Origin of the sequence: Klebsiella sp. BIGb0132 (genome assembly GCF_024810075.1) — a bacterium.
Lineage (GTDB): Bacteria > Pseudomonadota > Gammaproteobacteria > Enterobacterales > Enterobacteriaceae > Klebsiella > Klebsiella terrigena.
The window spans coordinates 228,131-343,473 of sequence record NZ_JANUDW010000005.1 but is presented as its reverse complement, the minus strand read 5'-3'; the positions used below and the strand labels follow the sequence as shown (position 1 = coordinate 343,473).

The 115,343-nt window shown below is 59.8% G+C and carries 94 protein-coding genes, 1 tRNA gene, 2 other RNA genes, 1 pseudogene and 1 riboswitch (1 of these 99 cut by a window edge); of the genes and pseudogenes, 47 read left to right on the top strand and 51 right to left on the bottom strand.

Annotated elements, in window-relative coordinates; all coding sequences use genetic code 11:
• The 7 genes in view from M2416_RS16550 to acpT are tightly spaced (at most 1 nt apart) and all read left to right on the top strand, a layout consistent with a single transcriptional unit that may run on beyond the window.
• Positions 1-945, top strand: partial view of an MMPL family transporter gene (locus tag M2416_RS16550; RefSeq protein WP_259225767.1) — the 3' portion only. It extends 1,380 nt beyond the left edge of the window; the window shows 945 of its 2,325 coding nt (coding positions 1,381-2,325); the start codon falls outside the window, past its left edge; the stop codon is at positions 943-945.
• Entirely contained in the window at positions 942-1,526 is a 585-nt protein-coding gene (locus M2416_RS16545) for a DUF3261 domain-containing protein (protein WP_076946184.1), read from the top strand. The genes M2416_RS16550 and M2416_RS16545 overlap by 4 nt, the downstream gene beginning before the upstream one ends.
• Before the next feature lies 1 nt (position 1,527).
• Positions 1,528-2,697: a beta-ketoacyl-[acyl-carrier-protein] synthase family protein gene (locus tag M2416_RS16540; protein ID WP_259225766.1), complete on the top strand. Its 1,170-nt coding sequence runs from the start codon at positions 1,528-1,530 to the stop codon at positions 2,695-2,697.
• Positions 2,694-3,170: a hotdog family protein gene (locus tag M2416_RS16535; protein WP_076946186.1), complete on the top strand. Its 477-nt coding sequence runs from the start codon at positions 2,694-2,696 to the stop codon at positions 3,168-3,170. The genes M2416_RS16540 and M2416_RS16535 overlap by 4 nt, the downstream gene beginning before the upstream one ends.
• Entirely contained in the window at positions 3,167-3,898 is a 732-nt protein-coding gene (locus M2416_RS16530; RefSeq protein WP_259225765.1) for a 3-ketoacyl-ACP reductase FabG2, read from the top strand. Before M2416_RS16535 ends, M2416_RS16530 begins: the two co-directional genes overlap by 4 nt.
• A complete protein-coding gene (locus M2416_RS16525; protein WP_259225764.1) occupies positions 3,895-5,124 on the top strand; it encodes a beta-ketoacyl-ACP synthase in 1,230 nt (409 codons plus the stop codon). The genes M2416_RS16530 and M2416_RS16525 overlap by 4 nt, the downstream gene beginning before the upstream one ends.
• Before the next feature lies 1 nt (position 5,125).
• Entirely contained in the window at positions 5,126-5,695 is a 570-nt protein-coding gene (acpT, locus tag M2416_RS16520; protein WP_259225763.1) for a 4'-phosphopantetheinyl transferase AcpT, read from the top strand.
• Position 5,696: 1 nt separating this feature from the next.
• Here acpT and arnF read toward each other — a convergent pair whose 3' ends face one another.
• The 8 genes from arnF to M2416_RS16480 all read right to left on the bottom strand — a co-directional run bounded on the left by arnF (position 5,697) and on the right by M2416_RS16480 (position 13,971).
• Positions 5,697-6,080, bottom strand: a complete 384-nt coding sequence (gene arnF, locus M2416_RS16515) for a 4-amino-4-deoxy-L-arabinose-phosphoundecaprenol flippase subunit ArnF (protein WP_259225762.1) — start codon at positions 6,078-6,080, stop codon at positions 5,697-5,699.
• Entirely contained in the window at positions 6,080-6,418 is a 339-nt protein-coding gene (gene arnE / locus M2416_RS16510) for a 4-amino-4-deoxy-L-arabinose-phosphoundecaprenol flippase subunit ArnE (RefSeq protein ID WP_041143085.1), read from the bottom strand. Before arnE ends, arnF begins: the two co-directional genes overlap by 1 nt.
• Complete coding sequence (gene arnT / locus M2416_RS16505; RefSeq protein ID WP_259225760.1) at positions 6,415-8,070, bottom strand: lipid IV(A) 4-amino-4-deoxy-L-arabinosyltransferase; 1,656 nt, start codon at positions 8,068-8,070, stop codon at positions 6,415-6,417. Before arnT ends, arnE begins: the two co-directional genes overlap by 4 nt.
• A complete protein-coding gene (arnD, locus tag M2416_RS16500) occupies positions 8,067-8,969 on the bottom strand; it encodes a 4-deoxy-4-formamido-L-arabinose-phosphoundecaprenol deformylase (protein ID WP_259225759.1) in 903 nt (300 codons plus the stop codon). The genes arnT and arnD overlap by 4 nt, the downstream gene beginning before the upstream one ends.
• Complete coding sequence (gene arnA / locus M2416_RS16495; RefSeq protein ID WP_259225758.1) at positions 8,966-10,951, bottom strand: bifunctional UDP-4-amino-4-deoxy-L-arabinose formyltransferase/UDP-glucuronic acid oxidase ArnA; 1,986 nt, start codon at positions 10,949-10,951, stop codon at positions 8,966-8,968. The genes arnD and arnA overlap by 4 nt, the downstream gene beginning before the upstream one ends.
• Positions 10,948-11,931, bottom strand: coding sequence for an undecaprenyl-phosphate 4-deoxy-4-formamido-L-arabinose transferase (arnC, locus tag M2416_RS16490; protein ID WP_076946192.1), 984 nt, complete (start codon positions 11,929-11,931; stop codon positions 10,948-10,950). Before arnC ends, arnA begins: the two co-directional genes overlap by 4 nt.
• Before the next feature lies 1 nt (position 11,932).
• Positions 11,933-13,072 (bottom strand): UDP-4-amino-4-deoxy-L-arabinose aminotransferase, encoded by a 1,140-nt coding sequence (gene arnB, locus M2416_RS16485; RefSeq protein WP_076946193.1) that lies wholly within the window; start codon positions 13,070-13,072, stop codon positions 11,933-11,935.
• A 395-nt stretch (positions 13,073-13,467) separates the two neighbouring features.
• Positions 13,468-13,971 (bottom strand): phenolic acid decarboxylase, encoded by a 504-nt coding sequence (locus M2416_RS16480; protein ID WP_041143091.1) that lies wholly within the window; start codon positions 13,969-13,971, stop codon positions 13,468-13,470.
• Between the two features lie 99 nt (positions 13,972-14,070).
• Between M2416_RS16480 and M2416_RS16475 the strand changes: the two genes are divergently transcribed.
• From M2416_RS16475 to M2416_RS16440, 8 genes are all read left to right on the top strand, one after another.
• Positions 14,071-14,949 (top strand): LysR family transcriptional regulator, encoded by an 879-nt coding sequence (locus tag M2416_RS16475; RefSeq protein ID WP_041143092.1) that lies wholly within the window; start codon positions 14,071-14,073, stop codon positions 14,947-14,949.
• 105 nt (positions 14,950-15,054) lie between these two features.
• Positions 15,055-16,629 (top strand): nickel ABC transporter substrate-binding protein, encoded by a 1,575-nt coding sequence (nikA, locus tag M2416_RS16470; protein WP_139339418.1) that lies wholly within the window; start codon positions 15,055-15,057, stop codon positions 16,627-16,629.
• A complete protein-coding gene (gene nikB, locus M2416_RS16465) occupies positions 16,629-17,573 on the top strand; it encodes a nickel ABC transporter permease subunit NikB (RefSeq protein WP_076946196.1) in 945 nt (314 codons plus the stop codon). The genes nikA and nikB overlap by 1 nt, the downstream gene beginning before the upstream one ends.
• A complete protein-coding gene (nikC, locus tag M2416_RS16460; RefSeq protein ID WP_259225756.1) occupies positions 17,570-18,403 on the top strand; it encodes a nickel ABC transporter permease subunit NikC in 834 nt (277 codons plus the stop codon). The genes nikB and nikC overlap by 4 nt, the downstream gene beginning before the upstream one ends.
• Positions 18,403-19,167, top strand: a complete 765-nt coding sequence (gene nikD / locus M2416_RS16455; protein WP_259225753.1) for a nickel import ATP-binding protein NikD — start codon at positions 18,403-18,405, stop codon at positions 19,165-19,167. Before nikC ends, nikD begins: the two co-directional genes overlap by 1 nt.
• Entirely contained in the window at positions 19,164-19,955 is a 792-nt protein-coding gene (gene nikE / locus M2416_RS16450) for a nickel import ATP-binding protein NikE (protein ID WP_259225752.1), read from the top strand. The genes nikD and nikE overlap by 4 nt, the downstream gene beginning before the upstream one ends.
• Positions 19,943-20,359 carry a nickel-responsive transcriptional regulator NikR gene (gene nikR, locus M2416_RS16445; RefSeq protein WP_076946200.1) on the top strand — a complete coding sequence of 139 codons (417 nt, stop codon included), beginning with the start codon at positions 19,943-19,945 and terminating at the stop codon, positions 20,357-20,359. Before nikE ends, nikR begins: the two co-directional genes overlap by 13 nt.
• A 128-nt stretch (positions 20,360-20,487) precedes the next feature.
• Positions 20,488-20,671: riboswitch (M-box (ykoK) riboswitch) on the top strand.
• A gap of 56 nt (positions 20,672-20,727) precedes the next feature.
• The gene (locus tag M2416_RS16440; protein ID WP_076946201.1) at positions 20,728-21,741 is read left to right on the top strand and encodes a magnesium transporter; all 1,014 of its coding nucleotides are present in this window, start codon (positions 20,728-20,730) and stop codon (positions 21,739-21,741) included.
• A 48-nt stretch (positions 21,742-21,789) separates the two neighbouring features.
• Here M2416_RS16440 and M2416_RS16435 read toward each other — a convergent pair whose 3' ends face one another.
• Complete coding sequence (locus tag M2416_RS16435; protein WP_259225750.1) at positions 21,790-22,371, bottom strand: nuclear transport factor 2 family protein; 582 nt, start codon at positions 22,369-22,371, stop codon at positions 21,790-21,792.
• Between the two features lie 109 nt (positions 22,372-22,480).
• Between M2416_RS16435 and M2416_RS16430 the strand changes: the two genes are divergently transcribed.
• Positions 22,481-23,374, top strand: coding sequence for a LysR substrate-binding domain-containing protein (locus M2416_RS16430; RefSeq protein ID WP_259225749.1), 894 nt, complete (start codon positions 22,481-22,483; stop codon positions 23,372-23,374).
• 4 nt (positions 23,375-23,378) lie between these two features.
• Here the strand turns inward: M2416_RS16430 and M2416_RS16425 are convergent, their stop codons facing one another.
• A complete protein-coding gene (locus M2416_RS16425) occupies positions 23,379-24,572 on the bottom strand; it encodes a BaiN/RdsA family NAD(P)/FAD-dependent oxidoreductase (protein WP_259225747.1) in 1,194 nt (397 codons plus the stop codon).
• Positions 24,573-24,802: 230 nt separating this feature from the next.
• On the opposite strand from M2416_RS16425, the gene pitA reads away from it, so the two are divergent.
• From pitA to M2416_RS16410, 3 genes are all read left to right on the top strand, one after another.
• Positions 24,803-26,299, top strand: a complete 1,497-nt coding sequence (gene pitA, locus M2416_RS16420; RefSeq protein ID WP_076946205.1) for an inorganic phosphate transporter PitA — start codon at positions 24,803-24,805, stop codon at positions 26,297-26,299.
• Positions 26,300-26,473: 174 nt separating this feature from the next.
• Entirely contained in the window at positions 26,474-26,863 is a 390-nt protein-coding gene (locus M2416_RS16415) for a polymorphic toxin type 44 domain-containing protein (protein ID WP_076946330.1), read from the top strand.
• Entirely contained in the window at positions 26,841-27,248 is a 408-nt protein-coding gene (locus M2416_RS16410; protein WP_076946206.1) for a hypothetical protein, read from the top strand. Before M2416_RS16415 ends, M2416_RS16410 begins: the two co-directional genes overlap by 23 nt.
• A 43-nt stretch (positions 27,249-27,291) precedes the next feature.
• Here the strand turns inward: M2416_RS16410 and uspB are convergent, their stop codons facing one another.
• Positions 27,292-27,627 carry a universal stress protein UspB gene (gene uspB, locus M2416_RS16405; RefSeq protein WP_041143101.1) on the bottom strand — a complete coding sequence of 112 codons (336 nt, stop codon included), beginning with the start codon at positions 27,625-27,627 and terminating at the stop codon, positions 27,292-27,294.
• A gap of 377 nt (positions 27,628-28,004) precedes the next feature.
• On the opposite strand from uspB, the gene uspA reads away from it, so the two are divergent.
• On the top strand, positions 28,005-28,442 hold the full coding sequence (gene uspA, locus M2416_RS16400) for a universal stress protein UspA (protein WP_041143102.1): 438 nt from the start codon (positions 28,005-28,007) through the stop codon (positions 28,440-28,442).
• 321 nt (positions 28,443-28,763) lie between these two features.
• Positions 28,764-30,236, top strand: a complete 1,473-nt coding sequence (dtpB, locus tag M2416_RS16395) for a dipeptide/tripeptide permease DtpB (RefSeq protein WP_259225745.1) — start codon at positions 28,764-28,766, stop codon at positions 30,234-30,236.
• 38 nt (positions 30,237-30,274) lie between these two features.
• Here dtpB and M2416_RS16390 read toward each other — a convergent pair whose 3' ends face one another.
• Positions 30,275-30,778 carry an RrF2 family transcriptional regulator gene (locus tag M2416_RS16390; RefSeq protein WP_076946208.1) on the bottom strand — a complete coding sequence of 168 codons (504 nt, stop codon included), beginning with the start codon at positions 30,776-30,778 and terminating at the stop codon, positions 30,275-30,277.
• 232 nt (positions 30,779-31,010) lie between these two features.
• Between M2416_RS16390 and M2416_RS16385 the strand changes: the two genes are divergently transcribed.
• A complete protein-coding gene (locus M2416_RS16385; RefSeq protein ID WP_076946209.1) occupies positions 31,011-32,213 on the top strand; it encodes an NAD(P)/FAD-dependent oxidoreductase in 1,203 nt (400 codons plus the stop codon).
• Positions 32,214-32,302: 89 nt separating this feature from the next.
• Here the strand turns inward: M2416_RS16385 and rsmJ are convergent, their stop codons facing one another.
• The 3 genes from rsmJ to M2416_RS16370 all read right to left on the bottom strand — a co-directional run bounded on the left by rsmJ (position 32,303) and on the right by M2416_RS16370 (position 36,689).
• On the bottom strand, positions 32,303-33,055 hold the full coding sequence (gene rsmJ, locus M2416_RS16380; RefSeq protein WP_076946210.1) for a 16S rRNA (guanine(1516)-N(2))-methyltransferase RsmJ: 753 nt from the start codon (positions 33,053-33,055) through the stop codon (positions 32,303-32,305).
• Positions 33,056-33,189: 134 nt separating this feature from the next.
• Complete coding sequence (prlC, locus tag M2416_RS16375; RefSeq protein ID WP_241782721.1) at positions 33,190-35,232, bottom strand: oligopeptidase A; 2,043 nt, start codon at positions 35,230-35,232, stop codon at positions 33,190-33,192.
• 185 nt (positions 35,233-35,417) lie between these two features.
• Positions 35,418-36,689, bottom strand: coding sequence for an acid phosphatase (locus M2416_RS16370; RefSeq protein ID WP_076946212.1), 1,272 nt, complete (start codon positions 36,687-36,689; stop codon positions 35,418-35,420).
• A 193-nt stretch (positions 36,690-36,882) separates the two neighbouring features.
• On the opposite strand from M2416_RS16370, the gene M2416_RS16365 reads away from it, so the two are divergent.
• Positions 36,883-37,725, top strand: coding sequence for a 23S rRNA (adenine(2030)-N(6))-methyltransferase RlmJ (locus M2416_RS16365; protein ID WP_076946213.1), 843 nt, complete (start codon positions 36,883-36,885; stop codon positions 37,723-37,725).
• Between the two features lie 71 nt (positions 37,726-37,796).
• A complete protein-coding gene (gene gorA / locus M2416_RS16360) occupies positions 37,797-39,149 on the top strand; it encodes a glutathione-disulfide reductase (protein ID WP_259225741.1) in 1,353 nt (450 codons plus the stop codon).
• Between the two features lie 17 nt (positions 39,150-39,166).
• Here the strand turns inward: gorA and M2416_RS16355 are convergent, their stop codons facing one another.
• Together M2416_RS16355 and M2416_RS16350 are read right to left on the bottom strand one after the other, a co-directional pair.
• The gene (locus M2416_RS16355) at positions 39,167-40,300 is read right to left on the bottom strand and encodes a serine hydrolase domain-containing protein (RefSeq protein WP_076946214.1); all 1,134 of its coding nucleotides are present in this window, start codon (positions 40,298-40,300) and stop codon (positions 39,167-39,169) included.
• A 212-nt stretch (positions 40,301-40,512) separates the two neighbouring features.
• Positions 40,513-41,136, bottom strand: a complete 624-nt coding sequence (locus M2416_RS16350; RefSeq protein WP_259225740.1) for a glutathione S-transferase family protein — start codon at positions 41,134-41,136, stop codon at positions 40,513-40,515.
• A gap of 216 nt (positions 41,137-41,352) precedes the next feature.
• Between M2416_RS16350 and M2416_RS16345 the strand changes: the two genes are divergently transcribed.
• From M2416_RS16345 to M2416_RS16335, 3 genes are all read left to right on the top strand, one after another.
• Entirely contained in the window at positions 41,353-42,501 is a 1,149-nt protein-coding gene (locus M2416_RS16345; RefSeq protein ID WP_259225738.1) for an iron-containing alcohol dehydrogenase, read from the top strand.
• Positions 42,502-42,758: 257 nt separating this feature from the next.
• On the top strand, positions 42,759-44,411 hold the full coding sequence (locus M2416_RS16340) for an alpha,alpha-trehalase (protein WP_259225737.1): 1,653 nt from the start codon (positions 42,759-42,761) through the stop codon (positions 44,409-44,411).
• 69 nt (positions 44,412-44,480) lie between these two features.
• The gene (locus M2416_RS16335) at positions 44,481-45,029 is read left to right on the top strand and encodes a GNAT family N-acetyltransferase (RefSeq protein ID WP_045853941.1); all 549 of its coding nucleotides are present in this window, start codon (positions 44,481-44,483) and stop codon (positions 45,027-45,029) included.
• 66 nt (positions 45,030-45,095) lie between these two features.
• On the opposite strand, the gene M2416_RS16330 is transcribed toward M2416_RS16335, so the two are convergent.
• Positions 45,096-45,854: an SDR family NAD(P)-dependent oxidoreductase gene (locus tag M2416_RS16330; protein ID WP_076946217.1), complete on the bottom strand. Its 759-nt coding sequence runs from the start codon at positions 45,852-45,854 to the stop codon at positions 45,096-45,098.
• A 118-nt stretch (positions 45,855-45,972) separates the two neighbouring features.
• Between M2416_RS16330 and M2416_RS16325 the strand changes: the two genes are divergently transcribed.
• From M2416_RS16325 to M2416_RS16315, 3 genes are all read left to right on the top strand, one after another.
• Positions 45,973-46,872 (top strand): LysR family transcriptional regulator, encoded by a 900-nt coding sequence (locus tag M2416_RS16325; protein ID WP_076946218.1) that lies wholly within the window; start codon positions 45,973-45,975, stop codon positions 46,870-46,872.
• Positions 46,873-46,992: 120 nt separating this feature from the next.
• Complete coding sequence (gene yhjD / locus M2416_RS16320; RefSeq protein WP_123552498.1) at positions 46,993-48,024, top strand: inner membrane protein YhjD; 1,032 nt, start codon at positions 46,993-46,995, stop codon at positions 48,022-48,024.
• A 269-nt stretch (positions 48,025-48,293) separates the two neighbouring features.
• Entirely contained in the window at positions 48,294-49,616 is a 1,323-nt protein-coding gene (locus tag M2416_RS16315; RefSeq protein ID WP_041143117.1) for an MFS transporter, read from the top strand.
• A 45-nt stretch (positions 49,617-49,661) separates the two neighbouring features.
• Here M2416_RS16315 and M2416_RS16310 read toward each other — a convergent pair whose 3' ends face one another.
• Positions 49,662-51,713, bottom strand: a complete 2,052-nt coding sequence (locus M2416_RS16310) for an AsmA family protein (RefSeq protein WP_259225734.1) — start codon at positions 51,711-51,713, stop codon at positions 49,662-49,664.
• 194 nt (positions 51,714-51,907) lie between these two features.
• Between M2416_RS16310 and kdgK the strand changes: the two genes are divergently transcribed.
• Positions 51,908-52,837, top strand: coding sequence for a 2-dehydro-3-deoxygluconokinase (gene kdgK / locus M2416_RS16305; protein ID WP_076946220.1), 930 nt, complete (start codon positions 51,908-51,910; stop codon positions 52,835-52,837).
• A 58-nt stretch (positions 52,838-52,895) separates the two neighbouring features.
• Here kdgK and M2416_RS16300 read toward each other — a convergent pair whose 3' ends face one another.
• The 9 genes from M2416_RS16300 to bcsR form a co-directional block, all read right to left on the bottom strand.
• Positions 52,896-54,401 (bottom strand): M16 family metallopeptidase, encoded by a 1,506-nt coding sequence (locus tag M2416_RS16300; protein ID WP_259225733.1) that lies wholly within the window; start codon positions 54,399-54,401, stop codon positions 52,896-52,898.
• Positions 54,402-54,621: 220 nt separating this feature from the next.
• A complete protein-coding gene (locus tag M2416_RS16295) occupies positions 54,622-55,908 on the bottom strand; it encodes a dicarboxylate/amino acid:cation symporter (protein WP_076946222.1) in 1,287 nt (428 codons plus the stop codon).
• Between the two features lie 155 nt (positions 55,909-56,063).
• A complete protein-coding gene (hmsP, locus tag M2416_RS16290) occupies positions 56,064-58,070 on the bottom strand; it encodes a biofilm formation regulator HmsP (protein ID WP_259225732.1) in 2,007 nt (668 codons plus the stop codon).
• Between the two features lie 284 nt (positions 58,071-58,354).
• On the bottom strand, positions 58,355-61,834 hold the full coding sequence (bcsC, locus tag M2416_RS16285) for a cellulose synthase complex outer membrane protein BcsC (protein WP_259225728.1): 3,480 nt from the start codon (positions 61,832-61,834) through the stop codon (positions 58,355-58,357).
• Positions 61,816-62,925: a cellulose synthase complex periplasmic endoglucanase BcsZ gene (gene bcsZ / locus M2416_RS16280; protein WP_259225723.1), complete on the bottom strand. Its 1,110-nt coding sequence runs from the start codon at positions 62,923-62,925 to the stop codon at positions 61,816-61,818. The genes bcsC and bcsZ overlap by 19 nt, the downstream gene beginning before the upstream one ends.
• Positions 62,926-62,928: 3 nt before the next feature.
• Positions 62,929-65,274 (bottom strand): cellulose biosynthesis cyclic di-GMP-binding regulatory protein BcsB, encoded by a 2,346-nt coding sequence (gene bcsB, locus M2416_RS16275; protein WP_259225722.1) that lies wholly within the window; start codon positions 65,272-65,274, stop codon positions 62,929-62,931.
• Between the two features lie 10 nt (positions 65,275-65,284).
• Positions 65,285-67,903, bottom strand: coding sequence for a UDP-forming cellulose synthase catalytic subunit (gene bcsA, locus M2416_RS16270; RefSeq protein WP_076946227.1), 2,619 nt, complete (start codon positions 67,901-67,903; stop codon positions 65,285-65,287).
• Positions 67,900-68,640 carry a cellulose biosynthesis protein BcsQ gene (bcsQ, locus tag M2416_RS16265; RefSeq protein ID WP_259225719.1) on the bottom strand — a complete coding sequence of 247 codons (741 nt, stop codon included), beginning with the start codon at positions 68,638-68,640 and terminating at the stop codon, positions 67,900-67,902. Before bcsQ ends, bcsA (M2416_RS16270) begins: the two co-directional genes overlap by 4 nt.
• Before the next feature lie 18 nt (positions 68,641-68,658).
• Positions 68,659-68,847: a cellulose biosynthesis protein BcsR gene (gene bcsR, locus M2416_RS16260; RefSeq protein ID WP_071844861.1), complete on the bottom strand. Its 189-nt coding sequence runs from the start codon at positions 68,845-68,847 to the stop codon at positions 68,659-68,661.
• A gap of 168 nt (positions 68,848-69,015) precedes the next feature.
• Between bcsR and bcsE the strand changes: the two genes are divergently transcribed.
• Genes bcsE through bcsG form a run of 3 tightly spaced genes read left to right on the top strand, consistent with a single transcriptional unit; the run spans position 69,016 to position 72,442 of the window.
• On the top strand, positions 69,016-70,572 hold the full coding sequence (bcsE, locus tag M2416_RS16255; RefSeq protein ID WP_076946229.1) for a cellulose biosynthesis protein BcsE: 1,557 nt from the start codon (positions 69,016-69,018) through the stop codon (positions 70,570-70,572).
• The gene (gene bcsF, locus M2416_RS16250) at positions 70,569-70,766 is read left to right on the top strand and encodes a cellulose biosynthesis protein BcsF (RefSeq protein ID WP_041143129.1); all 198 of its coding nucleotides are present in this window, start codon (positions 70,569-70,571) and stop codon (positions 70,764-70,766) included. The genes bcsE and bcsF overlap by 4 nt, the downstream gene beginning before the upstream one ends.
• Positions 70,763-72,442: a cellulose biosynthesis protein BcsG gene (bcsG, locus tag M2416_RS16245; protein ID WP_076946230.1), complete on the top strand. Its 1,680-nt coding sequence runs from the start codon at positions 70,763-70,765 to the stop codon at positions 72,440-72,442. Before bcsF ends, bcsG begins: the two co-directional genes overlap by 4 nt.
• Before the next feature lie 36 nt (positions 72,443-72,478).
• Here the strand turns inward: bcsG and M2416_RS16240 are convergent, their stop codons facing one another.
• The 18 genes and pseudogenes from M2416_RS16240 to M2416_RS16155 form a co-directional block, all read right to left on the bottom strand.
• Complete coding sequence (locus tag M2416_RS16240; RefSeq protein ID WP_259225712.1) at positions 72,479-73,498, bottom strand: glycosyl hydrolase family 8; 1,020 nt, start codon at positions 73,496-73,498, stop codon at positions 72,479-72,481.
• 11 nt (positions 73,499-73,509) lie between these two features.
• Complete coding sequence (gene bcsD / locus M2416_RS16235) at positions 73,510-73,986, bottom strand: cellulose biosynthesis protein BcsD (RefSeq protein ID WP_161795662.1); 477 nt, start codon at positions 73,984-73,986, stop codon at positions 73,510-73,512.
• Complete coding sequence (locus M2416_RS16230) at positions 73,986-78,038, bottom strand: cellulose biosynthesis protein BcsC (protein WP_076946232.1); 4,053 nt, start codon at positions 78,036-78,038, stop codon at positions 73,986-73,988. Before M2416_RS16230 ends, bcsD begins: the two co-directional genes overlap by 1 nt.
• Positions 78,035-80,425: a cellulose biosynthesis cyclic di-GMP-binding regulatory protein BcsB gene (gene bcsB / locus M2416_RS16225; RefSeq protein WP_259225707.1), complete on the bottom strand. Its 2,391-nt coding sequence runs from the start codon at positions 80,423-80,425 to the stop codon at positions 78,035-78,037. The genes M2416_RS16230 and bcsB (M2416_RS16225) overlap by 4 nt, the downstream gene beginning before the upstream one ends.
• Complete coding sequence (gene bcsA, locus M2416_RS16220; RefSeq protein WP_076946234.1) at positions 80,422-82,533, bottom strand: UDP-forming cellulose synthase catalytic subunit; 2,112 nt, start codon at positions 82,531-82,533, stop codon at positions 80,422-80,424. Before bcsA (M2416_RS16220) ends, bcsB (M2416_RS16225) begins: the two co-directional genes overlap by 4 nt.
• A 19-nt stretch (positions 82,534-82,552) precedes the next feature.
• Positions 82,553-83,345: pseudogene (locus tag M2416_RS16215) on the bottom strand (cellulose synthase operon protein YhjQ/BcsQ).
• A 1-nt stretch (position 83,346) separates the two neighbouring features.
• Complete coding sequence (locus M2416_RS16210; RefSeq protein WP_259225705.1) at positions 83,347-83,931, bottom strand: cellulose biosynthesis protein BcsO; 585 nt, start codon at positions 83,929-83,931, stop codon at positions 83,347-83,349.
• A 485-nt stretch (positions 83,932-84,416) separates the two neighbouring features.
• Complete coding sequence (gene dppF, locus M2416_RS16205; RefSeq protein ID WP_259225704.1) at positions 84,417-85,430, bottom strand: dipeptide ABC transporter ATP-binding subunit DppF; 1,014 nt, start codon at positions 85,428-85,430, stop codon at positions 84,417-84,419.
• A complete protein-coding gene (gene dppD, locus M2416_RS16200) occupies positions 85,427-86,410 on the bottom strand; it encodes a dipeptide ABC transporter ATP-binding protein (RefSeq protein WP_076946238.1) in 984 nt (327 codons plus the stop codon). The genes dppF and dppD overlap by 4 nt, the downstream gene beginning before the upstream one ends.
• A 10-nt stretch (positions 86,411-86,420) precedes the next feature.
• Positions 86,421-87,323, bottom strand: a complete 903-nt coding sequence (gene dppC, locus M2416_RS16195; protein ID WP_259225703.1) for a dipeptide ABC transporter permease DppC — start codon at positions 87,321-87,323, stop codon at positions 86,421-86,423.
• Between the two features lie 9 nt (positions 87,324-87,332).
• A complete protein-coding gene (dppB, locus tag M2416_RS16190) occupies positions 87,333-88,352 on the bottom strand; it encodes a dipeptide ABC transporter permease DppB (RefSeq protein ID WP_041143140.1) in 1,020 nt (339 codons plus the stop codon).
• Between the two features lie 106 nt (positions 88,353-88,458).
• Positions 88,459-90,066: a dipeptide ABC transporter periplasmic-binding protein DppA gene (dppA, locus tag M2416_RS16185; protein ID WP_076946239.1), complete on the bottom strand. Its 1,608-nt coding sequence runs from the start codon at positions 90,064-90,066 to the stop codon at positions 88,459-88,461.
• Positions 90,067-91,735: 1,669 nt separating this feature from the next.
• A non-coding RNA gene (locus tag M2416_RS16180) (RtT sRNA) lies at positions 91,736-91,869 on the bottom strand.
• A 33-nt stretch (positions 91,870-91,902) separates the two neighbouring features.
• Positions 91,903-92,036, bottom strand: a non-coding RNA gene (locus tag M2416_RS16175) — RtT sRNA.
• 33 nt (positions 92,037-92,069) lie between these two features.
• Positions 92,070-92,146: transfer RNA gene (locus M2416_RS16170), tRNA-Pro, on the bottom strand.
• Positions 92,147-92,227: 81 nt separating this feature from the next.
• Complete coding sequence (eptB, locus tag M2416_RS16165) at positions 92,228-93,928, bottom strand: kdo(2)-lipid A phosphoethanolamine 7''-transferase (RefSeq protein ID WP_076946240.1); 1,701 nt, start codon at positions 93,926-93,928, stop codon at positions 92,228-92,230.
• Positions 93,929-94,169: 241 nt separating this feature from the next.
• Positions 94,170-95,372, bottom strand: a complete 1,203-nt coding sequence (locus M2416_RS16160; protein WP_041143143.1) for an L-lactate MFS transporter — start codon at positions 95,370-95,372, stop codon at positions 94,170-94,172.
• A 354-nt stretch (positions 95,373-95,726) separates the two neighbouring features.
• A complete protein-coding gene (locus M2416_RS16155; RefSeq protein WP_041143144.1) occupies positions 95,727-96,368 on the bottom strand; it encodes a hypothetical protein in 642 nt (213 codons plus the stop codon).
• Positions 96,369-96,526: 158 nt separating this feature from the next.
• Here M2416_RS16155 and tag point away from each other — a divergent pair, with 158 nt between their 5' ends.
• Both tag and M2416_RS16145 read left to right on the top strand, forming a co-directional pair.
• Positions 96,527-97,108, top strand: coding sequence for a DNA-3-methyladenine glycosylase I (tag, locus tag M2416_RS16150; RefSeq protein WP_076946242.1), 582 nt, complete (start codon positions 96,527-96,529; stop codon positions 97,106-97,108).
• Positions 97,086-97,532, top strand: coding sequence for an N-acetyltransferase (locus M2416_RS16145; protein ID WP_041143146.1), 447 nt, complete (start codon positions 97,086-97,088; stop codon positions 97,530-97,532). The genes tag and M2416_RS16145 overlap by 23 nt, the downstream gene beginning before the upstream one ends.
• On the opposite strand, the gene M2416_RS16140 is transcribed toward M2416_RS16145, so the two are convergent.
• On the bottom strand, positions 97,495-99,825 hold the full coding sequence (locus M2416_RS16140; protein WP_259225697.1) for a molybdopterin guanine dinucleotide-containing S/N-oxide reductase: 2,331 nt from the start codon (positions 99,823-99,825) through the stop codon (positions 97,495-97,497). The genes M2416_RS16145 and M2416_RS16140 overlap by 38 nt on opposite strands.
• A 167-nt stretch (positions 99,826-99,992) precedes the next feature.
• Here M2416_RS16140 and M2416_RS16135 point away from each other — a divergent pair, with 167 nt between their 5' ends.
• The 6 genes from M2416_RS16135 to ghrB all read left to right on the top strand — a co-directional run bounded on the left by M2416_RS16135 (position 99,993) and on the right by ghrB (position 105,964).
• A complete protein-coding gene (locus M2416_RS16135; protein ID WP_259225696.1) occupies positions 99,993-100,655 on the top strand; it encodes an OmpA family lipoprotein in 663 nt (220 codons plus the stop codon).
• A 114-nt stretch (positions 100,656-100,769) separates the two neighbouring features.
• On the top strand, positions 100,770-101,786 hold the full coding sequence (locus M2416_RS16130) for a LacI family DNA-binding transcriptional regulator (protein ID WP_076946246.1): 1,017 nt from the start codon (positions 100,770-100,772) through the stop codon (positions 101,784-101,786).
• A 110-nt stretch (positions 101,787-101,896) separates the two neighbouring features.
• Positions 101,897-102,646, top strand: a complete 750-nt coding sequence (locus M2416_RS16125; protein ID WP_076946247.1) for a sugar phosphate isomerase/epimerase family protein — start codon at positions 101,897-101,899, stop codon at positions 102,644-102,646.
• 3 nt (positions 102,647-102,649) lie between these two features.
• On the top strand, positions 102,650-103,588 hold the full coding sequence (locus tag M2416_RS16120) for a sugar kinase (RefSeq protein WP_076946248.1): 939 nt from the start codon (positions 102,650-102,652) through the stop codon (positions 103,586-103,588).
• A gap of 99 nt (positions 103,589-103,687) precedes the next feature.
• Positions 103,688-104,968: an MFS transporter gene (locus M2416_RS16115; RefSeq protein WP_041143152.1), complete on the top strand. Its 1,281-nt coding sequence runs from the start codon at positions 103,688-103,690 to the stop codon at positions 104,966-104,968.
• 24 nt (positions 104,969-104,992) lie between these two features.
• Positions 104,993-105,964: a glyoxylate/hydroxypyruvate reductase GhrB gene (gene ghrB, locus M2416_RS16110; RefSeq protein ID WP_076946249.1), complete on the top strand. Its 972-nt coding sequence runs from the start codon at positions 104,993-104,995 to the stop codon at positions 105,962-105,964.
• 98 nt (positions 105,965-106,062) lie between these two features.
• Here ghrB and M2416_RS16105 read toward each other — a convergent pair whose 3' ends face one another.
• Positions 106,063-106,773 carry a DUF3053 domain-containing protein gene (locus tag M2416_RS16105; protein WP_041143154.1) on the bottom strand — a complete coding sequence of 237 codons (711 nt, stop codon included), beginning with the start codon at positions 106,771-106,773 and terminating at the stop codon, positions 106,063-106,065.
• A gap of 438 nt (positions 106,774-107,211) precedes the next feature.
• Here M2416_RS16105 and M2416_RS16100 point away from each other — a divergent pair, with 438 nt between their 5' ends.
• The 3 genes from M2416_RS16100 to cspE all read left to right on the top strand — a co-directional run bounded on the left by M2416_RS16100 (position 107,212) and on the right by cspE (position 109,579).
• Positions 107,212-108,570: an MFS transporter gene (locus M2416_RS16100; protein WP_259225688.1), complete on the top strand. Its 1,359-nt coding sequence runs from the start codon at positions 107,212-107,214 to the stop codon at positions 108,568-108,570.
• Between the two features lie 244 nt (positions 108,571-108,814).
• Positions 108,815-109,105, top strand: coding sequence for an HTH-type transcriptional regulator (locus tag M2416_RS16095; RefSeq protein WP_259225687.1), 291 nt, complete (start codon positions 108,815-108,817; stop codon positions 109,103-109,105).
• Positions 109,106-109,366: 261 nt separating this feature from the next.
• On the top strand, positions 109,367-109,579 hold the full coding sequence (gene cspE, locus M2416_RS16090; protein ID WP_004868803.1) for a transcription antiterminator/RNA stability regulator CspE: 213 nt from the start codon (positions 109,367-109,369) through the stop codon (positions 109,577-109,579).
• A gap of 100 nt (positions 109,580-109,679) precedes the next feature.
• Here the strand turns inward: cspE and M2416_RS16085 are convergent, their stop codons facing one another.
• Positions 109,680-111,299 carry an ABC-F family ATP-binding cassette domain-containing protein gene (locus tag M2416_RS16085; RefSeq protein WP_259225686.1) on the bottom strand — a complete coding sequence of 540 codons (1,620 nt, stop codon included), beginning with the start codon at positions 111,297-111,299 and terminating at the stop codon, positions 109,680-109,682.
• A gap of 398 nt (positions 111,300-111,697) precedes the next feature.
• Between M2416_RS16085 and M2416_RS16080 the strand changes: the two genes are divergently transcribed.
• Together M2416_RS16080 and M2416_RS16075 are read left to right on the top strand one after the other, a co-directional pair.
• Positions 111,698-111,907 carry a YdgH/BhsA/McbA-like domain containing protein gene (locus M2416_RS16080; RefSeq protein ID WP_259225685.1) on the top strand — a complete coding sequence of 70 codons (210 nt, stop codon included), beginning with the start codon at positions 111,698-111,700 and terminating at the stop codon, positions 111,905-111,907.
• A gap of 89 nt (positions 111,908-111,996) precedes the next feature.
• A complete protein-coding gene (locus M2416_RS16075) occupies positions 111,997-112,185 on the top strand; it encodes a hypothetical protein (protein ID WP_041143159.1) in 189 nt (62 codons plus the stop codon).
• Between the two features lie 98 nt (positions 112,186-112,283).
• On the opposite strand, the gene glyS is transcribed toward M2416_RS16075, so the two are convergent.
• On the bottom strand, positions 112,284-114,353 hold the full coding sequence (glyS, locus tag M2416_RS16070; RefSeq protein WP_259225680.1) for a glycine--tRNA ligase subunit beta: 2,070 nt from the start codon (positions 114,351-114,353) through the stop codon (positions 112,284-112,286).
• A gap of 9 nt (positions 114,354-114,362) precedes the next feature.
• Positions 114,363-115,274: a glycine--tRNA ligase subunit alpha gene (gene glyQ / locus M2416_RS16065; protein WP_041143161.1), complete on the bottom strand. Its 912-nt coding sequence runs from the start codon at positions 115,272-115,274 to the stop codon at positions 114,363-114,365.
• Between the last annotated feature and the right edge of the window lie 69 nt (positions 115,275-115,343).

The window sequence follows — 115,343 nt, the reverse complement described above, 5'->3', positions numbered from 1 at the left end:
GCGCTACCGCAGCCCCTGCTGGCGCAGGAAAAGACGATCGCAGCCTTAACCGGCCAGGGCGTCGATCAGAAGTGGTTCGTGGTCTACGGGCGGACGCCGCAGCAAACGCTGGAGCGGCTGGAAGCCTTTGTGCCGGCGCTGGAACAGGCGAAGCGGCAGGGGCAGCTTAACGGCTACCGGACGATCCCCCTGAACTCGCTGGCCCGTCAGCATCAGGATCTGACGCTGCTGAAGGCCGCCTCCCCGGCGGTGAGCCGCGTGCTGCAAAGCGCCGGGCTGCAGGCAATCAATCCGGATCTTAACCCCATGCCGGTCACCGTGGAGGCCTGGCTTGCCAGCCCGGCCAGCGAAGGCTGGCGTCTGCTATGGATAACCCTGCAGAACGGCGAGAGCGGCGTGCTGGTGCCGGTTGACGGCGTGAATGAAAGCCCGGCGCTGAAGGCCCTCGGCGCAAAATATAGCGGCGTGGCGTGGGTCGACAGGAAAAGCGCCTTCGACGAGCTCTTCGCCCTCTATCGCCATTTGCTCACCGGGCTGCTGGGTATCGCCCTGGCCACCATCGCCTGCGGGGCGGTCCTGCGCCTCGGCTGGCGTAAAGGGCTTATCAGCCTCGTGCCTTCGGTACTCTCATTAGGCTGCGGCCTCGCGGCGCTCTCCCTCAGCGGCCACTCGCTCAATCTGTTCTCGCTGCTGGCGCTGGTGCTGGTGCTGGGGATTGGCATCAACTACACGCTGTTCTTCAGCAACCCGCGCGGCACGCCGCTGACCTCGCTGCTGGCCGTTACCCTGGCCATGATGACCACGCTGCTGACCCTCGGCATGCTGGTATTTAGCTCAACCCAGGCGATCGCCAGCTTTGGCATCGTGCTGGTCAGCGGGATTTTCACCGCCTTCCTGCTATCGCCCCTGGCGATGCCCGGCAAAAAAGGGAAACAAAGACGATGATGACGTTCAGATTTGGCCGCGCCCTCGCGCTGATTGCCACCTTAGCCCTTGCCGGCTGCAGCCATTCGCAGAAGGCGCAGCAGGACCGCCCGCAGGCGTGGCTGGAGCCGGGCACCCGCGTGACGCTCCCGGCGCCGGGCATCTCGCCGACGCTCAGCTCACAGCAGCTGCTTACCGGCAGCTTTAACGGCCAGACCCAGTCGCTGCTGGTGATGCTCAACGCCGATGCGCACAGGGTGACGCTGGCCGGGCTCTCATCGGTGGGCATTCGCCTGTTCCTCGTCACCTATGATGAAAAAGGCGTGCATACCGAACAGTCGATCGTGGTGCCGCAGATGCCGCCAGCCAGCCAGGTGCTGGCCGACGTGATGCTCAGCCACTGGCCGATCGCGGCCTGGCAGCCGCAGCTGCCGAAAGGCTGGACGCTGACCGACGCCGGCGACAGGCGCGAGCTGCGCAACGCCCGCGGCAGGCTGGTGACGGAAATCACCTACCTGAACCGCAAAGGCCGCCGTGAGCCCATCAGCATTCAGCAGCACGCCTTCGGCTACCACATCACCATTCAATACCTGGGTGACTGAGATGATCTACATTTCCGCTGTCGGCATGATCAACGCGCTGGGCAACAGCCTCGACGAGATTGCCTGTAACCTGACGCGCGGCATCGCCCCCGGTATGCGCCCGCGCGCCGGCTGGCTGCAGGGGCAACCGCAGGCGATACTCGGCGGCGTTGACGGCGAGCTGCCCGCCATCGGCGACGCGTTTGCCGCCCACCGTTCGCGTAACAATCAGCTGCTGCTGGCGGCGCTGGCGCAGATTCAGCCGCAGGTGGACGACGCTATCGCCCGCTACGGCCGCGACCGCGTGGCGGTGGTGCTCGGCACCAGCACCTCCGGACTCGATGAGGGCGACAGGCACGTGGACTTAACCCTCAACGCGAAGGCGAGCGCGGCCTGGCACTACCCGCAGCAGGAGCTGGGCGATCCGTCGCGCTTTCTCAGCCACTGGCTGGATCTCGACGGCCCGGCCTTTACCCTCTCCACCGCCTGCTCCTCCAGCGCCCGCGCGATAATCAGCGGGCGGCGGCTGATCGAGGCCGGCCTCGCGGACGTGGCGATTGTCGGCGGCGCCGACTCCCTCAGCCGGATGCCGGTGAACGGCTTCCACAGCCTGGAGTCCCTCTCCCCGACGCTGTGCCAGCCCTTCGGCCGCGACCGGAGCGGAATTACGATCGGCGAAGGCGCGGCGCTGATGCTGCTGACCCGCGAGCCGCAGCCCATCGCCCTGCTCGGGGTGGGCGAGTCCAGCGACGCGCACCATATTTCGGCCCCTCATCCGCAGGGCGAAGGGGCCATCCGCGCCATTCGCCAGGCGCTCGACGATGCCGGTCTCTCAGCCGAGGCGGTGGGCTACATCAACCTCCACGGCACCGCGACGCCGCTTAACGATCAGGTGGAGTCGCAGGTGGTGAGCGCGCTGTTTGGCAAGCAGGTGCCGTGCAGCTCCACCAAGCATCTGACCGGCCATACGCTGGGCGCGGCGGGGATCACCGAAGCGGCAATCGCCATGCTGATCCTACAGCGCAGCCTGCCGCTGCCGGCTCAGGATTTCAGCCTCTCGCCGCGCGACCCGGCGCTGCCCGCCTGCGGCATTATCGAAAAAGCGCAGCCGCTGGTCCGTCCGACGATCCTGTCCAACTCGTTCGCCTTTGGCGGCAATAACGCCAGCATTTTGCTCGGGAGAGTGTTATGAACCACTATTTATCGCCCGGCGACTACCTGCCGCACGACGCGCCGATGCTGCTGCTGGAAGAGGTGCTGGAGGTTACTGACGAAACCGCCGCGTGCCGCGTTGCCGTCACCGGCCGTGGTGTGCTGGCGCCGTTTCTTGACGCCGACGGTAACCTGCCCGGCTGGTTTGCGCTGGAACTGATGGCGCAGACCGTCGGCGTCTGGTCAGGCTGGCATCGCCGCCGGCAGGGGCAAAGCACTATTGCGCTCGGCATGGTGCTCGGCGCCAGGGAGCTTATCTGCGCCGCGGGGGTGCTGCCCGCCGGCCGGACGCTGACCATCAGCGTCAGCCTGCTGATGCAGGACGCGCGTTTTGGCAGCTTCGAGTGCGCCATCAGCGCCGGGGATGAGGCGCTGGCAACCGGCCGGGTGAATACCTTCCAGCCCACCGCCGAAGAGTTAACGACGCTTTTTAATCAGGGAGAGAAACCATGAGTCGCTCAGTATTAGTGACCGGTGCCAGCAAGGGCATTGGCCGCGCCATCGCCTGCCAGCTGGCGGCGGACGGTTTTACCGTCGGCGTTCATTACCATCGCGACGCCGAGGGCGCGCGGGAGACCCTCGAGACCCTGCAGGCCGCCGGCGGTGCCGGACGGGTGCTGAGCTTTGACGTCGCCAACCGCGAGCAGTGCCGCGAGGTGCTGGAGCAGGATATCGCCGCCCACGGCCCGTGGTACGGCGTGGTAAGCAACGCCGGGATCACCCGCGACGGCGCCTTCCCGGCGCTCAGCGACGACGACTGGGATTGCGTCATTCACACCAACCTCGACAGCTTTTACAACGTCATTCAGCCGTGCATTATGCCGATGATCGGCGCCCGTCAGGGCGGGCGGATTATTACCCTGTCGTCCGTTTCCGGGGTGATGGGCAACCGGGGCCAGGTCAACTACAGCGCGGCGAAGGCGGGCATTATCGGCGCCACCAAGGCGCTGGCCATCGAGCTGGCGAAACGAAAAATCACCGTCAACTGCATTGCGCCGGGGCTGATTGATACCGGGATGATCGAGATGGAAGAGGCCGCGCAGAAAGAGGCGATGGCAATGATCCCGATGAAGCGTATGGGCCAGGCAGAGGAAGTGGCCGGGCTGGCCAGCTATTTAATGTCCGACATTGCGGGTTACGTCACCCGCCAGGTTATTTCCATCAATGGAGGTATGTTATGACACGTCGTGTCGTGATCACAGGGATGGGCGGCGTCACCGCCTTTGGGGAAAACTGGCAGGACGTTTCCACCAGGCTGCTCGCTTACGAGAACGCCGTGCGCAAGATGCCGGAGTGGCAAATCTACGACGGCCTGCACACCCTGCTCGGCGCGCCGATCGACGATTTCACCCTGCCGGAGCACTATACCCGCAAGCGTATTCGCGCCATGGGCCGGGTATCGCTGATGTCCACCCGCGCCAGCGAGCTGGCGCTGGAGCAGGCCGGCCTGATTGGCGAAGCGGTGCTGACGAACGGCGAAACCGGTATTGCCTACGGCTCGTCGACCGGCAGCACCGGCCCGGTGAGCGAGTTTGCCACCATGCTGACGGAAAAGCATACCAACAACATTACCGGCACCACCTACGTGCAGATGATGCCGCACACCACCGCGGTCAACACCGGACTCTTCTTCGGCCTGCGCGGGCGGGTTATTCCCACCTCCAGCGCCTGCACTTCCGGCAGCCAGGCCATCGGCTACGCCTGGGAAGCCATTCGCCACGGCTATCAAACGGTAATGGTGGCCGGCGGCGCCGAAGAGCTCTGTCCGTCCGAAGCGGCGATCTTTGATACCCTGTTCGCCACCAGCCAGCGCAACGATGAGCCGAAAACCACCCCGTCGCCGTTCGACGCGTGTCGCGATGGCCTGGTGATTGGCGAAGGTGCCGGTACGCTTATCCTCGAAGAGCTGGAGCACGCCAAAGCGCGCGGCGCGACGATCTACGGCGAAATCGTCGGCTTTGCCACCAACTGCGACGCCGCGCATATCACCCAGCCGCAGCAGGAAACGATGCAAATTTGCATGGCGCAGGCGCTGAGCATGGCCGGTTTACGCACCGAAGATATCGGCTATATTTCGGCCCACGGTACGGCAACCGATCGCGGCGATATTGCCGAAAGCCGGGCCAGCGCCGCCCTCTTCGGTAACCGCGTGCCGATCTCGTCCTTGAAAAGCTATTTTGGCCATACGCTGGGCGCCTGCGGGGCGCTGGAAGCCTGGATGAGCCTGCAGATGATGCGTGAAGGCTGGTTCGCCCCGACGCTCAACCTGCGCCAGCCGGATCCCCAGTGCGGCGAACTCGACTACATCATGGGGGAAGCGCGCAGGATCGACTGCGAGTATCTGCAGAGCAATAACTTCGCCTTTGGCGGCATCAATACGTCCATCATCATTAAGCGTTGGTCTTGATATGTATCGGCTTTTGCTGGGGAAAATATCGACCTTAAGCACCCAGGCGCTACCGCCGGCGCTCCGTGCCCTTGCGCCGCAGGGCGCGCGCCGCGACGGCTGGCTGGCCGGCCGCGCGCTGCTCTCCCAGGCGGTGACGCCGCTGCCCGAGATTATCTACGCCGAACAGGGCAAGCCGGGGTTTGCTGACGGAACGCCGCTGTGGTTTAACCTCAGCCACAGCGGCGACCATATTGCGCTGCTGCTCAGCGACGAGGGCGAAGTGGGCTGCGATATTGAAGTCATTCGCCCGCGTGAAAACTGGCGTCGGATCGCAAATGCGGTGTTTAGCTCCGGCGAGCACGCCGAGGTGGAGGCCGAACGGCCGGAAATGCAGTTGGCCGCGTTCTGGCGCATCTGGACGCGTAAAGAGGCAATCGTTAAGCAGCGCGGCGGCAGCGCCTGGCAGATCGCCAGCGTTGACAGCACCTTCCGCTCACGGCTGTCGGTCAGCCAGCTTCAGCCTGGCGACCTCAGCCTGGCGGTGTGCACGCCAACGCCGTTCGAGCTCAAGGTCGAACGGGCGGGCTAAGTCAGGCTTTGCGCTTCAGCGGCCAGAAGATGGTCAGCACGCCGGCGACAATAATCAGCACCCCCAGCAGCGAGCGCCAGCGGAAAGCCTCGTGCCAGCCGGGCAGCCAGATAGCGGCGGCCCACACCACAATGTAGCTCAGGCTCAGCAGGGCATAGGCTTTGGCGAGCGGCAGACGGTGCAACGCAAAGTACCAGCACACCATCGACAGCAGATAGCCGCTCAGCCCCAGCGCCAGGCCGAAGGTGCCGGCCCGGAAATGGATAAGATGGCCGATAAACGCGACCAGGTCGGTGAGCGGCGGCAGCTCGACCATCGCCCCGCGCAGCAGCAGCTGCGCGGCGCTGACCAGCCCGACGCTAAGCAGCGCCCAGATTAAGCCCATCAGACGCTACTCCCGAGAACCGCGATCCCGACGACAATCAAGCCAACACCCACCCAGTGGCGGCGCGCCACCGGCTCGTGCCAGACGCCCCACGCCGCGAGGGTGACCCAGACGAAGTTGAGGCTCAGCATCGGGTAGGCAATGCTCACCGGGATCGCCTGCAGCACGCTCAGCCACAGCAGCATACCGCCGCCGAGCGCCAGCAGCGCCAGGCCCAGCCAGCCGAGAATATGCCGTCCGCGCCGCCCGGATTTAGACGGGCGGGTGGCCTGTTTCTGGCACAGCTGCCCGGCGCAGCTCAGCAGGCTGGCGAGCGCCAGGCAGATCCAGATACTCATTGCGGCAGATACTGGATAAACACAACCCGCCCTAACTCATAGGAGCTATCGGGTTTTGGTAGCGGCAGATCGTTCATGCTCTCCCCTTTGTCCATCAGCAGAACCAGCGATACCGGCCCCTGCTGACGATGCGTTGCCAGCCAGCTGGCAAAGTCGCCCTCGCTGACGAAGCGGCCCTGCGCATCCGGCCAGTCGAGACCGTATTTTAGCTCACCCTGCTTATCGAACAGAATGATATCGCTGCGCCTGAGCTCCCACGACAGGCCGCCGGCAATACCGACGTTGTTGGTCAGCACGTAGCGGCTTGGCGCCAGCGACTCGCCGACGATATCAATCATAAACTGCGGCTGCTTGCTATCAATCACCCGGTCAGGAATGGCGAAACCCACCAGCAGCGCCAGCCCCAGCGGACAGCAGGCGGCCAGCGGCCAGCGCCGGGCGCTGTCCTTCATCGTCAGCCAGCCCACCAGCGCCCAGATAGCAAATATCAAGGCCGCCAGCAGGCACTTATACAGCTCAATCTGCGACCACACCGGATGGTGCATAAAGCTCCACGGCGAGACCGCCAGCACCGCCAGCAGACCGACCAGGCCGAAGCCGATGTTGATCATCGCGTTAATGCGCAGCACCTTCGCCCCCGCTTTCGCCGCATTCAGCGCATAGCGGGCCATCAGGATCGCCAGCGGCCCAAAGCACGGCAGGATGTAGGTCGGCAGCTTGCCCTTAGCGATGCTGAAGAACAGCAGCGGCATCACCACCCAGCCCAGCAGGTACAGCGCGCCGCGGGCGTCGTCGCGCTCGGTCCAGCCGCGCTTCAGCGCCCCGGGCAGCAGCGCCAGCCACGGCAGGCTGCCGGCAATCAGGAACGGAATGTAGTACCAGAACGGCGCCTTATGCTGGGCGTCTTTCTCGGCAAAGCGCTGGATATGCTCTACCCAGAAGAAGTAGCGCCAGAAGTCCGGCTCGCGCTGGGCAATAGCCAGCCCCCACGGCAGCACTACCAGCACGCAGGCGACCACCGACAGCCAGCCCCAGGTCAGCACTTCACGCCAGCGCTTGCGCGCAATGACCCACGGCAGTACGCCCACCACCGGCACCGCCAGCGCGAGGAAGCCTTTGGTCATCACCCCCATCCCGCAGGCCACGCCCAGCAGGAGATAGCCGGCCATTTTTCCCCGCCGGGTCTGCGCCTGAGCGGCGCCCCAGAAGCTGCACATGGCGAAGGCCATCCACATGGCGATCATCGGGTCCAGCACCGCGTAGGTGCCGATACCGTAAACCAGCAGCGCGGTGAGGAACATCACGCCGGAGAGGATCGCTACCCGCTTGTCCCGCCAGATCCGCCACGCCAGCCAGGCCACCAGCAGCGCCGTCACGCTGATAGAGAATACCGAACCAAAGCGAACGCCAAAATTGTTGTGGCCAAACAGCCACTGCCCGATGCTGTTAATCCAGTAGCCGGCAATCGGTTTTTCAAAGTAACGCAGCCCGAGGAAATGCGGCACCACCCAGTCGCCGGAGGAGAGCATTTCGCGGCTAATCTCCGCGTAGCGCGTCTCGTCAGGCTGCCAGAGCAGGCGAAAATTCAGCGGCAGTACGTAATACAGGGCAAAAAGCGCCAGCAGGGAGATACCATAACGAATGCTTTTCATACGTCCTGACTCAATAATTGTTCACGCCCAAGCCAGCCTTCCCGGCCGGCCAGTTCACCGCGGACCACCTTACCCACCGGCAGCTCGCTAAAATCAGCGGGCAGCAGCTGGCTCAGCGGGCAAAACTGGATCTCTTCCTGCGCCGCCATGGTCAGCAGCTCATCAAACTGCTGCGCAAACGCAATCCCTTCCACTTCGGCATGAATGGTATAGACCGGGACGCCCGCGTCGCGATGAATGCAGTCCAGCAGATAGCGGTTAAAGCCACCGGTATCCACCGCGCTGCCGACCACCTCATCCCAGGTGGGAAGCGTTACCGGGATCTGCACGGTACCCAGCGTCTCGTTGCCGAGCTGTGGCCGGAAGGGGCGGCTGCCGCGGCAGTCGCTGTTGTAGAGAAAATCGAAGGACTCTTTGGCTTTGATAACCCGCTGGTCGGCGCGCCAGCCGGCGACGGCGGAGCAGGTCACCGGGCGGCCAATAATCCGCTCCAGCTCCAGCAGCCCGCGCTCAACCTCCAGGGTCAGGCGCTCCTGCGGCCAGACGCCGCTCCATGCCTGCCAGCCGTAGTGATCCCAGGCGTGCAGGCCCACCTCATGGGCCTGTGCCGTCGCGCGCAGCACCTCTTCATTGCCCGCGCCGATGCGCCGTCCGGGCCAGGCGGTACCGGCCAGCAGGATATCCCAGCCGTACAGCGAGGCCGCCTTTGAGCGCAGCATCTTCCACAAAAACTTAGGTTTTATCAGGCGCCATAAATGGCGCCCCATATTGTCCGGCCCAACGCTAAAAAAGAAGCTCGCCTGAATCCCGTGCTGGCCCAGAAGGGTCAGCAGCCGCGGAACCCCGTCCCGCGTGCCGCGAAAGGTATCAACATCTATGCGTAAGCCGACCTGTTTCATGATGTCTTATCATCCGCCAGCTCAACGGTGCGCAGGAAGAAGTCGAGGGTATGCTCGACGGTCTCTTCCATCGGTACCGTCGGCGTCCAGCTCAGGCAGCGCTTCGCGTTGCGGATGCTCGGCTTGCGGTGCTCGACGTCCTGATAACCTTTACCGTAGTAGTCGCTGCTTTCAACATCGCGGAAGCCGGAGAACGGCGGGAATTTGCCGCGCAGCGGATGGCGCTCGAAGCACTCCAGCAGCATCTCGGCCAGCTCTTTAATACTGGCTTCGTTGTCCGGGTTACCGATGTTGATAATCTGCCCGTCGCAGCGGCCGTCTTTGTTCTCGATAATGCGAAACAGCGCTTCAATACCGTCGCTGATATCGGTGAAGCAGCGCTTCTGCTTGCCGCCTTCGATAAGCTTAATCGGCGAGCCTTCAACCAGGTTGAGGATCAGCTGGGTAATGGCGCGGGAGCTGCCGATACGCGCGGCGTTGAGGTTATCCAGACGCGGTCCCATCCAGTTAAACGGACGGAACAGGGTGAAGCGCAGCGCGGCTTTGTCGCCGTAGGCCCAGATAACGCGGTCGAGCAGCTGCTTCGACACGGAATAGATCCAGCGCTGCTTGTTGATTGGCCCCACCACCAGGTTCGAGCTGTCTTCATCGAAGTTTTTATCGGTGCACATGCCGTACACTTCAGAGGTCGACGGGAAGATAATGCGCTTATCGTACTTCACGCAGTCGCGGATAATCTTCAGGTTCTCTTCGAAGTCCAGCTCGAACACGCGCAGCGGGTTACGGGTGTATTCGATAGGCGTGGCGATCGCCACCAGCGGCAGAACTACGTCGCATTTCTTAATGTGATACTCAATCCATTCCGAGTGAATGCTGATATCCCCTTCGACGAAGTGGAAGCGCGGATTCTCGAGGAAGCGGCTGATGGCATCAGAACCGATATCCAGCCCGTAGATTTCGTAATTATCGTCCTGCAGCAGGCGCTCGGTCAGATGGTTGCCGATAAACCCGTTAACGCCGAGGATCAGCACGCGGGTGCGGCGCTTAATCGCCACGACCGGCTTGCTGCTCAGCACCGCGCCGGAGACCAGGCCCAGGGCCTGCGCCAGCTGCGTGCCCTGAATATAGACGCCGCGATCGGTCTGACCGGTGACGATTTCCAGCGCTCCGTCCTGGCAAGCGACCACCAGCGGCGCGGTAGAGATCACCGTCCCCGGCTTCGCTGCCGGCAGATCGTGACGGACGCGGGATTTCCAGACGATAAATTTGTTGGCGCCGGTGTAGCCGAACGCGCCCGGCCACGGATCGGAGACGGCGCGGACCAGGTTATGCAGGGCCTGCGCGGGCTGCTCCCAGTCAAGGCGGCCATCCTCCGGCGTGCGGCGGCCAACGTAGGTCGCCTGGCTCTCATCCTGCGCGCGCGCGGCAATGTTGCCTTCGCGGATCGCCGGCAGCGCCTGGCCCAGCAGCTCGGACGCCGCCGTGCACAGCCTGCGGTGCAGGGTCAGCGCCACGTCATCGGCCCCAATGACCACCGACTGCTGGGCGACAATATCGCCGGCATCGGCGCGGCCGATCATGCGGTGCAGGGTGACGCCCGTTGCGCGCTCTCCGTTGACCAGCACCCAGTTCAGCGGCGCGCGGCCGCGATACTTCGGCAGCAGGGAGCCGTGCAGGTTAAAGGCGCCCTGCGGCGCAAGATTGAGGATCTCATCGCCCAGCAGATTGCGGTAGTAGAAGGAGAACAGCACGTCCGGCTTTATTTCACGGATACGTTCAATCCACAGCGGGTGATTCACATCTTCTGGCGCCCATACCGGGATACCCTGTTCCGCAGCGAGACGCGCCACCGAAGCAAAGAAATGGTTTTCGCCGGGGTTATCCGGATGGGTGAAAATAGCGGCGATGTCATACCCGGCGTCCAGCAGGGACTGAATACCTGCGCAACCCATATCGTGATAAGCGAAGACTACGGCTTTCATGAACGATCTTCCTCTTGAGATGCCGTTTCCGGCTGACGAACAACACGTTGAATAAAGTAGCGGGGGCGAGCGCGAACATCGTTATAGATGCGGCCGATATACTCCCCAAGCAGGCCCATGCCGACAAACTGGGCGCCGATAAACATAAACAGCACGGCAAAGAGCACGAACACCCCTTCGGCCGCCCACTGTGGACCCAGCACCAGGCGCAGGACGATCAGCAGGATCGAGAAGGCAAAGCCCAGCAGGGCGATCACGCTGCCGAAAACGCTGAGCAGACGCAGCGGCGTGGTGGTCAGGCAGGTCACCAGGTCGTACATCAGGTTAATCAGGCGCATAAAGCTGTATTTGGAGTCGCCGAACTCACGCTCGGCGTGCATCACCGGGATCTCCACCGCCCGGCGGGCAAAGGTGTTCGCGAGGATCGGAATAAACGTACTGCGCTCGTGGCAGTTGAGCATCGCGTCGATGATATGGCGGCGATAGGCCCGCAGCATGCAGCCGTAGTCGCCCATCGCTTTACCGGTGGTGCGCTGGATCAGGCGGTTGATGGTCTTCGATGCGGCTTTGCGGAAGAAGGTGTCCTGGCGGTTCTGACGCACGGTTCCGACCACGTCATAGCCCTCGTCCGCTTTCTCGACCAGCCGCGGGATCTCCTCCGGCGGGTTTTGCAGATCGGCATCAAGGGTAATAATCAGATCGCCGGTGACGTGGCTAAAGCCCGCCATGATCGCCGAGTGCTGGCCGTAGTTGCGGTTCAGCAGCACCGCCACGACGTGGCTGCCTTCGGCTTCGGCCGCCGCCGTCAGCATCAGGGCGGAGTCATCGCTGCTGCCGTCGTCGACCAGCAGGATTTCATATTCACGCCCAAGGGTGGCGCAGGCGGTATCCGTGCGGCGAATGAGCTCTGGCAAACTCTCCTGCTCGTTATACACAGGGATGACCACCGAGACCTTCTTCACGGGAGGATAAGTAAACATATTAACGTCCTGACAGCTGGTGCAGAGCGGAGATAACGCGAGTGACGTCGTCATCGGTCATATCCGGGAACAGCGGGAGTGAACAAATGCGCGCGCTGTTCCATTCCGTGTTTGGCAATGACAGCGCCGGGAAGCGCTCGCGGTAATATTTTTGCGTATGCGCCGCGCGGAAATGCAGGCCGGTGCCGATCCCCATGGCTTTCAGCTGCTCCATTAAGGCATCGCGATTAATACCGCAGAGGGCCTCATCGACGCGAATAATAAACAGGTGCCAGGCGTGCTGGTGCTCCCAGTTCGGCACCTGCAGCGGCGCGAACGGGGTATCCGCCAGCTCGCTCAGATAGCGGCGGGCGATGTCAGCGCGACGCTGGTTGGCGTGCGGCAACTTATCCAGCTGCACCAGCGCCAGCGCGGCGTTGATGTCGGCGAGGTTGTACTTGAAGCCCGGGGAGATCACCTCCGCCTGCGGGGCGCGCCCGAGGGTCTGACGGTCGTAGGCGTCAACGCCAAGGCCGTGGAATTTGAGGCTACGGATACGCGCAGCCAGCTCGTCGTCATCGGTGACGACCAGCCCGCCTTCGGCGCAGGTCATATTTTTAATGGCGTGGAAGGAGAAGATTGCGGTACCGCGGCTGCCGACGTGGCGGCCCTTGTAGTACGTCCCCGCCGCGTGGGCGGCATCTTCAATCACCGCGATGCCGTGGCGTTCGCCGACGGCGCGAATCGCGTCGATATCCGCCGGAGCGCCGGCGTAATGCACGGGAACGATAGCCCTGGTGCGGGGAGTAATCGCCGCTTCGACCGCGTCAGCGGTAATCATCAGGTTATCGCGATCGACGTCGATCATCACCGGCGTCGCGCCCAGCAGGCAGATCATGTTCAGGGTCGAGACCCAGGTCTGTGAAGGGGTGATCACCTCATCGCCGGCGCCGATGCCCAGCGCCATCAGCGTCACGTGCATGCCGCCGGTCGCCGAGCTGACCGCCACCGCGTGACGGTTGCCGGTCAGCGTGCAGAAGGCTTCTTCCAGCGCCTGATTTTTCGGCCCGGTGGTGATCCAACCTGATTGCAAAACTTCACGCAGCGCGGCCAGCTCTGCGTCACCCATAGACGGGCGCGAAAACGGCAAAAATTCGCTCATCATTTTCCTGCTCTGTATTTGGCCCGATCCAACTCAGGCCGGTAGAAAAAAATATCCTGCGCCAGCGGACTTAAACAAAATGAAAATGAAATTCTTTCAATGCCACATTTCTATTGCAGGGTATTTGACGTTATTTAATTTAGACGGGGTTGCTTAGGATAATATTAAGAAATTAATATAGTTGGCGATCGGCAATACAACCAGTTGTTTTATAAATAAGTTTATTAATTGTGATGGCTGTTTTGAGAGCGGGATTCGGCTCCTGTCCCAGGGCAGGCCAGGAGCTCGGGGGTGGTAAAGTAAACAAACATTAAACCGTTAAAGAATAAATATAACTTTACGCGATGCTGCTAACGATAAAATCTAATGTAGATCACAAAATTATTTCCGGAATATTACAAGTTTGCAGGAAAATCAGCCGGTAATTGATTAGCGGGACAATTAATAACAGCGTCATTATTGGCGCCGCAGTCGCGAACAAAGGTAATTGTCGCAAACTCATCAATCACTTCCGTCGGATAGGCCGGACCGGCGGCGCGGTAAGACTCCATCAGCGGAATATGCTCATTCTGGAAGCAGACGGTTTTTTGCGGATCGTTGATAACCCAGCGCGGAAAGAAGATGGTGCCGTGAAACAGCCGATCGCCGAGATTAACGATCAGGCTGACGTCGGTCCCGGTTGGTTCGGTCCACGAGATTTTATAGATGCTGGCGCCCACTCGTACGATAAAGGCCTGCTGATCTTTCACCCACCGATTGCCGACGATCCCGCTATGAATACGGTAGTCGAGGGTGTGGCCATTTTTGACGTAAATTTCGTAGTTCCACCCATTATCGTAGGTATAAACCAGATGTTTGCCGATAAAACCGCTCAAATCGTGTTTGTCAAAAGCGTTCATTGTGCTTGCTCCTCTGTTGTTGGAATCCAGCGTACTGCTTTAAAAAATGAATGAATAACGCTATGTTTGGATTGAATCCATCCACTTTTTAGATGAGTTATGCATAAGACAACGCTCGAACAATGGGCTCTGCTGGAGAAGGTTATCGCCCTGGGCAGCTTCGCCAGGGCCGCGGAGGAGACCCATCGCAGCCAGTCGTCGGTCAGCTACAACCTCGCCCTGCTGCAGGAGAGGCTGGGGGTGACGCTGCTGACGCCATCCGGACGCCGCGCGGTATTAACGCCGGCGGGCGAGCTGCTGCTCGCCCAGGTTAAGCCGCTGCTGCAGGCCTTTTACTACGTTGAAAATCACGCTGTTGCGCTGCGCAACGGCGCCCGCAGCAGGCTCGATCTGGTGGTCGACAGCATTTTTCCTCGCCAGCGGCTGTTTGCTATTCTGCGCCAGTTCCAGCAGCGCTACCCGCAAACCCAGGTCAGGCTAACGGAGGTGCTGGAAAACGTCGGCGACGAGAGCGCGGCGCACAGCGAGGCTGACGTGATGGTGCTCACCCGCCGCCAGGATATTACCGGCCGCGGCGAGTGGCTGATGAACATCGATTTTATCGCCGTGGCCCACCGGGACCATCCGCTTGTCGCCCTCGACGGGCCGCTGGACGATAGCGCCCTCGCCCGCTGGCCGCTGGTGCAAATCGCCGATCGCCACAACGAGCGCCAGCCGGGCCGCGACGCGTGGACCTTCTCCACCATTGATGCCGCGATTGACGCCGTGCTCTATCAGGTCGGTTTCGGCTGGCTACCCGAAGAGCGCATTCGCCAACAGCTCGCCCAGGGGGAGCTGAAGCCGCTGCCGCTGAGCCACGGCGCCCGCCGCGCGACCCCGCTGCACCTGATCGTTAAGCGCGATGTCGCCCCCATTGATGAACAGCTCGCCACGCTGCTGGATCTCTTCAGGCACCCTGATGGCACCGCGTCTATATGATTTTCTTATACTATCGGGCCATTGATTGATCTGAGTTACTCCTAAAGTATGATGAATTATTAAAATCATCATACTTTTCTGCTCACTGAGATTAACGCCTTGTCGATCCTCCGCACCCTCTTCCGCCCCCTTCTGACGGCGGTTTGCCTCTGTCTGCCTCTGCTAACCGGCGCCGCCGCGCGCGAAGTCGTCACCGCCTGGCCGGTAAACGTCGGCCCCCTGAATCCCCACCTCTATACGCCCAACCAGATGTTCGCCCAAAGCATGGTCTACGAGCCGCTGGTCAAATATCAGCAGGATGGCTCGGTCAAGCCGTGGCTGGCGAGCCGCTGGACCCACTCCGCGGACGGCAAGGTCTGGCTGTTTACCCTGCGCAGTGACGTGCAGTTCTCTAACGGCGAGCCGTTTAACGCCCAGGCGGCGGTAGCCAATTTTCAGGCGGTGCTGGCGAACAGGCAGCGCCACGCCTGGCTCGAGCTGACCAATCAGATTAGCGATGTCAGGGCGCTGAGCGATACCCAGCTGCAAATTACCCTGAAAAGCGCCTACTACCCTTTTCTGCAGGAGCTGGCGCTGCCGCGTCCGTTCCGCTTTATCGCCCCGTCACAGTTTGTTGACGGCGGCACCGTTCACGGCATTAAGGCGCCCATCGGCACCGGGCCGTGGGTGCTGAAAACCACGAAGCTCAACCAGCTTGACGTGCTGGTGCGTAACCCACGCTACTGGGGCGAAAAACCGGCGATTGACCAGGTGACCGTGAAGGTGATCCCGGACCCGATGACCCGCGCCGTCGCCTTTGAAACCGGCGATATCGATCTGCTCTACGGCAACGAGGGCCTGCTGCCGCTGGATACCTTCGCGCGTTTCAGCCATAGCCCGGCCTGGCGCACCCAGCTTTCTCAGCCCGTCGAAACGGTGATGCTGGCGCTTAACTCTGCCAAAGCGCCCACTAATGAGCTGGCGGTGCGGGAAGCGCTCAACTATGCGGTCAACAAAAAGTCGCTGATCGACAACGCGCTGTACGGCACCCAGCAGGTCGCCGATACGCTGTTCGCCCCTTCGGTCCCCTATGCCAATATCGGCCTGACCCCGCGCCGCTACGATCCGCAGCAGGCTAACGCCCTGCTGGAGAAAGCCGGCTGGCTGAAGCCCGCGGGCGAGCAGATCCGTCGCAAAAATGGCCAGCCGCTGCGCATCGAGATGTCGTTTATCGGCACCGACGCCCTGAGCAAATCCATGGCCGAAATTATGCAGGCCGATATGCGCCAGGTTGGCGTCGACGTCGTGCTGAACGGCGAAGAAGAGAGCAGCATTTATGCCCGCCAGCGCGACGGGCGCTTCGGCATGATTTTTAACCGCACCTGGGGCGCGCCGTACGATCCACACGCCTTTATGAGCTCAATGCGCGTCCCCTCTCACGCCGACTATCAGGCCCAGCAGGGGTTAGCCGATAAGGCGCTTATCGACCAGCAGATTGGCAAGGTGCTGACGACTACCGACGAAACCCAGCGCCAGACGCTGTATCGCGACATCCTGACCCGCCTGCACAACGATGCGGTCTATCTGCCCATCAGCTACGTCTCGATGATGGTGGTGGCAAAACCCGAGCTCGGTACGATCCCCTACGCTGCCATCGCCGCTGAGATTCCGTTCGAACAGATCCGGCCGGAGCAGCCCTGATGCGGCGCTACGTACTGCGGCGCATCCTGCTGCTGATACCGATGATTTTCGCCGCCTCGGTCATTATCTTTCTCATGCTGCGTCTCGGAACCGGCGACCCGGCGCTGGACTATCTGCGCCTGTCAAATCTTCCGCCGACGCCGGAGATGGTGGCCTCCACCCGCGCGATGCTCGGGCTGGACCAGCCGCTCGTCGCCCAGTACGCCAGCTGGCTGTGGAAGGCGCTGCATCTCGATTTTGGCCTCTCCTTCGCCACCCAGCGGCCGGTGCTCGACGACGTGATGCACTTCCTGCCCGCCACGCTGCAGCTGGCGGGCGCGGCGCTGGTTATTATCCTGCTGACCTCCGTGCCGCTGGGGATTTGGGCCGCCCGCCATCGCGACCGCCCGGCGGATTTCATCGTGCGGGCGATCGCCTTTCTCGGCGTTTCGATGCCCAACTTCTGGCTCGCCTTCCTGCTGGTGATGCTTTTTTCGGTCTATTTGCAGTGGCTGCCGGCGCTGGGCTACGGCGGCTGGCGACACCTTATTCTGCCCGCAGCGTCGATAGCCCTGATGTCGCTGGCCATTAACGCCCGCCTGCTGCGCGCCAGCATGCTGGAGGTTGCTGGCCAGCGCCACGTCACCTGGGCGCGGCTGCGCGGGCTGAGCGACAGGCAAACCGAACGCCGCCATATCCTGCGCAACGCCTCGCTGCCCGTGGTGACCGCTATCGGGATGCATATTGCCGAGCTGATTGGCGGCACGATGATTATCGAAAATATCTTTGCCTGGCCGGGCATCGGGCGCTACGCGGTGTCGGCCATCTTTAACCGCGACTACCCGGTTATCCAGTGCTTCACGCTGGTGATGGTGGTGGTATTTGCGCTCTGCAACCTGACGGTTGACCTGCTCAACGCCGCGCTGGACCCGCGTATTCGCCGCCATGAAGGAGCGCACCCGTGAACCTTTTTCTTTCTGCCCGCTGGCCGGTTCGCCTGGCGCTGATCGCCATTATCCTGCTGGTGCCGATCGCCCTCACCGCCCAGTGGTGGCTGCCCTACGACCCGCAGGCCGTTGATTTACCGTCACGCCTGCTCTCGCCGGACGCCCGGCACTGGCTGGGAACCGACCACCTGGGACGCGATATTTTTTCCCGCCTGCTGGCCGCCACGCGGGTTTCTCTCGGCGCGGTGCTGGCCTGCCTGCTGCTGGTGCTGGCGCTGGGGCTGATCATCGGCGGCTGCGCCGGGCTGATGGGCGGCCGGGTCGATCAGCTCACCATGCGGGTTGCCGATATGTTTATGACCTTCCCGACCTCTATCCTGTCGTTTTTCATGGTGGGCGTACTGGGTACCGGGCTGACTAACGTGATTATCGCCATCGCCCTGTCGCACTGGGCATGGTACGCGCGGATGGTGCGCAGCCTGACGATTTCGCTACGCCAGCGTGAGTTTGTGCTCGCCTCCCGGCTTTGCGGGGCGGGGCATGTCCGCGTCTTTGTCGATCATCTGGCGGGCGCGGTGGTGCCGTCGCTGCTGGTGCTCGCCACCCTCGATATCGGCCATATGATGCTGCACGTCGCCGGAATGTCGTTCCTTGGCCTTGGCGTCAGCGCGCCAACCGCCGAGTGGGGAGTGATGATTAACGACGCGCGCCAGTATATCTGGACCCAGCCGCTGCAGATGCTGTGGCCGGGCCTGGCGCTGTTTATCAGCGTGATGGCCTTTAACCTGGTGGGCGACGCGCTGCGCGATCGTCTCGATCCTCACCTGATCGCGGAGCATAGCCACTGATGCCACAGAAGATCGAGCTCGAGCAGTTCACCCTCCACGCCGAGCGGCCGCTGGTCCACGATCTGTCGCTAACGCTGCGGCGCGGCCGGGTGCTGGCGCTGCTCGGCAGCAGCGGCTGCGGAAAATCGCTGACCTGCGCCGCGGCCCTTGAGGTTCTGCCGCCCGGCGTCAGGCAGAGCGCCGGGCGCATCCTGCTCGACGGAATACCGGTCCACGGCAGGCAGCTGCGCGGCGCCACCGTCGCCACCATCATGCAGAATCCTCGCAGCGCCTTTAACCCGCTGCACACCATGGCGGCTCACGCCAGGGAAACCTGCCGCGCCGTCGGCCGGCCGCCGGATGAGGCGGCATTTATCACCGCCCTGCAGGCGGTGGGGCTGGAGAATCCCGCCCAGCTGCTCAGGCGCTACCCCTTCGAGATGAGCGGCGGCATGCTGCAGCGGATGATGATTGCCCTGGCCGTGCTGAGCGAGGCGCCGTTTATCTTTGCCGATGAGCCCACCACCGACCTCGATGCCGTCGCCCAGGCGCGCATTCTTGACCTGCTGGAGGAGATCGTCACCAGCCGCGGCCAGGGCCTGCTGCTGATTACGCACGATATGGGCGTGGTGGCACGGCTGGCGCACGAGGTCGCGGTGATGGACGAGGGTCGTATCGTCGAGCGCTGCGACGTGGCAACCTTGTTCAGCGCCCCGCGGCATCCGGTCAGCCGACGGCTGCTGGCGGCGCACCTGGCGCTGTATGGAATGGAGAGCAGAGCGTGAATTTACTTAACGTCACTGGCGTCAGCCACGATTACCCGCATCACCCGGCGGTGCTGCAGCAGATCAACCTCAGCATCGCGCCGGGGGAGACGGTGGCCCTGCTCGGCCGCAGCGGCTGCGGCAAAAGCACCCTCGCACGCATGCTGGTGGGGCTGGAATCACCCGATTGCGGCGTTATCGCCTGGCGCGATACCCCGCTCCCGGCCCTGAAGGACGAGGCTCTGCGCACCTTTCGCCGCGATATCCAGCTGGTTTTTCAGGACCCGCTGAGCGCGGTGAATCCGCGTAAAACGGTGCTGGAGATTATCAGCGAACCGCTGCGCCACCTGTTCCGCTACTCCCGCGATGAGCGCACGGCGCAGGTGAAGGCGATGCTGCAGGCGGTCGATCTCAGCGCTGACCTGCTCCACAAGCGCCCGCTGCAGCTCAGCGGCGGCCAGCTCCAGCGCGTGTGCCTGGCCCGGGCGCTGGTGGTGCGGCCGCAGCTGCTGATCCTTGATGAGGCGGTGTCGAATCTGGATCTCGTCCTGCAGGCGGAGATCCTTGCCCTCCTCAAGCGTCTGCAGGCTCAGTTTTCCACCGCCTGCCTGTTTATCACCCATGACCTGCGGCTGGTCGAACGCTTTTGCCAGCGGGTGATGGTGATGGAGAGCGGGCAAATTGTTGAAACGACGGAGATAAGCTCACCGCTGCGTCTTCAGTCCACCGCGGGTCGGGCGCTACAGCGCGCGGTACTTCCCGCTTTTCCAGCCTCCCTGACCAAAGAGAAACAGCCATGCAGCGCGTAACCCTGACCCTTGATGATGAGCTTCTTGCCACCCTTGATGCGCTCAGCGAACAGCGGGGCTATAACAACCGCTCGGAAGCGGTGCGCGATATTTTGCGCAATACCCTGATGCATGAACACGCGCAAAAGAGTGAACAGCGCGGCTACGCGGTGCTCTCCTACGTGTACGAGCACGAGAAGCGCGAGCTGGCGAGCCGGCTGATTGCCACCCAGCACCATCACCACGATCTCTCCGTCGCCACGCTGCATGTGCACATCAGCCACGATGACTGCCTCGAGATTGCGGTACTGAAAGGGGAAATGGGCGAAGTGCAGCACTTCGCCGATGAGGTGATTGCCCAGCGCGGCGTGCGCCACGGGCATTTGCACTGCCTGACCGCGGAGGAGGAGCACGCCCACTCCTAGCCTCGCGTTCGGCGGGAACGCAACGGCGGATCGGTAAACAAAACCGCCGCCGTTTATCAACAGTTGATAAACATGTTGAATTATCAACCTGGTTAACTATCTCTTTTCGTGAATAATGGCGCCTCATTTAACGATCTCGTTATGGCGAGGCTCCTGCACAAATATAAGTTACCGCCCTGCTGGTATCGAGAGAGACCACTCAGGGAAATACAGGCATCCATCGAATCAAGGTGTTGCCAAGGTAACTTCTGACGGCATTCGTGCCGGACGGATACGTTGTACAGTGCTAAAACCAGGACGTAGGGATCTGCCTGTGCTCATCCTGTCTTGTTCGCCCCTATGAGTGATTTTTTATAGGGAATTACACCATGTCATCCATCCAACACTGCGCCACCCATCCGGCTAACGCCGCCTTCGACGGCGATGCCATCGCCCAGTACATGCGTACCGACTTTATTACGCTGCCGGAGCAGCTCAGCGTTCATGAAGCGCGGGAGCGCTTTGTCTCGCAGCTCACCAGCGACGATATCCCAGGCCAGGTTTTCGTCGTCGCCGGCAGGAAGCTGCGCGGCAGCCTGTCGATTAAAAAACTGCTGCAGGAGAGCGATACCACGCAGCCCATTCGCTACTTAATGGACAGCTGCCTGTTCCGCGTAAAGCCCGATGATGAGCGCCAGCAGGTGGTGGCCGAACTGGGAGAACGCGGGCTCAACCTGGTGCCGGTGGTCGAAAAAGGCGAGCTGGTGGGCTGCCTGATGGAGAAGGAGATCGCCCATCTGCTGGAAGATGAGGTCACCGAAGACGCACATCTGCAGGGCGCGACGCTGCCGCTGGAGAAGCCCTATCTGGAGATAAGCCCGTGGACGCTGTGGAAGAAGCGTTCGGTCTGGCTGCTGCTGCTGTTCGTCGCCGAAGCCTACACCAGCAGCGTTATCCAGCACTTTGAAGAGGCGCTGGAGTCGGCCATTGCGCTGGCCTTCTTTATCCCGCTGCTGATCGGCACCGGCGGCAACAGCGGCACGCAGATCACCTCCACGCTGGTGCGCTCTATGGCGCTGGGCGAAGTGCGGCTGCGCGATATGGGACGGGTTATCCGCAAAGAGGTCTCAACGTCGCTGCTGATCGCCCTCACGCTCGGGCTGGCGGGATGCCTGCGCGCCTGGATGATGGGCATCGGGATGGAAATCACCCTGATCGTCAGCCTGACGCTGGTGTGCATTACGCTGTGGAGCGCGCTGGTATCGTCGGTGATCCCGATGGTGCTCAAGCGCGTCGGTATCGACCCGGCGGTAGTCTCCGCGCCGTTTATCGCCACCCTGATCGACGGCACCGGGCTTATCATCTACTTCAAAATCGCCCAGTACTTTCTTGGTCTGAACTGACGGCGTACGGGCCCGCCGGCTCGCGCCCGGCGGCCCGCTTTGCCCACGCTATGCCGAAAGCCAGCGCATGCCTGCGGCTTTCATCTCCCGCTCCTGGTCGCTGCCTCGGGTGGCAAAAACCCGCTGTACCGGAAAACCGCTCTGCTCAAGCAGATAGCCCAGCGCGGCGTATTCGCGCGGATACTTTGCCGCCAGCGCCGAATCAATCTCAGTCGGCCCCAGCGGGAAGGTAAAGGTCCCCATATCGTAGATACTCTGCCGGTGGAATAGCCGCCACACGCCGTCGCGCTTTTCCGCCATATCGTAAAAACGGTTGTGGCACTCGCAGCCGATATTCAGCCGGGTATTTTCCGCAATAATCATGGCGCAGGTTTCGAGGATCGCGCGGCTGCCGTCGTCGCTGAACTGCACGATCGGGGAGCTAATAAGGTGCCGGGTCCGCAGCTCAGAGGCGCCCATTCGCATCGAGCCATCGATAAAATCGCTGGCCAGCCCTTCAAACCAGGTAATTTCTATCGTTCCGTCCGGGTGAAACAGCTCGCGTAATTTATCCCATTCGCTCAGATCGCGATGGATCCAGCCTGTCATCAGGTCGTTAAGCTGCTGGCGGTCCTGCAGTTGGCTATGCATGTTGCTCTCTCCGATTAGTGAACGGGGTGTAGTTTGTGCCCGCGATCCAATAAACTCAAATATACAGATTTCATCGATCAATCACTTTAAGTGATGAATGAGGGTCCCTATGGAACTACGCCACCTGCGCTACTTTTTGGCCGTCGCCGAGGAGAGCCATTTCGGCCGCGCCGCCGAGCGCCTGCACATCGTGCAGCCCGCGCTGAGCAAGCAGATTAAAGACCTCGAAAACGAGCTGGGAGGCGCGCTATTTATCCGCTCCAGCCGGCGGGTGACGCTTACCGAAGCCGGAAAGCTGCTGCAGGTTCAGGCGCAAAATATCCTCGCCCAGACTGAGCATAGTCGCTTAATGGTCGAACGGTCGCTCAAAGGGGAGATGGGCCAGGTGCGGGTCGGCTTTGCCGGTAACGCGGTGCTCAGCGGGCGGCTGATTGCCGATATGCGGCTCTTCCACCAGCGCTATCCGCAGGCGGAGCTCAGGGTGCAGGAGCTGGAGCCGCATCAGCAAATTGAAGCCATTCTGCATGACCAGCTGGATATTGGCTATCTGCCTGATTTTCAAGGCGCAAACCACCCGGCGCTGCGCCGCGAGGCGGTCGGCAGCTGGCAGCGGTTCGTGGCGATGAATGAAGAGAGCCCGCTGGCCGCTCACCCGCGGCTGACCGTTGAGATGCTGGCGGACGAAGCGCTGATCCTCTACGCCAGCCACGATGCGGACGCGCGGCTGGCGTCAACGCTGCGGGCGCTCGACGGCAGGGAAAATCACCTCGTCTCGCGCGCCTCGGGGACGCTGAGCGTGCTGGCGATGGCCGGCGCCGGGCTGGGCGTGGCGCTGGTCCCCGAGCCGGTGGTGCAGGTCGGCATTCCGGGCATCGTCTATCGCCCGCTGGATGCCCCGGAGCTCTGCGCCAACCTGATCCGGGTTAGCCGCAAAGAGGAGATTAACGGGGCGGCGCGCGCCTGGCAGGCGCTGTTTACGCCGCCTTCTGCCGCCGGGGAGTAGCGCCCTACTTCTGGGCCAGCGCCTGCGCGCAGGCCCAGGCGGAGGCCCACGCCCACTGGAAGTTATAGCCGCCGAGCCAGCCGGTGACGTCCATCACTTCGCCGATAAAATAGAGCCCGGGCACTTTCCGCGCTTCCATCGTGCGGGAGGAGAGTTCGTTGGTATCCACGCCGCCGAGGGTCACCTCCGCCGTCCGATAGCCCTCGGTGCCGTTGGGCTGCACGCGCCAGGCGGTCAGCGTCTCCACCAGCGCCTCCTGCTCGCGGAGGTTGAGCTGCTTCAGCGTGACGTCCGGGATCTGCCCCAGCTGCTGCAGGCACTCGACCAGACGCTTCGGCAGCTGCATGGCGAGGGTATTTTTCAGGCTTTGATTCGGATGCTCTGCCCGCTGCTGGTTGAGGAAGTCGTCGAGACTGCAGTCCGGCAGCAGATTGATGCTGACGAATTCTCCCGACTGCCAGTAGCTGGAAATTTGCAGCACCGCCGGACCGGAGAGTCCGCGATGGGTAAACAGCAGATTCTCGCGGAAAACCGTGCCGTTCTCGGCGGTAATGGTCGATGGCACCGACACGCCGGAGAGCATCTGCAGCTGCTCGAGCAGCGGTTTATGCAGGGTAAAAGGCACCAGCCCGGCGCGGGTCGGCAGCACCGTCAGGCCAAACTGTTCGGCCAGCTTGTAGCCGAACGGCGACGCGCCAAGGCCAGGCATCGACAGGCCGCCGGAGGCGACCACCAGCCTGTTCGCCGCCACCGTTTCGCCGTTAAGCTGCAGGGTGAAGCCCGCGTCGTCGCGCTCGACGCTCAGGATCTCCGTGCGCAGGCGGAGCTGCACGCCGCCCTTTTCACATTCAGCCAGCAGCAGGTTGACCACCTGTTCGGCAGAGTCGTCGCAGAACAGCTGGCCGAGCGTCTTCTCATGCCAGGCGATGCCGTGTTTACCCACCAGCTCGATAAAATCCCACTGGGTGTAGCGCGCCAGCGCCGACTTGCAAAAATGCGGGTTCTGGCTGAGATAGGCCGCCGGCTCGATATACATATTGGTAAAATTGCAGCGCCCGCCGCCGGACATCAGGATTTTACGGCCCGGCTTTTTGCCATTATCCAGCAGCAGCACGCGCAGCCCCGCCTGGCCCGCCTGTGCTGCACAAAACATTCCCGCCGCTCCGGCGCCGATTACAATGGCATCAAACCTTTCCACACTGCTTTCCTCATGTCCCGATTGTCGGGAATTGTAAATATTTCACGCTGGTCGCACCAGCGCGAAAAATTAAGTATTTATTTACATCATTGAAATATATAGGATTACTCCCAAGCGCGTCGTACCTGAAGAGCAGGGAAATCAAAAAAAGTCTATATTTCACTTTGCCCGCGCCGCTAAAGTCACTGATAATGCGCCGCGTTCATGTCCTCAAAATGGCGTAACGTCCTATGCTACATTTATTTGCCGGTCTGGATTTACATACCGGGCTATTACTATTGCTTGCTTTAGCTTTCGTGCTGTTTTACGAAGCGATTAACGGTTTTCATGATACCGCAAACGCTGTTGCAACTGTGATCTACACACGCGCAATGCGGTCGCAGCTTGCTGTGGCGATGGCGGCTCTCTTCAACTTTTTCGGCGTTCTGTTAGGTGGTCTTAGCGTAGCTTATGCCATTGTGCATATGTTGCCGACCGACCTGCTGCTTAACATGGGTTCTGCACATGGCCTCGCTATGGTGTTCTCCATGCTGCTGGCGGCTATTATCTGGAACCTCGGAACCTGGTACTTTGGTCTTCCGGCCTCCAGTTCGCATACGCTGATCGGCGCCATCATCGGGATTGGTTTAACCAATGCATTGATGACCGGCACCTCGGTGGTTGACGCGCTGAATATCCCGAAAGTCATCGGTATTTTCGCCTCGCTGATCGTCTCGCCTATCGTGGGCCTGGTGGTGGCTGGCGGCCTGATTTTCATTCTGCGCCGCTACTGGAGCAATACCAAGAAACGCGCTCGTATCCACCTGACGCCTGCTGAACGTGAAAAGAAAGACGGCAAGAAAAAACCGCCGTTCTGGACCCGCATTGCGCTGATTCTGTCAGCAATAGGCGTGTCATTCTCGCACGGCGCGAACGACGGCCAGAAGGGCATTGGCCTGGTGATGCTGGTGCTTATCGGCGTAGCGCCGGCAGGTTTCGTGGTTAACATGAACGCTTCCGGCTACGAAATCACCCGTACCCGCGATGCGGTCAATAACGTGGAAACCTTCTTCGAACAGCGTCCTGAGCTGCTGAAGAAAGCGACCGGCGTTGACCAGCTGATTCCGTCACCGGAAGCCGGCGCGGTCGCCGCGGGCGAGTTCCACTGCCATCCGGCGAACACCGTCAACGCGCTTAGCCGCGTGAAAACGATGCTCACCGGAATCGAAAGCTACGACGCGCTCACTCTCGATCAGCGTAGCCAGATGCGCCGCATTATGCTGTGTATTTCCGACACCACCGACAAAGTCGCGAAGCTGCCGGAAGTGAATGGCGATGATAAGCGTCTGCTGAAGAAGCTTAAAACCGATATGCTGAGCACCATCGAGTACGCGCCAATCTGGATCATTATGGCGGTTGCTCTGGCGTTAGGTATCGGCACCATGATCGGCTGGCGCCGCGTGGCGACCACTATCGGCGAGAAGATCGGTAAGAAAGGCATGACCTACGCACAGGGTATGTCGGCCCAGATGACCGCAGCCGTATCGATTGGTCTGGCGAGCTACACCGGGATGCCGGTTTCCACCACCCACGTGCTCTCCTCCTCGGTTGCAGGGACGATGCTCGTTGACGGCGGCGGACTGCAGAGAAAAACCGTCACCAGTATTCTGATGGCGTGGGTTCTCACCCTCCCGGCGGCGATTCTGCTGTCAGGCGGGCTGTACTGGATAGCGCTGAAGCTTATCTAAGAAGCTAAAAGCGACAAAAAAGCGGGTCAGGAAACTGACCCGCTTTTTTTATGTCCGTTGTTTTACTTAATTTTTTTCTGGCATGAGGAAAATCTGAACATTTTTTGTTCAAAACCGCTGGAGGAAAAAAAATATCATCCCGGGCAGGATAAAATACCGCACAGTGGAGAATGTATGGCTTCTGTCCCCATCCCTGGACCTGGTTCAATCGTTATAGTGACCAATATGCGTGAAGCACGCCGTCAAGGAATGACGCGTAATATGGCCACACCATCAACGTATTACTGGTTTTATCAAAAAGTCAGAAATGGCGGCCCGTGGGATTATAAAAAATTCGACCCGTATTTCGCAGCGTTCGGTAATTTCAATTTTGGGGCTACCGGCACTGCCGCAGGTATTCCTGCAAACATTCTTCTTATGGGCGCGGGTTGGGCTCAGGGTCGCGCGGGAACCTCAAAACCCGGATGGGGGAAATGGTACGAAAAACCGCCCTATGGAGATGACCCTACGGATCAGCGCAATATCAGAGAAGGGATAGATTATGCCATTCAGAACGGTTATTAGATGGCTCCATCGGTTTGTTACGCTGGCACTACTGGTCCTGATCGTCGGATTTGTGTGGCTGAACCACCGGCCCGACCCGCGAAATAGCGATGAGCTCCAGCGTGTTTATAAATTGTCTGACGGCGTTTGGCTCTATATGACCGTTAACAGCCGCGGTGGCGCAACGGTGCCTACAATCTATCGTTACTATCTGTCGCATGAGATAGCAGGGAGCAATACAGAAATTATCCAGCAGCTTACGCAGAAGAGCCCGGTGATTGAGGGGACAGGGAGTCTGACGAGTGCCGGCATAGATAAAAACGGGGAAGTGAACCTCTCTTACAGCGGCAAGATTATCTCAATCCAGGACAATATCTCAGACCTCAGATTCTCAGTTAAGCCCTGACTGCGATGCAAAGAAGGCGAGGCTAGCCCCGCCTTTCTTATGCTCAGTGCCAGATAAGTAGCGCAACCATACTCACCACCACGAGGCCGCACAGCGCGCTGGTCAAAATAAACTGTCGCCGCACCCGTTCACAGCGGCGAATAAACTCGTCGTCATGATGATCGCGGTAGCGCTGGCCGTAGATATACCAGACCAGCCTCATCTGCTTACCCGGCTGACCGTGAGAGGTAAAAAAACCCCCGCCATCAACATATTGATACAACAAGGGATCGCAACCACGTAGCACTACCAATAACGCACGCAATGATGAGAAGTAGCGTGCCATATTCACCACACAAACGATACACAGGGCCCAAAACAGCGCAATCGTGCTGATCATACTTCCTCCCCGGCGACCCACCCTCGGAGACGTCTCCGGGGCTAGCGCTCCCCAATACCCGACCCATACAATAGAAGAGTGCGATACCAATCACGTTTATTTATTCGATCGGCTCATTAAATAGTGTAGGAGATCCGTTAATTTTTTTACCACAAGGTTAATCGTTATCAATACATAAGACGGATATATTTGTTTAACTATTTGGTGAACCAGGCGCATTGACGGCGCGCGAGGGGCGCTATAAGGTAGAAATATCTTCTACAATTAAGTCCTTAACGGACTGAACCCCCGCGAATTAGCACGCAGGACGCGGGCGAAGCGGCAGCGCTAGCTGTCTGGTCCAACGGTCATCGACAACTTATGGAAGGAGTAACACTATGGCTTACAAACATATTCTTATTGCAGTAGACCTCTCCCCGGAAAGCAAAGTGCTGGTAGAGAAAGCCGTTTCTATGGCACGTCCCTACAATGCCAAGGTTTCCCTGATCCACGTCGATGTGAATTACTCCGACCTCTACACCGGTCTTATCGACGTCAATCTGGGCGACATGCAGAAACGCATTTCTGAAGAGACCCACCACGCGCTGAGCGAACTCTCCGGCAACGCGGGCTATCCGATTACGGAAACCCTGAGCGGCAGCGGCGATCTCGGCCAGGTGCTGGTTGATGCCATTAAAAAATACGATATGGACCTGGTCGTCTGCGGCCACCATCAGGACTTCTGGAGCAAGCTGATGTCCTCCGCACGCCAGCTGATCAACACCGTACATGTCGATATGCTGATTGTCCCGCTGCGCGACGAAGAAGACGAATAACGCTTTCGCCTTTCTCAGCATCAGCCTGTCTGCGCCCGCTTATGCGGGCGTTTCTTTTCCCGTCCGCGCCGCCATCGCCCGCCCGCTATTATCCCGACTATCCCAAACGAACCGTTATCGCCCGCCAAGAGACACAATCAGGATATCAACCCACACATTTAATATCATTTAGTGTGATCGACCAATTATAAGAAAAAATATCTATATAATAATCTAACCATTAAGCCAATGGCCGCAGTATAGCGCGCCATAATACTTTTTCAGCGCGTTCTGGCATACGCGTTCATACTTTTTTGGGATAGCACTAAAAGGCGAAGGAATATGAAAACAACTGCACCTACGGGCCTGCTGCAGCAACCGCGGCCGTTCTTCATGATCTTTTTTGTAGAGTTATGGGAGCGATTTGGCTATTACGGCGTCCAGGGCATCCTGGCGGTTTTCTTTGTTAAACAGCTCGGATTCTCTCAGGAACAGGCGTTTATTACCTTCGGCGCATTTGCGGCGCTGGTCTACGGCCTGATCTCCATCGGCGGCTACGTCGGCGACCACCTGCTGGGCACCAAACGAACGCTGGTGCTGGGGGCGATTGTGCTGGCGCTCGGCTATTTCATGACCGGGCTGTCGCTCCTGAAACCCGATCTCATTTTTATCGCTCTGGGCACCATCGCCGTCGGGAACGGACTGTTTAAGGCCAACCCCGCCAGCCTGCTGTCAAAGTGCTATCCTCCGGAGGACGCCCGCCTCGACGGGGCATTCACTCTGTTTTATATGTCGATTAACATCGGCTCCCTGCTGTCGCTATCGCTGGCGCCGGTGATTGCCGAGAAGTTCGGCTACGCCGTCACCTACAACCTGTGCGGGGCGGGGCTGATTATCGCTCTGCTGGTCTACTTCGCCTGCCGTGGGATGGTCAAAGATATCGGTTCGGAGCCCGACCATCGGCCGCTGGTGCTGCGCAACCTGCTGTACGTACTGGTCGGTACGGTAGCGATGATTTTCCTCTGCGCCTGGCTCATGCATAACGTGAAAATCGCCAACCTGGTGCTGATCGTCCTCTCTATCGTGGTGATTATTTTCTTCTTTCGCGAGGCCTTTAAGCTGGATAAAACCGGCCGCAACAAGATGTTTGTCGCCTTTATCCTGATGCTGGAAGCGGTGCTGTTCTACATCCTGTACGCGCAAATGCCCACGTCGCTCAACTTTTTTGCCATCAACAACGTGCACCACCAGATCCTTGGCATCACCATTAACCCGGTCAGCTTCCAGGCGCTGAATCCGTTCTGGGTCGTGGTCGCCAGCCCGATACTGGCGGCAATCTACACCCGCCTCGGCAACAAAGGTCGGGACCTGACCATGCCGATGAAGTTTACCCTTGGGATGTTTTTATGTTCGCTGGGCTTCCTGACCGCCGCCGCCGCCGGTATCTGGTTTGCCGACGCCCAGGGGCTCACCTCGCCGTGGTTTATCGTGCTGGTCTATCTGTTCCAGAGCCTTGGCGAGCTGCTGATTAGCGCACTCGGCCTGGCGATGGTCGCCGCGCTGGTTCCCCAGCAGCTGATGGGCTTTATCCTCGGGATGTGGTTCCTGACGCAGGCGGCAGCCTTCCTGATGGGGGGATACGTAGCGACCTTCACCGCGGTGCCGGAAAATATCACCGACCCGCTGCAGACCCTGCCAATCTACACCGACGTGTTCGGCAAGATTGGCCTGGTGACCCTGGCGGTGACGATCGTGATGGCGATTCTGGTGCCGTGGCTCAATCGTATGATTAATACCCCTGTCGACGACAAATAGCGTCGGCTCAGGCCTCGGCCAGCGGCAGCTGGCTGAGGTTAGCTCTTACGAGCGTCAATCCACTCCTGCACTTCAATCACAAACTCATCCGGCGCCTTGCGGTACATCTTGCGGGCGAGATCCAAAATCGTATGCTGCCCGAGCGCCTCTTCCATGCGCTGCTGGGCCATGTCCATTACCGAGCGCACGCCACAAATGCCTTCACAGGCCCACTCCGGCGGCTGCTCGTCAAATACCGCCAGCCGCTGGCGAATTTCACGACACTCGAAAATACGCTTATCGCCATCAATGGCATTGACCACGTCCAGCACGGTGATGTGTTCGGCGGGCTTCGCCAGCTGGAAGCCGCCGCCCTTGCCCTCCATGCTGCGCACCAGCCCTGCCCGGGAGAGGCGGGTAAAAATTTTGGCCAGATAGTCGTAGGGCACGCTTTGCAGCTCGGCGATTTCCCGCACGCTCATGTCGCGCGCGTCGCCCTTGCTGTCCACCATGCACATCAGACTATGGATGCCGTACTCAACGCCAGAACTGTAGAACGCCATTCTCTTATCTCAGCCAAAACAAATCTGAGTTATTGTAGCTTTTTCATTTCATCCATACCAGACGGGTGCCGTATTAAGCAGCAGGATAAATAATTATTTCAATATTTATCATATACATATTATCGAAACCCCGCTTTTAACCCAGGCAACAGCACAAATCACGTTGCACTTTACAACTACGACAAATAAAATCCGAGTAAATACATCGTAGCAAACAGTGAGTGAAAGCATAATGGCTAAAAAAATCCTGATCGTCGGCGCGGGCTTTTCCGGAATGTGGGCGGCGCTCAGCGCCGCACGCCTGGCGGATAAGCACCGCGACGAGACCGTGGAAATCACGGTAATTGCCCCGCAGCCCGAGCTGCGGGTACGTCCACGTTTCTATGAGGACGATGTGCCGACGCTGGTCGCCCCGCTACAGCCATTATTTGACGCCACCGGCGTCAGCTTCCTGCGCGGGAGCGTTGAGCGCATCGTGCCCGCCGCCAAAGAAGTGGCGTGGGTCGATGCCTCCGGTAACGCGCAGCGCGCGGGCTACGACCGGCTGATTCTCGCCAGCGGCAGCCGCGTTAACCGTACCCAGGTCGTCGGCGCCGAGGCTCACGCCTTCGACCTCGACCAGCTGGAAAGCGCCACCGTTCTGGAAAACCATCTGAAATCCCTGGCCCACGCCGCGGATAGCGTGGCGCGCAATACGGTCGTCGTCTGCGGCGGCGGCTTTACCGGCATCGAGATGGCGATGGAGCTTCCGGGCAAGCTGCGGGCCATCCTGGGCTCAAATGCTAAGACCAGAGTAGTCGTAGTTGAACGCGGCCCGCAGCCGGGCTCGCGCTACAGCGACGCGCTGCGCGAGGTTATCGTTCAGGCCTCCGCAGAGCTCGGCGTTGAGTGGCTGGTGAACGCGGAGGTTGAAAGCATTGACGCATCCGGCGTGACGCTGAAAGACGGGCAGACTATCGCGTCGCAGACCGTTATCTGGACCGTCGGCGTACAGGCCAACGACCTGACGGCGCAGATTGACGCCCCGCGCGATCGCCAGGGCCGCCTGCACGTCAACGGCGATCTTCAGGTGATGGGTCATGATGCGATCTACGCCACCGGGGACGTGGCCTACGCCGCCACCGATGACAAGGGCAACCACGCGCTGATGACCTGCCAGCACGCGATTCTGCTGGGCAAATTTGCCGGCAACAACGCGGCGGCCAGCCTGCTGGAAGTGGCGCCGCTGCCCTATCGCCAGGAAAACTACGTCACCTGTCTGGACCTCGGCGCCTGGGGCGCGGTCTATACCGAAGGCTGGGACCAGCAGGTGAAGCTGACGCGGGAAGAGGCGAAAAAGGTGAAGATCGCGATAACCAGCGAGCTTATCTATCCTCCGAAGGCCGACAGAGCCATCGCCTTTGAGATTGCCGATCCGCTGGCACCGTTCGTCTAACCGCGCACAGGCCGCGCGATGCTTATCCGGGCTACGTAGTCCGGATAAGGCGCGTTGCGCTACCCTGCGGGATATTCGGCGAGAAGAGGTTATTCCGCCGTGCCGGCGTAAATATCAAACCGATGGCCCTTGGTGACCACCGCGTTTGGCGTGGCGACGTCCGCCAGCGGCGGCGCGTAGTCAGGCCGTTTGACCACCACCCGTTTGGTCGCCAGCCGGCGCGCCGGCTCGAGCAGGCCGTCGGCGTCTAAATCCGGCCCCACCAGCGACTGAAAGACGCGCATCTCTTTTTTCACCAGCGCGCTTTTCTGCTTGTGCGGGAACATCGGGTCGAGATAGACCACCTGCGGTCGCGGGGTAATATCGCTCAGCGCCGTCAGGCTTGAGGCGTGAATAAGCTGCAGACGCTGCTGCAGCCACGGGCCAATTTCCGGGTCGGCATAGCCGCGGGCAAGGCCATCATCAAGCAGCGCCGCCACCACCGGGTTACGCTCCAGCATCCGCACGCGACAGCCTACGCAGGCGAGCACAAACGCGTCGCGCCCCAGCCCCGCCGTGGCGTCCACCACCTCCGGCAGATAGTCGCCCTTGACCCCCACCGCTTTGGCCACCGCCTCGCCGCGTCCGCCGCCGAACTTGCGCCGATGGGCCATCGCCCCGCCGACAAAATCAACGAAGATGCCGCCAAGCTTCGGCTCGTCGCGCTTGCGCAATTCCAGATGCTCCGGCGTCATCGCCAGCGCCATCGGGTTGTCTTCGTCATGCTCCAGCCCCCAGCGGGCGGCAAGAACAGATAAGGCGCCGTCTCCGGCGCCCGTTTCATCAATTAAGCAGATTTTCACTTCCGCTTTACCCTAAATAATTCGCGTTGCCTCAGGACAACAAGGGAACAAATCCCCGGCAACGAACGCAGCGTAGGTTCCCGGGGTGAGTGAGTGCAGTTGCCGCAGAGGCAGCCTGAAGTATGGCGGGTAAATTAGCCCTTAATCCCGTAGTGATCCAGCATCGCGTCCAGCTGCGGCTCACGGCCGCGGAAGCGTTTGAAGAGGATCATCGGCTCTTCAGAACCGCCGCGGCTCAGGATGTTATCGAGGAACGACTGGCCGGTTTCGCGGTTGAAAATCCCCTCTTCCTCAAAGCGGGAGAAGGCGTCCGCCGCCAGCACGTCGGCCCACAGGTAGCTGTAGTAGCCCGCCGCGTAGCCGCCGGCAAAAATGTGGCTGAAGGCGTGCGGGAAGCGGCCCCACGACGGACCAGGCACCACGGCGACCTGCTTTTTGATCTCCGCCAGCGTCTCGAGGATTTTCGCCCCTTGCTCCGGCTGATACTCCGCATGCAGGCGGAAGTCGAACAGGCCGAACTCCAGCTGGCGCAGAATAAACAGCGCGGCCTGGTAATTCTTCGCGGCGAGCATTTTTTCCAGCAGCGCCTGCGGCAGCGGTTCGCCGGTCTCGTAGTGGCCGGAAATAAAGGCCAGCGCCTCCGGCTCCCAGCACCAGTTCTCCATAAACTGGCTCGGCAGCTCAACCGCATCCCACGGCACGCCGCTGATGCCGGACACGCCCGGGGTATCGATGCGGGTCAGCATGTGGTGCAGGCCGTGGCCGAATTCGTGGAACAGGGTGATCACTTCATCATGGGTGAACAGCGCCGGCTTGCCGCTAACCGGACGGTTAAAGTTGCAGGTCAGGTAGGCCACCGGTTTCTGCAGCGAACCGTCCAGCTTGCGCATCTGGCCGACGCAGTCGTCCATCCACGCGCCGCCGCGCTTGTGCTCGCGGGCGTAGAGATCGAGATAGAAGCTGCCGCGCAGCTCGCCTTTTTCGTCATACAGCTCGAAGAAGCGCACTTCCGGGTGCCAGACGTCGATATCGGTACGCTCTTTGGCGCTGATGCCGTAAATGCGCTTAACCACTTCGAACAGGCCGTTAACGGCTCTGTTTTCCGGGAAATAGGGGCGTAGCTGCTCATCGCTGATGCTGTAGAGATGCTGCTTCTGCTTTTCGCTGTAGTAAGCGATATCCCACGGCTGCAGCTCCTCAACGCCGAACTCCGCTTTGGCGAAGGCGCGCAGCTGGGCCAGCTCTTTTTCCCCCTGCGGACGGGCGCGTTTCGCCAGGTCGGTCAGGAAGTCGAGCACCTGCTGCGGGTTTTCCGCCATTTTGGTCGACAGCGATTTTGAGGCGTAGCTGTCAAAGCCCAGCAGCTGCGCCAGCTCGTGGCGCAGAGCGAGGATCTCGGCCATCACCGGGCTGTTGTCCCATTTGCCGGCGTTCGGCCCCTGGTCAGAAGCGCGGGTGGAGTAGGCGCGATAGAGCTCTTCGCGCAGCGCCTGGTTGTCGCAGTAGGTCATCACCGGCAGGTAGCTTGGGATATCGAGGGTCAGTAGATAGCCTTCCTGCTCTTTAGCCTGCGCCTGGGCCTGAGCCGCGGCCAGCGCGCTCTCCGGCATCCCGGAGAGCTCGGCTTCATCGGTGACCAGCTTGCTCCAACCCATGGTGGCGTCGAGCACGTTGTTGCTGTACTGGTTACCCAGCTCGGAGAGGCGTGCGGCAATTTCGCCGTAGCGCTTCTGCTGCTCTTTTGCCAGCCCAATACCGGAGAGTTCAAAATCACGCAGCGCGTTATCCACCGCTTTTTTCTGGGCGGTGTTGAGGGTGGCGTAGTGGTCGCCGTCGCGCAGGTCGCGATACGCCTGGTACAGGCCTTCGTTCTGGCCCACCCAGGTGCTGTATTCCGATAGCAGCGGCAGGGTTTGTTCGTAGGCTTCACGCAGCTCCGGACTATTTTTTACCGAGTTCAGATGGCTGACGGGAGAAAAAATACGCCCCAGCACGTCGTCAACTTCCGCCAGCGGCTGGCACAGCGTCTCCCAGCTATAGGGCGCGCCCTGCGCCACGACGCTCTCTACCGCTGCCCGGCAATCGTCCAGCGCTTTGGTGACCGCAGGCACCACATGCTCCGGCTTGATTGCAGAAAAAGGCGGCAACGAAAAAGGCGTCAGTAATGGATTGGTCATATGCGCAGTCCTGTTGAAAAGGGGAAATGAAGCGCGCGTTCCGGCGCTTTAGCATGAGATCTAGAATGGGGGATAGTTGGGTGAATTTCAATGTCGTGCGATGCGCAGAGCCGGGTATTGCTGCAATAAGCCCGGCCGTTGAGCAAAATCCCGGCGGGCGCGCTGCTTCGCCGGGCTGGGTGAGATTAATGCGCCTTCTGCGCCATCTGCCAGGCGGCAGGCAGGTTGAGGCGCTGCCAGAACTGCTGGTCGGCGGTCTCTCCCGACAGCGGATAGCCGGCCGGTAGGGCGCTTTTCACCATCAGCGCCCGACGCTGCGCGGCGGAAAGATGCGGCAAGGCGGCCTCCAGCAGCACCTCGGCCCCTTCCGGTACCTTCAGGGCCGGCTTCTCGCCCTTCTGCTGCGGCAGATCGTAGGTCATAGTGAAGCGATAAAAGGCGTGCATGGCCGGGTCGCGGTACGGATCGTCCTTGCCGGCGGTTTTCGCGCATTCGGCAAGCGAAGTGCCGCACTCTTTCTCCAGCGCGGCGCGCAGCTGGTCGCGCGCCTCGTTGAACAGCGCGCGATATTTTGCATCGTTCAGATAGTGGGCGACGTTACGCTGCGCCACCATCCGCGAGCCCATCACGTCCAGCGGATAGTGCACGCCGAGCACGATCCGCGAGTAGCCGTAGCGCGCGCCGCGGGTCACCAGCGCATCGAAGCGCTCGGGGATCATTTCGGCCATCAGCAGGGCATCGGTATAGCCGGTATTGGTGTGCCCGCTGGGGAAGGAGCCTTCATCGGCGGAATAGGGCTGGTTATCCTTCACCACCACGTCATCGGGCACCATGTGGATGGTGTTGCCCTGAATCAGGAACGGACGCGGGTTATTGAAGTGCTTTTTCGCCGCACCGGTGCTGACTTCGCTGGCCTTAATCAGCGCCGCCGCTTTGCCCAGCTCGCCTTTGTCGTAGGCCGCAAGGAACGCTTTGCCCAGCCGGGGCCCCATCGCATCGCTGAGGAAGTAGAGATAGCTTATCCCCTCGGCATCGGCCAGAGCCTGGTGGCGGGTAGCCTGGGTGGCATCGCGGTTAATGGCGGTGACGGTGGCGAGGTTATCTTTTACCACCGAATCCGGGAGCTTGCTGAACGCTGAGAGCAGCGCAATTCCCGCCTGCTGGTTAGCTTTAGTCTGAAAATCGTAGCCGCTGGCCTTGAGCCAGGCTTTATCCGCCTGGGTTTTATTCTGTTTCGCGTGCTCCAGCTGGTCGCGGGTGAGGGTTGCGGCATCCCCCTTCAGCGCCTGGCGCAGCGCCGCCAGCGCCTGGCTCTCCAGCGCGTCAAACGCCGGGCTCTGCGCCGCGGGCGTGACGCTGGCGGCGATCGCCGCGGCCTGATTGAGCGGAAGGTCTTTGGCCAGCGCCGGCAGCGCCAGGATCAGCGCCGACGTCAGAAGCGTGATTTGCAGTTTCATTATTTTTCCTTTTATTCAAACGATTACCTTGCCTGCACGCGACGCTAGCGCGACCGTTTGACGCTTTTATGACACCGTTATGTTTTGCAACGCTTTTGGCACAATTGAAACAGCACGGCGCTACAGCGGTAATCCGTACGGATCTGCGGTAAACTATCGGTTATCTTGTTTAATTCCCGGAATCTCTGCATCCATGCTCAGTTATCGCCACAGCTTTCACGCAGGCAACCACGCCGACGTCCTCAAACACACCGTTCAGAGTCTGATCATTGAATCGCTGAAAGAGAAAGAGAAGCCGTTTCTCTATCTGGACACCCACGCCGGCGCAGGTCGCTACCATCTGAGCAGCGAGCACGCCGAGCGTACCGGTGAGTACATGGAAGGCATCGCCCGCATCTGGCAGCAGGATGACCTGCCGGCCGAGCTGGAGCCGTATATCTCCGTGGTTCAGCACTTCAACCGTAGCGGCCAACTGCGCTACTACCCTGGCTCCCCGCTGGTTGCCCGCCAGCTGCTGCGCGAGCAGGACAGCCTGCAGCTGACCGAGCTGCACCCGAGCGACTTCCCGCTGCTGCGCGCAGAGTTCCAGAAAGACGAACGCGCGCGCGTAGAAAAATCCGATGGCTATCAGCAGCTGAAGGCAAAGCTGCCGCCCGCCTCCCGTCGCGGTCTGATTCTGATTGACCCGCCGTACGAAATTAAAAGCGATTACCAGGCGGTGGTGACCGGCATTCATGAAGGCTACAAGCGCTTCGCGACCGGCACCTATGCGCTGTGGTATCCGGTGGTCCTTCGTGCGCAGATTAAGCGCATGATCAAGGAGTTAGAAGCAACCGGCATTCGTAAAATCATGCAGATTGAGCTTGCCGTGCGCCCGGACAGCGACCAGCGCGGCATGACCGCGTCGGGGATGATCGTGATCAACCCGCCGTGGAAGCTGGAACAGCAGATGAACAACGTTCTGCCGTGGCTGCACAAAAAGCTGGTTCCGACCGGCATCGGGCACGCAACGGTCAGCTGGATCGTCCCGGAGTAATCGCAGTCATCGGCGGAACCTATTGATTTACGGTATACAATCGCAGCATTCAGATATTAAGGATATGACTCATGAGCAAACATTATGACTACATTGCTATCGGCGGCGGCAGCGGCGGCATTGCCTCCATCAACCGCGCGGCGATGTACGGCCAGAAGTGCGCCCTGATTGAAGCGAAAGATCTGGGCGGCACCTGCGTTAACGTCGGCTGTGTACCGAAGAAAATAATGTGGCACGCGGCGCAGATCCGCGAGGCGATTCACCTGTACGGCCCGGACTACGGTTTCGATACCACCATTAACCACTTCGACTGGGACCGACTGGTTACCAGCCGCAGCGCCTACATCGACCGCATTCATACCTCCTACGACAACGTGCTGGGTAAAAATAAGGTCGACGTGATTAAGGGCTTCGCCCGCTTTATTGACGCCAAAACGGTGGAAGTCAACGGCGAAACCCTGACCGCCGATCATATCCTCATCGCCACCGGCGGCCGTCCGAGCCACCCGTCAATTCCGGGCGTAGAGTACGGCATCGACTCCAACGGCTTCTTCGAGCTGCCGGCGCTGCCGAAGCGCGTGGCGGTTGTCGGCGCGGGCTATATCGCGGTTGAGCTGGCGGGAGTGATTAACGGTCTTGGCGCCGAGACGCATCTGTTCGTGCGCAAGCACGCGCCGCTGCGCAGCTTCGATCCGCTGATTGTCGAGACGCTGGTTGAGGTGATGAACGCCGAAGGCCCGCAGCTGCATACCAACGCCATTCCGCAGTCGGTGGTGAAAAACGCCGACGGCAGCCTGACCCTGACCCTCGAAGATGGCCGCAGCCAGACCGTCGATTGCCTGATTTGGGCCATCGGCCGCCAGCCGGAGACCGATAACTTCAACCTCAAGGCCACCGGGGTGGAAACCAACGACAAAGGCTATATCGTCGTGGATAAGTTCCAGAACACCAGCGTGCCGGGGATCTACGCGGTGGGCGATAACACCGGCGCGGTCGAGCTGACGCCGGTCGCCGTTGCCGCCGGCCGCCGTCTCTCCGAGCGTCTGTTCAACAACAAGCCGGAAGAGCATCTGGACTACAGCAACATCCCGACCGTGGTCTTCAGCCACCCGCCAATCGGCACCGTCGGCTTAACCGAGCCGCAGGCTCGCGAGCAGTACGGCGACGAGGCGGTGAAGGTCTATAAATCGTCCTTTACCGCGATGTATACCGCCGTCACCTCGCACCGCCAGCCGTGCCGCATGAAGCTGGTCTGCGTCGGTCCGGAAGAGAAGATTGTCGGTATTCACGGCATCGGCTTCGGCATGGATGAAATGCTGCAGGGCTTTGCGGTCGCGCTGAAGATGGGCGCCACCAAGAAGGACTTCGACAACACCGTGGCGATTCACCCGACCGCCGCGGAAGAGTTCGTGACCATGCGCTAAACGTCAAGGCCCCGTACTCACGGGGCTTTTTTCAACGCCTCATGACGCAGTCGATAATCTGTTCCCGCCGCCTGATTTTGCAAAATCGCATGCCCGATGTAGTTACTCCAGTTAAAGCTATTTTGCAGCACCACCACCGCATTCTGGTTCGCTTTATCAAAGCCGATATAGCTGGAATAGCCGCCGATGTAGCCCACCTGATAGGTAATCTTCTGCCCGCCGATCGTATCGGTCACCCAGGCAATATTCGCCGCCTCCGTCTGCCGCGGATAGTAGTCGCCGCCAACGTCGGTGAAGGCTTTATCCAGCGCCGGATTGCCGGTCGGTGAAAAGTGAGCGCGGGCGTAAGCGATGAGGTCGCGGGCGTCGCTGTACAGATTTGCCGCCCCCACCATATTGTTGCTGAACTGCCAGTCCGGCGTCAGCGCACCGCGGGTTTTAAATTTCGGCTGATCCCCCGCATGCCCGAGGGCGCGCCGGGAGTATCCGCGCAGCGTTGACGGCACGAAGCTGGTGTTATGCAGGGCCAGCGGCTGGAAAATCATCCGCGACGCCAGCGCCTCAACGGATTCTCCGGTCTGATATTTGAGGATGTAGCCGAGAATGGCGTAGCCGAGATTGGAGTACTCAGGCTCGCGCACCAGCGGCGCGTTGAAGGTGCTGAGATAGCCCAGCGCGCCGTCGCCGTCGAGCTCGTGATAGAAGTTTTCCCCATCGCTCAGGTAGGCCAGCAGATGCTCCAGCGACAGCAGGTTCATTGGCTGGCGCGGCAGTCCGGAAGTGTGCGTCACCAGCTGCAGGAGCGTGATTTTTTTGGCATCGGCGCTTAGCCGGGTCTCCGGCGGCAGCAGCATGGCGAGCGTATCGTCCCAGTGCAGCCGCCCCTCATTGACCAGCAGGGTTATCACCTCTGCGGTTATCCCCTTGCTCAGCGAGCCGAGGGCAAAGAGCGTATCCGGGGTAATCGGGTAGCGATTTTTGGCATCGGTCACGCCGTAGCAGTGAAATTCCGCCGGGCCGTTATGACGGATCACCGCCACCACCACGCCGCTCACCTGCTTGCTCTGCATATAGTGGTTAACGAAGGTATCGACGGAGAGCCGATGCCCGTTTTGCCCTATCTGACTGGTTTCATCAGAAGGGACACTCATTTGCGAAAGCGTTCCGGAGCATCCGACAAGCAGCGCAGACGCCAGCAACACAGGGCTCAACCGCCTGCTCAAACCATACCTTCCTGCCGTACTTGCTACCGGGTGGATAAAAAAGGGACGCAGATCGTAACGGCAGACATCGGTGATTGCAAAGCGAATAGGCTGAATTTAACGTCCGCGGCGCGGTCAGTCTGGACTTTTTTATCCTGCCGTCACGCCATGCCGTTGTTACCGTGGCGCATAAACGCCGGGCGCTGGTTGAGCGCCATATACCAGTGCTCAACCGCCGGCAGTTCCGGGTGGGCAAAAGGGGTCATTTTCCAGCGGTGAACCGACAGGCCGAGCACGATATCCGCCAGCGTAAAATGATTACCCGTCATCCAGGCGCCGGTGCGTTGCAGCTGTGATTCAACGATGTGCACGCAGCGGGTCCATGTGGCAATGCTCTCTTTTAGCGCCGCCGGGTCCTGAAAGCGCGGGTCCTTACGCACCAGCCCCATAAACGCGTAGCGCCAGGCGTTGTTAAACTCCGTGGCCTGCCAGTCCATCCAGTGCTCGACTTCGGCTGCCGCCTGCGGCGCGGCGGGCAGCAGATCCTCCCGTCCGGCCTTGCGCGCCAGGTAGCGACAGATACTGTTCGACTCCCACAGGACAAAGTCGTCATCCAGCAGCACCGGCACCAGGCTGTTCGGGTTCAGCGCGCGGAACTCCGCGGTATCAATCGGCTGAAACCCGCTGCCATAATCCTCCTGCTGATACTCAAGGCCCGCTTCTTCGCAGGTCCACAGCGCTTTACGGACGTTAATTGACGAGCGTTTACCCAATATTGTTAGCATTGTCAGGGATTCCTTAACTGAAGAGACGTTTTATTCACCATACTCCATCGGCTACGCGAGTACAGCCAACAAAGAGTAGCCCGTCGGATAATGTGTCGATACTCGTCATGCTTCACGCTGCGTCCCGGTCACTTACCTGCGCTGCCGCCTTCCTGCAACGCGAATGATTTAGGTTATAGTGGATGCTTGCCTTTTTTGCCGATACAGGAGCCCGTGATGCTGACCCCCTTTAACGTTTTAACCCCGGGAAATATTCGTTTTGGTCGCGGCCTGGCGCCGAGCGCTGCGCCCTGGCTGGCCCAGCGCAGCGACAAGGTGCTGCTGGTGCACGGCGCCAGCCCGCAGCGGGCCGACTTTCTGCTGGCCGAACTTCGCGCCCACGCGCTGGAGGTGACGACCCTCTCCATCGTCCATGAGCCCGATCTGCTGGCGATCGAGCAGGGCGTACGCCTGGCGCGCGAAAGGGGCGTCGGAGCGGTGGTGAGCCTCGGGGGCGGCGCGGTGATCGACGCCGGGAAGGCCATCGCCGCGCTGGTGCCGGCATCCGGGGAGGTCATCGAATATCTGGAAGTGGTCGGCAGCGGCCGGCTACTGGAAGCGCATCCGCTGCCCTTTGTCGCCATCCCCACCACCTCCGGCACCGGCGCCGAGGTGACGAAAAACGCGGTGATTAACGTCGTGCAGCAGCAGCGTAAGGTCAGCCTGCGCGATGACCGGATGCTGCCGGACCTGGCGATCGTTGACCCGTCGCTTACCGATAACGCGCCGCGGGCGGTGACCCTGGGCTCCGGCCTCGATGCGATCGCCCAGCTTATCGAACCCTGGCTGTGCACCCGCGCCAACCCTTTTACCGACGCTCTGTGCCGGGAGGCGATCCCGCGCGGCATCAAGGCGCTGAAAACGCTAATGGCGAAAGAGTGCCCGCAGAGTCGCGATGAAATGGCGTGGGTCAGCCTGTGCGGCGGCCTGGCGCTGGCCAATGCCGGTCTCGGCGTTGTTCACGGCCTCGCGGGGCCGCTGGGCGGCCTGAGCAACGCTTCCCACGGCGCGCTGTGCGGCTGCCTGCTGCCCTTCGGCCTCGCGCTTAACGAATCGCTGGTCACCGATGAAGCCCTGCGCGGGCGCTTTAACGACCTGCGCCGCTGGCTGGCCGACGGGCTCAACGTGGATCCGGATACCGCCTGGGAGAGCCTGCACGAATGGAGCCGCGGCGCCGGGCTCGGCAATCTCAATGACCTTGGCGTGGCGCATCGGGTGCTTGAGCCCGCCGCGCTGGCCGCCAGCGGCTCGTCGTCGATGAAAGCTAACCCGGTCACGCTGAGCAGCGAGCAGCTGCTGGAGATGCTGGAAGCGGCGTGGGAGTAATCCCGCGCCTGCGCCATAAAATAAGATTTTGTTGCAAAACGATTGCTCTGAATTTTTCCGCGCGATTCAGAGCGCCACATCATAAATTAACGATAAAAATCAGTTGTTAATAAAAATACCGCCTTCAGGTATTTGCACAGAAGCGTGACCTGCCGCACAGTTTCCCCCACGAAAACCGAAGCGAATGACTAAGCTTAAAAGCCATGCCGGGAATATCCGGCGCCATTTAGCGACGCGATCCGGAGGTCCGTATCACTATGTCCAGCCAGACATTACGCAACGATAATAGCGATGAGTTAAAGATCGACGTCGATCTGCGCTACGAAGCCGATCCGTATGAGTTAAAACTGGACGAAATGTTCGACGCCGAACCGGAGCCAGAAATTATCGAGGGGCTGCCGGCGTCTGACGCCCTGACCCCGGCCGATCGCTACCTGGAGCTGTTCGCCCACGTGCAAAAATCGCGCATTTTCGCCGACAGCAAAACCTTCCCCGACTGTGCGCCAAAGCAGGACCCGCTGGATATTTTAATCCACTACCGGCGGGTGAGGCGCACCCCAGGGTTCGATCTGCGGCAGTTCGTCGAGGATCACTTCTGGCTACCGGATCATCGCGCGGAAGATTACGTTTCCGATCCTAAGCGATCCCTCAAGGAGCATATCGATCACCTCTGGCCGATCCTCACCCGCGAGCCGCAGGATCATATCCCGTGGTCGTCGCTGCTGGCGCTGCCGCAGTCGTATATTGTGCCCGGCGGACGCTTTAGCGAGACCTACTACTGGGACTCCTACTTCACGATGCTGGGGCTGGCGGAGAGCGGTCGCGAGGACCTGCTGAAGTGCATGGCGGACAACTTCGCGTGGATGATTGAAACCTACGGCCATATCCCTAACGGCAATCGCACCTACTACCTCAGCCGTTCGCAGCCACCGGTTTTCGCCCTGATGGTTGAGCTGTTTGAAGAGGACGGCGTGCGCGGCGCTCGCCGCTACCTTGAGCACCTGAAGATGGAGTACCGCTTCTGGATGGACGGCGCCGAGTCGCTGATCCCGAACCAGGCCTATCGCCACGCGGTGCGTATGCCGGACGGCTCGCTGCTCAACCGCTACTGGGACGATCGCGACACCCCGCGCGACGAGTCCTGGCGCGAAGATGTCGAAACGGCAAAGCACTCCGGCCGCCCGCCCAACGAGGTTTACCGTGACCTGCGCGCCGGCGCCGCCTCCGGCTGGGACTACTCCAGCCGCTGGCTGCGCGATATCACCCGTCTGGCGAGTATTCGCACCACCCAGTTTATCCCCATCGATTTGAACGCCTTTCTGTTCAAGCTCGAAAATACCATCGCCAATCTCTCCGGCGTTGAGGGCGATCGCGCAACGGAAGCCGCGTTTCGCCAGAAGGCCAGCGACCGTCGGGCGGCGGTGACCCGCTATTTGTGGGATGATGACAGCGGCTGCTTCCGCGACTACGACTGGCGCCGCGAGCAGCTGGCGCTCTTTTCGGCCGCCAGCATCGTGCCGCTGTACGTCGGAATGGCGACGCATGAACAGGCGGATCGCCTTGCCGACGCGGTGCGGGCTCGCCTGCTGACTCCTGGCGGCATTATGGCCACCGAGTATGAAAGCGGCGAACAGTGGGATAAGCCCAACGGCTGGGCGCCGCTGCAGTGGATGGCGGTGCAGGGCTTTAAAATGTACGGCCAGGACCCGCTCGGCGATGAGATAGCCCAAAGCTGGCTGCAAACGGTGAACCACTTCTACAAGCAGCATCATAAGCTGATTGAGAAGTACCATATTGCCAGCGGCGTCCCGCACGAGGGCGGCGGCGGTGAATACCCGCTGCAGGATGGTTTCGGCTGGACCAACGGCGTGGTGCGTCGGCTGATAGGCCTCTACGGCGAGCCATTATAACCAGGTGCTATTCCGGCGGAGAATGTCCTGCTATGGTCACGCTATCGACCTTTGCAGGAACTCCGATCTATGCCTGAACTGCTTACGCCACGGCTGCGCTGCTCGCCGCTGCAGCTGGATGACTGGTCCTTCTTTTTAGCCCTGCAGCGCGATCCGCAGGTGATGCTCTATATTGCCGATTCGCGCCCGCTCGCCGAGATCCGCGAAGCGTTTGATTCGCGCCTGTCGCCGTGGACGCCGGGCGCCAGGCACTGGCTGTGCCTGATCGTCCGCGATCGACAAACCCACGTGCCGCTCGGCATGACCGGCTACCGGCACCACGAGGACGACTGCGCTGAGGTCGGGTTTCTGTTCACTCCCCAGGCCCAGGGAAAAGGCTACGGCTACGAATCACTGCAGGCGCTGTGCGATTTTGCCTTTTCCGCAGGCGGCGTCCGTCGCCTGACCGCCACCGTCACCGCCGGCAACATCGCTTCGAAAAGCCTGCTGCAGAAAACCGGCTTTCTGCTGGAGGGCGAGCTGCGCGAATGCTACTGGCTCAACGGCCGCTGGCATAACGACTGGCTATTTGGCCTACTGCCGCGCGATTATCACCGGCCCGCCGCTGCGGCAGGCTAGCGCCGCCGGTAGCAGAATACGCCGCCGCGTCCGTTGCAGAGCCAATTGACGCGGCGGCCTCGCCGCTTACAGGAACATCCCGCCGGAAACCTCCACCCGCTGGGCGTTCATCCATTGCAGATCGTCGCTCAGCAGCGCCGCTATCGCGTCGCCGATATCGTCCGGCAGCCCTACCCGCCCCAGCGCCGTTTGCGCCGCAATATGCTGGTTTACCTGCGTATTATCGCGCACCACGCCACCGCCAAAGTCCGTCTCGATGGCTCCCGGTGCAATAATGTTCACCGAGATCCCGCGCGCGCCCAGCTCTTTTGCCTGGTAGCGGGTCAGTACCTCCATTGCCCCTTTCATTGCCGCATAGGCGGCGTAGCCCGGCAGCGCGAAACGGGCCAGCCCGCTTGAAACGTTGAGGATCCGCCCGCCGTCCTGCAGCAGCGGCAGCAGGCGCTGGGTCAGAAAGAACGGGCCTTTGAACTGGATATTCATCAGCTCGTCAAACTGCGCTTCGCTGGTCTGTGCAAAGGCGACGTTGATGCCGATCCCGGCGTTGTTTAATAAATAATCAAAGGTGCCGCGCTGCCAGCGCTGCTGCAGGAGCGTCTCCACCTCGAGAGCAAAGCTTTCGAAGCTTGACGTATCGGCGACGTTAAGCGCTAATGCCGCAGCTTTTACCCCTTTTTGTTCGATTTCAGCGACAACTTCCAGCGCCGCCTGGCGGTTGCTGTGGTAGGTGAGGATAATATCGGTTCCCTTCGCCGCCAGCTTCAGCGCCGCATTTTTTCCCAATCCACGGCTGCCGCCGGTCACTAAAGCAATACGTTGTGTCATCAGAAACCCCTTATCAGTTGCGTTTGCATCGTGAAAGAGCTTATTAGCTGACAGAAAAACAATAAATACGCTAAATTACGTTTTACTGTTTCCCTGGCAACAACAATAGGTCTCGGGTATGGATAAAATTCACGCAATGCAGCTGTTCATTCGCGTGGCGGAGCTGGAGAGCTTTTCCCGCGCCGCCGACACCCTGGGCCTGCCGAAAGGTAGCGTTTCGCGCCAGATCCAGGCGCTGGAAAGCCACCTCGGCGCCCGCCTTCTGCACCGCACCACCCGCCGGGTGCAGCTGACGCAGGACGGAATGGTCTACTACGAGCGCGCCAAAGACCTGCTGAGCAACCTCGATGAGCTGGACGGTATTTTCCAGCACGATCCCTCCAGCATCAGCGGACGACTGCGGGTAGATATGCCGGTCGGCGTGGCAAAAAAGCTGATCATTCCGCGGCTGCCGGCCTTTTTGCAGCAGTATCCGGGGATCGAGCTCGAGCTGAGCAGCAGCGACCGACTGGTTGACGTGATCCGCGAAGGTTTTGACTGCGTCGTCCGCGTCGGTACGCTGAAAGATTCCGGCCTGATCGCGCGTCCGCTGGGTAAGCTGACGCAAATTAACTGCGCCAGCCCGCAGTACCTGGCGCGCTTCGGCTATCCGCACTCTCTTGACGATCTCGGCGATCATGCCCTGATCCACTATGCCAGCACCCTTGGCGTTCGCCCGGCGGGTTTTGAGGTCGTCAGCGACGGCGCCGTGCGCTGGGTAAAAACCGGCGGCATACTGACCGTCAATAGCACCGAAACCTATCAGGCCGCCTGCCTCGCCGGGCTGGGCATTATTCAGGTTCCGCGCACCGGCGTTCGCGAAGCGCTGCGCACCGGGGAGCTGATAGAAATTCTGCCGCAATACCGCGCCGAACCGCTGCCGGTCTCGCTTATCTACCCACATCGGCGCAATCTTTCGCGTCGCGTCCACCTGTTTATGGAGTGGCTGGGTGGCGTGATGAAGGGCTACGTCGACTAGCGCACGGCGGGCCCGTTTCGCCAGAGTCAGGATGCGGGTTTACCGCTCCGCCGCCGCAACCGGCGTTTTGCGTATATAATTTTTGCTGAATCTCGCTGTAAAAAAAGGAAGAAATAACTGATGACACCGGAAAACGACGCGACACGCCCGGCCCAGGATCCGGGCCAGCAGCCGGAAAAGAGTAAAAGCACGCTGGCCGCCATCAACGAATCCGCCGTGGGACAGAAAGCGAACCAGGCGCTGAAAAGCGTGACCGGGACGGCGGAAAAGGTCCAGCGAAATCCGATTATTGCGCACCTGATCCGCGCGGCAGAGCGCTTTAACGACCGCCTGGGTAATCAGTTCGGCGCTGCCATCACCTACTTCTCGTTTCTGTCGATGATCCCGATACTGATGGTCTCCTTCGCCGCCGCCGGCTTTATCCTCACCTGGCATCCGACGCTGCTGCAGGACATCTTTGATAAAATCCTGCTCAACGTCAGCGATCCGACGCTGGCGGCGACGCTGAAGAACACCATTAATACCGCGGTTCAGCAGCGCACCACCGTCGGCCTGGTTGGGCTGCTGGTCGCGCTTTATTCCGGCATTAACTGGATGGGCAACCTGCGGGAAGCCATCCGCGCCCAGTCCCGCGACGTCTGGGAACGTACGCCGCAGGATCAGGAAAAGATCTGGGTAAAATACTTCCGCGACTTTATTTCGCTGATTGGCCTGCTGGTCGCCCTGATTATTACCCTCTCCATTACCTCTATTGCCGGCGCCGCGCAGCAGACCATCATCTCCGCGCTGTATCTCGACAATATTGAGTGGCTAAAACCGGCCTGGCGGCTGATTGGCCTGGCGATCTCGATTTTCGCCAACTACCTGCTGTTTTTCTGGATCTTCTGGCGCCTGCCGCGCCACCGTCCGCGGCGCAAAGCGCTGATACGCGGCACGATGATTGCGGCAATCGGCTTTGAGGTGATTAAAATCGTCATGACCTGGACGCTACCGGCGCTGGTGAAGTCGCCGTCGGGCGCCGCGTTTGGCTCCGTTTTAGGGCTGATGGCCTTTTTCTATTTCTTCGCGCGCCTGACCCTGTTCTGCGCGGCGTGGATTGCCACCGCCGAGTATAAAGACGACCGCCGGATGCCGGGGAAAACCCACGATTGATGCCGTATCGGGCTGAACGGAGAGGTATCATTCAGCCCGATCCATCATTTCAGCAGATAAATCCAACGTGTAACTTTTATTTAACCTAAACCTGGTTTTATCTGCCATTATTTTATTTATGTGAAGCATTTCATAGAAGTTATTTTTCAGGCACAAAAATTATCCGCTTTTTGCCCGTTTTTTGGCCTCTCCCGCCCCTTGTTACAGATTGAAATGTCGCTTTTGCTGTGGCTATATGGCTTTTCGTTCGCTAAAAATAAGAAAGATCTATGCAAGCCACAGCCACCACGCTCGACAAGGCGCAGGAAACCGCACCGGTTAACTCGCGCAATAAGGTCGTCGTTGCCTCACTCATCGGCACCGCCATTGAGTTCTTCGACTTCTACATCTACGCCACCGCCGCGGTTATCGTGTTTCCGCATATCTTCTTCCCGCAGGGCGACCCGGCCGCCGCGACGCTACAGTCGCTGGCAACCTTCGCCATTGCCTTCGTCGCGCGTCCGATTGGTTCAGCGCTGTTCGGCCACTTCGGCGATCGCGTCGGTCGTAAGGTGACGCTGGTCGCCTCGCTGCTGACCATGGGGATCTCTACCGTGGTGATCGGCCTGCTGCCCGGCTATGAGAGCATTGGCATTCTGGCTCCGATGCTGCTGGCGCTGGCGCGCTTTGGTCAGGGGCTTGGCCTTGGCGGTGAATGGGGCGGCGCAGCCCTGCTGGCCACCGAGAACGCCCCGCCGCGTAAACGCGCGCTGTACGGCTCCTTCCCGCAGCTGGGCGCGCCGATCGGCTTCTTCTTCGCTAACGGCACCTTCCTGCTGCTCTCCTGGCTGCTGACCGACCAGCAGTTTATGGAATGGGGCTGGCGCGTGCCGTTTATCTTCTCCGCCGTGCTGGTGATTATCGGGCTCTACGTCCGCGTTTCGCTGCATGAAACGCCGGTCTTTGCCAAAATCGCCGCGGCGAAGAAACAGGTAAAAATCCCGCTGGGGACGCTGCTGACTAAGCACGTGCGGGTGACCGTGCTCGGCACCTTCATCATGCTGGCCACCTATACCCTGTTCTATATCATGACCGTCTACTCCATGACCTTCAGCACCGGCGCTGCGCCAGTGGGCCTCGGTCTGCCGCGTAATGAAGTGCTGTGGATGCTGATGATGGCGGTGATTGGCTTTGGCGTGATGGTGCCGATTGCCGGCCTGCTGGCGGACGCGTTTGGCCGTCGTAAGAGCATGATCGTCATTACCTCAATGATTATTCTCTTTGCCCTGTTCGCCTTTAAACCGCTGCTGGGTTCCGGTCAGCCGGTGCTGGTCTTCGCGTTTCTGCTGCTCGGCTTGAGCCTGATGGGGCTGACCTTCGGTCCGATGGGCGCCCTGCTGCCGGAGCTGTTCCCGACGGAAGTACGCTACACCGGCGCATCGTTCTCTTATAACGTCTCGTCGATTCTTGGCGCCTCCGTCGCGCCGTATATTGCCGCCTGGCTGCAGGGCAACTACGGCCTGACGGCGGTAGGACTCTACCTGGCGTCGATGGCCGCGCTGACGCTGATTGCGCTGCTGCTGACCCACGAAACTCGCCACCAGTCGCTGTAATCCTTTGCTGCCCGGCGCGCCGCGCCGGGCAGCTCTTCTCCGAATCTACTTTTTCATCTGCGATAAAATCGTCTGACACTGGTTGGCTTCGCCCTCCGCCGGCGATACCAGCGCCAGCAGCGCCGCAGCCGGAGTGACCAGCGTTGCCAGCGCGGCCGCTACCGCACCGCGGGCGATCAGCGGCCCCACCTTCACTCCGGCGTCCGGGGATTTAAACGTGCCGCGCACGTACAGCGGCGAGCGCAGGGTAATTATGCGCAGCCCCTTGCTTTCGGGGTCGATGGTTAAGTCGAGCTGCTCCGAGGCGAAGCTGGCGGTCCCGGTGACGTTAATCAGCGCATTTTCGGTATCAAAGGCAAAGATCTGCGGCCGCGCGACGCCATTAACCACGTCAACGTTGGCCGCCGCGCAGTTTACCCGCACCTCGTCGTCGCCAAAGATCTGCCCGATAAGATAGTTACCGACGTTCAGCCCCAGAATTTCCATCAGGTTTCGGCTAATCAGGCCATCGTTCATCAGCAGCTTGATATTGCCGTTGCTGTTGCCCAGCAGCGCCGCCACCGAGTTACCGGTGCCGCGCAGCTGCATATCGCCGTTCATCTCGCCGAGGGTCTTCTGCATCATCTCCACGTTCGGCATCAGCGCCTTGAGCTTCAGGCGCCTGGCCTGCAGGTTAGCGGTGCCCTGCAGCGGCTTTTTATCGCCCTGCAGATGCAGGCTGCCGGCGATCGTGCCGTTGGCGAGGCCAAAGCGCAGCGGCTGCAGGCGCAGGTCGCCGCGCTCAAGGATAACGTGGGTGCTGAGGTCGCTAATCGGTAGCGTGCCGCCGTGCTCAATTCGCCGCCCCTTGAAGCGAACATCGGCATCCATCAGCTGCCACTTGTCGGTCTCAAAGCGATCGTAAGGCAGGACTTTCCCGGCCGGCTGCGGCGTAGCTTCGCCTTTACGCTGCTCGGTTTTGCTCGCCTTACTCCCGGCGTTCACGCCAATCAGAGGCCCGAGGTCCGCCAGACGCAGCTGGCGGGATTCAACGTCGCCCTCCAGCTTCGGGCGCGGCTTGCCGGTGGCGTAGGTCAGGGAGCCGTGTATGTCGCTTTCGCCGATCCGGCCATTGAAATCGCGGTAGCTAAAGCGCGACCCGCCCTGCTGATTGAAGGTCGCCCGCAGGCGTCCGTCGGTGGAGAACGCCGGCGTATCCGGCAGGACGATTCCGGTAAGATCGTATAAATCCCCCAGCGAATCGCCGGAGAACTTCAGGCGTAAATCGACGCCGCCCAGGCTCAGCGGGTCGTTCACCGTCCCGCTAAAGGCCACCCGGGTATTGCCGGAGCGGAAGTCGCCCTGCAGCGGGAACGGCGTCCCTTCGCTGCGCAGCGCCAGCATGCCGCCAATTTTACCGCTGCCGGAGAGCGGCTGGTCACGATAGCTCCCCTTAGCCGTCAGCCCAAAAACGTAGTCCGCCACCTTCTTTGGCGCCTCTTTGCCTTCCGTGCCGGTGACCTCGCTAAACGGCAGCGGTTTGCCCAGCGGATCGACCGTCAGGGTAATATCGGCGCGCGTCACCTTGTCGCTAATGGCAATCCGTCCGCGATCGAAGAGGATGTTATCCAGCCGGAAAGACCACTCCGATGGCGCGGCCCGGCTGGCCGCAGCGTCGTCCGACCCGAGGGTAAAGGTCCAGTTATTGCTTTTCTCGGAGAGCCTGATCAGCCTGGCATCGGGCTGCTGCAGCTTAATCCACGGCAGATAGACCGTTTTGCTCAGCAGCGACAGCGGCGCCAGCGTGGCTTCGACGCGCGGCAGGTGCACCATCGTGACCTGGGGAATATCAGGTGGGTTGCCGAGGACAATATCTTCGGCATGGACGTGAGGCCAGGGCACCCAGCTTCGCCAGCCCCGCTCGTCGCGCTGGCGCTCCCAGACCACGCCGAGGTCGCCGCGAATGGCAAATGGCCGGTTCAGCTCGGCGGACACCTTCTGGTTAATCGTGGGCTTCAGGCGGTTCCAGTCGAAGGTCGCCAGTACGATGAAAAATAGAACGATAAGTAGCGCTATCGTTCCCGAGATAATAGCAATCGTTTTGCGGGTTGTGGTCATACCCTCTCAGCTCCTTTGCTCCTCGTCAGTCCTGAATATAGTTGAAAAGCGCATCTTTCTCCGACAAATGCGCCTTTCGTCACATTACGCGCCTGATGTCAAAAAAATAATGGAACGATGTTTTAATATAGTTGACCATAAAAACGACGCGGCGCACACTAGCGCCAATCCCGATTCAATCCCAGGTCATGATGATGTCTAAAAAAATTGCCGTTATCGGCGAATGTATGATTGAGCTGTCAGAGAAAAACGCGGCGGTAAACCGTGGATTTGGCGGCGATACCTTAAATACCTCGGTCTACATTGCGCGTCAGACCGACGCCAGCGCGCTCGCCGTGCACTACGTTACCGCGCTTGGGACGGACGCCTTCAGCCAGCAGATGCTGGAATCCTGGCAGGCCGAGGAGGTCAAAACCGATCTTATCCAGCGTATGGCCGATCGTTTACCGGGGCTCTACTACATCGAAACCGACGATACCGGCGAGCGGACGTTTTACTACTGGCGCAACGAAGCGGCGGCAAAATTCTGGCTGGAGAGCGAACAGTCTGCCGCGATCTGCGAAGAGCTGGCGACCTTTGACTACCTCTATCTCAGCGGAATTAGCCTCGCTATTCTCAGCCCGCAGAGCCGCGAGAAGCTGCTTACGCTGCTGTGCGAATGCCGCGCTAACGGCGGGCAGGTGATTTTCGACAACAACTACCGCCCGCGCCTGTGGGCCAGCAAAGAAGAGACGCAGCAGGTTTATCAGCAAATGCTGACCTGCACCGATATCGCCTTCCTGACGCTGGATGACGAAGATGCGCTATGGGGTGAAAAACCGGTAACAGAGGTGATTGCCCGCACGCATGCCGCCGGCGTCAAAGAGGTGGTGGTAAAACGCGGAGCCGACTCGTGCCTGGTGTCGATTGTCGGCGAGCCGCAGCAGGAGATCCCTGCCGTGAAGCTGCCGAAAGAGAAGGTGGTTGATACCACTGCCGCCGGCGATTCATTCAGCGCCGGCTACCTCGCCGTGCGCCTGACCGGCGGTGACGCCCGGTCCGCAGCCGCCCGCGGGCACCTGACCGCCAGCACGGTCATTCAGTATCGCGGGGCGATTATTCCGCGCGAAGCGATGCCGCAGTAACCTTCGCCCGGGCTGCGCCATCAGCGCCGCAGCCCGGGAAGAGCCTCGTCAACCGAACCTACTGGGCGGGGGGAATATCCGTCGCGTCGCTGCGCGCCTCGGCAGCCTCGCCGCTTCCGGCCGTCGCCGTCGTCGCCGTTGGCGCAGGCACCATCAGCTTCTCCCACGTCGCCTTCAGATCCTTCATGTTATATTCCGGCTCGCCCTGCGGCTGCTGCAGCACCAGCGCCATATCCTGCGACAGCTGCTGACGCAGATACTGATTCAGCATATCGACGGTCAGAGAATCAAGAAACTCCTGACGCAGCTTCTGATACTGCTCCGGCGCGATATCCACCACCTGATTCTGCAGCGAGCGGATGCGCTGGCTGATCAGAATATCGGTATCGGTACGCGCGTAGGTGGCGAAGAGCTTTTGCAGCTCGAGCTTTTTCTGCGCAATCAGGGTATCGAACTCATCCTGCGGTAAGCCGTTATCGCGGACCTTCGCCAGCTCGCGGGACACCGCAATCAGGTTCGCATTGAGCTTGTTGCCCGGCGATTCAATGTTGATCGCGCACTGGGCGCGCTGGTACAGCACCCGGCAATCAAAGCCGAGGTTCACGTCTTTGATATTGTTTTTGCTCAGGTTCTGCTGCACGTGCCAGAACAGCGCCTCGCGGGCCAGATCGTCGCGCCAGTAGTGCTGCAGCGCCACCGAATCGCGAATAGGCTGCCACGGAGCGTCCCACATGATCGACAGCTTATCCTGACGTACGGTATCGGTCATGATGCTCACCGGCGTCGTCGGCAGCGGAGCCAGCGTCGGCACCGCGGCCGGCGTTTCTCGTTTGCCCTTCAGCTCGCCGAAGTTTTTGTTGATCTGCTCCGCTACGTTACGGCTATCAACGTTGCCCACGACGATCAGCGTCATGGCGTCAGGGGTGTACCATTTCTGATAAAACTCTTTCAGCTGCGCAACGTCGACCGGGGTTTTCAGCGGCGCGGCGGGGTCATGCCCCAGCATGGTGGAACCTTTCAGCCGGTAGCGCCACCAGCCCTCTTTGGTATCCAGCGGCCAGGTCGCGACCATATCGCCGCCCTGCAGGGCGTGATTCACCGCTTCAGGCGTCACCGTTAGCTTCCCGCTGGCGTCGGCCAGCCAGCTCAGCGCCTCTTTCAGCAGGTCGTTGCGGTTATTCGGCAGGCTGAGGTTAAACATGGTGTAGCTATAGGAGACGATCGCCGGCGGTAGCGGACGATTCGGATCGATGCTCTGCTGCCACAGGGAGCGCGCCTGCATCGTCGGAAGGCTGCCGCTCTGCGTTAAGGCCAGGCGGGGAATAAAGTGGCTAAAACCGCTCTGCTGAGTGCTTTCACTCAGCGAGCCAATATTGACGAACAGGCGGACTTCAATACGATCGCTAGGACGCTGCGGAGTGGCTAAAACCTGCCACTGAAGTCCGTTGGCGAGAGTCCCCTGTTGCCAGGCCGGGTCCGGCTGGAGCGCTTCTGCTTGCACATAACCGGCCGCTGCCATCATCAGCAAACCACCCGTTAAGAGTTGAATTTTTGTGCCCTGCATGTGAACCCCTGATGAACATTCCTGGTTACAAAAGCAGCCCGCTGGAGGGCTGCCAAAAAATATGGTGAGTAAGTACGTCGGTTAGACCACGCGGAGAGGAAAATGTCGCACGGAGACGTAAAATAATCATTTAGTATCACTCCCCAACCCCGGGGAGCGATACCTAATTATGCGCAGGAGCCCGGAGTCCAGCAAGGGACAACGGGCCTAACAGATGGATTTAAGAGGATAATTCGTGCGATTTGTTCGCCGGAGTGCGGTTATTGAGGACATCATCCAGCTGTTGGGAATCCAGCTCTTTCACCCATTTCGCCACCACGATAGTCGCCACGCCGTTGCCCACGAGGTTGGTCAGCGCGCGCGCTTCAGACATAAAGCGGTCGATACCGAGAATCAGCGCCAGGCCGGCAACCGGTAGATGGCCCACGGCAGAAATGGTGGCCGCCAGGACGATAAAACCGCTGCCGGTGACGCCGGCGGCACCTTTCGAGGAGAGCAGCAGCACCACCAGCAGCGTTATCTGGTGGAAAATATCCATATGGCTGTTGGTCGCCTGGGCGATAAATACCGCCGCCATCGTCAGGTAGATGGAGGTGCCGTCGAGGTTGAACGAGTAGCCGGTGGGGATCACCAGACCCACTACCGATTTGCGACAGCCCAGCTTCTCCATCTTGTCCAGCATGCGCGGCAGCGCCGATTCGGACGAGGAGGTCCCGAGAACAATCAGCAGCTCTTCGCGGATATAGCGGATGAATTTAAAGATGCTAAAGCCGGTGATCCGCGCGATGGTGCCCAGCACCACCACCACAAACAGAATACAGGTAATGTAGAAGCAGACGATCAGCTGGCCCAGCTGCACGAGGGTCCCGACGCCGTATTTGCCGATGGTAAAGGCCATGGCCCCGAAGGCGCCAATCGGCGCGAGGCGCATAATCATGTTGATGATGCCGAAGATCACCTGCGAGAAGCTTTCGATAACGTTAAAAATCAGCTGGCCCTTGCTGCCCAGACGGTGCAGGGCAAAACCAAACAGCACCGCAAACATCAGCACCTGCAGGATGTTACCGCTGGCGAAAGCGCCGATCACGCTGCCGGGAATAATATCCAGCAGGAAGGCGACAATGCCCTGATCTTTTGCCTGCTCGGCGTAGACCGCCACCGCCTTCGCATCAAGGGTGGCCGGATCGACGTTCATGCCGCCGCCGGGTTGCACCACGTTGACGATGATAAGCCCGATAATCAGCGCGAGGGTACTGACAACTTCAAAATAGAGCAGCGCTACCGCACCGGTACGGCCAACGGCCTTCATGCTTTCCATCCCGGCAATCCCCGTCACGACGGTGCAGAAGATAACCGGTGCAATAACCATTTTAATCAGTTTAACGAAGGCGTCGCCGAGGGGTTTCATCTGCGCGCCCAGTTCCGGGTAGAAATGGCCCAGCAGAATACCGATCGCAATGGCCGACAAAACCTGAAAATAGAGGCTTTTGAAGAGAGAGGTTTTCATAGGGTGTCCTTTGGGTATAACCACAGACCGGGAAGGGTTATAGGTCGTCTGTGGCTTAAAAGTAACACCAGGGAAACATTTCAGAAATAACTAAGCGCGAAATTGCAACGGAATTGTTAAAAACTTAGAGCTGACTCGCACAAGTCAGCCTCCCGTTACAGGCTTGCACCCTCTTCATTCACCGACAAAAACTGCGCCGCAAACGCCTCCTGCGGTAAGGCGCAACCGAAGAGGTAGCCCTGACCGATATCGACGCCGGCCTCCTGCAGCCACCGGTGCTGCTCCTCTCTCTCAACGCCTTCCGCCACAATGCGCAGGTTAAGGCCACGCGCCAGCTGAATAATCGCCGGCACCATGCTGGTATCTTCGGGCAACATATCGATGAAGGCCTTATCGATTTTCAGGATATCGACCGGCAGCGACTTCATATGCTGGAGCTGGCGCAACCCGGCGTAACCCATGCCAAAATCATCGAGGGCAATGCGTACCCCCGCTTCGCGCAGCGGGCGCAGCAGGGAGACGACCATCTGCGGATCGTCCAACCGGCGGCTTTCGGTAATTTCGACGATCAGCGTGCCCGGCGCAATGCGATAGCGCGAGAGCAGGGTCAGCATCTCTGCGCCCCGGTCGTGATGCAGCAGCTGCAGCAGCGACACGTTCACCGATAGCGGCAGCATAATGCCCTGGCTTTGCCATGCCGCAAGCTGGCGACAGGCCTCTTCCATCACCCAGTAGCCAACCGGGACAATCAGCCCGCAGGCCTCAATGCGTTCAATCAGATCCGGCGGCAGCAGCCAGCTGCCGTCCTCCTGGCGCTGGCGCAGCAGCACCTCCGCGCCGCACACTTCGCCGCTGGCGATATTCACCTGCGGCTGCAGCCAGATGGCGAAACGCTGATTCTCCAGCGCCGCCAGAATATCATGCTCCTCCATCAGCCGGCGCTGGGCCTTCTCCATCTGCTGCGGATCGAAGAACTCAATCTGGTTTTTACCTTTGCGCCGCGCGGCGACGGCAGCGGAAACCGCGCGTCGGTAGAGCTGCTCCGCGCTCAGCTCGCCGTTAAACATCGCAATTCCGACGCTGGCGCAGGGGCGAAGCTGGATGCCGTGCAGCGGCAGACGCTCGCTGATTGCAGTGAGCACTTGCTTACTTAACGTCACCGCCTGCCAGGACTCGGTAATGCCGTTGGCCAGAATCGCAAAGTCATAGCCGCTGACCTGCGCCAGCACCATGCGCGAAGGGATGATTGACCGCAGCTTTTCCACCAACGTCAGCAGCAGTATTTCGCGCTGGGCCTCCTTCAGGACGCCGGCGGTGTCCTGCAGCGTTTCGCAGGCGACCACCAGCAGCGCCGAGGTTTGCGGGCGGGCCACCGCCTGCTCGAGCAGCGCCATCAGGAAGGCCTTATTCGGCAGGTCGGAGACCGGGAAGCGGGTGGACTGTAAAGAGAGCTCATCGTACCGGCGCAGCAGGGTTTGCTGGTTGCGATTGTAGCTGCGCACCAGCATGCCTATCTCATCATCGTGATGCAGCCGCGGCAGGGTCAGCTGATGCCCGAGACGCTCCTGCTGCGGAACGTCGTTAAGTTCACGCGCCACCTTACGCAGCGGACGGACGATCAGCCGATTGATGCACCAGGTGATCGCCACCGTCAGAACCAGCACCAGCAGAAAGTAAGCAGTCACTAACGTAGAAAGCGTACTCATCACGAATTTATACATCCGGTATGAGTCGGCCTGCAGCACCAGATAGGCAAGCGGCTGCGGGTTCGCGGGGCGTTCCTGGGAGTAGATCGGCAGCGATATCTGTACCGGCAGCTCAAACATGCGGGTAATCATCACCGGAACCGGGCGCTCGGGGATAAAGCGCATCCGCAGCGCCTGGAACTGGTTCGGCAGCACCACGTCCGCCCGGCTGACGATGCCGGCGGGCTGGATACGACCGAGAATGGCTTCCGCCTCAGGAATATCCGCCTTCAGGATCGCCGCAGAGAGCGGCTCGCGAACGGAACGGGCGATGCTTTCTAACTGCGTGGCCGTAGTAAAGCGACTCTGTTGCACAAAGTGAAAGAGTAAAATAGAGCAAAAGACCAATACAAATGCCATGGACACGCTTGCGACCATCGCCATCTGTTTAATTGTAAGTGAGCGGCTGACGCGCAACTGTGTTCTCCACTGATACTGAATACTGTCCGGATTTCGTCCATCAACGCCGGTATTTTGCGGCTGATTGTCTCTGCGAAATAGCGCGTAAACGCTCGCCAGAGAGCGCCAAACGGATCGCCAGGACGGGTGCCAGGCACCGCCCCCGGGCTTGCGGACACGCCGGGCCGGCGTCGCGATTAGCGCAGCGCGAACGGGGGATACCCCCCGCGGCGCGAAGTACGACGAGTATACGCGAACACGGGGGTGGAGTGACGGTTGATCGCGTAATTCAGCCTATTCTGCTACCAATCAGCGTAGGGAACCAGCGGCTGCGGCGGCATATTCATATCGCCCTGCCAGCCGGAGGCCGAGTAGCGAACGTAGAGCAGCGCGTGGCTCGGGGTGTAGTCCTTGGCCTGCTGGATATCAACCGCCGCGCCCACGAACCAGTTGCCGGTCACCCGCCGTTCGACCAGCGCCCGGGCGGTATAGCCGAAGCCCTGGCTGCTGCTGCCCTCCTCGCTGAGCTGGCTGGCATCGGCGCGATACTCAGAGGGAATGAGATTCAGCAGCGGATAGCGCGCCTGGGTTTTCGTCCGCGAGTGTGACCAGGAGACGGAGCCGCCAAGCTCCCACGACCAGTTTTCGCTACGCTGACGCCAGGTCACCGGCACCGCGAAAGAGACGTACTCCTGCGGGCTATAGTAGCCGCCCTGTCCCAGAGTATAGCCGCTGAGATCCTTGTCATAGTGCCAGAGCATATTGCTCAGACCGACCGTCACGCGGCGGTTATCTTCGTTGATAACTTTATAGTAGTAGCCGGTCATCCAGCGCACGCGCCAGTTGTCGGCGACGTTTTTGCCGGTGAGCTGGTCGGCTCCCAGCGAAGACCAGACGCCGTTGGCTTCCCCTTTGTCGTAGCTCAGGCTGATGCCGCCGCCGTCGGCGCGCACCCCGCCCCAGGTTTTACCGGTATGGCTGGGGCTATCCTTCTGCCCGCCAAACGCCAGCAGGGAGCTGGAAATCGGCCGACGGTGCAGATTGAGGGTGTAGCCCAGCGGGCCAAGATCGTCGCTGTAGCTCAGACCGCCGACGATATCGACGACGTTAAAGCCCATCGGCGTGGTGCCGATATCGCCGCTCCAGGTGTCGTTCTTCCACCCGACCGCCACGCTCGCCCCGCCGTCGCTCTGGTGAAGGCTACCGCTGGTGCAGGCAATCTCGCCGCAGGTGCCCCAGCTCGGCGAATAGCTGCCGTCGCCGTTGGTTGAGAAGCTGCCGGCGTTCATATTGACCAAATCGGTGCGGAAGAACATCCGGCCGTCGGCCAGCGGCGCATCCACGTGCAGCATCGTCGTTTGGGCTTTTAAATCGGAATAGCCGCCGGTACCGCTGGATCCCCAGTAATCATGCTCCAGCGTGACGTTAAGATCCTGCTGGCGATAAAGATCCGCCGCGTCGCTGCGGATCCCGCGCTTAAGCCAGTCGTCCTTCGCGTCGTTGCGGGTGAGGCGGGTGAAGGCGTCGTTATCCTGCGGACGGGCCGTGGCAACGCCAGCGGCCACCATCGCGTCTTTATAGCTTTCCAGCGCCTGCTGCGGCTGGCCGTTTTGTGCCTGAAACCGCGCCGCATCGCGCAGCACCAGCGCGCTCTCCATCGACGGCGGCTGCGCTTTCGCCTGGGTGGTGATACGGCTAAAGATCTGCTGCGCCTGCGCCGCGTTACCCAGTCCGGCCTCGGCCAGCGCGACTCGCCGCTGCATATTGATCGATTCGGCGTCCTCGCCCTTCAGCTGCGCGACCTGCGCGCGGGCGGCGTTTTTGTCGCCCTCGGCAAGGTAGACTTCCGCCAGCCCCAGGCGCGCGTCGCCGTTGTTGGCCTCTTTGCTCAAGGCCGCGTTGTACTGGAGGATCGCCGTCTGCGCGTCGCCGCGCTGCTGCGCCCAGTCGGCGAGGGTCAGATCGTAGCGCACCGACGCTGGCTGCTGCTTGATCAGCGCTATCGCCTGCTGTTCCTCGCCCGCCTCGCGCAGCCCGTTGGCCTGACGCAGAATATTGTCGCTCTGCAGGCGCGCCTCAAGCTCGCGAATATTATCGCTCCACTGGCTGCGCGGCAGCGCGTTAATCTGCGCGAGGGCCATATCGTCCTGGCCGTTGCCGGATAGATAAAGGCCCCAGGCGTAGACCCGATCGGCGTCGCCGGGCTTACGGTTGACCATCGTGCGCATCAGCGCATCCGCCTCGGCCCGCTCGCCTGCGCTCACTAAATCTCGCGACAGCCGGTATGTGATCCAGACGCTATCGGGGTCGAGCGCCAGACGCCGACGCTGCACTTCCGCCGCCTGCGCCCAGTTGCCCTGGCTCTCCAGCGCTTCAGCCTGTTTTTCCAGGCGCTCGTTCGCCAGGCTGCGCTCAATATCGTCAATGCTGCGCCGCTGAGCGGGCGTCAGCCCGGCGATAAAGGCGCTGGCTTTTTCCGCCGACTCCGCACGATAGAGGTTCGCCAGCCCGCGTACCGCCAGGCTGTTGTCGCGATCCATGCGCAGGGCGCGCTGATAGTAGCTCTGCGCCGCGGCGCTCTCTTTACGCGCGGCGGCCACGTCGCCGAGGCCAAGAACCGCGTAGCTGTCGCTGCTATCCACCCGCTGCGCCTGCGCGTAGGCGCTCTGCGCCTGCGCCAGCTGCCCGGCCTTCAGCGCGCTGTCGCCCTGCTTAATCAGCAGCCAGTAGCGGTTGGTCTGCAGCAGGCTGCGCCATTTGTCGCGATTCGGGCTATCCGGGTCCATGGCGAGCGCTTTATTCAGCTGCGCCACGGCGCGGGCGCGATCCCCGCGCTGCGAATAGGCCTGGCCCAGCGCGCCCACGACGTCGCTGTCCCTGGCATCCGCGCGAACGGCCTGCTGTAAATCCGCCACCGCCTGACCCGGTTTATCGCTTTTAACCGCCGCCAGCCCTTCGGAGCGGGCGAGGAAGGTCGGGTCTTTGAGCTGCCCCTGCTGCTGCTCGAGCAGCACCCGGGCATTGGCCGCCGATTCGCCGGTGGCGAAGAGCAGCAGAAAACGCTGCAGCGCCTGCACGCTGGCGCGGCTGACCGGCATAGCTTTTATTTTGTCGAACCACATCGAGGCGGCGGTGCTGCGCCCGGCGGCCGAGCGCGACATCTGCTCCAGCCAGGCAAAACCTTCATCCGGCTTATTGTCGGCAAACATCAGCTTAGCCAGCTCGGTTTGCAGGGCGACGTTGCCCGGGGAGCTGGCGTTAATTTTTTTCAGCGCAAGGACGGCTTCGTTATGCCGGGCCGGCAGCCGCGCGACCAGCGACCAGTACTCAATGGCGAGCGTTTCATCCGGCGGCACGCCGCCGAACAGCTTTTCAAATGCGGCCACGCCCTCTTCTACATGCCCCGACACGCCCAGCAGACGCGCCTGCTGCAGCGCCTGGCGTCCGTCGCCGGTGCTGAGATTCATTTCGCTGAGCGAGGATTTCAGGGCGGTCGAGTCCGGAGCCAGCTTCGACAGGCGATCGAGCTGTTTCTTTGCCCCATCGGTATCGCCCTGGCGCAGCAGATAGCGCATCCGCGCGGAGATAACGTCCGGGTTATTCGGGTCAATCAGCTCCAGCCGGTACAGCGATTGACGCACCAGATCTTCACGATTGCTCGCTTCCCCCAGCCGCACCTGTTCCAGCAGATGGTCCTGAGCAGGCGTGGTCGCGGCCTGCGCCAGCGGCAGAAGCGCAGCCCCCAGGGCCAGGGTGATAAACGTTAGTGAGAACTTGCGCATTCCTGGTTCCAGTCAGGTTGTAATTCGCCATCGGCGGTAAAGCGAAAACGATGTTGATCCCATCCCTGGCCAAAAAGGGTCAGGACCGCGCTGTAGTACGCGTCCGCGCCGGGATAGTTGTCGCTGACGCGCTGGCGCTGAACGGCCCGGGCATCCTCATTTTGTAAGAACGGCAGCAGCGCGGCCGAGAAGCCCACCGGGCCATTTCCTGCGGTCTTCGCGGTGGCGATATTCACCTTTTCCGGCGGCAGGCCCTGGCTGATGGTCTGCTGCGCCATCGGTTTAAAATGCGCCAGCAGGCGCGCCTTCTGCTTATCGCCGTCGTTGAGCATGCCGACCCACAGATAAACGCGGATCGCGTCGTAGCTGCCGATAATCGGTTTATCCGCCTTCAGCTCCCAGCCCTTACCTTTCTCGTAGCGTACCCAGTCAGGGGAGAAGCCCCTGGGCGCCGTCTCCAGCAGCAGGCGGATATTGCCATCGCGCAGCTTCGGCCACGGGGCGCCGTAGCGGACAAAATAGTTCGCCAGCTGCGGCGGGAGGTAGCTGGGGTTAAAGCGCCAGCCCTTATCGTCAGCAAAGCCGACCTTCCCCGGCAGCACCATCGGTCCCAGCCCCGGCACGTCCGCCACCTCTTCTTGTGCAATCCGCGACAGCAGCGCTTTCCCTACCTCGGTGTACTGCGGCATCTGCCACAGGCGACCGGCCTCCAGCAGCGACCAGGCTATCCACAGGTCCGAATCGGAGGCCGAGTTGCTGTCCAGCATCGTCCACTCGCTGTCGCTCTTTTTGCCCCACAGCCAGCCGGGCAGGCGCGCGCGCAGGTCGCCCTCGGCGAGGTTGTTTTGCGTCCACTGCAGCAGCTTGCCGAACGCATCGCGATCGTTGGCCGCCAGGGCGAAGAACAGGCCGTAGCTCTGCCCTTCCGAAGTGGTGATTTTTCGCGGATCGCTGGGGTCAACGACGCGCCCTTCGGCGCTGACGTACTCTTTCCTGAACTGATCCCAGGCCGGCCACCGGCAGGCGGCGCTGACCTGCGCCGCCGCCAGCACCAATAGCAATGTCACCCCTGTGCGTAGCGCATTCATCATGGGTTACTCGTCATCCAGGTGCAGGCGACGACGGCTGACGATACGCAGCATCCGCCACAGTACCCACGCCAGCAGCACGATGCTGACCGCCGCCAGAATAGCCAGTAGCACCGGGTGGCTGGACAGCGCAAACCAGATGCGTTCAAACCACGGCAGATGCCCGACATAATAGACGTCGCCCACCCGCAGGCTGTTGACGCCGGATTCACGCACCACCACCGCCGAGCCGAACATCGCCGCTCGTTTACCGCTGTCGTTCAGCGCATCGTTGAGCAGTTCGTTGCCGCGGGTGCTGTCCGCCAGCAGCGCCACGACGCTGCGCTGGTCGTGATACGGCGACTGGAAGCCAATAATGGCCGCCATCGGTCCGGAAGAGGTGATGTCCGCGCGCGTGTTCGGCGTCCGGGCTTCATCGTCAGGATAAATACTCGGCAGCTCGTAGTGGCGCATCGGCATTTTCACCCAGCTTTTCGTCGCCTCAACCAGCAGGTTAATCTGCGTATCGTCCTTCAGCGCAGGTGGAATCGAGCCGATCAGCAGCAGGTCGGCGTCTTTGCCCTTAACCTGGCTGCCGTCATCGGTAATCTGGATATTGATCGCCGCCAGGCCGGTCTGAGCGCTGATGCCGCCAACGGACTCCAGCAGGGTGGCAACCTGGCCCTCGGTCGGAGTTTTCGGCACCACCACCAGGGTTTCGGCGAGATCGGCCATCCGGCTATATGGGAAGCCCGAGTTGGCAAAGACCCGCAGGTCCGGCATGGTGATAAAGTGGTAATACTTCGAGAAATCAATCGTCGAGTCGTCGCCGATCACCACGTGGTTCTGTACCGGCTGGAAGGTAATACAGTTATCAATTGAGCCGCCCGGCATCGGGTTCATGTACTGGAAATCAAAGCGCAGCTGGTTCATGGCGCCCAGGCGCAGCGCCGGAATAGTCACCGCAGAGTTACCGTCCAGCAGCCCCTGCAGCACCGGCAGGCGGAGTATCAGCTTGTTAACGTCCTGAGAGCTGTTGAGGCTGAACGACTGCAGGAACTGGTCGTTCAGGCTGATATCCATGCGCGAGCTATCTTTGACCGGCGGCATGGTGTAGCGATATTTCAGATCCATATCGATGCCGTTGGCGCGCAGCAGATAGAGATCCGGCGGCAGGTTGAGCGCCACGTTAATCGAGTCCGGCACCAGTCCGCTGGACTGCAGCTGCTGTTCGTAGGTCTTCAGCTCCGCAAAGGTCACCGCGCGATCGGTCCGCACCCAGTTTGGCGCATCGTAAGGTTTGCGCGCCTGCAGCTGCTTAACGTCGTCCACCACCACGCTGTTACCGCGGAACAGGATATTGCCCTGCGCAATGCCCTTCGCCGCCAGCAGCAGATCCTTATCGTCACGACCCAGCACCACCAGCAGCTTGACGTACGGGTTGTCCGGGTGGTCAATCATTTCGATGGTCGGCGCGTTAACCGGCGGATGCTCGCGCAGGAAATCCGGGCGCCTGTCGTTGGTGGCAAAAACGATGGCGTTGCGATCCGGCAGCGCGTTGAAATAGACCGGGAACTGCTGGCCGCGCCAGCCGGCCTTGCTGCCAAACCAGGAGGCGACAATCGCTGCCGCCTGCTGCTGCTGCCCGTCCGGGGCGGAGGCGAAAACCATCGGCAGGTTCAGCGGACGGTTATCCCGGGAGTCGTAGAACGGCACCGGGAAATGGGAGAGATCGTTGCGCACCTTCAGCGACTGATAGGTCAGGTCCAGGTTGCTGTCGCGCCCGATGTCCAGCCACAGCGTGCTGCTGGCCGGGTTCTCACAAACGTCGCGATAGTGGCCGACAAACTCGAGGCGCACGCGGTTAAAGTCGGTGATGTACAGCGGATCGATAGGGATCTGCGCTTTGACCTTTTTACCCAGTTGCTCTTTGGTGACCGGCAGAACGCCCATCAGCTCATCGTTGAGGTAGACCTTCAGCTGCGACTGTACCGGCAGCAGCGACGGCGACGGCGTATAGTCGAGATTCAGCAGCGCCTTAGCCACCACCTCGTCGCTGCGCATGCCGAATTCCACCGAGCCATCGGGACGCGCGCCGCGCAGTACCATGCTGCCCGGCGCCGGGGCGATTTTAGCAAAGCTCAGCTTGACGTCGCGGGTTGGAATATTTTCCGCCACCACCACCGGCGCGGCAGGGTCAACGACGGTCGCCGTCGGCTGGTCTTGCGCAAGAGTGGGTTCAGGCGCGGTTAGCGGCGCGGCAGCGGTCGGCGCCGCAGTAATGGCCGCCGTTGGTTCCGGGTAAGACGCGAAGGGGTACCAGCCAGCCATTCCCACCGCCACTGCACAAATCAAGGAGAGTTTTCTTTTCATCGCATTATCATCATTGTTGAGCCATTTCTGGTTCCGAAGTTAGTATCGCCGCGGCGCGTTCGGGACGACGGGGAATAAACGAGACTATCCAGGCAACCAGCAGGGTAAGCGAGCGGAAAATAACCTTCACCGACGGCGGAGAGAACTCCGCCAGGTGACGATATCCACGGAACCCCAGTTTCAGGATATCCAGCAGGCTTTCCATCGGTTTATCTTCCGGGAAGCTGTCCTGCCAAAGCGCCCACGTATCGGCGCGGGCAAACGTACACTGCACAAAATCGATATGCTGCTTATTGGTCAGCGGCAGCAGCTGCAGGCCGACTTCACTGTCGTTCACGCGGGCTACCCGCGTCGGGAAGACGTACTCCTGCTGCCCGCGCTTGAGCAACAGGTTGACCTTCTGCCCTTCCAGGACCTGCGCTTTGCCGTGAATTTTGATCCCTATCCCACCGTCAGAATAGTCGTGGACGGTGCAGGAGAAGAGGTGGCCATCTTCGCGGGCAATCGCCGCCGGCATGTTCATTTCCACGCGGTGCGAGCGGCGGACCTGCTTGCTTTCCACCGACACCGCCACCGCGCCGCCGAGAATAATCAGGTTATAAAACACCCACACAATGCTGACCCACACGGTCAATATTTCGTTTTCCGGGCCGTAGAAGTGGCGCCAGATGCCGACCGCGACGCCAACCAGGTTAAGCAGCACGAGGTAGATGTAGGGACGAGAAATAACCCAGTCGACGTACTCGTCCTCTACCAGACCGCCCTTCGCGGTAACGTTGAACTTGCCCTTATGCGGGTTAATCAGCGCGACAAAGGTCGGCGGCGCAATGTACCAGGCCAGCACCGTTTCGTAGATTTCACTCCAGAAGGAGTGGCGATATTTACCCTGAATCTTCGAGTTGGTCAGGCTGGCGTGAATCATATGCGGCAGCACAAAGAGCGCGATCATCAGCGCGGGCGCATAGATGATATAGGCGTGCAGCAGTAAAAAGGCCAGCGGCGCGGTCAGGAAGATCAGCCGCGGAATACCGGACAGGAAGTGCATCATCGCATTGACGTAGCACAGCCGCTGCGCCAGCTTCAGCCCTTTACCGAACAGCGGGTTGTCGAGACGGAAAATCTGCACCATCCCGCGCGCCCAGCGGATACGCTGGCCGATATGCGCCGACAGGCTTTCGGTCGCCAGGCCGGCGGCCTGCGGAATACGCATATAGGCGGAGGTGTGGCCCCGGCGGTGCAGGCGCAGGGAGGTGTGCGCATCTTCGGTCACCGTTTCGACGGCAATACCGCCGATCTCATCCAGCGGGCCGCGGCGGATCACCGCGCAGGAGCCGCAGAAGAAGGTGGCGTCCCACATATCGTTGCCGTCCTGCACGAGGCCATAAAACAGGGTCCCCTCGTTCGGGGTTTTACGAAAACGCCCGAGGTTGCGTTCAAACGGGTCCGGGGAGAAAAAGTGGTGCGGCGTCTGCATCATCGCCAGCTTTTTCTCTTTCAGGAACCAGCCCATGGTCATCTGCAGGAAAGAGCGCGTCGGCACGTGGTCGCAGTCAAAAATAGAGACGAACTCGCCGTTGGCATACTTCAGGGCGTTGTTGATGTTGCCGGCCTTCGCGTGCTCGTGCGTCTCACGGGCGATGTAGTGCACCCCCACGTCTTTGGCAAACTGGCGAAACTCTTCCCGCCCGCCGTCATCGAGGATCCAGATATTCAGCTTGTCCTTCGGCCAGTCGATGCCCTGAGAGGCGTAAATGGTGTTTTTCACCACGCTGAGGTCTTCGTTATAGGTCGGCACAAAAATATCGACCGTCGGCCACTCGGCCATATCTTTGGGCAGCGGCACCGGCTGACGGTTGAGCGGCCAGATCACCTGGAAATACCCCAGCACCAGCACCAGCCAGGCGTAGGTTTCAGCAAACAGCAGCACCAGCCCGCACACCAGGCTGACGGGATCGTCCCAGTTCAGCGTCGAGGTATAGCGCCACCAGATATAGCGACAGGAGACGGTGAGCGAGAGCACGATGAGCATCAGCGCCGAAAAGCGCCCTGGAATGCGCCGCACCAGCAGCGCCACGCCCCACAGCAGCAGCAGGAAGATAAACTGTGAAATCGGGTTAAACGGCTGGGTGATGCAGAGCAGCGCCAGGATCAGCGAGAAAAAAACCACCACGCTGAGGATCGCCTTACGCAGCTTTGGATTGAGGTGCGCCAGCTCTTTGTATTTATCCAGATGACCGGTGCGGGTGTTCACCCGTTCGGGGAGCCGGTCCATCCACTGGGCATAGCGGCCGTGCACGCCTTCAAGGGCCACCAGCGAGCGCCAGTTGACCTTTTTCTCAGGCTCGGGCACCCGCGTCACCAGCAGCCACACCGACTGCAGCAGGTAGCGCAGCGGATCGAGCGGCCGCGGCCGGCGGGGATTAATATGCGGGAAATAGTCGCCGTGCCTGGTGAGGATCGCCTGCCAGCGTGGCGTTTCCAGCGGCATCAGCGCCCACGCCAGCGCCGCCCACAGGCAGCCCAGCGTCGCCGATAGCCACGAGGCGCCGTGCTGGCGATAGTCGCCGTAGCGTTCGCTCAGGCGTTCGGCAACCGGAGGAGCCAGCAGCAGCGTGCTCAGGCGCATCATTGCGCCTCCCGGGCGGAGGAGTAGTGCAGCAGGCACCAGTTGGCAAGGGTCAGGATCTCTTCTGCCGCCAGAGAGTCCTGCCGATACTCACCCAGCGGCTGCTTCGCCGCCAGGCACTCCGCCATCGCCTCATCGCGATGGATGGCGATCGGCAGAATGCGCCGCTGGCTCTCCAGCCAGAGCTGATATAAATCTTCCTGCAGCTGGCTGCCCACCCGCAGATCGTTGATCAGAATATCGCGATTCGCCGCCAGCGCCTGCTGATGCAGGCGAATATGGCTGTTGCCGTCCGGATGCACCACCACCAGCGTACGGTCGCAGACGTCGAGCAGCGAGCGGGTCAGCGGGGAAAAATCGGCGGGTAAATCGAGCAGCACCCAGCGACGATCGCCCTGCTGGTCGAGCTGCTGCACGATAGCGGCCAGGGGCTCCAGCGTCGGGTAGAGCCTGTCGAGGTGCTCCCTTTCACCCGGCGTCAGCTGACCAAAGGGCAAAATATCAATATGGGAGGTGTAGCGCATGCCGGCATCGCGCCAGTCGCCGCCGTCAATTAAGGAGCGCGCCCAACCTTCACGATGGCCGGCATCGACGTTGAAAAAAAAGCGCAGCATATTATCCGGGCTGGCATCAACCACCAGTACCGTTTCCCCCAGCAGCTGTAGCGCCCAGGCGAGCGACGCGGCAATCGACGTTGTGCCCACGCCGCCACGGATGCCCTGTAATCCAAGAATAGCCATCGACGGCGTCCTTACTTTTTACTTTTTCTCTGCTAATTCTGCCAGTAGTGGCCAGCGTTTCAGCGCCGCAGCTAGCTGCTCGCGTCGGGAAATGTCGTGGTAATCAATTTCAGGCAGGGAAAATGCCCGGCTTAACGCCAGGAAATCATTTTGAAAGGTATAACCCAGCGTTGCATCTGAGGGCACTACAGGCTCTTTTCCTGGCATTTCACTGTCCATTCAAACAACACATAAATAATAACCGAAGTGTACCGGGCTCATTCTTAAATTGCTCTATATGCTAAGACCGATGCTCTTTAATTTCAATGTTAGGTTTACTCTGCCGCTTTCGCTAGTAAACTAATCCAGTGTAAATCAGGGCTGGTGAGGGGCGTCGTGGATATCGTATATACTTTGGGTATTTCGTCATTATGGGACGAGGTCAGCCATATGCCCGTTGGCGGGGTATGGTGGCTCAACGTTGACCGCTATGTTGATGCGGTAAGTCTGCTCAACCATACGCTGGCCGCGCAGCCTAAAGATGGCAAGGTTGCAGCGATCGTAATGGGTGAGAAACCAAGTAAAATCATTTCATTAGATAATCACAACGGCCCGGAAAAAATCGTGTTATTTACCCTGCCGAACCTCACGGAAGGGTTAGAAGAAATGCATCGTGATTTACTCTGTTCGCTTGAACCTGGCAATTATCTATTTATTCTGCTATGCGCTGAAAATGCCTGGCAAAATATTAAAAGTGAACAATTATGCAAATGGGTAGAAAAGTCATCGCGATGGGCCAAATACCACAATTGCGCCTTATTAGTACTTAATTCGGGTAATGATAATGATAAGCAGCTGTCTCCGCTATTATATCAGTATCGTTCTCTTTCTGGTCTCGCCAGCATCCGCTATCAGGGCGATAACTTCCTGTTTGATATTGCCTGGTGGGGCAGTGAAAAAGGAATGAGCGCGCAGCAGCAGCTGGTTGTTTTACAAGACCAGGCCGGATGGCGGTTGGCGCAGGACGAAGAAACAATCGTCCAGCCGCGCAGCGATGAAAAGGTCGTATTAAGCAATTTACGCGTCCTTGAGGGCGCCCCGGCGCTGTCGGAATACTGGACGCTGTTTGATACCAACGACGCCGTGTTTAACGCCGCCAGAACGGCGCAGGCGGCAACCCTGCTGTTCAGCGTAACGCAAAATGTACAGATCGAGCAGCTGGGGCGCCATATTCATACCCTGCGCCGCCAGCGCGGAAGTGCATTAAAAATCATTGTCCGCGAACAGACTCCCTGCCTGCGCGCTACCGATGAACGACTGCTACTCAGCAGCGGCGCTAATATGGTGATCCCCAGCGGCGCGCCGCTGTCGCGCTGCCTGACGCTCATTGAGAGCGTTCAGAAACAGAAATTTAGCCGCCATATTCCGGAAGACTTCGCCACCCTTATAGCCTGGAGCCAGCCGCTCAAGCTGCGCGGCTATCAGAAGTGGGACGACTTTTGCTCCGCGGTCTATAACATTATGGCCAACACCATGCTGCCTGCGGACAGCAAAGGCGTGATGGTTGCGCTACGTCCGGCGCCGGGCCTGCGCGTTGAGCAGGCGCTGACGCTCTGCAAGCCAAACCGCATGGGCGATATCATGACCATCGGCAACAACCGGCTGGTGCTGTTTCTCTCATTTTGTCGCGTCAACGATCTGGATACGGCGCTGAACCATATTTTCCCGCTTCCTACCGGTGACATATTCTCTAACCGCATGATTTGGTTTGAAGATAAACAAATCACCGCGGAGATATTGCTGATGCGCGGCATCACGGCGGATAAATGGAACACGCCGCTGCCCATTACGGTAGGCAAAAACGAGGCGATCAACGCCACCCACGACGGGCACAGCTGGCGCCGGATACCCGAGCCGCACCGGCTGTCCACCGACGTGGAGCAAAAATCATGATGTCTCTTAGCGATATTATTCAGCTGGTGGTGCTCTGCGCGCTGCTGTTTTTCCCGTTAGGTTACCTTACGCGCCACTACCAGCGCCGTATCCGCACCACCTTACGATTGATGTTCTTTAAACCCCGTTACGTTAAACCGGCTGGCGTACTGCGCCGGGATGCGACGGCTAAGCAAGGCAAAGTGAATAAATGACCAATCCAAAAACTACCGCAGCGCCGCTTCCGCTCTGGCAATACTGGCGCGGCCTTGCCGGGTGGAATTTCTACTTTCTGGTGAAGTTTGCTCTGCTGTGGGCGGGATATCTTAATTTCCACCCGATGCTTAACCTGGTGTTTCTCGCCTTTTTGCTGGTACCGCTGCCGAAATATAAGCTGCACCGCCTGCGCCACTGGGTGGCGATCCCGGTCGGTATCGCGCTGTTCTGGCACGACACCTGGCTGCCCGGCCCGGAGAGTATTTTCAGCCAGGGCTCCCAGCTTGCCGGCTTTAGCGCGGATTATATCTGGGACCTGGTGACCCGCTTTATTAACTGGAATATGGTCGGCGCCTTCTTTGTGCTGCTGGTCCTGTGGCTGTTTATCAGCCAGTGGCTGCGCGTCACGGTGCTGGTCTCGGCGATGATGATATGGCTCGCCGTCAGCCCGCTGCTCCCCTCCTTTACCCTGTGGCCAGCCGGCCAGCCGACGACAGCGGCAGCAACCACCGCGGTCATCACCGCCACCAACGCAGGGGGAACGGCGGCGGGCACCGCTTCCGCTAACGGCGATATTCCGCCGCAGACCGAACCGCCCACGTCCGCCAACCTCACCAGCTGGCTGAATGCGTTCTATGCCTCGGAGCAGAAGCGCAAGACGCCGTTCCCACAGCAGCTGCCGGCGGACGCACAGCCCTTTGATCTGCTGGTGATTAATATCTGCTCCCTGTCATGGTCCGATATCGAAGCCGCCGGGCTGATGGACCATCCGCTGTGGAAGCACTTTGATATCGTGTTCAAAAACTTTAACTCGGCGACCTCCTACAGCGGCCCGGCGGCGGTTCGCCTGCTCCGCGCCAGCTGCGGCCAGCTGTCGCACTCCAACCTGTATCAGCCGTCGGGCAGCGAGTGCTACCTGTTTGAAAATCTGGCGAAGCTCGGCTTCAACCAGCAGCTGATGCTGGGCCACAACGGCCTGTTTGGCGACTTCCTGAAGGAGCTGCGCAGCCTGGGCGGTATGCAAAGCCCGCTGATGGACCAGAAAGGCCTGCCGGTCAGCCTGCAGGCCTTCGACGGCTCGCCGGTGTATGACGATCTGGCGACCCTCAACCGCTGGCTGGAAACGGAAGATAAGCAGGGCGATGCGCGCACCGCGACCTTCTACAACATTCTGCCGCTCCACGATGGCAACCACTTCCCGGGCCAGAGCAAAACAGCCGACTATAAGGTGCGTGCCCAGAAGCTCTTTGATGAGCTGGACAACTTCTTTACCGAGCTGGAGAAGTCAGGCCGTAAAGTTATGGTGGTGGTGGTGCCGGAGCACGGCGGGGCGCTGAAGGGCGATAAAATGCAGGTCTCCGGCCTGCGCGATATCCCAAGCCCGTCGATCACTAACGTTCCGGCGGCGGTGAAGTTCTTCGGCATGAAGGAGCCGCGCCAGGGCGCGCCGCTGGTTATCGATCGGCCGAGCAGCTATCTGGCGATCTCCGAGCTGGTGGTTCGCGCCCTCGACGGCAAAATGTTTACCCAGGATAACGTGAACTGGCCGCAGTACACCGCCAACCTGCCGCAGAGCGCCGCGGTATCGGAGAACGCCAACGCCATCGTCATTCAGTATCAGGGCAAACCTTACGTCCAGCTGAACGGCGGAAGCTGGGTTCCGTACCCGCAGTAAAACGATAAGGCCGCAGGGTTTCACCCCGCGGCCCGTTCAGACGCCGGTCGTTGCCTGGCGGCGGTCGTTCTTCGCCAGCCAGACCAGCATCTTCAGGCTGGCAGAGTAATAGTCATCCTGCGCGCTAAGCTGCGGATCGTCCTGCGCTTCACCGGTGGTCAGGTCGCGAACGGCCAGCAGGCCGCCGGTCATAAACCACGGGGCGACGTCGTTGGTATTGACGTTGACCCACGCCGGAGTCTGCAGCCGCGGATAGCTCTGAAACCAGCTTTTCCACGGCGTCAGCAGGGCGCTTTGCGGATCGGCCCAGTAGAGATAAAGCGGGATGCGAATCGCGTCGTAGCTCATCCGGGGCGGCCACTCCTTGGCCGGCTCCATTCTGCCGTCCGCTCTCAGCGCCACCCAATCGCTGGGCAGCTGCGCCTTACCCCACGCCATTTTACCCAGCAGCGCCTTCCCGTCGCTCTGCAGCTTACGCCACGCCGTCAGGTGCGTACGCGCGGCAAAGGCCTGCCATGCGGGGAAAATAAAGTAGGAGGGGTTGAGGTTGACGTGATCGTTGCGGTTGAAGCCCTTCGCACCGGGCAGCATCACCTGATGACCGGCAAAGGTGATGACCGTAGACTTCAGCAGCGACGCGGTGATGGCATCTGAAGCGATGCCGTAGGATTTATCACCCCACTGCTGCTGGGCGCGCAGCAGCGCCCACGCGATCAGGGTATCACCGTCGGTCGCATCGTTTTTATCCGCAATAGGGTCCGGCGCGACGGGATTGTAGCGCCAGTAAAAAAGCCCGTTGTCTTTATTACGCAGCGTTTTATCCGTCCACTGCCACAGCTTATCAAAGGCAGGGCGATCGTTTTTGGCGACCGCCAGCAGCATGGCGAACCCCTGCCCTTCGGTATGGGAAACGCTGCCGTTGCCGGTATCAACGATTCGCCCATCGGCCATCATAAAACGGGATTTATAGCTTTCCCAGGCGGTATCTGCCCACGCGCGGGGAAGCACCATCATCGTCGTCGTAACCATGACTGCGACTAAAGCACGCAAGGACATAAGTGCACTCGTTATGGATGAAAGTAGAGAAACTGAACGTCAGACACAGAAAACAGCCGCTCACGCTGCAACACAACGTGCGCGCCGCCGCCCTGCCCCCTCAGCCAGCGGGAATAAAGCCCTTCGAGTATGGCACAGAATGCATTACACCAGCGCACGCGACGCGCTTCATCGCGGCTAACCGGCATCGCCCGATGGCGCAGCCGCAGCCCGTCGTCGCCGACGTCAACGCTGACCACGCCCCACTTGAAGCGGCTCAGCAGCTGGTTGATATTGGCCTCCAGCTGGCCGACCGTCTCCGATTCCGGCAGAGGATAGTTGTCCGCCAGCTCCTCACCCATCTGGCGCAGAAAGGGCTGACTCTCCAGCTCGCCCGCGTTGCTGAGCATGCCATCCACCATCACGATCAAGAGATCGAACCATCCGGCAGGAGTCTGCTGCTGCTGAAACCAGGCCAGCGCCTCGGCGTTATTATTTTCCGTCATGATCAGTTATCTCCTAACATATAGCGGATATAAAGACCGGCGGTGCTTTCGTTATAATCGCCGAAGGTGTCATAGCCTACCTGGCCGCCAAGCGTCATCTGTTTGTTTACCTTGTAATCCGCGCCGGCTCGCAGGGTGTAGCCAATGCCGCTCTTCGAGGTTGCCGAGTAGTAAGCTTCCTTGGCGTACCCGTTAGTTACCGCGGTTTCCAGCGTCCGCTGCCACTCAGAGTTGGTCGGGAAGTAGGCGCTCTTATCCTGGCTATAGGACTGGTAGCCCACCGAACCGCCCAGCTTCATCGTCCAGTTATCGTATTTCTCCGTCAGGTTGACCGGCAGCGAGACGCTCACGTAGTTTTGCGGGCTGAAATAGCCCCCCTGACCGTAGGTGAAGTAGCTCAGGTTTTTCGAGTAGTCCATGTAGCTCATGCTCAGGCCGGTCTGCAGCTGCCGATACTCGTCGTGGTAAGGCCGCAGATAGACCCCGGCGTTGGCGTTAACGCTGGTGTTGCTGGCAACGTTATCGCCAATATAGCTATAGCCCCCGCCGCCGACGTAGAAACCGGCGTCGCCGTCATCGTAGCTCAGCTGCAGGGTGCCGCCGTTTTTGGTCACCTGGCCCCAGTTTTTCCCCGAGTAGGAGTCTTTAAGGCCGACGTAGGAGAGCAGGCTGTCGGTCAGCGAGCGGCGCTCGCCGGTGAAAATCAGCGACAGATAGTTGGTCAGCTTCGGCGACCACTTCACGCCCCCGACGACGGTGTTCAGATCCTGGCCCAGCGGGGTACTGCCGATGTCCACGCGGTAATCATCCCCGCTCAGCGCCAGCGCCAGCTCGACGCCGTTGGCCTTCTGCGCGTCCGTCGAGCCGCTGGCCTGGTCGACGTTCGGTTTCAGGCTGGAGGCGGCCAGATAGCTGGCAACCTGTCCGGAATCATAGGCTCCCAGCTTCGCCAGGTTCTCCATGCCGCTGCTGGTCGTGGCGTTAAAATCGGAGGCGTTCAGCGTCCCCAGCGAGCTCAGCGCCGAGGCCCCTGGATTGCTGGCAAAGTAGGTCTCCTGCTCGGTGGGCGTCATCGCCGCAATCGCCGCCTGCTCGCTGGTCACGGTACTAATCATATTAGAGACCGCGTTAGAGAGCGGGTTCGCGCCGTAGCGCCGCCACGCGTCACCGGTCGCGGTCCCGGCATTCAGCGTGATCGGCGTGACCGTGAAATCAAAGCGCGAATCGCCAAACGGCGATGAGGACCAGGTCAGCGGCGTTTTCATTTCCGTCAGCTTGCTGGTACCGGATTCGCCATCGCGCCCGCGCACCTCCATGCCGCCCTGCAGCCAGCTGCCGGTTTTTTCCTGCAGCGACTCCATCATGGTATCCACCTGACGCAGCATCCGGGTCTGCGCGGTTTCTACCGGCAGGTCGGGACGCTGGATCCCCGGCAGCGAGGTCCCGGCGCCTGCCGATACCTGCGAGACCTGCCACGGCATATACTGCCCGTAGGTGGAGGCCGTCCGCGTCGCCGTCGGGGTGCGGGAGACGCCCACAAAGGGGTTATCCGCCGCCAGCACGCCGCCAACGGTCGGCGTTTGCGCGCTGTTGCTGCTCTGTAAGCCCAGCAGCTTGCCGCGCGCGCTGCGCAGATAGGTCATCGCCTGCTGATGGTTACCCTGCGCCTCTTCGACCCGCGCCAGCAGTAGCAGGCGGTCCGGCGAATTATCCTGACGCAGGCCGCCGGCGAGCTGCTCCGCACGGCGGCTGTCACCGGACGAGAGCGCAACGTCGATCGCCCCGCTGCGCGCCGCCTGATCCGGCGTATCGCGGGTCATCAAATAGTCGTAAACCACCCCGGCTTCTTTGTTCATTTTGCCGCTCTGGTAGAGACGCGCCATCGCGAACATCAGATCGGTATTTTGCGGGTCGCTTTGCATCGCGCCCATCAGCTTGTCGTACGCCGCGGCGTAGTTCCCCTGCTCGCGCAGATGATCCGCTTCGTTAATCACATAGCCATTGCGAATGCTCGCCAGCTGCGTCGGCGTACTGCTGGCCTGCAGCTGCGGGTTGGTCAGCAGATTCTGCGCTTCGCGGGTCAGACCCGCCTGATTCAGCACCGTCACCTGATCGGCATAATCGCCGGCGTTGCCCGAGATCCCGCCGCTGATGTTGTTGCGTACCAGCGAGACGGCGGTCGTGACATCGCCGCTCTGCGCCAGCAGCCGCGCCAGCTTGCCGACGTCCGCCGGCGATTTCGGCGGCGTAGCGGCCATCGCCCGCAGGGTGTTGGAGGCGGCAACCGTATTGCCCTGCGCCAGGTAGTTTTGCGCCGTCACCAGCTGCAGGTTGTAGTTCACCCGCTGATGGAGATCGCGCATTTGGCTGGTCTGGCTGGCGGCGGGAATACGCCCCAGCAGCGTTTGCGCCTGCTGCCAGCCGCCGTTTTCGCTGGCATAAAGCGCCGCGGCGTACAGCGAGGTGCTGCTGGCGCCGGGACGCCAGGCCGCCGCCATCGTCGAGGCGGCCTCGCTCTCGTTACCCGATTTTTGCAGCAGCCGGGCTAAATCAAGCCGCATCCAGGCGTCATCCGGGTAGCGGGATACGCCCTGGCGCAGCAGCGCGATGGCGCCGCTCACGTTGCCGCTGCTGGCCTGCTCCTGCGCCTGTCGGCGCAGCGAATCCCCCGGCATGCCGGTCACCACGCGCGGCTGCAGTTTTTGCTGCAGGCTCTCCGGCAGCGTGCGCAGCATCGCCTGCGCCTCCGCCGTTTTATTCTGCTCGCGCAGAACGTAATAGAGGCTCTCACGCGCCGGACCGTTTTGCGGCTGCTCGTTGAGCAGCGAACGCAGCGTCTGCTCGGCCTGCGGCAGGTCTTTGTTATGTCGCAGAACGTCGGCGCGGAACAGTTTTGCCGAGGTGCCTTGCGTCCCGCTCTGCTGGGCCAGCGGGGCGGAAAGCGCCAGCGCCTGGCTGATATTGCCCTGCTTATAGGCCTGCTGCGCCTGGGCCAGCTGGCCGTAGAACAGCGCATCGGCAGCCTGCTGGCGCCGCGCGGCGGAATCATCGCCGCCGAGATCCGCCGCCCGGGTCAAATACTGCGATGCCGCCTGGAAATCGCCGTTACGCTGCGCGATATAGCCCATGCCGGCCAGCGCATCGGCATCCTGCGGGTTGGTTTGCAGCACCTGTTCAAACTGCTGCTTCGCGGCGGTGGTATTGCCGCTGTTAAGGTTGGCATACCCCTCCCCGCGCGCCTGGCCGCTGAGCCGCTGGCGATAGTAGTTCTGCACCTCGGTATCCTGCGGGTGGCGCTGCATCCAGGTGTCGTAAAACTGCTGATCTCCGGACTGCGGCCCCAGCCACAGCAGCGCCTGGCGCAGCCCGCTGTCGGCATCTTTGCTGCCGCTGGCCATCGGCTCCAGCATCGCAATCCCTTCCCGACGAGTGTCCTCACGCCAGGTCAGCGCTTTACCCAGCGCCACGCGCGGCGCGTTCTCCTGCGGATGCTGCGCCACGTACTGGCGCAGTTCGCCGATCGCCTGCGAATAGAGCGCCTTATCGCTGGCCATCGTCATGTAGTATTCGGCCGCCAGTCCCGACGGCGGAACGTTGCCGTTAAACATGCTGCGCCAGGTAGCGAGGGCGGCGGGCACGTTGCCGCTGCGCGCCTGCTGCCTGGCGAGACTCAGCTGCCCCTGTGGCACCTGGGTCATTTTTTTGGCATTGTCGAGCTCCTGCAGACTGGCGCTGTTCGGCGAGGTTTTCGCCAGCCGCGCCCGCCACTGCGCCGCCGCCTGAAGATCGCCGCCCTGCTGCGCCCAGAGCGCCATCAGGTACAGCGCCTGGGTGTTGTTGGCATCCACCAGCAGCACCTTTTGCAGCGACTCCATCGCCAGCTCGTCGTGGGATTTTTCATGCCAGTAGTTGGCCTGGGCAAAAAGCGCCTGCAGCGCGGCATCGTTGCTCGCGGCAAGGGCATCGCCGAATGCGCCCAGCGTCAGCGCGCCTGACAGGCAGAAGGTCGATAGTCTGCGGGTTGCCCTGCTATTCATTTTGATCGCTCGTTTCATTGGCCATCCCCCGAACTCAAACGCTTGCGAGCATGCCGTTTAAACATGGCGGTTAACGCCAGGCCGATTATCGATGTGGCGAGAAGCCCGAGGATCGCCAGCAGGCCGGAATGCTGGTTAGCGTACCAGATAGCCATCATGTACCAGGGCATCTGCCCGCTTGGGAACGGCGTGCTGACCTGGAAGCTGCGTACGCCGTTATCGCTGGTGATCACCGCCGTATCGCCCCGAATGCCGGCGTTGATCCGCGGCGAGTCGAGGTCGCTTTTCAGCCTCGCGAGCTGATCGTCATTGCTGGCCATCGCCACCACCACCGTACGCTGGGAATTCCACGGCGAACGGTAGCTGATAAAGCCGCGCCAGGCGCTGCTGGAGGAGAAGTAGCGGTCGGCATCGACGCTGGCGGAGGTCCAGTCGCCGGTCAGCCAGCGCTGCACCTTCGCCCAGCCTCCCGACTCGCGGACGCTGAGCTGGTTATCCACCGGACTGTACGGAGAGTCCGCCAGCAGGCGCTGGTTAAAGGTTTTCTGGTCCAGGGCGCTGACCGCCAGCACGTCGCGATCCCGCAGGTACTGCAGGCCCGCGCCGCCCTCAGGAACCCCCAGCACTACCCGGTTGTTGACCAGCGCCGTGCCGGTGGCGTTACCCGAACGCGCGGCCAGGTTTAACAGGGTCGCCACCTGCGTGTCCGACGGCTGCTCCGGCAGCAGCAGCACGGTTTGCGAGTAGTCCGCCAGCCGCGAGAACGGGAACGAGGCGCCGACGAAATAGGAGAGGTTCGGCAGCAGCGAGAAGTGCCGCGTGTTGCTCAAATCAATCCATGAGTCGTCGGTAATGCGGCTCTTGATGTTGTTATTCAGCAGCACCGAGCAGGGGGCGTTATCCTTCGGCACCACGTTGAAGTAGAGCGAGAGCTGGTTATCCCCGTAGATCAGGTAAGGCGCCAGCGGGATGGTAAAGCGCTCCTGGCGGGCATCGCCGCCCAGGTGACGCCACAGCTTCTCCAGCGGTCCCTGCTTGTTCATCGGCAAGTTGTGCAGGAAGGTGTTGTTCAGCGTGACGCTCAGCAGGGACTTGTCTTCGTTGATCCAGCTTTCGGACGGGAAGCGGTAGCTAATCTGCAGGGGAATGGTTTCGCCATCCCACAGGTAGAGATCCGGCGCCGCGCGGAAAGCGACGCGCAGCGGCTCATGCCACACTCCGCTCACCGTCGTGCTTTGATCTTTACGCAGCAGCTCGCTGATTTTGACCGGCCGATCGGTTGGGATCCAGCGCGGGGCGTCGTACGGTTTACCCAGCGGAATAGCCTGCGGCTCCACCGTCATGCTCGCGGTCTGCGGCGCAATATTGCCGCGGGTCAGCCGCCAGGCCGCCGCGCGCAGCGCCGCATCGTTGTGCCCGACGATCAGCAGCAGCTTGTAGCTCGGGTTGCCGGGGTTATCAACAACCTGCAGCAGCGGCCTGTCGGTTTGCGGCAGGGTCAAACCGCCCACCTGGTCGCCCGGGTGGCCGATGATAATGCCGTTTCGCTCCGGCAAACGGTCGCGCAAGGCGTTGAAAGCAATCCCGCGATAGTCCGCCTGAATGCCCAGCCATGACGACAGCAGCGCCGCCGTGCTGAAGATATCCGCACCCGCGTTTTGCGGGTAGGCGACCGCGATATCCGCCGGGGTCATCTGCATGCTGTCGAAGAACGGCCGCGGGAAGAAGCTCAGGTCGTTGCTGATATTCAGCGGCTGGCTTTCCCAGCTAAAGCGCGAGGCGGGTAAAACGGTGATGCCGGAGGCGTCGCGCGCGTTGAGCAGACACTGCATGGCGTCGCCGTCGTTCACCTTAAAGCTTAAATTATTGCTCGAGACCATCAGCGCGGCCGGGATATCGAGCTGGAAGTGCGAGATATCGGCGCCGTCCGTGCCCAGCGGTACCGTACCCAGCGGCTGGCCGTTGAGCATCAGCTGCAGGGTGGCGTTGCGGGCGGCCATCTCCGGAGAAACCCGGACGTCCAGCATCAGCTCAGCGTGGGTGACCACCTGATCGGAGGGCAGCGTAAAGCTCGCGCCGCCCTGCAGCTGGCCGCCGCTGAGCATAATGCCGTCCGGCATCCCCATTTGCGCCAGATTCAGGCTGCCGCCGACGATCGGCGTTAGCGGCACCGCTTCCGGAGCGGGGTTACTGACCGGCGGCATCGCCGGCAAAGAAGCCGGCTCCGGCGTCGATTCGGCTTGTGCCGGCGTCGGCGCCGCGCCTTCATCAGGCGCGCTATCGCTCGCCGCGTCCGGCAGCGGGAAGTTCAGCGGAGCCGAGGGTTCGGCCGGGGCCTCTTCGCTATGCAGCGCGGGGGCTGAAAGCATCCCCGCCAGCAGCGCAAGGGTCGTTAATCGCTTCATAGCTGCCCCTCCTCCTGCGCGCTCTGCGCAGCAGAAGGTTGCCGACGGCGGTCGCGCCGCGTTTTCCAGGTCAGCCAGAAGAGCTCAAATACGCAGCGCAGGATAGTGGCGAAAGAGCGGAACGGCTTATCCTGCGGACGCGGCGGATTAATCCACGCGTCGGCGCGGGCCAGCACCACGCGCACCAGCTCGCGGCGCAGGGAGAGCGGGATATTTTCATCAAACTTGAGGCGAATAAAGCGCGCATCCGCGGTGACCAGCTCGGCCGGAATAGAGATAGCCCCTGACTGCAGAATCAGCTCAATCTCTTCGATTTTATCCTGCAGGTGGCGATCGTCAGGCACGGCGATACGACAGCCGCCCATCGACAGGTCGGCGGTATGGCTGCGGGAGACAATGCCGCTGGCATAGTGGATGAGCACCGGGATATCGACATCAATACGGATCGTTTTACGCACCTGGCGGGTTTCCCGCGCCACCGCAATCGCCGCCAGCAGGAAGATCAGGCTGTAGATCCCCCACCCGACGTTCAGCGCGATAACGTTGGGATCGGAGCCGAAATAGTCATGGCCGATGGCGCGCACGATACCCACCACGACGCCCGCGCCCAGCAGGCAGGCCACCACCAGATGCGGCCTGACCACGGTAAAGTCGAAATAGCCGACGTCCAGCAGGCCGCCCTTATCGGTCACGTTGAATTTGCCGCGTTTGGGGAAAATCATCGTCACCAGCGTCGGCAGCACCAGGTGGAATGCCAGAACGATGTCGTAAATTTCACCCCAGAAGCTGTAGCGGTAGCGGCCGTTCATTCTCGAGCCAACGTAGATGGCCAGGAACAGGTGCGGCAGGGCATACGAGACGATCAGGCTCGCCGAGGAGTAGATAATGTTCAGGTTAAACAGCAGGTAGGCCAGCGGCGCGGTAACAAAAACCACGCGCGGCAGCGCAAACTGGTAGTACAGCATGGCGCTGAGATAGCACAGACGCTGCTGGATGGTCAGCCCGCGGCCAAAGAGCGGGTTATCGAGGCGGAAGATTTGCGTCATACCGCGCGCCCAGCGGGTTCGCTGAATGACGTGCACCACTAAGCGTTCGGTGGCTAAACCTGCCGCCAGCGGAATATCGAGGAACGCCGATTTCCAGCCCAGGCGCTGAAACTTCAGCGCGGTGTGGGCATCTTCGGTGACGGTTTCTACCGCAAAGCCGCCAATCTGCTCCAGCGCTTTACGGCGAATAACGGCGCAGGAGCCGCAGAAGAAGGTCGCGTTCCAGTTGTCGTTGCCCTGCTGGATTGGGCCATAAAACAGCATCCCTTCATTGGGAATATTGCGCCCAACGGAGAGGTTACGCTCAAACGGATCCGGCGAGTAGAAGTAGTGCGGCGTCTGCACCAGCGCCAGCATCGGGTCCTTGAGGAAGCCGCCCACCGTGGCCTGCAGGAAGACGCGGGTGGCGACGTGGTCGCAGTCAAACACGCAGATAAGCTCGCCTTGCGTCAGGGTCATCGCATGGTTCAGGTTGCCCGCTTTGGCATGTTTGTTGTCGTTACGGGTGATATACCCGACCCCAACGTCGGCGGCAAACACCGCAAACTCGCTGCGCTTGCCGTCGTCCAGCAGATAAATTTTCATCTTATCCGCTGGATAATCAATGCACTGCGCGGCCAGCACCGTATCGCGAACCACCTCGAGCGGCTCGTTATAGCTGGGGATATAAATATCGACCGTCGGCCAGGTGCTCATATCGTCCGGTAGCGGGACGATTTCGCGCTTCAGCGGCCAGACCGTTTGCAGGTAGTTCAGTATCAGCATCACCCAGATATAGACTTCCGCCAAAAACAGCCCCATCCCCAGAATCGTTTCGATTCCGGAGTTAAAATGCAGGGTTTGCGTCAGGCGGAAATACATATAACGGGTCGACATCAGCAGCGAAGTCACGACCATAATGACGGAAACGCTGCGATTCTTACTGAATCCCATTAAGAACAGAATGCCGATACTCAGCAGACCAAAAATATACTGCTTTTGGCTGTCCATCGGCGTGATAACGACCAGTACGGCAACCGGCGACAGCAGCAGTACCAGCAACCAGAAAAGTGACTTTTTCATTCAGCAGCCCTGCAATAAGTTAAAGCCCTGACATGCGAGGCTGGCTGTGCACCGTGCCGTCGCCAATATTGATACCCAACAGCGCAGAGATTTTTTTTGCAATGATTTCAATATCAAAGGCGGCTGCAGAGGATGAACTAAAGTCGAGAATCGACTTTTGGGAAGCATTTGCCTCTACGACGCTTTCATCACGGTGGATAATGCCCAGCAGGCGGTCGCTCAGCTTCTCCTCCATTAGCGCAACCACGTCGCGACTCACCTGGCGGCGAGTATCGCTCTGGTTTATCACGAAAAAGTGTCCGAACTTGTGATTAAGTTCACCGCCGGTTAAACGCTGCTTTTCCACGTGGGATAGCGTTGACATCGAGGCGGTGTCCGCCAGCAGCGGCACCAGGTGCAGGTCCGCCAGCGGCGTTAACGCCGTCAGCGCCGCGGAGGGACCCGGCGGCATATCGGCGATAATAATCAGTCCCGGGTAGTTGAGCAGCGCCGACAGCCCGCGCGTCAGGAAATGCGGATCGCTGGCGAGCCGTTCGTCAAACGCCTGACGCTGCTTTTCGGTGACGTCGCCATAGGGCAGCACGAAGATATTGCTGCCCGCGCTGAGCACGCACTGGCTCCAGTCGTGCAGCTCGAGCGACTTCGCTACGTACCCACGCTCATCGCTAAGCGGGACGCCAAAATGCAGGCGCAGCGCATTCTGGACGTCAAAATCCAGTGCCAGGACTTTGCTACCCGCGCGCGCCAGCGAGTAGGCCAGATTTGCTGCGAGGGTCGTTTTTCCTACGCCGCCTTTTGGAGAACACACGCAGATCAGCGGCATGTCGCAATCCTTTCTAAAAGAGATTTAAGCGGCTGATCTTTATCTTTAGCCGCAGGTTCAGCGACTTTCGTCGCAAATAAGTGCGCATAGCCTTCCGAGGCTGGCAGCGGTGCCGGCAGCGGACGAGGCGCAGCGGATGGCGGCGGGCTCATTGCCGGCGCGGGCGCTGTAGCCGGTGCAGGGGCGGGTATCGGTGCGGCAGCGGGGATCGCTGGCACCGCCTCCGCTGGGGCAGCGTCCTGGGCAACCGGGGACGGCGCAACGGCAGCCGGCACGACGACAGGGGCCGCGGGAGGCGGCTCTGGCGTCAGGATCGGCGGAATTGGCTCGGGAGCGGCCTGCGCTGGTGCAGTCTCAACCCACTGAAACGTATCCGCGGGGACCTGCTGCGGCAGAGGTAGCGAGACCGATCCTCCCATTGCCAGCGAGGATTCTTTTTCCCCAGGCGCAAGCTGATTGAGAATGACCCAATCTCCCTGTTCCCGAGCGGCTGATTGTGATGAAAGGTCCTTGAAATGAAGACTTTGTGTCCGAGTCTTTTCCTTGAAGCGCTGCAAATCATCATAATGGTTCATAGATAACCCCATGATTTTAAATTCATTATATTTTAGCTGTTTTTATTTGGACCCTATACCTCTAGAGCATAGTGTATTTTATTGTTTTTCATAAAGTTAAGTTGATCAGGACGATCGGCTATGCGACAGCTTTTATCTGGATATAGGTCAGAGTGGCTTTAATGCACTGATAGTTATGCGATTACCCTATCACTTCTTATATGAAATGATAGCTCCATTTTTTAGGAGGTATCTTAAGGCGCAGATCACATTCACCTTACCAATTAAACCAACCAGTTTTTTATTCCGGACTTCAATCAATGATAAGCATAATAAGCATTAAATTGACGCTTCATTATATATTTTAGACTTTTTATAGATCTCTATATATAAGTCGAATGACTGATTCTTCTAAGAACAGAGGGCGCCTTTTTCGGCGCAAAAAGGGGAAGCAGGGCAATAGGGCTGCTGCCGACAGCCTTCGTTCTTCGGCAGCAGCGGGGTCATTACACCGGGCGTTTTTCCTGGTTTTCGTCCTGGTCAACGGCAAAGCAGGCTACCAGCTGGCCGCCGTACTCCTTCAGCTGCGGCTGCAGCTGGGTGCACGGCCCGAAGCGACGGCGGCAGCGGGCGTTAAACGCGCAGCCCGGCGGCGGATTCAGCGGGCTTGGCAGCTCGCCGGTCAGCTTAATGCGCTCCCGGCGATCGTCCGGATTCAGCCGCGGGGTGGCCGACAGCAGCGCCTGGGTGTACGGATGCTGCGGGTTGCTGAAGATCTGCTCTTTCGAACCTTTCTCTACGCAGCGCCCGAGATACATCACCATCACCTCATCGGCGATGTGCTCAACAACCGACAGATCGTGGGAAATAAACACATAGGAGAGCCCCATATCCTGCTGCAGGTCCATCATCAGGTTCAGCACCTGCGCACGCACCGACACGTCCAGCGCGGAGACCGGCTCATCGGCAATCACCACGTCAGGGTCGAGCATCAAACCACGGGCGATAGCAATACGCTGACGCTGGCCGCCGGAGAACATATGCGGATAGCGATCGTAGTGCTCGGTTTTCAGCCCCACTTTCGCCATCATCGCCAGCGCTTTCTCGCGACGCTCCGCCTTGCTCAGCGACGTGTTGATCTGCAGCGGCTCTTCCAGAATCTGCCCCACCTTTTTACGCGGGTTCAGCGAACCGTACGGGTTCTGGAACACAATCTGGATTTTCTGCCGACGCAGGCTCTGCGCCTGGGGATCGTGCTTCAGCAGATCCTGTCCCTGGTAGTACAGCTCGCCGCCGGTAGGGATTTCAATCATCGTCAGCAGGCGGCCGAGGGTTGATTTCCCGCAGCCTGACTCCCCTACCACCGCCAGCGTTTTGCCGCGTTCGAGGGTAAAGGAGACGCCGTCCAGCGCCTTAACCAGCCTTTCAGGGGAAAATATCCCCTTCTTCACCGGGTAGTATTTTTTCAGATCGATGGCCTGCAACAGCAGCTGTTGCGCGGTGGCCTGTTCGGTACTCATAGGGTTGGCCTCCCGGCATCATCGAGTGGGAAGTGGCATTTGGACTGACGTCCGTGGTCCACCAGGTTCAGTTCTGGCTCTTCGCTGCGACAGCGGTCCGTGGCATACGGGCAGCGCGGATTGAGCAGGCAGCCGTTCGGGCGGTCATATTTCCCGGGAACCACGCCCGGCAGCGACGCCAGCCGCGCCTTATCCTGGGCAAACTCCGGCAGCGCGCGCAGCAGCGCCTGGGTATACGGATGGCGCGGCGCGCGGAAGATATCCTTCGCATCGCCGGCTTCCACAACCTGACCGGCGTACATCACGATAATTTTGTGCGCCGCTTCGGCCACCAGCGCCAGATCGTGAGTAATCAGGACCAGCGCCATATTCTCTTTCTGCTGCAGATCCAGCAGCAGCTCGATGATCTGCGCCTGGATGGTGACATCCAGCGCGGTGGTTGGCTCATCGGCAATCAGCAGCCTGGGCCGACAGGCGATGGCCATCGCAATCATCACGCGCTGGCTCATCCCGCCGGAGAGCTGGTGCGGATAGACGTCGAGGCGCGATGCCGGATCGGGAATCCCCACCAGCGTCAGCAGATCAATCGCCCGCTGAACGCGCGTTTTTTTATTGCCGCCCTGGTGCACCTTGATGGCTTCCATAATCTGGTAGCCCACGGTATAGCACGGGTTGAGGCTGGTCATCGGGTCCTGGAAGATCATCGCCACTTCGGCGCCCACCAGCTGGCGGCGCTCTTTCTCGGAGATGCGCTTCAGATCGCGACCGTTAAACTCCAGCTTGTCCGCCATCACCCGGCCGGGGTAATCAATCAGCCCCATAATCGCCAGCGAACTCACCGATTTACCGGAGCCGGATTCACCGACAATGCCCACCACTTCGCCCTGATTTACGCTGTAGCTCACGCGGTCTACGGCGCGGAACGGCGTCCCTTCGTCGCCGAAGTGCACCGATAATTTATCAACATTTAATAACGCCATCTCGAGCCTCTTACTGCTTCAGTTTGGGATCGAGCGCGTCACGCAGACCGTCGCCCATCAGGTTAAATGCCAGCACCGTCAGCAGGATCGCGACACCCGGGAAGGTGACGACCCACCAGGCGCTCTGCGCGAACTGCAGCACATCGGAGAGCATGGTGCCCCACTCCGGTGTCGGCGGCTGCGCACCCATGCCAAGGAAGCCAAGAGCGGCCATGTCGAGAATGGCGTTAGAGAAGCCCAGCGAGGCCTGAACAATCAGCGGCGCCAGGCAGTTAGGCAGAATATTGACGAACATCTGACGCAGCGCTCCCGCCCCGGCCACGCGCGAAGCGGTGACGTAGTCGCGGTTCACCTCAACCATCACCGCCGCGCGGGTCAGACGCACGTAGTGCGGCAGGGCGACAAAGGTGAGCGCCAGGGAGGCGTTAACAATCGACGGGCCGAAGATAGCCACCAGCACCAGCGCCAGCAGCAGGCTAGGCAGCGCCAGCATGATGTCGACGATGCGCATGATGATGGAATCAGCCACCCCGCCAAAATAGCCCGCTACCAGGCCAAGCACCACGCCGAGGATCAGCGACAGCACCACCACCAGGCAGCCGACCAGCAGCGACAGGCGGGCGCCGTACATCAGGCGCGACAGGATATCGCGGCCCACGTCGTCGGTACCCAGCAGGTGCGCGAAGCTCCCGCCTTCCTGCCAGGCCGGCGGCGCCAGCAGCACGTCGCGGAACTGGTCTGCCGGGTTATACGGCGCCAGGAAGTTGGCAAATACGGCGATGATAATCATGATCGCCACGTACACCAGGCCGACAACCGCGCCCTTGTTGCGTTTGAAATAGTGCCAGAACTCCTGCAGCGGGGTCATTGGCACCGGTGCGGCGACAATTTTATTTTCAGTAACTTGTGACATGATGGCCCCTTACTTCCTATGCCGAATACGCGGGTTCACCACGCCGTACAGCAGATCGACCAGCAGGTTGACGAGGATAATCATCGTCGCTACCAGCAGAACGCCGCCCTGCACTACCGGATAATCGCGGCGCTGCAGCGCGTCGATGAGCCAGCGCCCTAAGCCGGGCCAGGAGAAGATAGTTTCGGTCAGAATGGCGCCCGCCAGCAGCGTGCCCACCTGCAGACCGATGACCGTGACGACCGGCAGCATCGCGTTACGCAGCGCGTGGACCACAATGACGCGCATCCGGGTCAAGCCTTTGGCGCGCGCGGTGCGGATATAGTCCTCACCCAGCACTTCCAGCATCGACGAGCGGGTCATACGCACAATCACCGCCAGCGGAATGGTGCCCAGCACCACGGCGGGCAGGATCATATGCATCACGGCATCGATAAAGTCGCCCGGTTCGCCCCAGATAGCGGTGTCGATCAGCATGAAGCCGGTCAGCGGCAGGGTATCGTCAAGGAATACGGTATCGCTGATACGCCCGGAGACCGGCGTCAGGTTAAGCTGCACCGAGACCAGCATAATCAGCATCATGCCCCACCAGAAGATAGGCATGGAGTAGCCGGTCAGCGCGAGGCCAACGGAGGTGTGATCGAAGATAGAACCGCGTTTTACCGCAGCCAGTACGCCAACCGGAATACCGACGACGACGGCGAAAATCATCGCGCAGACGCCCAGCTCCATCGTGGCCTTAAAGCGCGGCACAAACTCTTCCCATACCGGAATACGGCTTTTCAGCGAGATGCCTAAATCGCCGTGCAGCACGCCCCAGATATAGTGGACATACTGCTGCCACATCGGCTTATCGAGGCCCATTTCGGCCAGCAGCTGAGCGTGACGTTCAGGGGAAATACCACGTTCGCCCGCCATAATCATCACCGGGTCACCGGGGATCATATGCACAAAGGCAAAGGTGAGAAGGGTAATACCGATAAATGTCGGGATGACAAGTCCCAAACGTCGGAGGATGAACTGCAACATAACCCGGATTCTCTATAGTGACGTTCTGCCTGGTGACAGGACGTCTGCATTGCTCACAATTGTCAATTCCCTCTCCCGGGAAGGGAGAGGGGGACCACACTGTTTATTATTCGATTGAGACGTTTTCGAAGTGGTGTTTGCCTAACGGATCGACCACGTAGCCTTTGACTTCTTTACGCACCGGCTCAAATACGGTGGAGTGGGCAATAATCAGCGCCGGAGCCTGATCGTGCATCACTACCTGGGCCTGTTTGTAGAGTTCAATACGCTTGTTATGGTCGTCGGTTGCGCGAGCCGGCTGAATCAGATCTTCAAACGGCTTGTAGCACCAGCGGGAGTAGTTGGAGCCGTCTTTCGCCGCCGTGCAGCTGAACAGGGTCGCGAAGAAGTTATCCGGATCCCCATTATCACCGGTCCAGCCCATCATCACGGTCTGATGCTCGCCCGCTTTCGCACGCTTGAGGTATTCGCCCCACTCGTAGGTCACGATCTTGGCCTGGACGCCAACTTTAGCCCAGTCGGCCTGAATCATCTCAGCCATACGGCGCGCGTTCGGGTTGTACGGACGCTGTACCGGCATTGCCCACAGGTCGATGGTGAAGCCTTTTTCCATGCCGGCTTCTTTCAGCAGCGCTTTCGCTTTTTCCGGATCGTAGCTGTAGTCTTTAACGTCGTCGTTATAGCCCCACATGGTCGGCGGAATCAGGTTCTTCGCCGCCTGGCCTGCGCCCTGGTAAACGGCTTTGATGATCGCTTCTTTGTTGACCGCATAGGTCAGGGCCTGACGGACTTTGACATTATCCAGCGGCTTCTTCTCGGTGTTGAACGAGAGGTAGCCGACGTTCAGACCCGGCTGCTCCAGCAGGGTAAGGTTTTTATCTTCTTTCATGCGCGCGATGTCAGCCGGGTTCGGGTACGGCATGATCTGGCACTCATTTTTCTGCAGCTTGGCGTAACGCACGGAGGCATCTGGCGTGATAGAGAAGACCAGGCGGTCGATCTTCGGCTTGGTGCCCCAGTAGCCCGGGAACGCTTTGTAGAGGATGCGCGAATCTTTCTGGTACTGCAGCAGCTGGAACGGACCGGTACCAATCGGGTTGAGGTCCACTTTTTCCGGCGAGCCGGCTTTCAGCATGTTGTCAGCATACTCTTTTGACAGAATAGAGGCGAAGTCCATCGCCAGGTCGGCGAGGAACGGAGATTCAGGACGGGTCAGCACGAACTGGACGGTATTGTCGTCCACTTTCTTCACTTCGCTAATCAGGTCCGGCAGGCCCATACCTTCGAAGTATTCATAGCTGCCGCCAGAGACTTTATGATACGGGTTTTGCGCGTTTTTCTGACGGTCGAATGAGAACACGACGTCATCAGCATTAAGGTCGCGGGTTGGTTTAAAGTCTTTATTGTCCTGCCACTTCACGCCTTTACGCAGGTGGAAGGTATAGGTTTTACCGTCCTCGCTCACTTCCCATTTTTCAGCCAGGCCCGGAATAACTTCGGTGGTCCCGGTTTTGAATTCCACCAGGCGGTTATAGATTGGCACCGAGCTGGCGTCATAGGTGGTACCAGAGGTGAATAGCTGTGGGTTAAAGCCTTCCGGCGAACCTTCAGAACAGTAAACCAGGGTCTTAGCTTGTACGCTTGCGGCAACGGTCAGAGCGACCAGGCTCAGGCCAAGCTTCAGCATCCCTGACTTTTTCAAGGAAATACTCATTATTCTGCTCCAGATGTGATGTTGTTTGCATATTTCCGCCAGACCTTTATTTATTTTTTACCCGGTCTGGTCGGTTGTGCCCGAGGGCGCTGAGAGAGATGGGGATTCCTTTCACAAAAACGACTGAGTTGCAGTGCGGATTCTCCATGAAATGCCCCTCATGCCCTACAATCTGTCAACAGAATGGGGAAACGTCAATACAGCCAACCTGGTTTTACATCCGGGGTGAGAAACCGCAGGCAAAGATTAAAAAAACTCCATGAGGCTATTTTCAGCAGAGAAATTTATGCTACCGGCAATGAACCAGCATAAACGCCTTAATACCTTTCAACATGTAGTGATAAGCAATTCTGGCAAATGGCCAAAATTTCTTACTATGTGACCAATATGTGAGCGATTAATAGCGCGAACGTTAAAACGCACAGCGGAAAATGCTGCCGTTATCCATAAGCTTCGCGAAAAAAGATCGGTTCATATATAAAAAAATACAATGGAAGATGTCACAAAATGATAAACAGGCGGGTAGAAACGGGGATCAGCGCCTTTTTAACGAGTCGGCTGGAATAGCGCACCCGCCGCGCCCGTTCAACGCGCATAGTACCGACCCTTCCTGACTTCGCCATGCAGAGCGTTCTGTGAAGAAAAGGCGTGCAGCGGGGCCCTGGCTCCCTGCCGGACGTCCGGTGAACGGAACGCCTACTGACTGATAAACATCCGCACCGGCTAAACTCATTCAACACACATCATGCCGTTCAGTTAAGCACTCATCGCCTCATACCTTCTTTCATACTCTTACTTCATATCATCGCCTCATCCCCTCCCCCTCACTCCGCGATGCAGAGCGTCCAGTGAAGAAAAGGCGTGCAGCGGGGCCCTGGCTCCCCGCTGAAATCGGCGAACCGGAGGCCGAAAGACAAGGGCTGGCCGCCAGGGATGGCGGCAAGAGGCGAATCGAGACAGGAGCGAGCCCCGAAACGGGCGAGCAGGTCGAGTTGAGCCGACCGCAGGCTGCAGGCCGGGAGGTGAGCGCAGTGCGCAGCACCGATTTCCGTGCGGGACCGCGGGGATTGTTAAGGGGAAGACGGTTATCTTCCCCTTAACCCGGTCACCTGGCACCGGGCCCGCATGTTCTGCCAGACGTCCGGTGAACGGAACACCTCCTGACTGACAAACATCCCCATCAGCCACTGACGCAAAAAAGCCCGTTCAACGCGTATCATGCCATGCAGTTAAACAACCATAGCCTCATACATTCATCTCCCCCCTCACTCCGCGATGCAGAGCGTCCAGTAAAGAAAAGGCGTGCAGCGGGGCCCTGGCTCCCCGCTGAAATCGGCGAACCGAAGGCCGGAAGACAAGGGCTGGCCGCCAGGGATGGCGGCAAGAGGCGAATCGAGACAGGAGCGAGCCCCGAAACGGGCGAGCAGGTCGAGTTGAGCCGACCGCAGGCTGCAGGCCGGGAGGTGAGCGCAGTGCGCAGCACCGATTTCCGTGCGGGACCGCGGGGATCGTTAAGGGGAAGACGGTTATCTTCCCCTTAACCCGGTCACCTGGCACCGGGGCCGCATGTTCTGCCAGACGTCCGGTGAACGGAACACCTCCTGACTGACTGACATCCGCACCGGTCACAAACGTAAAAAAGCCCGCTCTTAGAGCGGGCTTTTCAATTTGGTCGGTGATAGAGGATGACTTCGCCACTACGTGGCTCGCCCTACGGGCCGTTGCTAAAGCAACGTTCTCTCGCTGCGCTCGAGTCGAACCTCTGCCCCCGGAGGTTCTCATCCTCGTCGGGCCACAGACGTAAAAAAGCCCGCTCTTAGAGCGGGCTTTTCAATTTGGTCGGTGATAGAGGATGACTTCGCCACTACGTGGCTCGCCCTGCGGGCCGTTGCTAAAGCAACGTTCTCTCGCTGCGCTCGAGTCGAACCTCTGCCCCCGGAGGTTCTCATCCTCGTCGGGCCACAGACGTAAAAAAGCCCGCTCTTAGAGCGGGCTTTTAAATTTGGTCGGTGATAGAGGATTCGAACCTCCGACCCCTTCGTCCCGAACGAAGTGCGCTACCAGGCTGCGCCAATCACCGAATGCGGGCGCATCTTACTGCTGAGACCCACACCCGTCAATGCCTTATTATGAAAAAATCACTCAAGCGGCGAGAAACTCATCACTCTTGCGACTCCTTCACGGCTTTGCTCGCATCGGGAACGCGACACCAGTTGTTATTCTCATTAATCCCGCCGTCCGGCGAGGTGTAGCCGAGACAGCCCATAATGGTATCGTACAGCTCAACGTGACGACGCGGGACCTTCATCGCCGCCTGCTGCTTGAGTCGGGCAAACGAAGCCGCATGGTCGGGCGCTTCCAGATACTTATCCGACATCCACACCATCATCGGCACGCGGAACTGCTCCGGCGGCGCCATCTTGCGCGGCGTCCCGTGCAGGTGCTCGTGCTCGTTGATCGACTCACCGTGATCGGCGGCATAGAAGACAATCGCTTTCTTATCGCGCAGCTGATCCAGCACGCTAACAATAAAGTGGTCGACATAGCTCACGCTGTTATCGTAGGAGTTAATCAGCTCTGCTTTCGAACATTTGCTGTCCACGCCAACGCACTCCGGCTTCCACTGGGCGAAGCTGCGCGGGTAGCGCTGGGTATAGTTAAAGTGCGAACCCTTGGTATGCAGAATAATCAGGTGCTTGCCGCGGGTGTTCTTCACCATCGAGCGCTTAACTTCATCGATAAGCAGCATGTCATCAACGCTCTTACCGCGGTTACGCGGCTCGGCGCCAATCTGCTCGCGATAGGCGATAGTGTTCACCATCGTATTGCTGTAGAACCACATCTCGCTCTGCATGGCGTAGAGATCGCCGGTGAAGCCCAGCTGGTGCAGCACGGAAAACACGTTTTGCTCTTTCAGCGTACGCTGGGGGTTATCTTCCGCCCCGCCTTCGCGAACGAACATGCAGCGCAGAGAGAGCTTGGTCGCGGTATCGCAGGAGTAGCCGCGGAAGGCCACGAGATTTTTCTCCTGGGCCAGCTTCGGCGTGGTGTTGCGGCTATAGCCCAGAATCCCCATGTGATCCCAACGGGTCGTCTCGCCGATGATAAACACCACGTAAGTATCATCCAGCCCCTGCGGCGCAACGTAGGTGAATTTCTTCGCCGGGTTAATCAGGGAGCCGTTATCGGAGGATTCATCGACCTGCGCCCAGGCATACAGCCCCAGCGAGGAGAGCCAGTTCGAGGGCAGATAGGAGTTAGCAATCACCCCGCCGTAGCTCGGCATATCCACTTCTGAATTTCGCTCAACGTTCTTCTGGCGAACCTCAAGCAGGCGAATCGGTCCCCAGACCATCAGCCCGGCCAGCAGCACAATGGCAATATTCTTCACCCGCTGGCCCGGCGTGCGGATCTGACGCAGTAGGGTGTCGCGGCAGCGGTTATTCCAGATAAACAGCAGCGGCGGCGCGCTAACCAGCACCAGCCAAAGAATCAAATGCCAGCCGATCACTTCCTGGGAAAGATCGATATCCGTGGTCATCACCGAGGCAATAATACCGTAGCCAATGACCACGTTGAGGAAGGTCATATAGTAGCTGGCGGCGGCGGAGAACAGCACCACCAGCGTGGCTAATATTCGCCATAACCGCCGTCCCGTCAGCGACAGAATACGCAGCAGGAAGAAGGTTACCAGCACGGTCGCAACCAGTTCCACAAGCCCGGAAAGTCCTTTCCAGAAGGTAAATTCCTGAGCATAACCGTCGAAGCGACGGATAAAAACGGCAACGTTCATAAACCAGCCGATGTACAGCGCCAGCCATATACTGAGCGTCTGCTGCGTCATCGTTCTAATATATTTCATGCAAGAAAACCTGGAAAAAGATGAGATAGAACACCCCTCACTTACGCGATATAAGCAAGCAGGTTAATAGAGTGCGTTAAGGTTGGTTATGAGAAACCTCTACAAAGCGCGGTAAGTAGACCACAGAGGAAGGGAAAAGTATCAGGAGGGAATGTGATCCAACCAAATATTTACAAAATATCTGGTCGGATTGGCATTATTAGCTTAGTGAATTGATAGTCCGTCGCCGGATGGCGCGCCGTCAGGCGTGTGCAGCGCTGTAAACTTCGTTTTTTGGCTGGCGGATCGTCGTGGAAAGCGCCAGCGAAAGAATCAGCAGCGCGAAAATCACGCAGAAGGTGACGTAGAATCCGCCGAACAGGGACGCAATCAGCGACCCGCAGATGCTGCCGATACCGAAGCCCAGATAAATCACCCCGTAGTTTTTCGCCAGGTTGTTCAGGCCGAAGAATTCACTGATCAGGGACGGGAACACGGTGATCGTACCGCCGAAGTTAAAGGCCACGCAGGCAATCGCGGCAAAGAAGGTTGTGGCGTTCAGCGGGGCGAACAGCAGCGCCGCCATGCCGACCAGCGAAACGACCTGACCGATAGTGATCACGCGGATGCGGGAAATTTTATCCGACAGGATCCCCAGCACCAGGCGTCCGCTCAGGTTAGCGATAGAGATAATGGTCACCGCATTCGCCGCCGTCGCCACGTCCAGGTGCACCATCCCCTGCGCAATATCCTTCGCCACGCCGATAACGTACAGGCCGCTCATGCAGGCGGTCAGGAACATCACCGCGAGCATCCAGTACTGTGGTTTACGCATCGACTGCGCCAGCGTGAAGTCATTCTCCACCACCCCATTGCGGGTGCTGGCGGTATGGTTCGGCGCATCTTTCATCAGCGTGGCGCCAAAAACAATCATCACCAGCACAATCGCGCCCCAGATGATAAAGGTCTTCTCCAGCCCGACGGTGGCCAGCAGATGGCTATCAATAAATTTAAACCCGAGGCTGCCGAGGCCGTAGGCGCCAATGGAGAAGGCGGAAATCAGCCCTTTACGCTCGGGGAACCACTTCACGCAGTTGGAGAGCGTCAGCAGATAGCCGGCGCCGTCGGCCAGGCCCACCAGCAGACCGGCGCTCAGCCACAGCATCATCAGGCTGTTGGCGTGGGCGGTGAGGAAAAAACCGAGCCCGAGCAGCACGCCGGACGCCATCGTCACGCGTTTTACGCCAAAGCGTTCCTGTAGCTTACCGGCGACGGAGGAAGAGAGCGCCAGGCCAAGGCTCAGCAGGCCAAAGGAGAACGCCACCTGGCTTACCGGTTCGTCCAGCTTTGCGGAAAGAGAACTATTGAACAAACTCCAGGTATAAACCGATCCGAGCGCGAACTGCGTCACGATCGTGCCGAACAGCGTGAGCCAGCGGGTATATTGAGTAGTGGTAGCGTTCATGGCAGATGTCCTGAAATATTAACTGCCGCCACAATAGCGAAGTCCCCAAAAGCCCAGGGGAGAAAAGGCATGAAATGCCGTCAGCAGGGAATGAAATGCATAAATGCCGGAATGAATGACATGGCGAAACGGGCGCGGGCTCGACGGCAGGGAATAAGTTAGTGCCTGCTATCGCACCACGCCGCGCCAGTTCTGTGATCGCGAAGTTAAAAAGTGGTGCCAAACATGCTACATATGGACGACATAATTCACATTACAGAAGCAAAATAGCCACAGCGTAGCCGAGCGGCACGCCCGGCGATCTTATGCCAGCGTCGTGCGCGCAGGTCGCCGGAAGCCGTCCGGAAAGAGGGCTTAAAAATTGGCGCTGACCCCCATCAGGTACTGATAGTTTGCCCCGGTTGGCAGGTTATCCGCCTGCGAGAGCGCCGCCCATGCCGCAAGGTGCGAATTGAGCGACATATCCGCCCCGAAGGTGACATCTCGCCAGCCGCCGTCCTGGGTACGGGTTGGCCAGGGCAGCTCTGAAGAAAGCGCCTGGTTGTAGCTCACCTGCGCCCAGGGATGAATACCCCACAGCTGCTGATAATCCACGCGCCAGCCGAGCGTGTTCACGTAGCTGCTTTCCGCCGCGCGGCGAACGGGAGGCGGCTGCAGATCGCTGCGCAGGCTTGCCACTGGCCCTGAAGTCACGCCGTTGGCTAAGGTAAAGTTCCAGCCCACGCTCATGCCGTGCCCGGTATCCGGCGGCGCCAGCGCCTGGTTAAGGGCGAATCCGGCGGCCTCGCCGGTTGAATTGATGCGCTCAGCCAGAATGTCCTCATAGCGCGGTTGGTGATCGCTATCCCACGTATAGCGTTCAGGTGTATTACTTTTTGTATCGATAGCGATATATTCCTGTTGCCAGGCATTCGCCGTACTGACGCACGATACCCACACGGATACGCACGCCGGGAGGAAGTATCCCCACAAGCCATTGCATTTCTTTATTATCATTAAAGCGACTCCATAAAGAGCCAAACCGGAAGTATTGCTGTGTTTTTTATGGGATCTGATACCCCTGTATTTGGGAGTGGTATCCCTGTATTAACTATTATCTTTATCTTTCAGCCGTCAAGGTGAACGCGTAAGTTTTATTACTAAGGGAGAAAGACATGCAGCGTTGCGGATGGGTTAGCCAGGACCCTCTCTATATTCAGTATCACGATAGCGAATGGGGCGTAGAGCAAAGAGACGCCCGGAAGCTGTTCGAAATGATCTGCCTTGAGGGCCAGCAGGCCGGGCTTTCATGGATTACGGTGCTAAAAAAACGTGAGAACTATCGCCGGGCGTTTCACCAGTTCGACCCGGTTCGCGTCGCCGCGATGGATGAGGCCGACGTCGAGCGTCTGCTGCTGGATGCCGGTATTATTCGCCATCGCGGAAAAATTCAGGCCATTATCGGCAACGCGCGGGCCTTTCTTGCGCTGGAAGAAAAGGGCGACTCCTTCAGCAATTTTGTCTGGTCCTTTGTCGATAACCACCCGCAGATATCGCACGCCGCTACGCTGGCGGAAATCCCAACGACAACCCCCGCCTCCGACGCGCTGTCGAAGGCGCTGAAAAAACTCGGCTTCAAGTTTGTCGGTTCGACTATCTGCTACTCCTTTATGCAGGCCTGCGGGCTGGTAAACGATCACGTCACGAGCTGCTTCTGTTACCCCGGAGGTGCGGATGATCCGCAAGTGGGAAACTAAAGAGATCGGCCCGCTGCTGGCGCTATGGCTGGAAAGCACGATTCATGCGCATCCGTTTATCAAAGAGGCCTACTGGCATGAAAGCGTTGCGGTCGTGCGCGACGTTTACCTTCCCGCCGCCAGTACCTGGGTGTGGGAAGAAGACGATGAGATAAAAGGCTTTATCAGCGTGCTGGAGTCACGCTTTGTCGGCGCGCTTTTCGTCGCCCCTACGGCTCTGCGCCGGGGGATCGGCCGCGCGCTGGTGGACGAGGTCAAGCGGCACTATGCCTGGCTGAGCCTCGAGGTGTACCAAAAAAACCTACAGGCGGTGAATTTCTACCATGCGCAGGGCTTCCGGATAGAAGACTGCGCATGGCAGGACGATACCCTGCAGCCGACGTGGATTATGCGTTGGCCGGTGGATCAAACGCCGTTAACGTAAGCGCCGGGCCGGCGTATTTCTCCAGCCACGCCAGCGCCGTGTTTCCGGCGCAGCCGTTACCGAGGCGCGAAGTCGGAATATCCTTGGTCAACACGTTCACCGCGCCATTTTTACAGATCCCCGCCTGCGGGTCGATATCCGGCCAGGCGCCCTCATGGAGGCAGATAACCCCGGGGCGGATCCCCTCCGTCACCACCGCGCCAGCCAGAACCTGGCCGCGCGAATTCCATACCCGCACCAGATCGCCGTCGGCAATCTGCCGCGCCTCGGCATCCAGCGGGTGAATGGTTAACGGCTCGCGGCCGGCAACCGCGTACTGCTCCCGCAGAGCCGTGTGATTCAGCTGGCTGTGCAGGCGATGAGCCGGATGGGCGGAGAGCACCTGCAGCTGGCCCGGCTGCGCGTTGCCGTGCCATTCGTCCGGCGCCAGCCACATCGGGTGCGGCGGGCAGTCGGGATAGGCAAAACCGGCAATCGTCGGCGAGTGGATCTCGATTTTTCCGCTCGCCGTTTTCAGCGGATTAGCCTGCGGATCGGCGCGGAAGGCGGCAAAGCGGGCGAAGCGGGCGTTGTCGGGATTTTCCGGCATCTCAATCAGCTGATTATCCTGCCAGAACTGCTCGAACGGCGGCAGCGTAATCTGCTGGCTCGCGCCGCGCTGGGCCGCGGTGCGGTAGAAGCTTTCCAGCCACTGGATATCGCTTTTCCCCTCGGTAAAGCGCGCGCGGCCGCCCTCTTCCCAGCGCTCGCTGAGATCGGCAAACACCTCAAAGTCATCCCGGGCCTCGTCGCGCGGCGCAACCACGCGCTTCATCGGCACCAGATGCTGGTTGCTGTAATCGCCGGTCATGGTCATGTCGTTGCGTTCAAACGAGGTCGTCGCCGGCAGGACGATATCGGCGTGGCGGGCCGCAGCGGTCCAGAAGCACTCCGAAATAACGATAAGCTCCGGCTTCTGCCAGGCGCGGATCAGGCGGTTGGTATCCTGATGATGGGTAAAATTGGCGCCGCCCGCCCACCAGATAAAGCGAATATCCGGGAAGCATCGGTCCATGCCGTTGTGCTGATAGGGCGCGCCGGGGTTTTCCAGCGCTTCGACAATGCGCGCCACCGGAATTTTTTCCACCGCCTCAATACCGTCCGCCACGCAGCCCTGCATGGAGGCCAGTACCGCCGCCCGCCGGGTCGGATTGCCGCCGTTAGCAAAATGGTAGGAGAGGCCAAAACCGCCGCCCTGGGTGCCAATTTGCCCCAGCATCGCGGCCAGCGTGACCAGCATCCAGTGCTTTTGCTCGCCGAACTGCTGACGCTGCATGCCCCAGCCGGACATCAGCATCGTCGTATTTTCATGGAACAGTTTCGCCAGTTCGCGGATTTTAGCCGCACTTACGCCGCAAATCTCTGCGGCCCACTCGGCGGTTTTCGCCACGCCGTCGCTTTCGCCGGTCAGGTAGCGGGCGAAAATCTCATAGCCGCTGGTATAGCGCGCCAGGAAGGCATCGTCCTGCCAGCCGTTTTCGACCAGAGTCGAGGCGATCCCGAGCATCATCGCCACGTCCGTTCCCATATGCGGGGCCACCCAGTCGATATCCTCGCCAAAGAAATCAACGGTTTCCGATCGCATAGGATCGATGCAGATCACCCGCTTGCCGCTCTTGCGCAGCCGATCGAACCACGTCACTCCCTGCTCATCGGAGGCATTCCAGGCAATCTTCAGCGTATTCAGCGGATTAGCACTCCACAGCACCACCACGTCGCTATGTTCCAGCACCATTGGCCAGCTGGTTTGCTGCTGATACACCTCATTTCCGCCCACCACGTACGGCATGATCGCCTGCGCCGCGCCGGTGGAGTAATCCCCGAGGTGGCCGGTATAGCCGCCGGCCAGGCTCATGTAACGCTGCAGCAGCGTCGCCGCTTTATGCAGTACGCCGTTTGAACGCCAGCCGTAGGAGCCGGCAAAGATCGACGTCGGGCCGTAGCTCTCGCGGATCCGCTGATGCTGGGCATGAATAAGATCCAGCGCCTGCTCCCAGCTCACCCGGACAAACTCATCCTGTCCGCGTACGCCCTGCGGGCTATCCGGCGAGGCCAGAAAGCCTTTTCGCACCATCGGGTAGCGCACGCGGGTCTTGCTATGAACCTGGTCCCGCACGGCGGTTTGCAGAGAGTTTGCGAAGGGGGTTTCCAGCGCGCCGCGGGAGGAGAGGACATTTTCACCATCGGTTTCAACCAGCATCGGTCCCCAATGGGCCGCGGTGAGGATGGTTTCAGTTGCAGATGAGGTTGGCAAAGCGAGCTCCTGGTCAGCGAATGCAGGTGTTGTGACGGCCTGTTATTCGGCCGTTCAAGGTTACTTACAAATAGAGACGTTATCCGGGGAATTTTCTCCGCATCCGGGCGTCATAATCAACCGTCACGCGCGCTGTGACAAAGAATAAAATGGATTAAGGAAATAATATGAAAAAACGCGTACTGATGATTGCGGCTATGGTTAGCGGCACACTGGCCATTTCTGGCTGTACAACCAACCCCTATACCGGCGAACGTGAAGCAGGAAAATCCGGCGTCGGCGCGGGCATCGGCTCCCTGGTCGGCGCAGGTATTGGCGCGCTCTCCTCTTCCAAACACGACCGCGGTAAAGGGGCGCTGATCGGCGCGGCGGCGGGCGCGGCGCTTGGCGGCGGCATCGGCTACTACATGGACGTACAGGAAGCCAAACTGCGCGAGAAAATGCAGGGAACCGGGGTCAGCGTGACGCGAAATGGCGATAACATCGTGCTGAATATGCCCAATAACGTCACCTTTGATAGCAGCAGCGCCAACCTCAAACCGGCGGGAGCCAATACGCTCACCGGCGTCGCGATGGTGCTGAAAGAGTACGAAAAGACGGCGGTTAACGTGATCGGCTATACCGACAGCAGCGGCGGCCAGGATCTGAACATGCGCCTCTCGCAGCAGCGCGCGGATAGCGTTGCCAGCGCCCTTATCACCCAGGGCGTGGCGGCAAACCGTATCCGTACCAGCGGCATGGGCCCGGCCAATCCGATTGCCAGCAACGGCACCGCGGAAGGCAAAGCGCAGAACCGTCGCGTGGAAATTACCCTCAGCCCGCTGCAGTAATCCCGTTTCATCACTTCCTCCTGCGCCCGGTAAGACGCGCTTACCGGGCAAAATGCTTGATATAGCGAATTTTCGCGCTAAGGTGTTCTCCAGATTTCAGCAAAGGAAGCCATCATGGCGAAAGCGGCGCGAGCAACCATTAGCGATGTGGCAAAAGCCGCAAAGACCGGTAAAACCAGCATTTCACGCTACCTCAACGGCGAAAAGCATCTGCTTTCCGATGGCCTGCTGGCGCGCATTGAAAAGGCGATTGCCGAACTTAACTATCGCCCCAGCCTGATGGCCCGCGGCCTTAAGCACGGCCGCACCCGGCTGATTGGCCTGATCATCGCCGATATTACCAACCCCTACTCGGTTAACGTGCTGAGCGGCATCGAGGCCGCCTGCCGCGAAAAAGGGTTTACCCTGCTGGTCTGTAACACCAACAACGAGCTGGACCAGGAGCTGCACTATCTCGACCTGCTGCGCAGCTATCAGGTTGAGGGGATTGTGGTCAACGCCGTCGGCATGCGCGAAGAGGGGCTCAATCGCCTGCAGCAGTCGGCGCTGCCGATGGTGCTAATCGACCGAAAAATTCCCGATTTTGCCTGCGACGTGGTCGGGCTGGATAACACCCAGGCCGCCACCACCGCCACCGAGCATCTGGTGGAAAAAGGCTTCGAGGCGCTGCTGTTTCTGAGCGAGCCGCTGGGCTCCGTCAACACGCGGCGCGAGCGGCTGAGCGCCTTTCGCACCACCCTTCAGCGCCACGCCGGGATCGTCGCGGAAAATGCCGAAGTCCCGCTCAACGACGGCGCGATGCTGGACAGCGTGCTGCGCCAGTTTCACTCCGGCCATCGCGGGATGCGCAAAGCGGTTATCTCCGCCAACGGCGCCCTGACGCTGCAGGTCGCACGCGCGCTGAAGCGAGTTGACCTGATTTGGGGAAGCGATATCGGCCTGCTCGGGTTTGACGAGCTGGAGTGGGCGGAGCTGGCGGGCGTCGGCATCACCACCCTCAAACAGCCGACGTGGCAAATAGGCTACGCCGCCGTTGAGCAGGTAGTACGCCGCATCGAAGGCAGCCATGAGCCGATCTGTGAGCGGGTATTTTCCGGGGAGCTGATCGTCCGCGGATCGACCTCCCGTTAGCTCTCCTTCGTGATGGTGATCATAAATTAGACATCCTCCCCTTTCCTTTGGAACCGGTCCCATCTAGCGTAATAGAGAGATTCGCTACAGAACCACCGGGAGTTTGTCAGATGGCCAGAAAAATCATTGTCGTGACCGCCGCTTATGGCAACGATCGCGTTAGAGAGCTTGGCGGACAGTCCGCCGTACTGCCGTTCATTGCCGGTTCCGGCGCCGACGGCGTGGAGATCCGCCGCGAGTTATTCAGCGCAGAGGAACTGAACCGGCTGCCGGCCCTCGCCGCGGAGATTGAAAGCCACGGCCTGCTGGTCTGCTACTCCGCGCCGGAAGCCTTGTTCGCCGCCGACGGGTCGCTTAACCCGAACCTCGCGGCGCTGCTGCAGGAAGCGCAAACCCTCAACGCCTTATGGTTAAAACTCTCCCTCGGCCACTTCATCCATAACCATCAGCTGGAGACCCTGCGCAGCACGCTGCAGGCGAGCGGGATGGCGCTGGTGGTGGAAAATGACCAGACCGATTGCGGCCAGCTGGCGCCGATGCAGCGGTTTAAAGCCATCTGCCGGGTCAATAACCTGCCGGTGACGCTGACGTTTGATATGGGCAACTGGCTGTGGGTCGGCGATTCGCCGGAAGAGGCCGCCCGCCATCTCGCGCCCGCCGTCAGCTATATTCACGTTAAGGCGGCCCAGCCGCATCGCGAGCAGTTCCGCGCCGTTCCGCCCGATGAGGCCGCTCCGCGCTGGCTGGCGCTGCTGGATAACCTGCCTGCTGATGCCCCGCGCGGTATCGAATTTCCGCTGGTCGGTCATGACCTGACGGCCGTTACCCGCCGCTACGTCAATCTTTTACGCGAGGATTAAGCCATGGAAAACAACCTGGATGTCATTACCATCGGCGAAGCGATGGCTATGTTTGTGGCGACCCAAACCGGGGATCTCGCGGAGGTTGAACGCTTTATCAAGCGCGTCGCCGGCGCCGAGCTGAACGTCGCCACCGGCCTGGCTCGCCTGGGGCTGAAGGTCGGCTGGGTCAGCCGCGTTGGCGAGGATAGCTTCGGTCGCTTTGTGCTTAATTCGCTGGCAAAAGAAGGGATTGACGCCCGCGGTGTAGCCCAGGACCCGCGCTACGCAACCGGCTTCCAGATGAAATCTAAAGTCGAAAATGGAACCGATCCCATTGTGGAATATTTCCGCAAAGGTTCAGCGGCCAGCCACCTGTCGCCGGATGATTTCCACCCCGATTACTTCGCCAGCGCTCGCCATCTGCACCTCAGCGGCGTCGCCGCCGCGCTGTCGGAGAGTTCATATGCGCTGCTGGATCGTGCCGCTGGCGCGATGAAGGCTCAGGGAAAAACCATCTCCTTCGACCCCAACCTGCGCCCGGTGCTGTGGAAAAGCGAAGGCGAAATGGTGGAGAAGCTCAACCATCTCGCCTTCCAGGCCGACTGGGTTTTACCCGGCCTGAAGGAGGGGACAATCCTGACGGGTCAGCAAACGCCGGAGGCTATCGCGGACTTCTATCTCAACCGCGGCGTGCGCGCCGTGATCATCAAAACCGGCTCCGACGGCGCCTGGTATAAAACCGCCGCGGGTGAGCAGGGTGCCGTCGCGGCCGTTAAGGTCGATAACGTCGTCGATACCGTCGGCGCGGGCGATGGCTTTGCCGTCGGGGTCATTAGCGCCCTGCTGGAAGGCAAAACCCTGGATCAGGCGGTACGGCGCGGGAACAAAATCGGCTCGCTGGCGATTCAGGTTCAGGGCGACAGCGAAGGATTACCGACGCGCGACGCGCTGGGCGAATAACGTGTAATGCAACGATGGTAGCCACTCTGTACCCTACATACAGCGCGGCATAAGACACCTTCTATCGGTGAGTGTTACCTCACATACAGAGGCAAGCCTATGAACAGCTTAACCAATGCAACAAAACGCTGGTGGTACATCATGCCTATCGTGTTTATCACGTATAGCCTGGCGTATCTCGACCGTGCCAACTTCAGCTTCGCCTCCGCGGCGGGCATTACCGAAGATTTGGGGATCACTAAAGGGGTCTCATCGCTGCTGGGCGCCCTCTTCTTCCTCGGCTACTTCTTCTTCCAGATCCCTGGGGCAATCTATGCTGAACGCCGCAGCGTGCGAAAACTTATCTTTATCTGCCTGATCCTGTGGGGCGCCTGCGCTTCGCTGACCGGCATGGTGCACAACATTCCGGCCCTGGCCGCTATCCGCTTTATTCTCGGCGTCGTCGAAGCCGCGGTGATGCCCGCGATGCTGATTTACATCAGCAACTGGTTTACTAAATCAGAACGCTCGCGCGCCAATACCTTTTTAATCCTCGGTAATCCGGTCACGGTGCTGTGGATGTCGGTGGTGTCCGGCTACCTGATTCAGTCCTTTGGCTGGCGCGAGATGTTCATTATTGAAGGCGTGCCGGCGGTGCTCTGGGCCTTCTGCTGGTGGGTGTTGGTAAAAGATAAGCCGTCGCAGGTGAACTGGCTCTCCGAGAGCGAAAAAGCCGCGCTGCAGGAGCAGCTGGAACGCGAGCAGCAGGGCATCAAAGCCGTGCGTAACTACAGCGAGGCCTTCCGCTCACGTAACGTCGTGCTGCTGTGCATGCAGTATTTTGCCTGGAGTATCGGGGTGTACGGCTTCGTGCTGTGGCTGCCGTCAATTATCCGCAGCGGCGGTGAAAACATGGGCATGGTTGAGGTTGGCTGGCTCTCCTCGGTACCTTACCTCGCGGCAACGATTGCGATGATCGTCGTCTCCTGGGCCTCGGACAAAATGCAGAACCGTAAGCTGTTCGTCTGGCCGCTGCTGCTGATTGGCGGGCTGGCCTTTATCGGCTCCTGGGCAGTCGGCGCGAACCACTTCTGGGCGTCTTATACCCTGCTGGTGATTGCCGGCGCGGCGATGTACGCCCCCTATGGCCCCTTCTTCGCCATCATCCCGGAGATGCTGCCGCGCAACGTAGCCGGCGGCGCGATGGCGCTGATTAACAGCATGGGCGCGCTAGGCTCCTTCTTTGGCTCGTGGTTTGTCGGCTATCTGAACGGTTCGACCGGCAGCCCGTCCGCCTCGTACATTTTCATGGGAGTGGCGCTTTTCGTCGCGGTATGGCTTACTTTAATTGTTAAGCCTGCTAATAATCAAAAACTTCCACTTGGCGCTCGTCACGCCTGACATCCTAATACTACGGAGATCCGCATGAAGCCGTCCGTTATTCTCTATAAAACGCTTCCCGACGACCTGCAGCAGCGTCTGGAAAAACACTTTGCCGTCACCCGGGTGAAAAACCTGAGCGCCGAAACCATCGCGCAGCACGCCGAGGCGTTTGCCCAGGCCGAGGGCCTGCTGGGCTCCAGCGAAAAAGTTGATACCGCGTTACTGGAGAAAATGCCCAATCTTCGTGCGGCCTCAACGGTCTCCGTGGGCTACGACAACTTCGACGTCGCGGCGCTGAATGCGCGCAGGGTCCTGCTGATGCATACGCCCACCGTGCTGACCGAAACCGTTGCCGATACGGTGATGGCGCTGGTACTCAGCACCTCGCGCCGGGTGGTGGAAGTGGCTAATCGCGTGAAGGCGGGTGAGTGGACCAAAAGCATCGGACCGGACTGGTTCGGTAGCGACGTGCACCACAAAACGCTGGGTATCGTTGGCATGGGACGCATCGGCATGGCGCTGGCCCAGCGCGCGCACGCCGGCTTCGGGATGCCGATCCTCTATAACGCGCGCAGCCAGCATCCGCAGGCGGAAGAGCGCTTCAACGCCCGCTACTGCGATCTCGATACGCTGCTTGAGGAAGCCGATTTTGTCTGCCTGATCCTGCCGCTGACCGCTGAGACTCATCATCTGTTCAATGCGGAGAAGTTCGCCAAAATGAAGCCATCCGCCATCTTTATTAACGCCGGACGCGGTCCGGTCGTCGATGAGAAAGCGCTGGTTGCCGCGTTGCAGAATGGCGAAATCCATGCCGCCGGTCTCGACGTGTTTGAACAGGAGCCGCTGGCGCAGGACTCCCCGCTGCTCAGCATGCCTAACGTCGTCGCGCTGCCGCATATTGGTTCCGCCACCCATGAAACGCGCTACAACATGGCGGCCTGTGCGGTGGATAACCTGATTGATGCGCTGCAGGGCAACGTCGATAAGAACTGCGTGAACCCGCAGGTAAAATAGGCAGGAAAGGGAGATTCTCGCCCGGCTGAGCGTCGCGTCAGCCGGGAAGAAACCCGGATGATGGCGCGATAAGCGCCTTCACCGGGCTCGGTCAGCGGCTAGCGCGTCGCGTTAACGGCTGCCGTCCACGCCTGATTGAACGCCTGGTGCTGAGCCGCCAGCGGGCCAATCAATGCGTTGTACTGGCTGGCCTGCTGCGAGGTCGGGAACTGGATCCCGTTTGCCACGAAGCTCACCTGGGTATTTTGCTGGGCAACAAAATCACCCACCTGCACCAGCTGCTGAGTAAAGACCTGCGCCGCAGGGATCAGCGGCTGCAGGGCATTTGCCGGGCCGGTCACTACTTTGTTGTAAACCTGGTCAAAGACTGGCTTGAGATCGTCACCCTGCTTCAGCGCGCTATGCGCACCGTCGGCCTGCATTTTGGCATTTTCCAGCTGCTGGCTCAGTACGCCGAGCGCGCCGTTTGCCTGACGCAGCGGTTCACGCTGGGTGATATAGTCCTGCGGGACGCGAATCGCGTTCACGCTGTCTACCACCGGGCGCAGACCCGCATCCATCGCCTGACTTACCTGCTGCGAATAGCCGTAAATCACCGCGTAATCGGACACAAAAGGTCCGAACTGTTTTTTCTGATCGGCGGTCAGCGTCGGCAGACGTTCGCCGCTCCGCATAGCCGTATTTTGCAGGAAGTCGATGAACGCTTTGCGCTGATCGCCTTCTTTATCAAAACACCCACTCAGGCTAACCACCATTAATAAGGCCGCAACAGCCGCAAACCAGCGAGAGCAGGACTTTCCTGTCGCCATTTTTTTACTCCTTTCAGCCAAAAAAAGCGCAAACAGACACACACGTGCCAGACGCTGACAAGGATAGTCCAGGTCAGCCTCGCAGGATACACTTTCCTGACAATCTTCCGCAGGAAATAGCCCGCTGGCGGCGTTTTATCGACAAGCGCTATCGTCTGTTAAGCACATCACAATTACCGCCATAACCAAAATCCCAAAAATAAGATGCAACACATTGATTTAATTAAACTTAATTTTCAACCATTGCGTTTAAATCCCTGAAAAGAACGATAATCGCACGCTTCCTGGCCAGACCGCGTTGCCTGCTGTCGGGTTCAGTGTTTTGATTAATGAGCGATTAACGGCATTGCGTTCGATTATCGCACAAATACGATTAACGACAGCGAGGGAGGCGTGAACAGCCGTTTCGTCCCCCGCTCTGCCTGCCAGGAATGCCGTATGAATAAGACAACCATCGATATTCAGGCTTTTATCAATGAACATCCGTTCACGAAGTACCAGTGGATGATTCTGGCCTTATGTTTTATCACCGTTGCTATGGACGGTTTCGATACCGCGATAATCGGCTTCATCGCCTCAGACCTCGTGCAGGAGTGGGGCGTAGAAAAATCGGCATTGGGCCCGGTAATGAGCGCTGCGCTGGTCGGCCTGGCAGTGGGCGCCTTGACCGCGGGGCCGCTGGCCGACCGCATTGGCCGCAAGAAGGTCCTGCTGATGTCGATCGTGGTGTTTGGCAGCTTTAGCCTGCTTACCGCTTTCGCTACCAGCCTGAACCAGCTGACGCTGCTGCGTTTTCTCACCGGGCTGGGGCTGGGGGCCGCGATGCCGAACGCTGCGACGCTGATGAGCGAATACGCGCCGGAGCGCCGCCGGGCCTTAATGGTCAATCTGATGTTCGTTGGGTTCCCGATGGGATCGTCGCTGGGCGGTTTTCTTTCGGCCTGGATGATCCCGCATTACGGCTGGCAAAGCGTGCTGGTCCTGGGCGGCGTGATGCCTCTGCTGCTCGCCGTGGCGCTGATCTTCCTGCTGCCGGAATCGGCGCGCTACATGGTTGTTAAGCGCCAGCCCGCACAGCGTATTGCGGCAATCCTCCGGCGCATTGCGCCGCTGCCGGAAGAGGTGGAGTTTGAGCTGCGTGAGGCCGGCCAGGTTAAAGAGAAATCGGCTCTGGCGGTCATTTTCTCTCCACGCTATCTCGTCGGTACCGTGATGCTGTGCCTGACCTACTTTATGGGCCTGCTGATCTTCTATCTGCTGACCAGCTGGCTGCCGCTGCTGATTCGTGAAACCGGCGCAACCATGAGCCAGGCGTCGATTATCACCGCGCTGTTCCCGCTGGGCGGCGGTATTGGCGTGCTGATCCTCGGCGCGCTGATGGATAAGATCAACCCCAATAAGGTCGTCGCCGTCGGCTGGCTACTGACCGGTATTTTCGTTTGCCTCGTGGGCTTCTCCACCGGCAGCCTGGTGCTGATGGGGGTGATGGTATTTATCGCCGGCAGCATTATGAACGGCGCGCAGTCTTCTATGCCGGCGCTGGCGGCCGGGTTTTATCCCACTCAGGGCCGCGCCACCGGCGTCGCATGGATGCTGGGGATCGGCCGCTTTGGCGGCATTCTCGGCGCCTTCAGCGGCGTATTCCTGATGCAGGCGCAGCTCTCTTTCACCACTATTTTCAGCCTGCTGGCGATCCCGGCGTTTTTATCCGCCCTCGCCCTGCTGGTTAAATACAAAATGAGCCTGCGCCAGCCTGCCCCGCCGCAGGCCGATGCTGAAAATCTGCAGAAAGCCTGACCGCAAGGCCAGCGGGAAGCCGCTGGCCTCGCTTTTTCCCTGCCGTTTACAAATATTTTCCAAAGCCGCGCGTATGATGATTAATCATCGGCTTACCCCCCGCTGCCGCTGGGCTATCCGACGGTAAACGAAAGCCTGCTGGCATATAATCACCCCCGTTACCGTTGTTGACGCTTTTTCCTGACTATTCTTAATAAGCAGCGACAAACCCTACCCTTTACTGTGCGACAGGAAGGAGTTCTCAATGGAATATAAAGATCCAATATTCGAATTACTGAGCAGCCTGGAACAAATTGTTTTCAAAGATCTGCCCCGAACGACCGCCCCAGCCCGCAAGCCAACCGCTTTCAGCGAATTTGACCGGCTCCGTAAAGGGACCGGGCTGAAAATTGACGATTTCGCCGATGCCATGGGCGTCAGCGTGTCGATGGTTCAGGAGTGGGAATCAAGACGCATCAAGCCCTCTTCGACCGAGCTCAAGTTAATGCGTCTGATCCAGGCAAGCCCGAAGCTTTCAAGGCAGATCCTCGAGTGAAGTTCTATAATGTTATTGGACACTGATTACGGTCCTGATTTGGGACCGTTTTAATTTCTATGAAAAAAACGTTTGCTATCGCACCTCAAAAATGAGTTAATGCTCGCAGGTTTGATGTACAGACCACAGAGCATTAGTATAGAGTAGTCCTTGAGCGGTTATCCTAGATACCCCGGTAGTGAACTTTCCCTTTATAGCTTCAAATCTGTAGTCCAGACCGTATCGCCGAAAGGTTAATTTATTATTTAAAGGTATTTCGCTATGTCCGGTAAAATGACTGGTATCGTAAAATGGTTCAACGCTGATAAAGGTTTCGGCTTCATTACTCCTGATGACGGTTCTAAAGATGTGTTCGTACACTTCTCCGCTATCATGAACGATGGCTACAAATCTCTGGATGAAGGTCAGAAAGTTTCCTTCACCATCGAAAGCGGCGCTAAAGGCCCGGCAGCTGGCAACGTTACCAGCCTGTAAGCTTAAATAAGCTCAGAATTCAAGATCCCTGCCTCGCGGCGGGGATTTTTTTTATCTGAATATCAGGAAACCGCCACTTCGCATGGCGGTTTTTTTCGTTTTAATACGGCTCAAGCTGCCAGCCGCCGTCTCGCCACGCTAAAGCGTGGGTAAGCTTCAGCCCCTGCAGGAACGCCTCGTCATGCGACACCACCAGCATCGCGCCGGGGAATCCCGCCAGCGCCGCTTCAATGGCCTGGGCTGAGGCTAAATCCAGGTGGTTAGTCGGCTCATCGAGCAGCAGAAGCTGAGTCGCGTCCCGCCGCCACAGTACGCAGGCCAGCGCCGCCTTCAGCCGTTCTCCGCCGCTCAGGGCCGCCAGCGGCAGATTGATTTTATCCGCCCCCAGCTGCAGCTGTGCAAGCCGGCTGCGCAGCACTCCCTCTTCCAGTGGCGTATCGTCAAGATTAAGGTGCGTTAAAACCGATAGCGACAGGTCCAGCTGCGTCAGGTGCTGATCCAGCCACGCCGCATGAACCGATAGTCGGCACGCTCCAGAAACCGGCTGCTCGAGACCGACCAGCGTTTTCAGTAACGTAGTTTTTCCACAGCCGTTAGGCCCGCGCAGCGCTACGCGCATCGGCCCATCAAGACGCCAGCTCAGCGGCGCTGCAGCCGAGTGTGCCAGGCGTAGATCCTCCAGCACCAGGACCTGTTTACCGGCGGCGATCTGACTTCCCGGCAGAGTGAACATCACCGATGCCTCATCTTCTACCCGCTCGTGCGCCTGAGCGACGGCGGTATTGAGCGCGCTATTTTGTTCCCGATGCTGCCGATGGAGCGTTCCGGGGCGCTCCTTCGCCGCGCCTTTGTACTTCACGCGTTCAAACGAGGCAATATTCAGCGTATCGACAACCCGCAGCGTCTGCGCAGATCGCCGCTGGCTGGCATCATGCTCTTTTTGCATTCGCGCCCGCGTGCGGCGGCGTTCGGTCGCGGCATGCTCCAGCGCGGCACGTGCGGCCTGCTGTTCGGCATCGCGCTGCTGCCGATAGTCGGCGTAGCTCCCGCCATAGCTTCGCAGCGCCGTCGGCGTGAGCTCAAGGATGCGCGGCATTCGCGCCAGCAGTTCACGATCGTGGCTGGCGATAATTCCCCCGCCGCGCCAGCGCTCCAGCTGCCGATACAACCATTCGCGGCCCTGCCCGTCGAGGTGGTTGGTCGGCTCGTCCAGCAGCAAGTAGTCCGCGCCCGAGAGAAAGGCCCCGCACAGAAGCGCTTTCACCCGCTCGCCGCCGCTCAGCGACGAGGCGAGACGCTCGGGAGAGAACGCCGGCAGGTCGGCATCGGCGAACGCCGCGCTCAGACGCTCGCGCAGATCCCAGAAACCCTCCAGGCTCTCGACGTCGTCAGCGAATCCTTCCCCGCGCTCAAGCCGCCGCAGGGCAGAGAAGATGGGCTCGTAGCCCAGCAGGTCGGCCAGGGTAGTGCTGGAAGCAATTGCCGGATGTTGGGCAACATAGGCCAGCGAGGTAAAGCGTTCGATATGTCCGCCGGAAGGAGAGTCGACGCCCGCCAGCAGCCGAAGCAGGCGAGTTTTGCCGACGCCATTACGGCCGACCAGGCCGCAGAACGATGTCTCTAACGATAAATTTAGCGGGCCAAACAGCATGTCTCCCGTCGCAAACTGACAGGTGAGCTGATGCAAAATAAAAGCGGGGGATTGGGCACAATGGGCCATAAGCACTCCTGAATGAAATCGATACTTCCCCTGCCGCACATGGTGCTGGCAAGGAGTGAATTCAGCAGGCGTGGTTATCCATTTTCAGTGTGCTCTCAGTAAGACGAGGGATTCGTCGGGACACAGAATAGCCACACCGCCCCCCACATTTCAAGATTATTTTTTCAGCGCCCGCGCCGGTACGGGGCAAAAGTAGCCGCGCCGATGGGCCAACTGACGGACGCATTTATCGCCGGTCATAACGAAGAACGCCCGGGATTTATCGATCAAATTTTATTCTATTTTTTTGAACAAGATGCGCAAATTGTTCCGATTTTAATCACCCGACGATCGGTCTATTATTTATCACATCAGGGCACAACACCCTACTACAGACAAACAACCTCAGGAATACGACCATGAAATCTATCAAAAATTTCGTTGCAGTTACCGCACTTTCTCTGATGTCCTTCGGCGCATTTGCTCAGAGCATCAGCACCACCGCCTCCACCCTGGACCGTGCAGAAGCTAAAATTGCCGCCCAGGCCGCTGAGCAGGGTGCGTCCTACAAAATTACCAGCGCCCAGTTCAACAACCGCGTTCATATGACCGCAGAACTGACCAAATAAATCGCATTGATGGCGCTTTTTGAGAGTGCCGGCCGCCGGAATCAAGCATACAGGCGACAACGACAACACGATGAAAAAAGGAATCTAAAATGAAAAATATCAGCGTGATGACCGCCCTGTTTCTGGCAGCCTCACTATCAACCGGCGTCATGGCAGCAGAACGTCATGCCGTACCGCCGGAAGCGGGCTCCAGCATCGATACGTCGATGCATCAAAACCGCATTAACGTCAGCCATGCTTTCGATAAAGAGAGCCTGACGGCAGGCAACCTGGAGTAGTTAAGGGCCAGCCTGTAGGCGAGCAGATGGTGCCATGAGCATCTTCGCGCCATAAAAAAACCTGCCAGAAGGCAGGTTTTTTTGTTGCCAAAAGGCGCTTACTGCAGCAGAGAAATATCCGCTACCTGCAGGAAAAGCTCGCGCAGTTTGGACAGCAGCGTCAGTCGGTTGATACGCACGTCCCGATCTTCGGCGTTGACCATCACGTTCTCAAAGAACTCATCCACCGGTTCACGCAGGGAGGCCAGCTCGATCAGCGCTTCCTGGTAGCGGCCTTCGGCGAAGAACGGCTGCAGCTTATCGCGCAGCACGACCAGATGGGTAGCCAGCTTGATCTCTGCGGTTTCTTTCAGCACGGAGGCGTGAACGGTATCGTTCAGCGTCTCTTCAGATTTTGCGAGGATGTTGGAGACGCGCTTGTTGGCTGCCGCCAGCGCCGAGGACTCTTCCAGCGTACGGAAGTGCGAAACCGCCTTCATGCGCGCATCGAAATCAGCCGGACGGGTCGGGCGACGAGCCAGTACCGCCTGGATGGTATCAACGCCGTAGCCTTCGTCCTGGTACCAGGCACGGAAGCGACCGAGCATAAAGTCGATAACCTCATCAACAACCCTGGCGTTAGTCAGCTTGTCGCCATACAGACGTACCGCTTCTTCGGTGAGGGTTTGCAGATCCAGAGAGAGGTTCTTCTCAACGATGATACGCAGCACGCCCAGCGCAGCGCGGCGCAGTGCGAACGGGTCTTTGTCCCCTTTCGGGTGCTGACCAATGCCGAAGATACCGGCAAGCGTATCCATCTTATCGGCAATCGCCACCGCACAGGCAACCGGGTTAGACGGCAGATCGTCGCCGGCAAAACGCGGCTGATACTGCTCGTTCAGCGCCACGGCAACGTCTTCCGCTTCGCCATCATGGCGCGCGTAGTGCATGCCCATCACGCCCTGAGTATCGGTGAACTCGAAGACCATATTGGTCATCAGGTCGCACTTCGACAGCAGGCCCGCGCGGGTCGCGTGGTCGACGTCTGCGCCAATCTGACCCGCAATCCAGCCGGCAAGGGCCTGAATACGGTCAGTTTTATCGCGCAGGGTGCCCAACTGCTGCTGGAACAGGACGGTCTGCAGACGCGGCAGATGATCTTCCAGGCGCTTTTTACGGTCGGTGTCGAAGAAGAATTCGGCATCGGCCAGACGCGGGCGCACAACCTTCTCGTTACCGGAGATGATCTGCTGCGGGTCTTTGGACTCAATGTTTGCCACGAAGATGAAGTTCGGCAGCAGTTTGCCGTCGTCAGCATAAACCGGGAAGTACTTCTGATCGCCTTTCATGGTGTAAACCAGGGCTTCAGAAGGCACCGCGAGGAATTTTTCTTCGAATTTCGCCGTCAGCACCACCGGCCATTCCACCAGCGAGGTGACTTCTTCCAGCAGGCTTTCGCTCAGATCGGCGTTGCCGCCAATCTTGCGGGCCGCTTCTTCCGCGCCAGCTTTAATGGTGGCTTTACGCGTTTCGTAGTCAGCAATAACTTTACCGCGCTCCAGCAGGATTTGCGGATACTGTTCGGCGCTATCGATGGTGAACTCCGGCTCGCCCATAAAGCGATGGCCGCGGATCACGCGATCGGAGTCGATGCCGAGAATGGTCGCCGGCACGACTTTGTCGCCAAGCAGCAGGGTCACGGTGTGAACCGGGCGCACGAACTGCACGTCCGACGCGCCCCAGCGCATCAGTTTAGGGATAGGCAGCTTGCCGAGGGAGGTCGAGACCATGTTCGGCAGCAGCGCTTCCGCGCTTTCGCCTTTCACATGGGCGCGATACAGCAGCCATTCGCCTTTATCGGTCGCCAGACGCTCGGCCTGCTCGACGGTGATACCGCAGCCGCGCGCCCAGCCTTCGGCCGCTTTGCTCGGTTTACCTTCTGCGTCAAACGCCGCAGAAATCGCCGGGCCGCGTTTTTCGATTTCGCGATCCGGCTGGGAAGCGGCCAGATTAGCCACCTTCAGCGCCAGACGACGCGGGGCGGCAAACCACTCAACGGTGCCGTGGGCGAGGCCAGCGCTGTCCAGCTCCGCGGTAAAGTTCGCAGCAAAAGACTCAGCCAGGCTGCGCAGGGCTTTTGGTGGCAGCTCTTCGGTGCCGATCTCCACCAGGAAAGTTTTCTCAGACATGGCCGCCTCTTATTTGTTTTTGTTGCACATCGGGAAGCCAAGGGCCTCACGGGAAGCGTAGTAAGCTTCTGCCACCGCTTTCGTCAGGGTGCGGATGCGCAAAATATAGCGCTGACGCTCGGTGACGGAGATGGCTTTACGCGCATCCAGCAGGTTGAAGCTATGGGCGGCCTTCAGAATGCGCTCGTAGGCGGGCAGCGGCAGCGGATTTTCCAGCGCCAGCAGCTGCTGCGCTTCTTTCTCATACTGCTCAAAGCAGGAGAACAGGAAGTCCACGTCGGCGTATTCAAAGTTATAGGTTGATTGCTCGACTTCGTTCTGATGGAACACGTCACCGTAGGTCGTTTTACCCAGCGGGCCGTCGCTCCATACCAGGTCGTAAACGCTGTCTACGCCCTGAATGTACATCGCCAGGCGCTCCAGACCGTAGGTGATCTCGCCGGTGACCGGCTTACATTCCATACCACCCACCTGCTGGAAGTAGGTGAACTGCGTCACTTCCATACCGTTCAGCCACACTTCCCAGCCCAGACCCCAGGCACCCAGCGTTGGGTTTTCCCAGTTGTCTTCCACGAAGCGGATATCATGAATAGTCGGATCCATACCCAGCTCTTTCAGAGACCCGAGGTACAGCTCCTGGATGTTGTCCGGCGATGGCTTAATGACCACCTGGAACTGATAGTAGTGCTGCAGGCGGTTCGGGTTTTCACCATAGCGGCCGTCGGTCGGACGACGCGAAGGCTGCACGTAGGCAGTCGCCATCGGCTCTGGCCCCAGCGCGCGCAGGCAGGTCATTGGGTGGGAGGTGCCGGCGCCAACTTCCATGTCCAGTGGTTGAACAATGGTGCAGCCCTGACGAGCCCAGTAATCCTGTAAGGTCAGGATCAGGCCCTGGAAGGTCCTGGTATCAAACTTTTGCATATTATTTCGTGCTGGATACGTGTGGATTTAAAGGAAGGGATCAGTATACCCGCTGGCTGCGAGATATAC

Bases quoted from the DNA above. Each gene is read 5' to 3' on its own strand.
- M2416_RS16545 (WP_076946184.1), top strand. From the start codon at position 942: ATGATGACGTTCAGATTTGGCCGCGCCCTCGCGCTGATTGCCACCTTA.
- M2416_RS16540 (WP_259225766.1), top strand. From the start codon at position 1,528: ATGATCTACATTTCCGCTGTCGGCATGATCAACGCGCTGGGCAACAGC.
- M2416_RS16535 (WP_076946186.1), top strand. From the start codon at position 2,694: ATGAACCACTATTTATCGCCCGGCGACTACCTGCCGCACGACGCGCCG.
- M2416_RS16530 (WP_259225765.1), top strand. From the start codon at position 3,167: ATGAGTCGCTCAGTATTAGTGACCGGTGCCAGCAAGGGCATTGGCCGC.
- M2416_RS16525 (WP_259225764.1), top strand. From the start codon at position 3,895: ATGACACGTCGTGTCGTGATCACAGGGATGGGCGGCGTCACCGCCTTT.
- acpT (WP_259225763.1), top strand. From the start codon at position 5,126: ATGTATCGGCTTTTGCTGGGGAAAATATCGACCTTAAGCACCCAGGCG.
- arnF (WP_259225762.1), bottom strand. From the start codon at position 6,080: ATGGGCTTAATCTGGGCGCTGCTTAGCGTCGGGCTGGTCAGCGCCGCG.
- arnE (WP_041143085.1), bottom strand. From the start codon at position 6,418: ATGAGTATCTGGATCTGCCTGGCGCTCGCCAGCCTGCTGAGCTGCGCC.
- arnT (WP_259225760.1), bottom strand. From the start codon at position 8,070: ATGAAAAGCATTCGTTATGGTATCTCCCTGCTGGCGCTTTTTGCCCTG.
- arnD (WP_259225759.1), bottom strand. From the start codon at position 8,969: ATGAAACAGGTCGGCTTACGCATAGATGTTGATACCTTTCGCGGCACG.
- arnA (WP_259225758.1), bottom strand. From the start codon at position 10,951: ATGAAAGCCGTAGTCTTCGCTTATCACGATATGGGTTGCGCAGGTATT.
- arnC (WP_076946192.1), bottom strand. From the start codon at position 11,931: ATGTTTACTTATCCTCCCGTGAAGAAGGTCTCGGTGGTCATCCCTGTG.
- arnB (WP_076946193.1), bottom strand. From the start codon at position 13,072: ATGAGCGAATTTTTGCCGTTTTCGCGCCCGTCTATGGGTGACGCAGAG.
- M2416_RS16480 (WP_041143091.1), bottom strand. From the start codon at position 13,971: ATGAACGCTTTTGACAAACACGATTTGAGCGGTTTTATCGGCAAACAT.
- M2416_RS16475 (WP_041143092.1), top strand. From the start codon at position 14,071: ATGCATAAGACAACGCTCGAACAATGGGCTCTGCTGGAGAAGGTTATC.
- nikB (WP_076946196.1), top strand. From the start codon at position 16,629: ATGCGGCGCTACGTACTGCGGCGCATCCTGCTGCTGATACCGATGATT.
- nikD (WP_259225753.1), top strand. From the start codon at position 18,403: ATGCCACAGAAGATCGAGCTCGAGCAGTTCACCCTCCACGCCGAGCGG.
- nikR (WP_076946200.1), top strand. From the start codon at position 19,943: ATGCAGCGCGTAACCCTGACCCTTGATGATGAGCTTCTTGCCACCCTT.
- M2416_RS16440 (WP_076946201.1), top strand. From the start codon at position 20,728: ATGTCATCCATCCAACACTGCGCCACCCATCCGGCTAACGCCGCCTTC.
- M2416_RS16435 (WP_259225750.1), bottom strand. From the start codon at position 22,371: ATGCATAGCCAACTGCAGGACCGCCAGCAGCTTAACGACCTGATGACA.
- M2416_RS16430 (WP_259225749.1), top strand. From the start codon at position 22,481: ATGGAACTACGCCACCTGCGCTACTTTTTGGCCGTCGCCGAGGAGAGC.
- pitA (WP_076946205.1), top strand. From the start codon at position 24,803: ATGCTACATTTATTTGCCGGTCTGGATTTACATACCGGGCTATTACTA.
- M2416_RS16415 (WP_076946330.1), top strand. From the start codon at position 26,474: ATGGCTTCTGTCCCCATCCCTGGACCTGGTTCAATCGTTATAGTGACC.
- M2416_RS16410 (WP_076946206.1), top strand. From the start codon at position 26,841: ATGCCATTCAGAACGGTTATTAGATGGCTCCATCGGTTTGTTACGCTG.
- uspB (WP_041143101.1), bottom strand. From the start codon at position 27,627: ATGATCAGCACGATTGCGCTGTTTTGGGCCCTGTGTATCGTTTGTGTG.
- uspA (WP_041143102.1), top strand. From the start codon at position 28,005: ATGGCTTACAAACATATTCTTATTGCAGTAGACCTCTCCCCGGAAAGC.
- dtpB (WP_259225745.1), top strand. From the start codon at position 28,764: ATGAAAACAACTGCACCTACGGGCCTGCTGCAGCAACCGCGGCCGTTC.
- M2416_RS16390 (WP_076946208.1), bottom strand. From the start codon at position 30,778: ATGGCGTTCTACAGTTCTGGCGTTGAGTACGGCATCCATAGTCTGATG.
- M2416_RS16385 (WP_076946209.1), top strand. From the start codon at position 31,011: ATGGCTAAAAAAATCCTGATCGTCGGCGCGGGCTTTTCCGGAATGTGG.
- prlC (WP_241782721.1), bottom strand. From the start codon at position 35,232: ATGACCAATCCATTACTGACGCCTTTTTCGTTGCCGCCTTTTTCTGCA.
- M2416_RS16370 (WP_076946212.1), bottom strand. From the start codon at position 36,689: ATGAAACTGCAAATCACGCTTCTGACGTCGGCGCTGATCCTGGCGCTG.
- M2416_RS16365 (WP_076946213.1), top strand. From the start codon at position 36,883: ATGCTCAGTTATCGCCACAGCTTTCACGCAGGCAACCACGCCGACGTC.
- gorA (WP_259225741.1), top strand. From the start codon at position 37,797: ATGAGCAAACATTATGACTACATTGCTATCGGCGGCGGCAGCGGCGGC.
- M2416_RS16355 (WP_076946214.1), bottom strand. From the start codon at position 40,300: ATGAGTGTCCCTTCTGATGAAACCAGTCAGATAGGGCAAAACGGGCAT.
- M2416_RS16350 (WP_259225740.1), bottom strand. From the start codon at position 41,136: ATGCTAACAATATTGGGTAAACGCTCGTCAATTAACGTCCGTAAAGCG.
- M2416_RS16345 (WP_259225738.1), top strand. From the start codon at position 41,353: ATGCTGACCCCCTTTAACGTTTTAACCCCGGGAAATATTCGTTTTGGT.
- M2416_RS16340 (WP_259225737.1), top strand. From the start codon at position 42,759: ATGTCCAGCCAGACATTACGCAACGATAATAGCGATGAGTTAAAGATC.
- M2416_RS16335 (WP_045853941.1), top strand. From the start codon at position 44,481: ATGCCTGAACTGCTTACGCCACGGCTGCGCTGCTCGCCGCTGCAGCTG.
- M2416_RS16330 (WP_076946217.1), bottom strand. From the start codon at position 45,854: ATGACACAACGTATTGCTTTAGTGACCGGCGGCAGCCGTGGATTGGGA.
- M2416_RS16325 (WP_076946218.1), top strand. From the start codon at position 45,973: ATGGATAAAATTCACGCAATGCAGCTGTTCATTCGCGTGGCGGAGCTG.
- yhjD (WP_123552498.1), top strand. From the start codon at position 46,993: ATGACACCGGAAAACGACGCGACACGCCCGGCCCAGGATCCGGGCCAG.
- M2416_RS16315 (WP_041143117.1), top strand. From the start codon at position 48,294: ATGCAAGCCACAGCCACCACGCTCGACAAGGCGCAGGAAACCGCACCG.
- M2416_RS16310 (WP_259225734.1), bottom strand. From the start codon at position 51,713: ATGACCACAACCCGCAAAACGATTGCTATTATCTCGGGAACGATAGCG.
- kdgK (WP_076946220.1), top strand. From the start codon at position 51,908: ATGTCTAAAAAAATTGCCGTTATCGGCGAATGTATGATTGAGCTGTCA.
- M2416_RS16300 (WP_259225733.1), bottom strand. From the start codon at position 54,401: ATGCAGGGCACAAAAATTCAACTCTTAACGGGTGGTTTGCTGATGATG.
- M2416_RS16295 (WP_076946222.1), bottom strand. From the start codon at position 55,908: ATGAAAACCTCTCTCTTCAAAAGCCTCTATTTTCAGGTTTTGTCGGCC.
- bcsC (WP_259225728.1), bottom strand. From the start codon at position 61,834: ATGCGCAAGTTCTCACTAACGTTTATCACCCTGGCCCTGGGGGCTGCG.
- bcsZ (WP_259225723.1), bottom strand. From the start codon at position 62,925: ATGATGAATGCGCTACGCACAGGGGTGACATTGCTATTGGTGCTGGCG.
- bcsB (WP_259225722.1), bottom strand. From the start codon at position 65,274: ATGAAAAGAAAACTCTCCTTGATTTGTGCAGTGGCGGTGGGAATGGCT.
- bcsA (WP_076946227.1), bottom strand. From the start codon at position 67,903: ATGATGCGCCTGAGCACGCTGCTGCTGGCTCCTCCGGTTGCCGAACGC.
- bcsQ (WP_259225719.1), bottom strand. From the start codon at position 68,640: ATGGCTATTCTTGGATTACAGGGCATCCGTGGCGGCGTGGGCACAACG.
- bcsR (WP_071844861.1), bottom strand. From the start codon at position 68,847: ATGCCAGGAAAAGAGCCTGTAGTGCCCTCAGATGCAACGCTGGGTTAT.
- bcsF (WP_041143129.1), top strand. From the start codon at position 70,569: ATGATGTCTCTTAGCGATATTATTCAGCTGGTGGTGCTCTGCGCGCTG.
- bcsG (WP_076946230.1), top strand. From the start codon at position 70,763: ATGACCAATCCAAAAACTACCGCAGCGCCGCTTCCGCTCTGGCAATAC.
- M2416_RS16240 (WP_259225712.1), bottom strand. From the start codon at position 73,498: ATGTCCTTGCGTGCTTTAGTCGCAGTCATGGTTACGACGACGATGATG.
- M2416_RS16230 (WP_076946232.1), bottom strand. From the start codon at position 78,038: ATGAAACGAGCGATCAAAATGAATAGCAGGGCAACCCGCAGACTATCG.
- bcsB (WP_259225707.1), bottom strand. From the start codon at position 80,425: ATGAAGCGATTAACGACCCTTGCGCTGCTGGCGGGGATGCTTTCAGCC.
- bcsA (WP_076946234.1), bottom strand. From the start codon at position 82,533: ATGAAAAAGTCACTTTTCTGGTTGCTGGTACTGCTGCTGTCGCCGGTT.
- M2416_RS16210 (WP_259225705.1), bottom strand. From the start codon at position 83,931: ATGAACCATTATGATGATTTGCAGCGCTTCAAGGAAAAGACTCGGACA.
- dppF (WP_259225704.1), bottom strand. From the start codon at position 85,430: ATGAGTACCGAACAGGCCACCGCGCAACAGCTGCTGTTGCAGGCCATC.
- dppD (WP_076946238.1), bottom strand. From the start codon at position 86,410: ATGGCGTTATTAAATGTTGATAAATTATCGGTGCACTTCGGCGACGAA.
- dppC (WP_259225703.1), bottom strand. From the start codon at position 87,323: ATGTCACAAGTTACTGAAAATAAAATTGTCGCCGCACCGGTGCCAATG.
- dppB (WP_041143140.1), bottom strand. From the start codon at position 88,352: ATGTTGCAGTTCATCCTCCGACGTTTGGGACTTGTCATCCCGACATTT.
- dppA (WP_076946239.1), bottom strand. From the start codon at position 90,066: ATGAGTATTTCCTTGAAAAAGTCAGGGATGCTGAAGCTTGGCCTGAGC.
- eptB (WP_076946240.1), bottom strand. From the start codon at position 93,928: ATGAAATATATTAGAACGATGACGCAGCAGACGCTCAGTATATGGCTG.
- M2416_RS16160 (WP_041143143.1), bottom strand. From the start codon at position 95,372: ATGAACGCTACCACTACTCAATATACCCGCTGGCTCACGCTGTTCGGC.
- M2416_RS16155 (WP_041143144.1), bottom strand. From the start codon at position 96,368: ATGATAATAAAGAAATGCAATGGCTTGTGGGGATACTTCCTCCCGGCG.
- tag (WP_076946242.1), top strand. From the start codon at position 96,527: ATGCAGCGTTGCGGATGGGTTAGCCAGGACCCTCTCTATATTCAGTAT.
- M2416_RS16145 (WP_041143146.1), top strand. From the start codon at position 97,086: ATGATCCGCAAGTGGGAAACTAAAGAGATCGGCCCGCTGCTGGCGCTA.
- M2416_RS16135 (WP_259225696.1), top strand. From the start codon at position 99,993: ATGAAAAAACGCGTACTGATGATTGCGGCTATGGTTAGCGGCACACTG.
- M2416_RS16130 (WP_076946246.1), top strand. From the start codon at position 100,770: ATGGCGAAAGCGGCGCGAGCAACCATTAGCGATGTGGCAAAAGCCGCA.
- M2416_RS16125 (WP_076946247.1), top strand. From the start codon at position 101,897: ATGGCCAGAAAAATCATTGTCGTGACCGCCGCTTATGGCAACGATCGC.
- M2416_RS16120 (WP_076946248.1), top strand. From the start codon at position 102,650: ATGGAAAACAACCTGGATGTCATTACCATCGGCGAAGCGATGGCTATG.
- M2416_RS16115 (WP_041143152.1), top strand. From the start codon at position 103,688: ATGAACAGCTTAACCAATGCAACAAAACGCTGGTGGTACATCATGCCT.
- ghrB (WP_076946249.1), top strand. From the start codon at position 104,993: ATGAAGCCGTCCGTTATTCTCTATAAAACGCTTCCCGACGACCTGCAG.
- M2416_RS16105 (WP_041143154.1), bottom strand. From the start codon at position 106,773: ATGGCGACAGGAAAGTCCTGCTCTCGCTGGTTTGCGGCTGTTGCGGCC.
- M2416_RS16100 (WP_259225688.1), top strand. From the start codon at position 107,212: ATGAATAAGACAACCATCGATATTCAGGCTTTTATCAATGAACATCCG.
- M2416_RS16095 (WP_259225687.1), top strand. From the start codon at position 108,815: ATGGAATATAAAGATCCAATATTCGAATTACTGAGCAGCCTGGAACAA.
- cspE (WP_004868803.1), top strand. From the start codon at position 109,367: ATGTCCGGTAAAATGACTGGTATCGTAAAATGGTTCAACGCTGATAAA.
- M2416_RS16085 (WP_259225686.1), bottom strand. From the start codon at position 111,299: ATGGCCCATTGTGCCCAATCCCCCGCTTTTATTTTGCATCAGCTCACC.
- M2416_RS16080 (WP_259225685.1), top strand. From the start codon at position 111,698: ATGAAATCTATCAAAAATTTCGTTGCAGTTACCGCACTTTCTCTGATG.
- M2416_RS16075 (WP_041143159.1), top strand. From the start codon at position 111,997: ATGAAAAATATCAGCGTGATGACCGCCCTGTTTCTGGCAGCCTCACTA.
- glyS (WP_259225680.1), bottom strand. From the start codon at position 114,353: ATGTCTGAGAAAACTTTCCTGGTGGAGATCGGCACCGAAGAGCTGCCA.
- glyQ (WP_041143161.1), bottom strand. From the start codon at position 115,274: ATGCAAAAGTTTGATACCAGGACCTTCCAGGGCCTGATCCTGACCTTA.